General features: G+C 40.3%; 91 protein-coding genes and 1 tRNA gene (2 of these 92 running past the window's edge). 53 read left to right on the forward strand and 39 right to left on the reverse strand.

Annotated features, from left to right (window positions below; all coding sequences use genetic code 11):
* The 3 genes from purD to BUR11_RS11065 all read left to right on the forward strand — a co-directional run.
* Positions 1–265, forward strand: the 3' end of a protein-coding gene (purD, locus tag BUR11_RS11055) for a phosphoribosylamine--glycine ligase (RefSeq protein ID WP_074224868.1). The gene continues 1,025 nt to the left of window position 1, outside the view; only the last 265 of its 1,290 coding nucleotides appear in the window; its start codon lies beyond the left edge, outside the window; the stop codon is at positions 263–265.
* Positions 266–397: 132 nt separating this feature from the next.
* The gene (ricT, locus tag BUR11_RS11060) at positions 398–1,852 is read left to right on the forward strand and encodes a regulatory iron-sulfur-containing complex subunit RicT (protein WP_074224869.1); all 1,455 of its coding nucleotides are present in this window, start codon (positions 398–400) and stop codon (positions 1,850–1,852) included.
* On the forward strand, positions 1,845–2,300 hold the full coding sequence (locus BUR11_RS11065) for a gliding motility lipoprotein GldH (protein ID WP_074224870.1): 456 nt from the start codon (positions 1,845–1,847) through the stop codon (positions 2,298–2,300). Before ricT ends, BUR11_RS11065 begins: the two co-directional genes overlap by 8 nt.
* A gap of 67 nt (positions 2,301–2,367) precedes the next feature.
* On the opposite strand, the gene pgi is transcribed toward BUR11_RS11065, so the two are convergent.
* Positions 2,368–4,011: a glucose-6-phosphate isomerase gene (gene pgi / locus BUR11_RS11070; protein ID WP_074224871.1), complete on the reverse strand. Its 1,644-nt coding sequence runs from the start codon at positions 4,009–4,011 to the stop codon at positions 2,368–2,370.
* Positions 4,012–4,165: 154 nt separating this feature from the next.
* Between pgi and BUR11_RS11075 the strand changes: the two genes are divergently transcribed.
* Together BUR11_RS11075 and BUR11_RS11080 are read left to right on the forward strand one after the other, a co-directional pair.
* Positions 4,166–4,951: an energy transducer TonB gene (locus BUR11_RS11075; RefSeq protein ID WP_084560933.1), complete on the forward strand. Its 786-nt coding sequence runs from the start codon at positions 4,166–4,168 to the stop codon at positions 4,949–4,951.
* A 64-nt stretch (positions 4,952–5,015) separates the two neighbouring features.
* Complete coding sequence (locus BUR11_RS11080; RefSeq protein WP_074224873.1) at positions 5,016–5,765, forward strand: energy transducer TonB; 750 nt, start codon at positions 5,016–5,018, stop codon at positions 5,763–5,765.
* Positions 5,766–5,826: 61 nt separating this feature from the next.
* Here BUR11_RS11080 and acnA read toward each other — a convergent pair whose 3' ends face one another.
* Positions 5,827–8,601 (reverse strand): aconitate hydratase AcnA, encoded by a 2,775-nt coding sequence (gene acnA, locus BUR11_RS11085; RefSeq protein ID WP_074224874.1) that lies wholly within the window; start codon positions 8,599–8,601, stop codon positions 5,827–5,829.
* Positions 8,602–8,753: 152 nt separating this feature from the next.
* Between acnA and BUR11_RS11090 the strand changes: the two genes are divergently transcribed.
* Positions 8,754–9,812 carry an endonuclease/exonuclease/phosphatase family protein gene (locus BUR11_RS11090; RefSeq protein WP_074224875.1) on the forward strand — a complete coding sequence of 353 codons (1,059 nt, stop codon included), beginning with the start codon at positions 8,754–8,756 and terminating at the stop codon, positions 9,810–9,812.
* 32 nt (positions 9,813–9,844) lie between these two features.
* Here BUR11_RS11090 and BUR11_RS11095 read toward each other — a convergent pair whose 3' ends face one another.
* The 4 genes from BUR11_RS11095 to BUR11_RS11110 all read right to left on the reverse strand — a co-directional run bounded on the left by BUR11_RS11095 (position 9,845) and on the right by BUR11_RS11110 (position 13,236).
* Complete coding sequence (locus BUR11_RS11095; RefSeq protein ID WP_074224876.1) at positions 9,845–10,828, reverse strand: MlaD family protein; 984 nt, start codon at positions 10,826–10,828, stop codon at positions 9,845–9,847.
* Complete coding sequence (locus tag BUR11_RS11100) at positions 10,825–11,577, reverse strand: ABC transporter ATP-binding protein (RefSeq protein WP_074224877.1); 753 nt, start codon at positions 11,575–11,577, stop codon at positions 10,825–10,827. Before BUR11_RS11100 ends, BUR11_RS11095 begins: the two co-directional genes overlap by 4 nt.
* A gap of 3 nt (positions 11,578–11,580) precedes the next feature.
* Positions 11,581–12,375 carry an MlaE family ABC transporter permease gene (locus BUR11_RS11105; RefSeq protein WP_074224878.1) on the reverse strand — a complete coding sequence of 265 codons (795 nt, stop codon included), beginning with the start codon at positions 12,373–12,375 and terminating at the stop codon, positions 11,581–11,583.
* 345 nt (positions 12,376–12,720) lie between these two features.
* The gene (locus tag BUR11_RS11110) at positions 12,721–13,236 is read right to left on the reverse strand and encodes a response regulator (protein WP_074224879.1); all 516 of its coding nucleotides are present in this window, start codon (positions 13,234–13,236) and stop codon (positions 12,721–12,723) included.
* A gap of 300 nt (positions 13,237–13,536) precedes the next feature.
* Between BUR11_RS11110 and BUR11_RS11115 the strand changes: the two genes are divergently transcribed.
* From BUR11_RS11115 to BUR11_RS11130, 4 genes are all read left to right on the forward strand, one after another.
* A complete protein-coding gene (locus tag BUR11_RS11115) occupies positions 13,537–14,913 on the forward strand; it encodes a TIGR00341 family protein (protein ID WP_074224880.1) in 1,377 nt (458 codons plus the stop codon).
* Between the two features lie 12 nt (positions 14,914–14,925).
* Positions 14,926–15,378 (forward strand): YciI family protein, encoded by a 453-nt coding sequence (locus BUR11_RS11120; RefSeq protein WP_074224881.1) that lies wholly within the window; start codon positions 14,926–14,928, stop codon positions 15,376–15,378.
* 239 nt (positions 15,379–15,617) lie between these two features.
* Positions 15,618–16,868: an LVIVD repeat-containing protein gene (locus BUR11_RS11125; protein WP_074224882.1), complete on the forward strand. Its 1,251-nt coding sequence runs from the start codon at positions 15,618–15,620 to the stop codon at positions 16,866–16,868.
* A 5-nt stretch (positions 16,869–16,873) separates the two neighbouring features.
* Positions 16,874–17,497 carry a hypothetical protein gene (locus BUR11_RS11130; RefSeq protein WP_074224883.1) on the forward strand — a complete coding sequence of 208 codons (624 nt, stop codon included), beginning with the start codon at positions 16,874–16,876 and terminating at the stop codon, positions 17,495–17,497.
* Positions 17,498–17,517: 20 nt separating this feature from the next.
* Here BUR11_RS11130 and BUR11_RS11135 read toward each other — a convergent pair whose 3' ends face one another.
* A complete protein-coding gene (locus BUR11_RS11135; protein ID WP_074224884.1) occupies positions 17,518–20,382 on the reverse strand; it encodes a PD-(D/E)XK nuclease family protein in 2,865 nt (954 codons plus the stop codon).
* On the reverse strand, positions 20,375–23,593 hold the full coding sequence (locus BUR11_RS11140) for a UvrD-helicase domain-containing protein (RefSeq protein ID WP_074224885.1): 3,219 nt from the start codon (positions 23,591–23,593) through the stop codon (positions 20,375–20,377). Before BUR11_RS11140 ends, BUR11_RS11135 begins: the two co-directional genes overlap by 8 nt.
* A gap of 161 nt (positions 23,594–23,754) precedes the next feature.
* Between BUR11_RS11140 and BUR11_RS11145 the strand changes: the two genes are divergently transcribed.
* Together BUR11_RS11145 and BUR11_RS11150 are read left to right on the forward strand one after the other, a co-directional pair.
* The gene (locus BUR11_RS11145) at positions 23,755–25,917 is read left to right on the forward strand and encodes an alpha-glucuronidase family glycosyl hydrolase (RefSeq protein ID WP_074224886.1); all 2,163 of its coding nucleotides are present in this window, start codon (positions 23,755–23,757) and stop codon (positions 25,915–25,917) included.
* Between the two features lie 89 nt (positions 25,918–26,006).
* Positions 26,007–26,780 carry a hypothetical protein gene (locus tag BUR11_RS11150; protein WP_074224887.1) on the forward strand — a complete coding sequence of 258 codons (774 nt, stop codon included), beginning with the start codon at positions 26,007–26,009 and terminating at the stop codon, positions 26,778–26,780.
* On the opposite strand, the gene BUR11_RS11155 is transcribed toward BUR11_RS11150, so the two are convergent.
* Positions 26,777–27,613, reverse strand: coding sequence for an alpha/beta hydrolase (locus tag BUR11_RS11155; protein WP_074224888.1), 837 nt, complete (start codon positions 27,611–27,613; stop codon positions 26,777–26,779). The two genes, BUR11_RS11150 and BUR11_RS11155, sit on opposite strands and share 4 nt — an antisense overlap.
* A gap of 121 nt (positions 27,614–27,734) precedes the next feature.
* Here BUR11_RS11155 and BUR11_RS11160 point away from each other — a divergent pair, with 121 nt between their 5' ends.
* The gene (locus BUR11_RS11160; protein ID WP_074224889.1) at positions 27,735–28,310 is read left to right on the forward strand and encodes a DJ-1/PfpI family protein; all 576 of its coding nucleotides are present in this window, start codon (positions 27,735–27,737) and stop codon (positions 28,308–28,310) included.
* 126 nt (positions 28,311–28,436) lie between these two features.
* On the forward strand, positions 28,437–29,660 hold the full coding sequence (locus BUR11_RS11165) for a serine hydrolase domain-containing protein (RefSeq protein WP_074224890.1): 1,224 nt from the start codon (positions 28,437–28,439) through the stop codon (positions 29,658–29,660).
* A gap of 81 nt (positions 29,661–29,741) precedes the next feature.
* On the opposite strand, the gene BUR11_RS11170 is transcribed toward BUR11_RS11165, so the two are convergent.
* Complete coding sequence (locus BUR11_RS11170) at positions 29,742–30,575, reverse strand: 1,4-dihydroxy-2-naphthoyl-CoA synthase (protein ID WP_074224891.1); 834 nt, start codon at positions 30,573–30,575, stop codon at positions 29,742–29,744.
* Between the two features lie 105 nt (positions 30,576–30,680).
* On the opposite strand from BUR11_RS11170, the gene BUR11_RS11175 reads away from it, so the two are divergent.
* Positions 30,681–31,751 (forward strand): AMP-binding protein, encoded by a 1,071-nt coding sequence (locus tag BUR11_RS11175; RefSeq protein WP_074224892.1) that lies wholly within the window; start codon positions 30,681–30,683, stop codon positions 31,749–31,751.
* Complete coding sequence (locus BUR11_RS11180) at positions 31,748–32,167, forward strand: DUF2141 domain-containing protein (protein ID WP_074224893.1); 420 nt, start codon at positions 31,748–31,750, stop codon at positions 32,165–32,167. Before BUR11_RS11175 ends, BUR11_RS11180 begins: the two co-directional genes overlap by 4 nt.
* Here BUR11_RS11180 and BUR11_RS11185 read toward each other — a convergent pair.
* Positions 32,164–32,775 (reverse strand): 2OG-Fe(II) oxygenase, encoded by a 612-nt coding sequence (locus tag BUR11_RS11185; RefSeq protein WP_074224894.1) that lies wholly within the window; start codon positions 32,773–32,775, stop codon positions 32,164–32,166. The genes BUR11_RS11180 and BUR11_RS11185 overlap by 4 nt on opposite strands.
* Before the next feature lie 73 nt (positions 32,776–32,848).
* On the opposite strand from BUR11_RS11185, the gene BUR11_RS11190 reads away from it, so the two are divergent.
* Both BUR11_RS11190 and BUR11_RS11195 read left to right on the forward strand, forming a co-directional pair.
* Positions 32,849–33,607, forward strand: coding sequence for a hypothetical protein (locus BUR11_RS11190; RefSeq protein WP_074224895.1), 759 nt, complete (start codon positions 32,849–32,851; stop codon positions 33,605–33,607).
* 70 nt (positions 33,608–33,677) lie between these two features.
* The gene (locus tag BUR11_RS11195; RefSeq protein WP_074224896.1) at positions 33,678–34,760 is read left to right on the forward strand and encodes a toll/interleukin-1 receptor domain-containing protein; all 1,083 of its coding nucleotides are present in this window, start codon (positions 33,678–33,680) and stop codon (positions 34,758–34,760) included.
* On the opposite strand, the gene BUR11_RS11200 is transcribed toward BUR11_RS11195, so the two are convergent.
* Together BUR11_RS11200 and BUR11_RS11205 are read right to left on the reverse strand one after the other, a co-directional pair.
* A complete protein-coding gene (locus tag BUR11_RS11200; protein WP_074224897.1) occupies positions 34,750–35,520 on the reverse strand; it encodes an XRE family transcriptional regulator in 771 nt (256 codons plus the stop codon). The two genes, BUR11_RS11195 and BUR11_RS11200, sit on opposite strands and share 11 nt — an antisense overlap.
* Positions 35,517–35,774, reverse strand: coding sequence for a hypothetical protein (locus tag BUR11_RS11205; RefSeq protein WP_074224898.1), 258 nt, complete (start codon positions 35,772–35,774; stop codon positions 35,517–35,519). Before BUR11_RS11205 ends, BUR11_RS11200 begins: the two co-directional genes overlap by 4 nt.
* A 306-nt stretch (positions 35,775–36,080) precedes the next feature.
* Here BUR11_RS11205 and BUR11_RS11210 point away from each other — a divergent pair, with 306 nt between their 5' ends.
* Both BUR11_RS11210 and BUR11_RS11215 read left to right on the forward strand, forming a co-directional pair.
* Entirely contained in the window at positions 36,081–38,858 is a 2,778-nt protein-coding gene (locus BUR11_RS11210; RefSeq protein WP_074224899.1) for an outer membrane beta-barrel protein, read from the forward strand.
* A gap of 172 nt (positions 38,859–39,030) precedes the next feature.
* Positions 39,031–40,017 carry an LLM class flavin-dependent oxidoreductase gene (locus BUR11_RS11215; RefSeq protein ID WP_074224900.1) on the forward strand — a complete coding sequence of 329 codons (987 nt, stop codon included), beginning with the start codon at positions 39,031–39,033 and terminating at the stop codon, positions 40,015–40,017.
* A 35-nt stretch (positions 40,018–40,052) separates the two neighbouring features.
* Here BUR11_RS11215 and BUR11_RS11220 read toward each other — a convergent pair whose 3' ends face one another.
* Positions 40,053–42,296, reverse strand: a complete 2,244-nt coding sequence (locus tag BUR11_RS11220; RefSeq protein ID WP_074224901.1) for a Tex family protein — start codon at positions 42,294–42,296, stop codon at positions 40,053–40,055.
* A 166-nt stretch (positions 42,297–42,462) separates the two neighbouring features.
* Here BUR11_RS11220 and BUR11_RS11225 point away from each other — a divergent pair, with 166 nt between their 5' ends.
* The 6 genes from BUR11_RS11225 (at position 42,463) to BUR11_RS11250 (ending at position 48,759) form a co-directional block, all read left to right on the forward strand.
* A complete protein-coding gene (locus tag BUR11_RS11225) occupies positions 42,463–43,035 on the forward strand; it encodes a TlpA family protein disulfide reductase (protein ID WP_074224902.1) in 573 nt (190 codons plus the stop codon).
* Positions 43,036–43,122: 87 nt separating this feature from the next.
* Positions 43,123–45,459 carry a glycoside hydrolase family 95 protein gene (locus tag BUR11_RS11230; RefSeq protein ID WP_074224903.1) on the forward strand — a complete coding sequence of 779 codons (2,337 nt, stop codon included), beginning with the start codon at positions 43,123–43,125 and terminating at the stop codon, positions 45,457–45,459.
* 86 nt (positions 45,460–45,545) lie between these two features.
* Positions 45,546–46,679 (forward strand): carbon-nitrogen hydrolase family protein, encoded by a 1,134-nt coding sequence (locus tag BUR11_RS11235; RefSeq protein WP_074224904.1) that lies wholly within the window; start codon positions 45,546–45,548, stop codon positions 46,677–46,679.
* A 64-nt stretch (positions 46,680–46,743) separates the two neighbouring features.
* Positions 46,744–47,121: a hypothetical protein gene (locus BUR11_RS11240; RefSeq protein WP_074224905.1), complete on the forward strand. Its 378-nt coding sequence runs from the start codon at positions 46,744–46,746 to the stop codon at positions 47,119–47,121.
* 5 nt (positions 47,122–47,126) lie between these two features.
* Entirely contained in the window at positions 47,127–48,113 is a 987-nt protein-coding gene (locus BUR11_RS11245; RefSeq protein WP_074224906.1) for a hypothetical protein, read from the forward strand.
* A gap of 58 nt (positions 48,114–48,171) precedes the next feature.
* Positions 48,172–48,759 (forward strand): hypothetical protein, encoded by a 588-nt coding sequence (locus tag BUR11_RS11250; protein ID WP_074224907.1) that lies wholly within the window; start codon positions 48,172–48,174, stop codon positions 48,757–48,759.
* Positions 48,760–48,797: 38 nt separating this feature from the next.
* Here the strand turns inward: BUR11_RS11250 and BUR11_RS11255 are convergent, their stop codons facing one another.
* From BUR11_RS11255 to BUR11_RS11310, 12 genes are all read right to left on the reverse strand, one after another.
* Positions 48,798–50,468 (reverse strand): FAD-dependent oxidoreductase, encoded by a 1,671-nt coding sequence (locus tag BUR11_RS11255; protein WP_407640229.1) that lies wholly within the window; start codon positions 50,466–50,468, stop codon positions 48,798–48,800.
* Between the two features lie 77 nt (positions 50,469–50,545).
* Positions 50,546–52,036: a sulfatase family protein gene (locus tag BUR11_RS11260; protein WP_074224909.1), complete on the reverse strand. Its 1,491-nt coding sequence runs from the start codon at positions 52,034–52,036 to the stop codon at positions 50,546–50,548.
* Between the two features lie 145 nt (positions 52,037–52,181).
* On the reverse strand, positions 52,182–54,089 hold the full coding sequence (locus BUR11_RS11265; RefSeq protein ID WP_074225219.1) for a c-type cytochrome: 1,908 nt from the start codon (positions 54,087–54,089) through the stop codon (positions 52,182–52,184).
* A 22-nt stretch (positions 54,090–54,111) separates the two neighbouring features.
* Complete coding sequence (locus BUR11_RS11270) at positions 54,112–55,914, reverse strand: 3-keto-disaccharide hydrolase (RefSeq protein ID WP_074224910.1); 1,803 nt, start codon at positions 55,912–55,914, stop codon at positions 54,112–54,114.
* A 255-nt stretch (positions 55,915–56,169) separates the two neighbouring features.
* Complete coding sequence (locus BUR11_RS11275; RefSeq protein WP_074224911.1) at positions 56,170–57,756, reverse strand: RagB/SusD family nutrient uptake outer membrane protein; 1,587 nt, start codon at positions 57,754–57,756, stop codon at positions 56,170–56,172.
* Between the two features lie 18 nt (positions 57,757–57,774).
* Positions 57,775–61,152, reverse strand: coding sequence for a SusC/RagA family TonB-linked outer membrane protein (locus BUR11_RS11280; protein WP_074224912.1), 3,378 nt, complete (start codon positions 61,150–61,152; stop codon positions 57,775–57,777).
* A 148-nt stretch (positions 61,153–61,300) separates the two neighbouring features.
* On the reverse strand, positions 61,301–62,398 hold the full coding sequence (locus tag BUR11_RS11285; RefSeq protein WP_159439221.1) for a FecR family protein: 1,098 nt from the start codon (positions 62,396–62,398) through the stop codon (positions 61,301–61,303).
* A gap of 129 nt (positions 62,399–62,527) precedes the next feature.
* Positions 62,528–63,094: an RNA polymerase sigma factor gene (locus BUR11_RS11290; protein ID WP_074224914.1), complete on the reverse strand. Its 567-nt coding sequence runs from the start codon at positions 63,092–63,094 to the stop codon at positions 62,528–62,530.
* Positions 63,095–63,350: 256 nt separating this feature from the next.
* Complete coding sequence (locus tag BUR11_RS11295; protein WP_074224915.1) at positions 63,351–63,596, reverse strand: GIY-YIG nuclease family protein; 246 nt, start codon at positions 63,594–63,596, stop codon at positions 63,351–63,353.
* Between the two features lie 42 nt (positions 63,597–63,638).
* Positions 63,639–63,713, reverse strand: a tRNA-Pro gene (locus BUR11_RS11300).
* 69 nt (positions 63,714–63,782) lie between these two features.
* On the reverse strand, positions 63,783–64,004 hold the full coding sequence (locus tag BUR11_RS11305; protein WP_074224916.1) for a hypothetical protein: 222 nt from the start codon (positions 64,002–64,004) through the stop codon (positions 63,783–63,785).
* A gap of 137 nt (positions 64,005–64,141) precedes the next feature.
* A complete protein-coding gene (locus tag BUR11_RS11310; protein ID WP_074224917.1) occupies positions 64,142–64,432 on the reverse strand; it encodes a hypothetical protein in 291 nt (96 codons plus the stop codon).
* Positions 64,433–64,553: 121 nt separating this feature from the next.
* Here BUR11_RS11310 and BUR11_RS11315 point away from each other — a divergent pair, with 121 nt between their 5' ends.
* The 4 genes from BUR11_RS11315 to BUR11_RS11330 are packed head-to-tail and all read left to right on the forward strand — an operon-like array spanning position 64,554 to position 67,007.
* Complete coding sequence (locus BUR11_RS11315; protein WP_074224918.1) at positions 64,554–65,003, forward strand: DM13 domain-containing protein; 450 nt, start codon at positions 64,554–64,556, stop codon at positions 65,001–65,003.
* A gap of 5 nt (positions 65,004–65,008) precedes the next feature.
* A complete protein-coding gene (locus BUR11_RS11320; RefSeq protein WP_074224919.1) occupies positions 65,009–65,914 on the forward strand; it encodes a hypothetical protein in 906 nt (301 codons plus the stop codon).
* A complete protein-coding gene (locus BUR11_RS11325; protein ID WP_074224920.1) occupies positions 65,911–66,552 on the forward strand; it encodes a Crp/Fnr family transcriptional regulator in 642 nt (213 codons plus the stop codon). The genes BUR11_RS11320 and BUR11_RS11325 overlap by 4 nt, the downstream gene beginning before the upstream one ends.
* Entirely contained in the window at positions 66,549–67,007 is a 459-nt protein-coding gene (locus tag BUR11_RS11330; protein ID WP_074224921.1) for a hypothetical protein, read from the forward strand. Before BUR11_RS11325 ends, BUR11_RS11330 begins: the two co-directional genes overlap by 4 nt.
* Here BUR11_RS11330 and BUR11_RS11335 read toward each other — a convergent pair.
* The 3 genes from BUR11_RS11335 to BUR11_RS11345 all read right to left on the reverse strand — a co-directional run bounded on the left by BUR11_RS11335 (position 67,004) and on the right by BUR11_RS11345 (position 70,458).
* The gene (locus BUR11_RS11335) at positions 67,004–68,458 is read right to left on the reverse strand and encodes a HAMP domain-containing sensor histidine kinase (RefSeq protein ID WP_074224922.1); all 1,455 of its coding nucleotides are present in this window, start codon (positions 68,456–68,458) and stop codon (positions 67,004–67,006) included. The two genes, BUR11_RS11330 and BUR11_RS11335, sit on opposite strands and share 4 nt — an antisense overlap.
* A gap of 9 nt (positions 68,459–68,467) precedes the next feature.
* A complete protein-coding gene (locus BUR11_RS11340) occupies positions 68,468–69,166 on the reverse strand; it encodes a response regulator transcription factor (RefSeq protein ID WP_234982147.1) in 699 nt (232 codons plus the stop codon).
* A gap of 125 nt (positions 69,167–69,291) precedes the next feature.
* The gene (locus BUR11_RS11345) at positions 69,292–70,458 is read right to left on the reverse strand and encodes a Pycsar system effector family protein (protein ID WP_234982148.1); all 1,167 of its coding nucleotides are present in this window, start codon (positions 70,456–70,458) and stop codon (positions 69,292–69,294) included.
* 69 nt (positions 70,459–70,527) lie between these two features.
* Here BUR11_RS11345 and BUR11_RS11350 point away from each other — a divergent pair, with 69 nt between their 5' ends.
* Both BUR11_RS11350 and BUR11_RS11355 read left to right on the forward strand, forming a co-directional pair.
* Positions 70,528–71,382: an SdiA-regulated domain-containing protein gene (locus BUR11_RS11350; RefSeq protein WP_074224924.1), complete on the forward strand. Its 855-nt coding sequence runs from the start codon at positions 70,528–70,530 to the stop codon at positions 71,380–71,382.
* Positions 71,379–75,020 carry a BamA/TamA family outer membrane protein gene (locus BUR11_RS11355; RefSeq protein WP_074224925.1) on the forward strand — a complete coding sequence of 1,214 codons (3,642 nt, stop codon included), beginning with the start codon at positions 71,379–71,381 and terminating at the stop codon, positions 75,018–75,020. Before BUR11_RS11350 ends, BUR11_RS11355 begins: the two co-directional genes overlap by 4 nt.
* On the opposite strand, the gene BUR11_RS11360 is transcribed toward BUR11_RS11355, so the two are convergent.
* Positions 74,988–77,366: a GAF domain-containing protein gene (locus BUR11_RS11360; protein WP_074224926.1), complete on the reverse strand. Its 2,379-nt coding sequence runs from the start codon at positions 77,364–77,366 to the stop codon at positions 74,988–74,990. The two genes, BUR11_RS11355 and BUR11_RS11360, sit on opposite strands and share 33 nt — an antisense overlap.
* A 219-nt stretch (positions 77,367–77,585) precedes the next feature.
* On the opposite strand from BUR11_RS11360, the gene BUR11_RS11365 reads away from it, so the two are divergent.
* From BUR11_RS11365 to gloA2, 6 genes are all read left to right on the forward strand, one after another.
* Entirely contained in the window at positions 77,586–79,793 is a 2,208-nt protein-coding gene (locus tag BUR11_RS11365; protein WP_074224927.1) for a sodium-translocating pyrophosphatase, read from the forward strand.
* A 458-nt stretch (positions 79,794–80,251) separates the two neighbouring features.
* The gene (locus BUR11_RS11370; RefSeq protein WP_074224928.1) at positions 80,252–83,338 is read left to right on the forward strand and encodes a SusC/RagA family TonB-linked outer membrane protein; all 3,087 of its coding nucleotides are present in this window, start codon (positions 80,252–80,254) and stop codon (positions 83,336–83,338) included.
* 19 nt (positions 83,339–83,357) lie between these two features.
* The gene (locus tag BUR11_RS11375) at positions 83,358–84,770 is read left to right on the forward strand and encodes a SusD/RagB family nutrient-binding outer membrane lipoprotein (protein WP_074224929.1); all 1,413 of its coding nucleotides are present in this window, start codon (positions 83,358–83,360) and stop codon (positions 84,768–84,770) included.
* Between the two features lie 81 nt (positions 84,771–84,851).
* On the forward strand, positions 84,852–86,159 hold the full coding sequence (locus BUR11_RS11380) for a D-alanyl-D-alanine carboxypeptidase (RefSeq protein WP_074224930.1): 1,308 nt from the start codon (positions 84,852–84,854) through the stop codon (positions 86,157–86,159).
* 44 nt (positions 86,160–86,203) lie between these two features.
* A complete protein-coding gene (locus BUR11_RS11385) occupies positions 86,204–88,276 on the forward strand; it encodes a S9 family peptidase (protein WP_074225221.1) in 2,073 nt (690 codons plus the stop codon).
* Positions 88,277–88,663: an SMU1112c/YaeR family gloxylase I-like metalloprotein gene (gene gloA2 / locus BUR11_RS11390; RefSeq protein WP_074224931.1), complete on the forward strand. Its 387-nt coding sequence runs from the start codon at positions 88,277–88,279 to the stop codon at positions 88,661–88,663.
* 47 nt (positions 88,664–88,710) lie between these two features.
* On the opposite strand, the gene BUR11_RS11395 is transcribed toward gloA2, so the two are convergent.
* Complete coding sequence (locus tag BUR11_RS11395) at positions 88,711–90,204, reverse strand: RagB/SusD family nutrient uptake outer membrane protein (RefSeq protein WP_074225222.1); 1,494 nt, start codon at positions 90,202–90,204, stop codon at positions 88,711–88,713.
* A 12-nt stretch (positions 90,205–90,216) separates the two neighbouring features.
* Positions 90,217–93,354: a SusC/RagA family TonB-linked outer membrane protein gene (locus tag BUR11_RS11400; RefSeq protein ID WP_074224932.1), complete on the reverse strand. Its 3,138-nt coding sequence runs from the start codon at positions 93,352–93,354 to the stop codon at positions 90,217–90,219.
* Between the two features lie 441 nt (positions 93,355–93,795).
* Between BUR11_RS11400 and BUR11_RS11405 the strand changes: the two genes are divergently transcribed.
* Both BUR11_RS11405 and BUR11_RS11410 read left to right on the forward strand, forming a co-directional pair.
* A complete protein-coding gene (locus BUR11_RS11405) occupies positions 93,796–94,221 on the forward strand; it encodes a DUF1801 domain-containing protein (protein WP_074224933.1) in 426 nt (141 codons plus the stop codon).
* A 1-nt stretch (position 94,222) separates the two neighbouring features.
* On the forward strand, positions 94,223–94,966 hold the full coding sequence (locus BUR11_RS11410) for a DUF1835 domain-containing protein (protein ID WP_074224934.1): 744 nt from the start codon (positions 94,223–94,225) through the stop codon (positions 94,964–94,966).
* Between the two features lie 15 nt (positions 94,967–94,981).
* Here BUR11_RS11410 and BUR11_RS11415 read toward each other — a convergent pair whose 3' ends face one another.
* Together BUR11_RS11415 and BUR11_RS11420 are read right to left on the reverse strand one after the other, a co-directional pair.
* Positions 94,982–95,572, reverse strand: coding sequence for a hypothetical protein (locus tag BUR11_RS11415; RefSeq protein WP_074224935.1), 591 nt, complete (start codon positions 95,570–95,572; stop codon positions 94,982–94,984).
* Complete coding sequence (locus BUR11_RS11420) at positions 95,563–96,069, reverse strand: sigma-70 family RNA polymerase sigma factor (protein WP_074224936.1); 507 nt, start codon at positions 96,067–96,069, stop codon at positions 95,563–95,565. Before BUR11_RS11420 ends, BUR11_RS11415 begins: the two co-directional genes overlap by 10 nt.
* A gap of 151 nt (positions 96,070–96,220) precedes the next feature.
* Between BUR11_RS11420 and BUR11_RS11425 the strand changes: the two genes are divergently transcribed.
* From BUR11_RS11425 to priA, 3 genes are read left to right on the forward strand one after another with little or no spacing between them, the layout of a single operon-like run.
* Positions 96,221–97,201: a GSCFA domain-containing protein gene (locus BUR11_RS11425; protein ID WP_074224937.1), complete on the forward strand. Its 981-nt coding sequence runs from the start codon at positions 96,221–96,223 to the stop codon at positions 97,199–97,201.
* Positions 97,202–97,208: 7 nt separating this feature from the next.
* On the forward strand, positions 97,209–99,245 hold the full coding sequence (locus BUR11_RS11430; RefSeq protein WP_074224938.1) for a thioredoxin domain-containing protein: 2,037 nt from the start codon (positions 97,209–97,211) through the stop codon (positions 99,243–99,245).
* 4 nt (positions 99,246–99,249) lie between these two features.
* Positions 99,250–101,772 (forward strand): replication restart helicase PriA, encoded by a 2,523-nt coding sequence (gene priA, locus BUR11_RS11435; protein WP_074224939.1) that lies wholly within the window; start codon positions 99,250–99,252, stop codon positions 101,770–101,772.
* Here the strand turns inward: priA and BUR11_RS11440 are convergent.
* Complete coding sequence (locus BUR11_RS11440) at positions 101,769–102,656, reverse strand: alpha/beta hydrolase (RefSeq protein ID WP_074224940.1); 888 nt, start codon at positions 102,654–102,656, stop codon at positions 101,769–101,771. The genes priA and BUR11_RS11440 overlap by 4 nt on opposite strands.
* A 154-nt stretch (positions 102,657–102,810) precedes the next feature.
* Here BUR11_RS11440 and BUR11_RS11445 point away from each other — a divergent pair, with 154 nt between their 5' ends.
* From BUR11_RS11445 to BUR11_RS11455, 3 genes are read left to right on the forward strand one after another with little or no spacing between them, the layout of a single operon-like run.
* Positions 102,811–103,923, forward strand: a complete 1,113-nt coding sequence (locus BUR11_RS11445; protein WP_084560938.1) for an efflux RND transporter periplasmic adaptor subunit — start codon at positions 102,811–102,813, stop codon at positions 103,921–103,923.
* The gene (locus tag BUR11_RS11450; RefSeq protein ID WP_074224942.1) at positions 103,920–105,176 is read left to right on the forward strand and encodes an ABC transporter permease; all 1,257 of its coding nucleotides are present in this window, start codon (positions 103,920–103,922) and stop codon (positions 105,174–105,176) included. Before BUR11_RS11445 ends, BUR11_RS11450 begins: the two co-directional genes overlap by 4 nt.
* Positions 105,173–105,865 (forward strand): ABC transporter ATP-binding protein, encoded by a 693-nt coding sequence (locus BUR11_RS11455; protein WP_074224943.1) that lies wholly within the window; start codon positions 105,173–105,175, stop codon positions 105,863–105,865. Before BUR11_RS11450 ends, BUR11_RS11455 begins: the two co-directional genes overlap by 4 nt.
* 186 nt (positions 105,866–106,051) lie before the next feature.
* Here BUR11_RS11455 and BUR11_RS11460 read toward each other — a convergent pair whose 3' ends face one another.
* Positions 106,052–107,125, reverse strand: coding sequence for an agmatine deiminase family protein (locus BUR11_RS11460; RefSeq protein WP_084560939.1), 1,074 nt, complete (start codon positions 107,123–107,125; stop codon positions 106,052–106,054).
* A 6-nt stretch (positions 107,126–107,131) separates the two neighbouring features.
* Complete coding sequence (locus BUR11_RS11465) at positions 107,132–108,007, reverse strand: carbon-nitrogen hydrolase (protein ID WP_074224944.1); 876 nt, start codon at positions 108,005–108,007, stop codon at positions 107,132–107,134.
* A 348-nt stretch (positions 108,008–108,355) separates the two neighbouring features.
* Between BUR11_RS11465 and BUR11_RS11470 the strand changes: the two genes are divergently transcribed.
* The 3 genes from BUR11_RS11470 (at position 108,356) to map (ending at position 110,970) form a co-directional block, all read left to right on the forward strand.
* The gene (locus BUR11_RS11470; RefSeq protein WP_074224945.1) at positions 108,356–109,387 is read left to right on the forward strand and encodes a YncE family protein; all 1,032 of its coding nucleotides are present in this window, start codon (positions 108,356–108,358) and stop codon (positions 109,385–109,387) included.
* A gap of 292 nt (positions 109,388–109,679) precedes the next feature.
* A complete protein-coding gene (locus BUR11_RS11475) occupies positions 109,680–109,952 on the forward strand; it encodes a hypothetical protein (RefSeq protein WP_074224946.1) in 273 nt (90 codons plus the stop codon).
* A 253-nt stretch (positions 109,953–110,205) separates the two neighbouring features.
* Entirely contained in the window at positions 110,206–110,970 is a 765-nt protein-coding gene (gene map, locus BUR11_RS11480; protein WP_074224947.1) for a type I methionyl aminopeptidase, read from the forward strand.
* A 115-nt stretch (positions 110,971–111,085) separates the two neighbouring features.
* On the opposite strand, the gene BUR11_RS11485 is transcribed toward map, so the two are convergent.
* Both BUR11_RS11485 and BUR11_RS11490 read right to left on the reverse strand, forming a co-directional pair.
* Positions 111,086–111,676: a hypothetical protein gene (locus tag BUR11_RS11485; RefSeq protein ID WP_074224948.1), complete on the reverse strand. Its 591-nt coding sequence runs from the start codon at positions 111,674–111,676 to the stop codon at positions 111,086–111,088.
* A 286-nt stretch (positions 111,677–111,962) separates the two neighbouring features.
* A complete protein-coding gene (locus tag BUR11_RS11490) occupies positions 111,963–112,400 on the reverse strand; it encodes a COG2426 family protein (protein ID WP_074224949.1) in 438 nt (145 codons plus the stop codon).
* Positions 112,401–112,846: 446 nt separating this feature from the next.
* Here BUR11_RS11490 and BUR11_RS11495 point away from each other — a divergent pair, with 446 nt between their 5' ends.
* From BUR11_RS11495 to BUR11_RS11510, 4 genes are all read left to right on the forward strand, one after another.
* The gene (locus BUR11_RS11495) at positions 112,847–113,335 is read left to right on the forward strand and encodes a DUF4395 family protein (RefSeq protein ID WP_074224950.1); all 489 of its coding nucleotides are present in this window, start codon (positions 112,847–112,849) and stop codon (positions 113,333–113,335) included.
* A 269-nt stretch (positions 113,336–113,604) separates the two neighbouring features.
* Positions 113,605–114,123 (forward strand): hypothetical protein, encoded by a 519-nt coding sequence (locus tag BUR11_RS11500; RefSeq protein ID WP_074224951.1) that lies wholly within the window; start codon positions 113,605–113,607, stop codon positions 114,121–114,123.
* 196 nt (positions 114,124–114,319) lie between these two features.
* A complete protein-coding gene (locus BUR11_RS11505; RefSeq protein ID WP_074224952.1) occupies positions 114,320–115,165 on the forward strand; it encodes a hypothetical protein in 846 nt (281 codons plus the stop codon).
* Between the two features lie 86 nt (positions 115,166–115,251).
* Positions 115,252–115,343 carry the 5' end (the start) of a penicillin-binding transpeptidase domain-containing protein gene (locus tag BUR11_RS11510; protein WP_074224953.1) on the forward strand. It continues 703 nt past the right edge of the window, so only the first 92 of its 795 coding nucleotides appear in the window; it begins with the start codon at positions 115,252–115,254; the stop codon falls past the right edge of the window.

A 115,343-nucleotide genomic window follows, 5' to 3' on the forward strand; every position in this document is an offset into this window, starting at 1 on the left:
AGGATATCCTGAATCTTATCAAAAAGGATTTCCGATTAGCTTACCACAAGAGGCCGAGCATACGATTGTTTTCCATGCCGGAACCTCTACAAACGATAAGAACCAGTTGGTAAACCAAGGCGGTAGAGTGTTGGCAGTTACTGGAATGGGCAAAACTCTAGAATCGGCTTTAACTAACGCTTTTTCCACAGTTGAAAATATTACTTGGGAAAAATCGTATTACAGAAAAGATATCGGTCAAGATATCTTGAATCTGATGAAGTAAACCCAATCTTACCCAGGATCAAGGTCCTGTAAATATATACTTATGAGTGGATGTACTACTTGCTCGACCTCCTCTGGAGGTACCGGTGGCTGCCAAAATAATGGGAGTTGCGGAACGAGTGATTGCAATAAAATGAACTCATTTGACTGGTTAGGTCATATGGGAATTCCAGAGGTGGACACCTTTGATATCGTGGAAGTGAAGTTTAAAGGGGGGCGAAAAGATTATTACAGAAATGTCGATTACCTTCCTTTGACGACAGGTGACCCTGTAGTCGTGGATGTACCCAATGGACATCATATTGGTTACGTTTCCCTGCAAGGTGAATTGGTTCGCCTACAGATGCAGAAGCGAAAAATCAAAAATGATGATGAAATACTCAGAATCTACAGAAAAGCTACTGAAAAAGATTTGGAAAAGTGGGCTGAGGCCAAAAACCGAGAAATCCCCACCTTGTATCGATGCAAGCAAATCGTGGAAGAACTCGGTTTGAAAATGAAAATGTCTGATATCGAATACCAGGCAGATAATTCAAAAGCTACATTTTACTATTCAGCAGACGAACGGGTTGACTTTAGGGAGTTGATAAAAGTCCTAGCTGGTGAATTCCGCATTCGAGTGGAGATGCGCCAGATCAGTCTTCGTCAAGAAGCTGGTAGAATCGGAGGTTTAGGAGTTTGTGGGAGAGAATTATGCTGCTCAACCTGGTTGGTAGATTTCAAAAATGTCAGCACTTCTGCAGCTCGCTACCAAAATTTATCTCTTAATCCGGGCAAGCTCAGCGGGCAGTGCGGGAGATTAAAATGCTGCCTTAATTATGAATTGGACACCTATATGGATGCCATCAAAGACATCCCTCAAATTGAGCGTCCACTTCAAACAGAATCGGGCCCTGCCAAACTCCAAAAAACCGACATCTTCAGAAAAATGATGTGGTTTAGCTATAATAACGAAAATGATTGGCATAGCATCAGCTGCGAGCGTGTGACTGAGATTTTGGAAATCAATGCAAAAGGGGTCAAAGTTTTTAACCTTCAGGTAAATGAAGCATCGGATATAGAGGATCTTGCTGCTAAATCTACGAGGGAACTTGAACTTCTGGACAAGAAATTCTCTACTGGCAAAAAGAAGAGAAAATCCAGAAATAAATCCAGAAACAACTCCAACACAACTCAACAAACCGCTGATTCCAATAGGAATCAAAAAGCAAATCCAGCACCTTCTAAGGAGGCAGCTCCACAGCAGGCTAATCCAAATCAACCAGGGGAACCTAAAAGAAAAAAGAATCGAAACAATAGAAACCGGAATAGGAATCAACAGGCCACTCCGCCAGCGCAAGGAAATAATCCTCCTAAAAGACCAGGCGGAAATAAACCTAATCCCAACCAACCCGGAGAAAAAAGACAAAACAAGCCTCGAAACCAGGAAGGGAAGAAACAACATCCTAACCCTAAACAAGGTCCTAAGTCTGCCCCTAAAGGAGAAGGCAAACCAACCCCTAAACCAGAAGGTAAATCAGGAGGTAAAAGAAAATTTCCACCTAGGAAAAATCAAGGGCCCAATCCAAATTCATCTGGAAATGAATAGGGTTTTTGTTTTCCTTATTGCGTTAATGGGTTTAGGTATTTCATCCTGTTCCGATGATCGGGTTTTTGAGGAATTCAAAGCATTACCCACTCAAAACTGGGCAATGGAGGATAGTCTTCATTTTGATTTAAGTGCTGTTCAGTTGCAAGACAATCAAAGTCTTATCGCGTTTCGGTTTAATGAGGAATACGCTTTTTCCAATTGCTATGTAAGGGTACTCAGTCAGGACTCCACTGGAACCATTATTGAAAATAAATTAATCAATGTTCCATTGTTTGATTCGAAAACAGGAGAACCTCTGGGTGATGGGTTTGGAAGCACCTATACCTTTTATGACTCTCTTCCTTTTCAATTACCTAACCACACCAAGAAAGTCACCCTCTTACAATATATGAGGCAAAATCAGCTTCCGGGCATTGAAGCTGTTGGATTAAAAATCCTCCAATAACATAACAAGAAAAAGCCTATTCAGTTTCTGAATAGGCTTTTTCATTGGATGCTGATCGTATTCTTATTTATCGCATCTTTTTATAGGCATTGATTAATCCATTGGTGGAGCCATCATGGGAAGTCACTTTTTCATCACCTTTCAACTCAGGAAGGATTCCATTCGCCAATACTTTCCCTAGTTCCACACCCCACTGGTCAAAACTAAAGATATCCCAAATCACCCCTTGAACAAAAATCTTATGTTCGTACATGGCGATCAGTGAACCTAAGGTGTAAGGTGTAATCTTTTTCACCAAAATTGAATTGGTAGGTCGGTTTCCTTCAAAAACCCGATGAGGTGCAATCTTTTCAATTTGCTCATCAGACTTTCCTGCTGCTTTCATTTCTTTTTTCACTTCCTCCAGGGACTTCCCTTTTGCCAGAGCCTCGGTCTGAGCAAAGAAATTGGAAAGCAATTTTTGGTGATGATCCCCAATAGGATTATGGGAAATGGCAGGTGCAATAAAGTCACAAGGAATCAAATGGGTTCCTTGGTGGATCAATTGATAAAATGCGTGTTGACCATTGGTGCCCGGCTCTCCCCAGATAATTGGTCCGGTAGTGTAAGCTACCTTGTTTCCATTTCTGCTGACGTATTTTCCGTTACTTTCCATATTTCCTTGCTGGAAATAGGCAGCGAAACGATGCATATACTGATCATAAGGAAGTATGGCCTCCGAAGTAGCTCCCAAGAAATTGGTATTCCAAATACCGATCAATGCCAACACAATAGGAATATTTCTATCAAACATGGAGTGGCGGAAATGTTCATCCATGACATGGGCGCCTTGAAGCAATTGTTCAAAATTTTCAAATCCTATCGTACAAGCAATCGGCAAACCAATGGCGGACCATAAAGAATACCTGCCTCCTACCCAATCCCAAAATGAGAACATATTGGCAGGGTCAATTCCAAATGCTTCTACTGCTTTGGCATTGGTTGACAAGGCTACGAAATGCTTGGATACAGCCGCTTCATCTTTTGCATATCCTACAAACCAATCCCTGGCAGAATGTGCATTGGTCATGGTTTCCTGTGTCGTAAAAGTCTTGGAAGCTATAAAGAAAAGCGTGGTTTCCGGATCTACTTTTTTCAGGGTTTCTGCAATATGTGTCCCATCTACATTGGAAACAAAATAGCAGTCAATATCAGGATTCTGATAGGGTTTCAAAGCCTCCGTTACCATGACAGGGCCCAGATCTGAACCTCCTATCCCAATATTTACCAAGGATTTGATCGGCTTTCCAGTATAACCTAACCATTGTTTATTTTGAATTTTGTCCGCAAAGACTTTCATCTGATCCAAAACCTTTTGGACCTCGATCATCACATCTTCCCCATCTAAATAAACAGCTCGATCTGACGGGTTCCTCAAAGCTGTATGCAATACTGCTCTTCCTTCAGTTTCATTGATGGCTTTGCCGGTAAACATATCCTCGATGGCTAGATGAAGCTCCGTCTCGCGGGCTAAATCACAAAGTGCCTTCAGAATGACATCGTTCACCTTATTTTTAGAATAATCAACTAGAATATCGTCCAGTCGAAGACTGTATCGTTCGAATCTTTCGTGCTCTTCTAATAGGGAGGTTATTTTTAGGTCTTTATGCTCTTCGGCAAGGTCTAATAATCTTTTCCAAGCAGCTGTTGTGGTAGGATTGATAGATTTCATGGCTAGGTTAATTATAGGTATGGGCAACAAAATTAAGACTTATCTTGTGGGATAAAAGTCTTTTCTTTCTTGAAAACAAGTTTGTATTCTCCTTTCCGAAAAGGAAGGATTTGCCTTTTGTTACTCCAATGAAAAATAAATAGATTGAGATGGAATGAAGCTCAAATCAATAACCTCTTACAAACCCATTCTATTTGCATGCTGTCTATGCTTGGTAGGACTAGGAAAGGCATTTGCTGTACAAAGCCAAGACTTTGAAATCACTCCTCTAAATCAACATTTCTTTAAAACTTCCTCTTTCGATGATCCTACCACTGTGTATTCTCAATTACAAAATATCAATGAAGATGGATCCACGTTCACCCAGATAAGTGATGCCCAAAACAGAGTGATCAAAACCATTGAGACCGACCTCAACTCTAAAACCGGGGCCATTGAAGAAGTAGTAAAAGTATTTGATCTACAGGGCCAGTTAATTCTTAGAAGTGAGGAAAATAAACAGAACCGTGAAAAGTTCTACTTCTATTATCAAGACGGGGTTCAGGTGGCCCATGTGGCCCATTATGGCAACAATGAGTTTGAAATTTGGAGAAAATCTGGAGCTAATAGGTATTCTTCCAACAAGAATGATTTTGAACCATCCCTATTCCCTAATGATAAGGACTGGAAAAAATTTGTTCTGAAAGAAAAAAGGTTCTTACAAGAAGCCCAATCTCAAGGTTTTGAGGGTACAGTTATCCTAGCATTTTTAATTGACAAGAATGGTCAACGACTAAAGACTGAGGTTGCCAATCTCCATGACCTACCCCCCATCTTATCAACTGAAGCACTGCGAATAGGAGAATTGTTTGTAGGAAACTACAATCCTGCCATCGACTATAAAGGGGAAACTGTTGAAGCTTGGCTCTATTTACCGATAGGGTTTTATTATTATAAATAGAAAAATTTCATATTCCTCCATCGTTCGCTATATTCACACAAAGAATTAGTTATTACCCCTGGAAATGCATAAGTATTGTTTCATTTTTTTGATCACTTTTTTATGTTTTCAGCCTCTGATAGCACAAGAAAGAGTGGTCCTCAAGCTGAATAAGTACCTAGTTCCCATTCAAGACAATACTCCTGAAGCACATGCATTTAATCAAGTGATCAGTGAAAAAGATGACATGGCAATAACAAAAACCTATGATCTTCAAAATCGATTGGTTAGTCAAAAGAAAGAAAAATACAATGAGGAATTAGGCTACCATGAAGCAATCACTTCTACCTATGATAGTCTTCAAAATCTAGTTTCTTCAGAGATTAAAAATCTAGATAACAGCAGTTTTGTGAAAGTATTTTTGGAGGGGGAACAGGTGGTCTCAAAACTGACCTATTTAGAAGATAAAATCTATTATTTCTACAGAGGAAATATGGATTCGGCTTGGATCACAGGGGAATTTAATCCTATGCTTCCCAAACCAAAAATTGACAAGAAAGATTTTCAAAAGGCTTTGGCAAAGGAGCTTCATTATCCCCCCGAAGCACGAAACCTGAGGGAAACCGGTACGGCTCTAGTGGGAATTGAAGTAGATGAAAACGGTCAATTGATTCACCTTTATTGGGCCAATCCGGGAGAAGTTCATCCATCCTTAATCAAAGAGGCAATCAGAGTCTTGGAAAAAATAAATCTCGATTTTGAACCTGCCATTGATTATCAAGGTAACCCAACCAAGGCCTTCTTTACCATCCCTATCCGCTTTGCCATGAGTTAAAAGAAAAAAACCCGCCATAAATGACGGGTTTTGAAGTATTATAAAACAACTCTATGGGAATCTAGTCCTTTAAGAAATCTCTTAATACATAATTCAGGATTCCTCCGTGTTGGTAATAAGCAATCTCTACCTCAGAATCCAATCGGGATTTTACATGAAACTCCTTTTTATTTCCATCTTGATCCACTGCTTCCACCCTAAAGCGTTGGCCAGGTTTCAATCCATCCGAAATACCTTCGATACTAAAGGTTTCAAAACCTGTTAAGCCCAAACTTTCGGCATGCTCTCCTGAAATAAACTGTAGAGGTAGGACTCCCATTCCCACCAGATTGCTTCGGTGAATACGCTCATAGCTTTCTGCAATCACAGCTTTAATACCCAATAAATTGGTTCCCTTGGCAGCCCAATCTCTGGAAGATCCTGAACCATATTCTTTTCCGGCCAAGACAATCAAGGGAGTCCCATCGGCCTGGTATTTTTGGGAGGCATCAAAAACTGTCATTTCCTCATCATCAGGAATGTAGTTGGTAAAGCCTCCTTCTTGGGTAGAGAGTTGGTTCTTGATCCGAACATTGGCAAATGTACCTCGAACCATCACTTCATCATTTCCTCTTCTTGAACCATAGGAATTGAAATCAGGCCGCTGCACCCCTCTTCCATTTAAATACTTCCCAGCTGGAGTATCAGCCTTAAATGAACCTGCTGGAGAAATGTGGTCTGTGGTAATAGAGTCTCCTAGCTTTAATAAAACTCTTGCGTTTTCGATATTCTTTGGACTTTGCAAATCCATTGAGATTCCTTTGAAAAAGGGGGCTTCTTTGATATAGGTACTGGAATCATCCCATGGATATATAGACCCTTCCCCTGAATTCAATTTTTTCCAGATGTCATTTCCCTCGAATATCTCCCCATAATTTTTCTCGTAATCATCGGGTGTCAACACTTTTCTGGAAATCTCATCTATTTCCGCGGTGGTAGGCCAAATGTCTTTGAGATAAACCGGTTCTTGGTTGGGGTCATATCCTATTGGCTCATTGTACAAATCCACATCTACTCTCCCCGCCAAGGCGTACACAACCACCAACATGGGAGACATGAGGTAATTCATTTTCACTTGAGGATGGACTCTGGCTTCAAAATTTCGATTTCCCGAAAGTACGGAAGCTACGACCAAATCATTATCCTCCACTGCTTTGGCAATATGGTTAGGTAAGGGCCCTGAATTTCCGATACAGGAAGTACAACCATACCCAACAGTATGGAATTTGAGGGCTTCCAATTCTTCCAATAAGCCTGCTTTGCTCAAGTAATCTGTCACGACTTTCGAACCTGGAGCCAAGGAGGTTTTTACCCAAGGCTTCACATCCAATCCCCTTTCCAATGCCTTTTTGGCTACTAAGCCTGCACCCAGCATCACTGCTGGATTGGAGGTATTGGTACAGGAAGTGATGGCAGCGATGACAATAGATCCATCATAAAGCGTAAATTTTTCATAGTTTAAATCAATGGTAACCGATTTCAACCCGTTTTTTACTTCTGTTTTAAATGCGACATCCTGAGGGGAATTTTTTGCCTCTTTTGAGGATTGTCCACCACCCTCAGCAAGCATTCTTCCTTCCTCTCTTTTATCTATTGGAATGTATTGTCTACCATGCATGGAATGTAATAACTCTTCAAATTTTGGTTTAAAGTTTCGAACCAAAATTTTATCCTGAGGTCTTTTGGGTCCAGATACCGTTGCCTCTACCGTTCCTAAATCCAATTCTACAACAGAGGAATACTGGATCAAATCCTCCTCTTTCCTCCATAATAAATTCGCTTTGCAATAGTCCTCTACCAATTTAATCTGGCTGTTGCTTCTATTGGTCTTGGCCATGTAATCAAGAGTTCTGTCATCTATTGGGAAATAGGAAACTGTACATCCAAATTCCGGAGACATGTTGGAAATGGTCGCCCGATCCGGCACCGTCAAATGATCCAACCCTGGTCCAAATACCTCCACAAACTTACCCACCACTCCATGTTTTCTGAGCAATTCGGTAATGGTCAAAACCATGTCTGTCGCAGTGGTTCCAGCAGGTAGTTTACCGGTCAATTTCAAACCAACTACCTCTGGCATGATAAAGAAAATGGGTTGACCTAATAGGGCTGCTTCGGCCTCAATTCCGCCAACTCCCCATCCTACGACCCCAATTCCATTGACCATTGGGGTATGTGAATCGGTACCTACCAAGGTGTCTGGAAATACCTTCCCATCACGCATAATCACTCCCTGAGCCAAGTATTCGAGGTTTACCTGATGACAAATCCCCATTCCTGGAGGTACTACAGAAAAATTATCAAAGGATTTTTGTGCCCATTTCAAAAACTGATACCGTTCGGCATTCCGCTCATATTCTACTTCCACATTCCGTTGATAACTGTAATTGGTTCCAAAATAATCTACTTGAACCGAATGATCTATCACCAAATCTACAGGGATCAATGGGTTGATTCTTTCTGGATCTTTTCCTTTACGCTGGGCCTCCGATCTCAGGGAAGCGATGTCTACTACGGCTGGAACTCCCGTAAAATCCTGCATTAAAACTCTTGCAGGTTTAAAAGGAATATCCGCTTCTGATGCTTCTGGTTTCCAGTTTAAAATAGTATCTAAATGCTCTTTGGTAATGGAAAAGGCATCATAGTTTCGAAGGGCATTTTCCAATAAAATCCGAATGGAGAATGGTAACTTTTTAATCTCATGCCCAGCTTGATGGAGCTTATCCAAACTCCAATAATCAAAAGTACCGGAATCAGTTGTTAAACTTGATTTAATTTGAAATGGATCTTGGTTCATGATAAAAATTGTTTAGGTCTATGAAGAAGCGTTTTATTAGTAACCAAATTACGAAAGATAGAATTCATTCCCCACTCGCTATTTCCTTCAATCAAAGGCTTGGTCAATTTTACTTCTTACTTGTTTATATTAGTTAATAAATTCCAAAGCCTATGCCGATTTACGTTTTGAGGATAATCAGTGCATTTTTTATCCTTGCTACCTGGATCCCTTTTATCAAATGGGACTATTGGTGGATCAGAGTTTTTGACTACCCTCAACTGCAAAAGCTGGTGATCATTATCCTTTGCGTGTTGCCTTGGACGTACCTTGCCTTTGAGGAAGCTTCCCCTGAAAGTTTCATTTGGATGGTTCTATTATTGATGGCAGGAATTCACCTTTTTAGAAAAGTGAAAATCTTCAGTCCCTTGGGCAAAAAGATGATTGACTCGATTGCCTATGATGAGGAGAATGGGATTCACATTTTGGTAGGAAATGTTTACCAATTCAACACCCACTACCAAAAAGTGATTGATTTGGTCCATCAAACAAACCCCGATCTCATATTCTTGGTAGAAACCGATCAGGCTTGGGAAGTGGGATTAAAATCCCTTGAAAAACAATATCCAAATACGATCTTGATTCCTTTGGACAATACCTATGGAATGTTGCTGTATACCAAATTGGAAATTGTCAGGCATGAAATTAAATACCTCATCGATGATGAAATACCCTCTATAGAGTTAGAAATAAAACTAAACAGCGGAAAAACCATTACGGTGTACGCAATTCACCCCACTCCTCCAGTTCCCAACGAAAACCCAAAAAGTACCGATAGAGATGCTGAAATTCTTATCGTTGGAAAAAAAGTAAAGGCCAATCCCAAACCCTCTCTGGTGATCGGGGATTTGAATGACGTGGCATGGAGCTATACAACTGAGCTATTCCTTAAAATTTCAGAAATGGCTGACCCGAGGAGAGGTAGAGGATTATTTAGTACCTTCCATGCTAAAATACCCCTCTTACGTTGGCCTTTGGACCATATTTTCCTCAGCAAACATTTTGGACTTTCTGAACTTCAAGTGCAGTCAGGAATTGGTTCAGATCATTTCCCAATCAGTATGAAAGCGGTGATCACAGAAAAGAATACCACGGATCAATTGGAAGCCAATGGGGAAGACCATCAGGAGGCTAAAGAGAAGATCGAAAACGGAATTTCGGATCGTTCATAAAAAAAGCCCTAAATCAATTTAGGGCTTCATTTTTAATTATTTTCATCGGCTTTTTCTTCAGCTTTCGCTTTTCGCTTAAAGCCTTTTCTGAACGGCCAGGTGTATTCCAATGCCTCCAACCCTCTATTTAGGTTGTATGTCGCTGAATCGGTATTCACCATCGTTTGTTTTAAACTTTTAGCAAATTCTTCATCATTTAACAATACACCGATGGAATTGTCCGATGAATTGAATTTCTCTGTAATAGCCTTCAACTCCTCAGTCATTTCCTCTGAATTTTGAGCTGTAGCTTTCAGACTTCCCATAGTGGATTTAAATTCGGTAAGCAACGTGGTATCCGTTACCAAATCATTGAAAAGATTACCCTCTTGATTCAATTTTGAAGTAAAGGAATTGAGGTCGGTAAGCATTCTGTTGCTTTGAACAGAGGCATTATTCAAGTTGGCAATGATGGTTTTGAAACTTTCTGCCAAGGTAGAATCAGTCAATACAGCTCCCACGATGCCTTCACCTGCGGCTAATTTACTGGTCAAGACTTTTAGGTCATTGGTGATCTCAACTAGATTTTCATTATTTACCTGCAGCGTCTCCATCATTTGATCGGTATCCAAAGGCATGACAGATTCCAATCGATCCCCATCCTCCACTGGAGGCGCCATAGTAGTTCCTCCATAGATCACGATGATTTTATTACCGATCAAACCATCAGAACTCAAGGTAGCTTTAGAATCCTTTCGAATAAATTCTACCACTTCCTCCTCTACATTCATTTCTATTTCAACTTGGGAGTCCCCATAGAAATTGATTTTTCGAACGGTACCGATTTTCACCCCTGAAAACCAAACATTGTTTCCAGTCTGTAAACCTCCAATATCATCGAACACTGCTTTCAGTTGGATCGCTTTGACAAATTTCTTTTGCTGGCCGCCCAAGGTCAAAATACCGGCTACCAGGATGGCAATTCCTATAAATACAAATATGCCTACTAAAACGTTGCGTTTATTTTCACCTCTCATGAATCAATGAAATTATAATCGTAAAATGATTTGACTCGCCCATCTTGTGCATGAGCAAAAACTTCTTCAAAACTACCCATCGCCTTGAATTGACCATCTAGCAACACTGCTTGACGATCTCCTGTGACTTTGGCACACGTAAGGTCATGGGTAATGACAATAGATGAAGTATTATACTGCTCTCTTACCTGATTGATCAAATTATTAATATCCATACAAGTAATCGGATCTAGACCAGCAGTTGGCTCATCATAAAGCATGATCTCAGGATTTAATATCAAAGTCCTGGCCACGCCTATTCTTTTTTTCTGACCTCCAGAAAGTTCAGATGGCATCTGGTTGATGGATTGGGGTAAGCCCACACTATCCAACAACTCTTCTATTTTTCTTGTAATTTCTCCCCGGGTAAGATTCTTCACATTTCTTACCAATGGAAATTCCATATTCTCCCGAACAGTCATACTATCATACAAGGCTGAATTCTGAAAAGAGAAACCGATTTTTAATCGAAGTTCATTGAGGGCTTTGGTTCCTAATTTGGAAACTTCCTGCCCTAACACCTTCATCGATCCTTCATCCTGCTTCAGCAAACCCACCATGATTTTTATCAATACAGATTTGCCAGAACCAGATTTACCGAGCACAACCAAGTTCTCTCCTTTATATAAATCCAAATCAACTCCTTTGAGAACATCCAAATCCCCAAATGATTTCTTTAAACCAGCTATTTCTACAACTTTCTCTTCCATGGTTTACATCATTCTAATTGCGTTCACAATCTGAAGAACTAGTAATTCTTCAATAAATATCAGGAACATGGCCATTACAACAGCTGAATTGGCTGCACGACCTACCCCCTCGGTTCCTTTGGAAGAGTTATATCCTTTATAGCAACCCACTATTCCGATGGTAAAGCCAAATAGAAGGGATTTCAAAACCGAAGAGTTAATATCCAAGAAACTGATTGATTCAAACACCTCTACAAAAAAGGTGGTCATACTGACATTTTCATTGGCGTTCACGCTTAAGAAAGATCCCATCAATGCGACAAAATCAGTATACATCACCAAGACAGGTATCATGAAAGTTGTTGCCAACACCCGGGTTACCACCAAAAACTTAAATGGATTAGTTGCTGAAACTTCCATCGCATCGATTTGCTCTGTCACTTTCATGGAGCCTATCTCTGCACCGATACTGGATCCCATCTTACCTGCTGCAATCAATGCCGTCACCAAAGGTCCCATCGCTCTTACTACGGCAATGGAAATCAAAGAAGGTAACCAAGAGGTAGCTCCAAATTCTGAAAGTGAGGGTCTAGATTGATTGGTAAATACAATCCCTACGATGAATCCAGTCAATGAAATAAGAGGCAAGGATTCCACCCCAATTCGATAACATTGGTGGAAGACTTCTTTTAGTTCATAAGGGGGTAAAAACACTTCTTTAAAGAACCTCCTTACAAAGCTCCAGGCACTTGCTAAGCCTGTAAAAAATTTATCTATTTTCTTAGAAAGCACAGGCTTTCTGTCTGCTTCTTCAGCCATAGGTCAATTTAATCGCTTGAAATTAAGTAAAAATCTCCAAAGGGTTTTGGCTTAAGGTACCAAAAGGGATATTAATACTCTTAAATGGTAAAATCATTCATTTAATTATTCCACAAACCTAATTCGTTTTTTTAAAAAGGTTCAAAGTATCTAAATAGAATGCGAGCTAAATAGTTCGATTTACTAAAATTAATTTTGCTCTTTTATCCATGTAAGAGTTTCTATTACCTTGTCTAATTTCAAAATTCCTGCCAAAAAACCAGCGGGGTATTTACTGAGCATTTCCACCTCCTTTTACGAGGACATTCCTTCCCTTTCTTTGAAATAAACGGGCTTAATTTTACTCTAATTTTTAGAGTTCAAATATTGAAAAACATCATTCACCTGAACATTGGAAATTGGTTTTTCAAACAGTCGAATTGCCTGAGGATAGGCCTCTATTTTTTCTCTTTCAAAAGGGCCAATATTTCCCGTCAACACGATCACGGGAGCTTGGGAAACCTCCCTGATTTTTTGAAGCAAATCCCATCCGGAAAGTCCTGGAAAATTAAGGTCCATAAATATTAAATCCACGGAATTATTACCGAGCCATTCCAAGGCATGATCAGGATCATCAAAAGGAAAAATCTCCACCGTAGGATCTATCAACTGCATTCTTTTCTTGACCAAAATATGTTGAATTTTATCATCATCTATGGATGCAATTCTTTTGGAAACTGGATTGTTCATATTTTGATTTTTGATACTTAGGGGTGATGCCGAGTCTGCAAATATCACTATTCCTAAGGCAAATCCAATATTTTGGGTTTTCGCATTCAGATCTTCAAATCTACTTGAAGTATCCTCCCATTGTGATTTCAATCAAGAAACAAATTTTAAAAAAATGAGAAATCACCCGTATTTAGTCTTATCTAAATTTTTTAGTATCACCTAATTATGTCAAGACTAATTCATTCATATAGATATATAAATCAATAGATTAATATTCTTTACCTAAAGTTATTTTTAGTATAAAAATGATTCAAAATATCAAATTTACAAAGCATAAAGTGTACCAATAAAATCCCTATCAACCTGGCATAGACCGGCACTATTTTATTATTCATAAACTTGTTGAAGGCTTATTTTAACTAATTTACAGGCCTATTAATTACCCCTAAGATGGAAGAAGAAAAAGCTCCTAGAAGCAATCGAAATCAATTGATCCGAACCCTACTCTATTTGAAAAACAGGTTTGATTTGCATGAAGGCAAAGAGGATGAGCTTGCCACCATTGACTATATCAAAAAGAACGTGGAGTTTAAAGGAGCCAATTTATGGATTCTGATTTTTGCGATTTTTGTAGCCTCGATTGGCCTCAATGTAAACTCCACAGCAGTGATCATTGGAGCCATGTTAATCTCCCCTTTGATGGGGCCCATTATGGGAATTGGACTGGCTGCTGGGATCAATGATTTTGAGCTTTTGAAACGGTCGCTGAGGAACCTTGGCGTTGCAGTTTTCATCGCGATTTTAACCTCTACAATTTATTTTAATTTCACTCCTTTAGATGATGCTCAATCCGAACTTTTGGCACGCACGGAACCTACAATTTGGGATGTATTAATTGCCTTGTTCGGAGGACTTGCAGGAATCATTGCAGGTTCCCGAAAAGAGAAAAGTAATGCCATACCTGGGGTAGCAATTGCCACTGCTTTGATGCCCCCTCTTTGTACCGCTGGATATGGTTTGGCAACCATGAATCTTTATTATTTTATCGGCGCCTTTTATTTATTTTTTATCAATTCAGTTTTTATAAGTCTCTCCACTTATTTAATTGTTCGTTTTATGAAATTTCCTAAAAAGGAATTTTTAGATCATAAAAAAGAAAAGCGAGTACAGACTTACATCACCATATTCACCATCATCACGATCGTACCTAGTGTCTATTTAGCCTATGGAATCGTCATCCGATCTATCTGGGAGGAACAAGCAAAAACATTCGTCAGTCAGGAAATGGTTTTCCCCAGAACGCAAGTCCTCAATTCGAACTTCACCTATTCCAGTTCAAATAAAACAATCCAGGTAAGTTTGATTGGAGATCAAATTGACCAAGAAACCATCGGACTTATCAAAGAAAAAGCGGTCAGCTTTGGCTTAACTGATACGGAGATTACCATCAATCAAAACAATGCGGGAATTACGGATATGAATTTATTGCGTTCGGATATCCTGAAAGATCTGTATGAACGAAATGAACAAATCATTCAAGATAAGGATCAACGCATCGCCTTGCTTGAAAGTGAAGTCGCAAATTATGGAGAAGTACGGTTTCTTGGGAATGATATTGCACAAGAAGCAAAGATCAATCATCCCAAACTTCGTAAATTCACCTTAAACAGGTCATTGGTCACTGACTTGGAAAAAGAAAAAACTGACACGCTTTTAGTGGCCTATGCGGAGTTTTCTACCAAACCTTCGGCTTCGGAAACTAAAAAATTGACAGAATGGCTTAAATTAAGAACCAAAGCAGACACTGTTGGTCTTATCCTCAACTAATCCCACACTGACATGAAAACCCTTCTCTTTGTATTTGCCTTGCTAGCTTGCTCAATTGGTATTTCCAAGGCCCAGTCCAGTTATGACCCTCATTTAGCCGAAGAAGTAGGGGCTGATCAGTACGGAATGAAGAAGTATGTCATCGCTTTTCTCTATAGGGGAGACAAAGTAAGTGAATACACCGAAGAAGAGCGGGGGAAACTTCAAGAAGGTCACATGGCGAACATCAATCGAATGGCGGAAGAAGGGAAATTGGTAATGGCAGGCCCATTTTTTGGAAATGAGGACCTGAGAGGCCTTTATATATTCGATGTGCAGGATTTAGAAGAAGCAAAATCTCTTACTGAGACCGACCCTTCCATTCAAGCAGGAGTCTTGAAAATGGAATTGAAAGAATGGTATGGTTCTGCAGCTTTAATGATGATGAATGAGCTTCATAGGAAAGTTGCCAAAGAGATTATTTGATCCCTGGGTTAATAAGCGCTATTTAGGCTATAATAGCTAGATATTCGAACCCTCGGATGTGATTTCTAGTTATTTTTTTTCTAAAATAATAGTTAATTTAATTTTTTCTAACACTATTAATTAACTCAGGATTAAAGAACGTCTAGCCTTTATAAAATAGTGGTCTTTTTACGTGTTGCAGTTTTTAGTTTGGCTACGTCATTAGATTATACCTTTTTCTTTTCTTAACCAACTGTAGTATGAAATCTCGCTATTCTCCTCAACTCTTGCTTTTCTTTTTAGCAGTTCTTCTATTTTCATCCTGCCATGATGACGTAACTAGCACCTATACCTATCGGACCATGATGCCAGTTTACCTTGAAATGAGCGATGTGAGAGCAAGAACCCTTGTTACCGAACCTGCCAGGGATTTAGACAATCCAGGTAAAATTTATATCTATGAGGATTACCTATTCATTAATGAACCGACCAAGGGAATCCATATTTTAAATAATGAAGATCCATCCAGCCCGATCAATTTAAGTTTCATTCCAATTGCCGGCAATGTGGACATGGCTATCAATGGAAATATCCTATATGCTGATAATTATGTGGATTTACTGGCCTTTGACATCAGTGACATCAATAATATTCAATTAGTCAAACGGGTGGAAGATGTTTTTAATCATCTATATCGTCACGATACCGGAGAAATCATCACCTTTCAAGATACGGTCATCACTTCTGAAAGCCCTACCTGGCAAATGGAGGGAGGCTGGCTGATGAATGATGCCCTGAGCTTTTCTTCGAATTATGCCGCCGCTTCCCAAAGCTATGGAACAGGTGGATCCATGGCTAGGTTTACGTTATTAAACCAGCACTTATATGCGGTAGATGAATCCACGATGCGAGTTTTTGATGTAGAAGAACCAGCAGCACCCACATTTGTAAAACCCATTGACCTGGGATGGGGGATTGAAACTATTTTCCCTTTTAAGGATGTCCTGTTTATTGGTTCAAACAATGGCATGCATATCTATGATGCGAGCACTCCCAGCTCCCCTACCCGTATGGCTGTTTACGAACACGTACAGGCATGTGACCCGGTGGTAGTCAATGATGACTATGCGTTTGTAACGTTGAGAAATGGGACGGCGTGCTGGAATGGGGTAAATGAACTTCAGGTAATTGATATCAAAGATCTTTATCATCCAACATTGATCAAGGCTTACCCGATGCTCAATCCTCATGGATTGGGCTTGGCAGGAGATTACCTATATGTAACTGAAGGGGTACATGGACTGAAAAGCTTCAATGTAAGTGATGTGATGGCGATTGATCAGAACCAGTTGGAGTTTTTGGAAAAAGAAAAATCAGTTGATTTAATTCCAGGTCCAAATTCTTTGATTGTGATTGGCCCAGATGGGGTTTGTCAATTTGATTACAGTAATCCCTCCAAATTGAGAAAACTTAGTTGTATTCAAGTAAGCAACCCTGTCAATGTGTATTGAAGCCAATGAGCCTAAAAACTACAATTCTACTGTCCTTTGCCTTATTTTTTTACTTGAACAGTATCGCTCAGGAAAAAGCCTATTTTAATCAGACCGAACTGGGTTTCTTATATGGCAAAGGATCGGAGCAATGGGACGGAAGGAAAGAACATAGAATTGATGTCAGCTTGATCACATTTCATGGAATCCGCCTTACCAAAAATCAGGTCATCGGGTTTTCAACCGGATTGGATCAATACGAGGAACTCTCCATTATCCCACTGGCATTGGGATGGAGAGGTTTTTTGGGTCAAGAGGGAAAACCCAAGGTATTTGCTGGACTGGATTTTGGAGGAGGATCAGCCCTATTGGAGAAAAAGGAGGAAAACGAATGGAGCAAAAGCTGGTATGAAGGAGGCTATTTAGTTAGCCCATCCTTGGGAGCTAGCTTTCCTGCTAAAAAAGGAAAATCAGCGTTAACAATTAGCTTTGCCTACAAACGTCAACAAATCTCACAGTTTGTCGGGACCTTTTTACCTCCCGGTTCTACCTCGGTCCCCAATGATCTTTTACCTCCGGGATATAGTACGTTGACAGAAACTAATTTCTTATTTCGAAGTTTTGTTTTTAGAGCAGGCCTTATGTTCTGATTAATTCAAGCTATAGCCCATTATCTTCCACAAATCTCTTTATACGGACAATACCCGCATTTTTTGAGATCCTCTGTCTGATCAAAGGCTTGATCTGGGTCATAGATATCTTCCAAAAGGGATTTTAACCCGGCCTTATACTCTTCCTCAAAATCCCGATAATCATTTACCTCTATACCAGATTTTCTTCCTTCCTTGAGCTGCAAATAGGGATTAAAATCATCCTTAAACATTTCCCTCAGATTGAAAATAGCAGGTTTCAAAGGTGCTGTATTCCCTGCCACCGTTTCCTGGTAAATCAGTCCATAAAACATGGTCTGCATGGCTGCTTTATTTCGGGATTTATTCTCACGGTCAAATAAAGAAGGGATATCCGGAAAGTTCTTATTATCTATTCCTGATTTATAATCTATCAGGCGAATGGTTCCATTTTGCTCATCCACCCGATCTATAATCCCCCGAAGCGCGACTTTTTGATCTCCTGATGTTGTATTGATCGTTAATGCTGCCGCATACCTTTTCTCTTTTTCAAGAGAAATCAGGGTAAATGGCGCAGATTCCTCGTCTATTTTCAAAATCTGATGCAAATATTTCTGAAGCACATCACGGGCAATGGCCATTTGACCGTTCAGCTTGGTATTGGCCTCCCCTTCCAAGTGGTAAAATTTCCTGATCGCTTTTTCAATTGCAGGAAAAACCCAATTGGATTTCAATTCCTTAAAATCGGATTTCTCCAACACGGTTCTCTTCTTCCTTTTTGCGAAATCCTGATACAAGAACTCCATACTCAAGTGTGCCAGATTCCCAAATACAGCTGCATCTATTTCCTCGCTGACTTCTTCTTTCTCTTGAATATTTGCCAAATACTGAAAATAGAATTTCAATCTGCAATCCAAAAAAACACTCAAGGCAGAAGGCGAAAATGCGGTTTCGGAAAAGCCATGCTCATCCAAAAGGTATTTATCCAATAGATGTAATACCTCTTCATCTTTCTCTATGCTAATAGACTCAGGGGATTGCTGGTCTATAGGAATAAAAATCACCTCTTCCTCCATCTTCCTCCCAAGCTCCACAGCCATTTGTTGTATGTATCGACTCTTTTCACCTGCCTTCCCTTGATCAGAAGCGGTGGTATAAATCATATGCACTTCTTCTGCACTATGAAGTAAGCGGTAAAAAGTATAGGCATAAATGGAATCATTCTGCTCCTGTACAGGCAAACCAAAAGCTTTACGGATATTGAATGGGATCATGGAATTTAACCCTGCCGCTGGTGGGAAACTATCCTCATTCATATTACAAATGATGACACGTTTGAAATCCAAATTCCTGGATTCCAGGACACCCATTACCTGTAATCCCAAAAGAGGCTCCCCCTCAAAAGGCAACTTCACTTCCCGAAATACCTGACGAAACAGACGGATAAAAAACTCCCGATTAATGCTTAAAATATCCTGACCTGCAAAAATCTCTTTTAAGCGGGTCAATTGTTTAAAACATTGGTACAAGTAAGATCGCTGCAAAGGTTCCTCCTGAAGTTGTTCAGCCAAGGCCTCCATTAACTGGGTCAAATAAGGAAAGAGTTGATCATTTTCCAGCTTTTGGAATATCAGCTGGTACAAACTCCCCCCTTTGGCAAGTCTATCTTCTGGGATATGAATTTGATTCAATAATTGCATATCCTCCAACAGTTTTTCAGCAAAGCCCGAGTTTACACTTTTCAAGTACACCGAGCTCAATAAATTTTTGACTGCTGTATGGTAAAATAATACTCGCCCGTCCTCTACCTTGATAAAGCGCTGCATTTCCAATACCGCCTCCAAAAAGGAATACACAGGAGCATTTTTTACCGGGTACCCCATGGTTACATTCACTTTGTCTACCTGCTCCGGAAGTGTGTGAAGTATTGGAAATAACATTTGCTCATCCGGCAAAATCACCACTGTTTCTTCCCAAGATTCTCCTGCAGGTACTTTCTCCAAAAGTGCTCCTACCAGATTTGCCTGATTGACTTTTAATGGTGTGGCATAGGTATGAATTCTTGCTTCTCTATCCTCAATATGTGTGGGTATAGCTTCAGGAAACGTGGGTCCAAAAACCAGGTCTTTGCGATAGTCACGAAAAAACATACCTGCCTCCTGGACTTTATCCTCCACATAGTAGGCATCTATATCCCAGTAAATCTTTGCATCAAATTCAGTAATATAGTGCTTGATCAAGGCTTCCTCAGTTCCCGTAAACGCATTGAATCCAATAAAATGAAACTTCTTTTTTGGGACAGTAATCTCACTCAGTGATTCCGCCACTTTCCTGTAAATCATTCCTGAATAAGCCAAACCGGAAACTTTCAATGAAGCTTTATAGGCAGAATATAGTGGCCCCAACATTTGCCAGAATTTCAAAAATTTCTCCTGATGATCCCGATCCTGTCTAATAAAAGAGGACCAAAATTGTTTGATCAGTTCTATTTGACTTTCGTTCAAAAAACTCAAATCAGACTCAATTTCTTTGATTTCTGATAAGTGATGGTATAGTTTGCTGGCATCGGCCATAAACTGATCCACATCATTGAAATCTTTTAAGATCATCTCTCCCCAGAAATAAAAGCGATCAAAGGTTTCTGGCTCAGGATTGAGTTCTTGGTAAACTTTATACAATTCGAAGATTAAAGTCAGATCATCTGCCGGCCTTTCACCTCCCAATTCAAAGAATAGCTCCTCTATGGTTTTTACTTCTGGCATCCAAGTAGGTTCCTGAATAAGGCCTCCCAAATGTTGGGTAAAAAATAGGCCAGCTCTTCGATTTGGCAATACCACGGTAATATCTTGCAAATCCAACCCTGATTCGAGGATTTCTTTTGCTGTGTTTTTCAAAAAACTACGCATATACCTCCTCAATTAAACCCGTCTCTAAATAACATAAATATCCTTTGGTAGGTCTTTTGGCCAAACTGGCCACCAATTTCATATACTCTCGTACTTGTTCTGCATAGCGACTTTGCTTCTCACCAGTTTTAAAATCCACAATCAATGCCTCTTGATCATTTAAAATGATCCGATCTGGCCGTTTTTGCTTTCCTCCAGGAAGTAAAATTCCTTGTTCTGCAAGTAATACCCCTTCTGAGCTAAACCAGGAGGCAAAAGTAGGATGGGCGAAAAGATGTCCCAATTGCTCTTCGACAATGCTCCTCTCTTCCGCACTTAATCTGCCTTCGAAATAGAACTTTTGAAGATGCTGCAAGGCGGATTGATGATTGATGGATAGTTCCAGAATTTCATGTACCAACAATCCGAATTTTTGCTTTTTCCGCTGTGCTAATCCCTCTATTGAAAAATCCACGGCATATTTCTTCAGTTTTAATACCTCCGCCCAATTTTTATAGGCCCAACGAAGGTCAGGCGCCTGATGGGGCTCCAATTTCCTCACTTGGCTTTCTGGCCAATCTCCTAACTCAAACACTTTTGACTCTTGGTCAAAATAAGTTTTAAAGCTTAATCCCCCTTCCCCTGAAGCATCAAATTGAATCAATTGCTGCAATTGAACTTCCATGTAGTTTTGGGATTTGATGGTTTCTTTAAATGGTGAAAACCCATAAAAAACTTCCTCAGACCTGGTCAAAGCCACATAAAGCATATTCAAACTATCTAAATAGGCCATGGTAGCCTCCTCTGCATAAGTCTCGCGGAAATCAGAGTTGGCCAATTCATTATTCAGATTTAAAGGAATAACCGCCGACAAACCCTTCTCTCTATCCTCAAAAGGCGACCAAATCACATTTCCTTTACTGGTATCAAATATGGTCCATTTCAAAAACGGCATCAGCACCACTTTAAATTGGAGTCCTTTGGATTTATGAATCGTCATAATCCTCATAGCATTATGGCCTTCTGGAATTTTGACGGTACGCTTCAATTGCTGATCTTCCCACCAATCCAAGAAGCCACTGAGATCAGCCCTATTGTTTGCTGTAAAATCAAACACTGCTTCTTTAAATCCGGAAATATAGGCGCTCTCTTTCCCAAGCTCCATGAGCCCTAAAACTTGTATCAATTCCTCCAACGCTTCCATTAATGGCAACTGAAGCATGGTCTTTTCCTTTTCCTGAAAGGCTTTCACTTGCTCATCCAAATAGGAAGGCATTTTATCCAATGCAAACAATTCATGGGAAATGGGCTCAGTTTTCAATACTGCCAAATGGTACCACATGGTTTTGTATTGCACTTGATCCGCGGGATTATGTAAATAGTGGAAGCCGGAAACCAATGCTTTTACTGATGCTGCTTTATTGAGATACATGGACTCGTCCGAAAGGACGTCAAAACCATAGTTTGGATCTGTGTTTTCAGCAGCAAAATCCATCATTTTGTCTGCAATCGCCTCTCCTTGACTCTTTTTTCTAACCAGAAAAGCAATGTCTTTGAGTTCATATCCATGATCTTGAAGTTCTTTGACTACTTCGGGAAGCTTATCCAACACCAACTCGTCAAAACTACTTTCATCTTCCACATTCTTGGGATCAATAAATTCCAGTTTTACTTTTCCTTTGAAATCTGAATTCATCTTTTTGGAAGAAACATGCTGAAATGAATCTTCATACGCCTGAGATAGGATTTTCGGATTTTCAACTCCATAATCAGCAATTAATACCTGCTCCATAGATTTTGGAAGCACCTTGAATACCGCATTATTAAATTGAATGATATGGGGAAGGCTTCTGAAATTCGTATCTAGGTTTTTCAAGACAATCCGGTCGGTTCCAATCTCTTCTTCTACCTGAGAGAGCAATAATTTCATCTCTCCTCCCCGCCAGCGATAAATGGACTGCTTCACATCCCCCACCAGTAAATTGGTTTGATGTTGTCCTAAAGAGTTTTCCAACAAAGGCTTAAAGCTATCCCACTGGAAGCCGGAGGTATCCTGAAACTCATCAATGAGGTAGTTTTTGTACTGGTTTCCTACTTTCTCATAGATGAAAGGTGTGTCATTCCCCTTTGTAATTTCTTTGAGAAACTCATTTGCATCCGATATGAGAAGTATATTTTCCTCATCTTTTACCAGACTTAACTCATCCAACAAGTTTTTGAAAACTCCATAGACATAACTGTTTTTGGCTATTGCCTGCAGGGTATTCCATCTGGAAGTCAAGGCATCCATTTGAATGAGGATCTGGTTAAGCCCTTGTTCATATGCCGATTTAATCTGATCAATGCATTTACTGGATTTCGAAAACCAGCCATCAGGTTGATCTATCTTAGCAAGTGTTGCATCGGTCAACTTTGGAATAGGTTGATTTTTATCCCCTAATAGGCTAAAAACTTTTGCAAAGGTCCGGGATCCGCCTGCAAAATCAGTCCATTCCAAGCCATTGGAAACCCGTATCGTATTGGCATGAGTCCCAAGCTCCTTCGCTAATTGAACAATTTCGGATTTCCGCTCCCTGACCATCGTCTGGAGCGAGGTGATGTTTTCCTTTTCTTTCAAAAATTCTTTGATCTCCGGTGCGAACTTTTTGAAGTCTTCCTGAAAAATCTGTTGACCTAATCCGTGTATGTTTCTTCGGATATCCCATGAACTCCCATTTTGGATTTGCTCATAGGCATAATCCACCAACCATTTATGGAGAAACTCATCCTCCATTACCAACATCACCACCCGGTCTACCACCCGATCCAATACCGCTGCCTGATCCATTTCCACATCAAACTTGGCATTCAGATCAATCTCTCTGGCAAATGCCCTGACTACTTTCTGAAAAAAACTATCAATGGTACTCACAGAGAATCTGCCATAATCATGGAGGATGGCAGTAAGCGTTTGTTGGGCCAAAACCTTTAACCCTGATTCATCCACATCTAATGCTTTCATTAACTCAGCATCCATTTTCTCTTGAGGATCTACCTTTGATCTCAATCGGTTCAATTCTTCCAATATCCGCTCTTTCATTTCTTGCGTCGCCTTATTGGTAAAAGTGACAGCAAGGATTTGCTTGAAAGCATGTGGACTTTGAAGGGCTAATTTCAAATATTCCAGGGTCAGGGTATAGGTTTTTCCTGAACCCGCAGAAGACTTGTAGATAATGAATGGTTTTTGATCCATGGCTAAAAGTTAGAACCGAATATAAGGAAGGCACTTCTTATTTTGGTGGTTTCTGGCTCAATTTGACAGAGATTGTCTGGTAAGACATTGATTTATATCCGTATCTTTTCATTCCTAAAACAACAATTGCTTTTTGGATAGAAATCCCCAATTTTAAGACTATGCAAAAACCCATCAACCTACTCCTATTGTTCGTTTCCCTTTGGCTAGGCAATTGCTTTTCTTCCTTTGGAAATGATGGCTACAATCTTTGGTTGGACTACCAGCCCCTGCCCAACTCGACCCTTCAAAATGATGTTTCAGAATTACTTTCTGGAGTCTATTTTTTTGGAGAAAACCCTACCTATGAAGTCATCAAAAAAGAGCTGAATAGAGCAGCGGAATCCTGGATTGGAAACACCCCCAGTTTCAGACAGGAAAGGTTGCAATCCGCTACATTTTATTTAGGTACCCGGCAAGAATTTTCGCAGGTTTTATCCTTGGACCAACAGGCCGAAATTAAGGCGCTTGGTGAGGATGGCTTTTGGACAGGGCCAGTGGAAATTGATGGAAAAAGCTATTTTTCAATCATTGGAAACACACCCATAGGAGTACTTTATGGGACATTTCATTGGATCAAAACTGTCCAAAGTAAAACTTTCAATAAAAACTCAATTCATTCTGATAGTCCGAAAGTTAAAGTCCGCATGTTAAACCATTGGGATAATCTGGACAGAACTGTGGAAAGAGGCTATGCCGGCTTTTCAATTTGGGACTGGCATAGACTTCCAGGCTATGTAGATCCCAGATATATAGACTATGCCCGAGCAAATGCCTCCATTGGAATAAATGCTGTTTCCTTAACCAATGTGAACGCGAATGCCTTGATCTTGACCACCGACTTCATGAAGAAAGTGAAAGTGCTTGCAGACATTTTCAGACCCTATGGAATTAAGGTATTTCTGACTGCCAGATTCTCTGCTCCCATTCAGATCGGTGGCTTGGAAACTGCCGATCCGTTAAACGATCAGGTTAGGGATTTCTGGAAAGAAAAAACTGCTGAAATCTATTCGTACATCCCGGACTTTGGAGGCTTTTTAGTGAAGGCAAATTCAGAAGGCCAGCCAGGTCCTCATGAGTACGGAAGAAACCATGCCGAAGGTGCCAATATGCTTGCAGAAGCATTGGCTCCCCATGGAGGTTTGCTGATCTGGAGGGCTTTTGTGTATTCCTTTCAAGAGGATCAAGATCGGCATAAACAAGCCAATTTTGAATTTGAACCCCTGGATGGGAAATTTAGGGACAATGTCATTATCCAGATAAAAAATGGAGCCATTGACTTCCAACCTAGGGAACCCTTCCATCCATTATTTGGAGCCATCAATCAGACCAATGTGGGAATGGAATTTCAGATCACCCAAGAATACCTGGGACAAGCTACCCAATTGGTTTTCCTAGCCCCCATGTGGGAGGAAGTATTACAGACGAACATCTATAGACCTAAGCCAAGCACTACCGTTGCAAGTCTTTTGGAAGGCACTGAAACTAACCAAGACCTTACCTTAATGGCAGGTGTTTCCAATATTGGAACGGATAGAAACTGGACCGGGCACCTATTTGGCCAAGCCAATTGGTATGCCTTTGGAAAATTAGCTTGGAACCCCGATGCCAATTCGGCTGATATTGCTGAGGAATGGATTAAATTGACTTTCGGTCAAAAGCCTATGGTCGTTTCGAAAATTGAGGAAATGATGCTCGATTCACATGAAGCGGCTGTGGATTATATGACTCCTCTAGGACTCCACCATATCATGGGAAGGAGCCATCATTATGGACCAGGCCCTTGGGTGATGGGAGGTCGAGCAGATTGGACCGCTCCCTATTACCATCAAGCCGACAGCTTGGGAATCGGGTTTGACAGAACTAGTACCGGAAGTGATGCATTGAGCCAATATGCCCAGGAAATTCAAGAGGTTTGGTCAAACCCCAATGAAATCCCTGAAAAGTACCTGCTTTGGTTCCACCATTTACCTTGGGATTTTAAATTGAAAGATGGACATACCTTATGGGAAGGAATAGCCTACCATTATGATCGAGGGGTAAAGGAAGTGAGGGCCATGCAGCAAACTTGGGACAGTTTAAAACCTGAACTAGATCCGGAAGAATTTGAGCATGTCCGCCAATTGCTAAACATTCAGGAGGAGGAAGCAGAATGGTGGAGAAATGCCTGTTTACTTTATTTTCAAACATTCTCAAAGAGGCCATTCCCCAGTGATATCGAACAACCTGAAGGAGATTTGGAATATTATAAAAGCTTGATGTTCCCAAATGCCCCAGGAATTTAAGAGGGGAACCAGGTTCCATACAATAGAATAATTACTTCAGGATTTGATGGAGAATTGACTAAATTAAGTAGGAATCAGCTTTCGTTCCCATGAATAGAATTCATCTTTTCGAATTCGAAGATCTGCCATGGTTTCCGGGTTTTCTTCGAAATTATGGTACTGATTTCCTTCAGTTTTTGTCAAACAAAACAAACATGTTTGTTCCCCTGATTCCTTGGATAGAAAAAGGACTGCAATCCGTTGGGACAAACCAGATCATTGATTTGGCATCTGGGGGAGGCGGGGGAATCCTGTCCTTAAATCAGGAATTGATTGCAAAACACCCTGAGACCACTATTCTTCTCACAGATTACTTTCCAAACCTAGCAGCGTTTGAATATACTGCCTCCCAGGTTTCCAATATAGCATATTCAACAGAGGCAATTGATGCAAGAGCGGTTCCCGAAAAGTATTCGGGATTACGAACTCAATTCCTCTCTTTCCATCATTTTCGCCCCAAAGATGCCATCCAAATTCTGGAAAATGCAGTGACTACTCGACAGCCTATCTTTATTGCGGAAGGTCAGGAAAGATCTTTCCCTAGCATGTTAGCGATGTTCTTCTCCCCTATTACCGTAGTACTGACTACTCCTTTCATAAGACCTTTTAATCTTGGGAGGCTGCTTTTTACTTATCTGATTCCTATTGTGCCTTTTTTCGTTTGGTGGGATGGAATAGTATCTTGCCTAAGAACCTATTCGGAGGGGGAAATGAATGACTTAATAGCTCAAGTAAAAAATCGTGATCAATTTCATTGGGAAGTAGGGAGGGTTAAATCTGGTCCCGCTTATCTTTTGTTTTTATTAGGAACTCCGAAAACTTAAATTTTTTCTTTTAGCCAATTCACAATTATATCCAGAACTAACTCACTATCGGTATCATTGATCAATTCATGATACCCTCCGGGTATCAGCCTTAGTGTCTTATCTATAGAATTAGATTTTTTAAAAAGAAGTTTTGACCCTTCAGGATTGGTTAAGGTATCACTGGTACCATGAAGTAATAAGACGGGTTGGTCAAATTCACTCACCTTCTCTTGAATGTATTTCATCATATTGAAAATTTCAGTAGCTGTCCTTGCGGGATAGGCATCTTTATAAACCAGCGGATCATCCAAGTACCGCTGTACTTCCTTCTTCAATTTTGAAATTCCCTTGGGGTCAAGTTTTAAAGCCTTTAGCCTAGGAAAAAATCTGCTAATTAATCCAGAAATAGACTTTAGAATTTTTGGAGTATTGGGATCCTCCATGATGGCAGGACTACTTAGAATCACTCCACTTAATTCAGGGTGATATTTCAGTACATAGGCAGCGGCAAATCCTCCCCCCATACTATGCCCATATAGAAAAACAGGAAGTGATGCTTGGTAGTTTTTCGCTTTTTCAAATAGCACGTGAATATCTTCCAGATAGCTTAAATACGAGTCAAAATATGCGTCCGGTCCATTTGGTACAGACTTACCATGTCCTCTACCATCAAATGTGAAAACAGAAATCCCAATTGAAACCAAGTTTTCTGCCAACACGGAATACCGGCCACTATGCTCGCCTAGCCCATGAACCAATAACAAAGTAGCCTTGGGATGATCTGGCATCCATGCCTGCAAGTAAAGTTTCACTCCATCAGGGGCCTCATATGTGCTCTCAAAATGATTCATAAACTATTTATTAAACCTTACTATGAAAATGCAAAGATTTAGCCGTTATCCAAGAATGTTTTTTAATCCATTTCCGTTGTATAAGCAGAAACCAAATTTTTCAATTTAAACCACACGTAAAATGAAAAAGATCTTATTTCTAACAGGTGATTTTGCAGAAGATTATGAGACCATGGTTCCTTTCCAAATGCTGGAAATGGTAGGATTTGAAGTTCACGCTGTCTGCCCTGGAAAGAAAAAAGGGGAAACCATCAAGACTGCTATCCACGATTTTGAAGGCGACCAAACGTATACAGAAAAGCCTGGTCACAATTTTACTTTGAATTACACCTTTGATGAAGTCAAACTTGAAGATTATGCCGGAATTGCCATCGCAGGGGGAAGGGCTCCTGAATATCTACGGTTACATGCCAAAGTTTTGGACATGGTAAGACATTTCTTTGACAGCAATAAACCTGTTGCCGCAGTTTGCCATGGGATACAAATATTAACTGCAGCAGGCGTTGTTAAAGGGAGAAAGCTTACCGCCTACCCGGCTGTGGGACCTGAAGTGACCATTGCAGGAGGCGAGTTTCATGAGATCCCCGCCACAGATGCCTTGGTGGATGGAAACCTCGTTACCTCACCTGCTTGGCCTGGACATGCTGCCTGGATCAGAGAGTTTTTAAAGGTGCTCGGTGTAAAAATTGAAATCTAAACTCATTTGATTAACTAAATCAAGCCCTTTCATTTCGCATGAAAGGGCTTTTCTGATTTTAAACAGTTCGAATTCATTACCTTATCTTAGCATTCGTAAAATCAATAAATAATAACCCAACCCAAGATGCTTAAATCCAAACGTTTCTCTTCTGCATTACTTCTCTTTTTACTAAGCTATGGAGTATTTGCCCAATCAGTAATCCATGGGCCAAGTCGCATTTCATTAGATCGCTTAGCCCGGTACGAATCCGTTATAGAAGAACAGATTGAGGAAGGTAATATTCCTGGGGCAGTCACTTTAGTGTATCAGGACGGGGAAGTGATTCAACATGAAGCTTATGGAGTAAGTGATGTCGATTCCAATAAACCCATGCTCAAAAATCAACTATTTTTCATCCAATCCATGAGTAAGCCCATCATCACTACTGGTATCATGATGCTTTATGAGGAAGGGTATTTTCAGCTGAACGACCCTGTAGAAAAATATTTGCCTTGGTTCAAAGATTTCAGAATAGCGAACGACCCAAGCCAAGGAATTGCTGGAGGAACTCGGGCTGCAAAAAATAAAATCACCATTGCTCAACTTCTCAGTCATACGGCTGGTTTTTCGCATGGAATTGCAGCAGGAAAGCTAGAAGAGGAAATTAGAGAGGCCATGTATGGCTCTCCTCAAGAAAACATTGAAAGCCGGGTACAAACACTGGTGAGCTTACCCTTGATCGGCGAACCGGGAGAACAATGGTATTATTCAGCTTCTCCTGATGTGCTTTCTTTATTGATAGAAACATTTTCTGGGATGAACACGGCAGATTTCCTTCAACAACGATTGTTTGATCCATTAGAAATGAAAGACACTGGGTATAATCTGAATGAAGAGCAACAAAAAAGGATGGTTCAGGTACATACCATTGATGAAAATGGGAAGTTGATCAAGCAGGAAAACCAAACACCCACTTCCGGAAATACAGTCTTTGGAGGTACTCATGGACTATTTTCCACAGCAGAAGATTATTTAAAATTCTCCCGAATGCTTTTAAATGGAGGGGAGTCTAATGGTATTCAATTCCTAAGTCCAAAAACAATAGAAATAATGACCATGGATCAGGCAGATGGCTTATATGATGGAGCAGGACATGGTTTCGGGTTCGGATTTGCCGTGTTGGAAGATCTAGCGGATGCCAAGAAATTAGGTTCCGTTGGCCAATACTTTTGGAGTGGAGCCTATTGTACTTTCTTCTTTATTGATCCTAAAGAAGACCTGATTTCTATTTTTATGACCCAAATGAATCCGTATAGCAATTATTGGGGAGATAAGATGAGGCAAATGGTCTATCAATCCATTCAATAACTAAAGAAATAGCCTCAAAACAAGGAGGATTCCACTCTTGTTTTGAGGCTATTTTGTATGGTCAAAAACTTTTCTCTTGGCTTAAGGAATCCATTTGTTGGAACCGAAATTAGGCTTTCTCTTTTCCAAAAACGCATTTCTACCTTCTTTCGCTTCTTCTGTACCATATGCCAATCGAGTGGCTTCTCCGGCAAACACCTGTTGGCCAACCATCCCATCATCTGTCAAATTCATGGCGAATTTTAGCATTTTGATGGAAGTAGGAGATTTTTCCAATATTTCTTGGGCCCACTCATAGGCTGTAGCTTCCAACTCTTCATGAGGAATCACGGCATTGACCATTCCCATTTCAAAAGCTTCCTGTGCGGAGTAGTTTCTTCCCAAGAAGAAGATTTCTCTCGCTTTCTTTTGACCTACCATTTTAGCCAAGTAGGCAGATCCGTACCCTCCGTCAAAACTGGTTACATCTGCATCAGTCTGCTTGAAAATAGCATGCTCTTTACTAGCTAAGGTCAAATCGCAAACCACATGCAAACTATGACCACCACCTACAGCCCATCCCGGAACTACTGCAATGACTACTTTTGGCATAAATCGGATCAGTCTCTGGACCTCCAATATATTCAGTCGATGGTATCCATCTTCTCCTACATACCCTTGATTTCCTCTTGCCTTCTGATCACCTCCTGAACAAAAAGCCCAGCCCCCATCTTTGGGAGAAGGTCCTTCCCCACTCAATAATACTACTCCTATGGAGGTGTCTTCTTGCGCATCATAAAATGCGTCGTAAAGCTCGGAGGTTGTTTTTGGACGAAAAGCATTTCTTACCTCAGGTCTGTTAAAAGCAATTCGTGCTACGCCATTGCACTTTTTATAGGTGATATCTTCGTATTTTTTTGCAGTAATCCACTCCATGATGTTCAAATTTTAAGCTGAATTTTCGCTGCAAGATAACAGGCTTCGCGGAAAAATGTTGTTAGTTTGCTGCTCTACTTTCATCAATCAAAGACCTGCATCTCCATGTTTGAATTGATAATTGGAACAAATAGGTATTCTTCCCAAGAAGATTTCATACATACACCTTCTGGTTTACCGGATTTTGCCATCCCTGCCTTCATATTTTGCAAAGCATGGTTGGCGGGCCAAGAATCTTTTGAATTGCAAACTTCAGGATCTACAGGCACTCCCAAACCTATCCAGGTCCTACGTTCTCAAATGACGGCAAGTGCTTTGGCTACGCAATCTTTTTTTGGCATCACTGCCGGGTCAGAAATGCTTTGTTGTATGAATACCCAATACATCGCTGGTAAAATGATGCTGGTCCGTGCCATGGTTTGGAATTGCCCCATCCTGGTCATTGAGCCAAGTTCAAGACCGCTTTCCGACCTTCCTACCCACTTTTCGCCAAAATTTGTGGCCATGGTTCCTTTGCAAGTGGAAGAAAGTTTATCCACAAATCTGGAGGAATTAAAGTCTTTAGAATATCTAATTATAGGAGGTGCCCCTGTTTCAAAAAAGCTCAAGTCCTCCATCTTGAAGGAGGGTTTAAATGCATACCAGACCTATGGGATGACAGAAACTGTTTCTCATATCGCCATCGCAGCATTTGAAGAAGGGGAGCTGATGTATAAGCCCCTTCCAGAAGTGGAACTAGGACAGGATTCTAGAGGAGCACTTTGGATAAAATCCGCGATGAGTAACTACCAAACCATTCAAACCAACGATTTGGTGGAATTCCATGAAGGCAAGCGATTTTCTTGGTTAGGAAGAGCTGATTTCGTGATCAATACCGGAGGGATCAAACTCCATCCAGAAATTTTAGAATCTAAAATTGAAAGTAGTATCCAACCTTTTTTCCCCAATCACTCCTATTTCTTTTATGGGGTCCCGGACGAGAAGTTGGGCCAAAAACTGATTTTAGCCATTGAATCGTTGGAACCTGAGACTGAAAAGGCAGAAAGTTTGCGAGGAGTATTAAAGGAAATCCTTCATAAATATGAAATTCCCAAAGAAATACAGCTAATCCCTGAGTTTAAACGTACAAGGACAGGTAAGATTAATAGACTAAAGACCATTCAAACTATCACATGAACTTGCTAGTTGCGCTATTCATTTCTTTTTCCTCTTTCATTTCACCTTCAAATGGAGAAATCCATTTAATCATAGAAGAAACGGAAGTCAATGAAGGAGTGGTTCAGGTACTTTTATTCAACAATAAAGATGGTTTCCCTTCAGATATAAACAAGGCTATAAAAAAGTTAAGCCTTCCTGTGGTGAACAAAAAGGCCGAAATTGTTTTAAAAGATATTGATCCTGGAGAATACGCATTTTCTGTTTTTCACGACCAGGATATGGATGGAGAGATGAAGAAAAACCAAATTGGATACCCTTTGGATAAATTTGGCTTCTCAAATAATCCATCTCTATTATTTGGCCCTCCAAGTTTTAGTAAAGCATCTTTTAAAGTCAAAGACAAACCAGTGACAGTCAAAATAAAATTACGTTAATCAATATCCCGTAGCCAACCCGTAATACTGATTCGCTCTTTTTTAGTGGGCATTACTTCATGAGGAATCTCTCCGCTCATAAAAACTACCAATCTTCCTCCTTTAGGTAGTACATCTAAGATCTTCTCAGAACCATCCTCTTGGGGTAGGTACATTCTCAACGTCCCTTCATCTTCTTCCTCCCATGAATCATTCAAATAAATGATTACGGTCACCAAACGATAGAGAACTTGTTGAAATTGATCCATATGTCTGACATAAAAAGATCCAATGGGATATCTGGCAAAATGTGCCTCAAACGACTTCAAGCCCAGGTAACAGCGTTGGTTAATCGCCTTTCTGATTTCTTCCACCTTAGACCAGTATTGCCGCTCAAATTTGTTCAAGTTATCCGAGTCAATCCACAAGACCTGGTCATTTCTGATCTCTGTTCTGACTTGCTTTTTTTCGCCCTTTCCAACTGCAGCAATCCTAAATTTCCCTGCTTCCAACAGCTCTGACTGTTCCTTTAATAGAGATACCCTAAGTTCTTCACTGATAAAATCATCAATTATCGCATAAGATTTATCATAAATCTCGGAGGCGATACGCTCTGATATTGATTCCATATGTTGTGTTTAACCTTGCAAATAACTTCTATTTCATCGAAAAAAATTACTTTTGCGCAAAGCAAATTTTATCATGCCCAAACAAGAAGAACTTACAGGATTGGAAATTGAGTTTGATTCCGGAATAATCCCACCCCCATATAGTCATGTTTATAGGATTTCTCTTGACTGGAGCAAAGGTGAATTGAGCTGCAAATTAGATCTACATTATACTGACCGAGATGAAATCAGTGAGGCAGAAATCTTCGATGAAGGTTTCACTTTACAAGATGACTTTTCCTATGAAGGCCCACTGAACAAAACCTGGATCAAGGCAATTCAAAACAAACTTGCGGAAACCAAGTGGTCAGGAAAAAGCCTGGAAGAGGGGGGAATTATTCTAAAACTTACAGAATCCGGTGTTCAAGGAAAAGTAAAAATCCCTGCAGATCAAGATGATTGGATGGTCTTTGGCCAGGATATCATCCAGGCTATCTATGAAACTACCAAGAAAGAGGCTCCTCTGACTATTCATTATCGACAGGTTACTTCAGATAAAATTCAAGATTGTTCGATCACCATCCGATTTTCAGACAGGGAAGTAATATTTGTGGAAGGAGACGAGGAGCGAAACATCAATTGGGAGTATACTGTGCAGTTGATGAAATTGATCTTCACGCCAGATTACAACTATGAAATAGCCAAAGAAAATCCGGGCAATAAACGTGGAGCCTACATTGAATGCGGGGATGGTTTATGGCATGAATTAGGAAAGGGCGTGGTTAACATTGACCCTTCAAATGATGTCGTAAGCAAAATCAAAGAAATATTTAGTGATTTATTGGAAGAATAACAATTCAAACAACTCTTCCTTACATCCTATTTTTTATTAAATTAGTCCCTGACAATCAGGGACTTTTTTTATGGCTGACAATAAAATTTTCGTAAGCTATCGCCGTCAGGATGCTTCTGGAGAAGCAGGAAGATTAGTAGATCATTTGCAAGAAATCTATGGGGAAGAAAGTGTTTTTTTAGATGTAGAAACCCTAGAAGCTGGTTTAGATTTCATTCAAGCCATAGAAAAAGCGCTAAATTCTTGCAAAGTACTGATAGCGATGATTGGACCTCATTGGCTCAACATTCAAGATGCTGAAGGAAACCAACGGATCTTTAATGAGGGAGATTTTATTAGAATAGAGATCTCTGCTGCCTTAAAAAGGGACATTAGAGTGATTCCAGTCCTGGTCAATGGAGCCGTGATGCCCACAGCTGATCAATTACCTGAAGACCTCCAAGGCCTAACCCGGCGACATGCACAGGAAATTAGCAGTTCCCGGTGGAAATATGATTGCGATCAACTGGTGGCTGCTCTGAGCAAAATCATCGAACCCAAACCTCAACCGGTCAAACCTACTCCTATCCCCCCTAATTCAGCAAAACAGAAAAGTTGGTTTGCTAAAAATTACCTTTGGTTACTTGGTGGATTAGTAGGGCTCATCGTTTTGATTCAGTTATTGAGTTTGCCGGAAGAAGATGCTATTTACGATGATTTTGAAGAGAATACTGAATGGACTAATGGACTTAGCCAACCTACAGAGAAAGATTCCCCTCCAGCCCAACTCCCAGAAGAAAATCCCACGACTACTCAAGACAATTCTTTTCAGGAACCCAGCAATACTACTTCTACTGAGGAAGTCTTTGTAGATGAAATTACGGGGTACTGGCTTTTATCCGATCCTCAGGGAAATACAAGCACCCTAGTCTTTAACCAATATGATGATTCTGTTGAGTTTTTGGAATACAACATATACGATGTGGAAGTTGGGGAAGGAAATGGCAGCATTTCAGGTACCCAATTAACGGCAGATTATTATAATTCCTTAGTACAGATCAGTGGTAAGTTAATACTTAACACCTCCAATGCAGGAGGAAGTTGGGTAGGCACCATATCCTTCCCTACACTGGGAACAACCACTAATGTTTCTATGCAACGGATCAACCCTTGATCTTCCTTAAATCTGCTTGGATGTCCTGAATCATCTCACCTAGATCTTCTAAGGTAATAGGCTTCTTTTTATCGCCAGGATTGGGAAAATCTGTACTGATAAAGGCTTTTGACTCCCATGCTTCTAACACATCTTCTGCCCGAATCTCAAAGGGTTTGTAATGATCATTATCTGACACTAAAAAAAGCTTCCCGTTCTCATTTAAATAATTAAACACTCGCTTATAGACCACCCCTTCCGTGGCGGTAACCAAAACATAGGTCTTTCCACTCTTAATGTCTTTGAGCTGATCTACATAAGATCCGATTACAATGGTACCAGGAATCAAAGGAAGCATGCTATCTCCTGCCAGTTCAAATGCACGGTAGGTAGCGTTTTGGGAAAGATTGGGAAGGTTAAACTGGGGTAAGCTTTCCATATATTCCGGATCCGAATACCCATTGAGATAGCCCGCAGAAGCCTTTTGTGGCACCATGGTAATATTCTCTTTTTCATCATTGGTCGCAATGGTCAAGATATTAATCCCCCTCTTTTGAATCGCTTTCCTTCCTTTTGTTTCAATATCATGATCCAACAATTCTTCCAACCCCACATCCAAAATTTCACTGAGTAACTTCAAAGTTTGAAGTTTTGGCTCAGACCTCCCATCTTCATAAGCAGAAATCATGGTCCGCTGTACCGCTAATTTTTCTGCCAGCTCATTCTGCGTAATCCCCTTTTGTTTACGCAATAATTTAAGATTAGAAGAAAGGAAACTCATGCTGAGAATAAATAAAAATTGTGATCATCCTGCGTAGGCTGCAAAGGAAAAAATGGGTTCATATTTAATGCGGCTGATCTTCTTCTCTCCATACGCATTTTTATTTCCTCAATTATTTCTCCCACCGATTTTGGCTCCGTCATCAATAAATAACCATACTGAGGTTTTTCCTTATCCTCAATAAAAAATTTCACTTGACGGTTTCCTGATGCCAAGGTTTTTGAAGTAATGCTGATTTTATCCTGATTTTCCATAACACTGTGATTTAACAGTAGCTAATTTACAAATGTTACTTTTATAAACATTCAAATGATCAAAAAATCAACATTTAAATCTGACAAAAACTGTCAATTCTATACAATTATTTCATTATCAGACGATAATACCGACCACTTCCTCTCAAACCTCCTTTCCAAAATGACTGCTTAATAACTCATTTGACCGCTTAGAGAATAATACCTATCTATTTCTCTATATATGGGCGTTCTTTGAAGTGAATCTAAACCTATTAAACCAACGCTTGTTATTTTATATAAAGCAAGAATTCCAAAACCAACTACATGAAATTTTATTTAACTCTATTTTTTTTTATTGGAGCTAGTTTCTGCGCCTTTGCACAAACCTATTCGGTGAAAGGTAAAATCATCGATGCTGACTCCGAACAAAGTATCCCCAATGCCACAATCCTCCTTTTAACATTTTCGGATTCTACTCAAGTAGATGGAATGATTTCTGACTTGGATGGAAATTTTGACATTGAAGAAATTAAGGAAGGAGAATACCTCCTCAAAGTGCAATATTTAGGTTATCAAGATTTATTTAGAACCATTCAGGTCTCCAAGGATCTTGAATTGGGTAATCTTTTACTACGGGAGACTGCCACCGAACTAGGAGAAGTAACGATCACTGCAAGAAGATCTACGGGCAAGCAAAAAAGTGATACTACCTTGTACAATGCCGATGCATTTAAAACCATGAAAGATGCAAGTGCGCAATCTTTAGTGGAAAAATTACCTGGAGTAGCCATGATTGATGGGGCCTTGCAAGCTCAGGGAGAATCCATTGCACAGATTTTAGTGGATGGCAAACCTTTCTTTGGGGGAGATGTTCAGACTGCTCTCCAAAATTTACCTGCAGAAGTAATCCAAGGAATAGAAATTTTTGACCAAAAAAGTGAAAAGGCCCAACTCAGCGGTTTTGATGATGGGGAACGCTTAAAAACCATCAACATAGTTACAAAACCCAATAGAAGAAAAGGCCAGTTCGGAAAAGTATCGGCTGGGTATGGCACAGACGATCGCTACTTGCTAGGAGCTAGTATCAATGCCTTCAATGAGGACCAACGAATTACTTTTACAGGTCTAAGCAATAACATCAACGTCCAGAATTTCTCCTCTGATCCCAATGCGCAAGGAAATAATAGACCGCAGAACGGAATTATAAAAACCAATATTCTTGGGGTTAATTACTCAGATCTATGGGGTGAAAAAATAAAGGTTAGCGGAAGTTATCTCTATAGAAATAGGGAAAACAATGGAATTTCTTCTCTTTTTAGAGAATATGTCACTGATGCTAATGATGGTCAAACCTATACTGAAAACAGCCGAAATACCAGAACCAATCAGGAACATCGTTTTGACATGCGGTTGGAATACAATATTGACGAAAAAAACAGAATTGTTTATCGTCCAAGATTTTCTGCTGCCAATGATCGGGAAAATTCCTATTTCTTAGGAGAATCAGTCAATATAGACGGTCCGCTTAATCAGACTGAAAACGTCCGAACAGCTGACAATGATGACTTCGATATAGACAATCGATTATATTATGGTCATAAATTCGATAAGGAAGGCAGGTCACTTACCTTAAGGGCAAATGCAGGATACCATTGGAATGAGGACCTGGCTTTTAGAAGGGCAGAAAACCTTTATTTCCAACCTACGGAAAGAACAGAAATCATCAACCAACAAATTTCTAGGGACAGGACCGGTACGAATTGGCAAACGGGAATATCTTATACTGAACCTATTGGAAAGCATGGGATGATGGAAATTGAATATGAAATCGGAAACCGTGCTGATGATTCTGATCAACTTACGTTTGACATCCTAAATGAAGATCTATCTGGCTTGGATCTCGAATTGGATACCGCTTTGAGTAATAGTTTTGAAAGTAAATACGTCAGGCAAGAAACAGAACTTGGATATCAATTCAGAAAAGAAAAAGTTCAAATACAAATAGAGGGAGAATATCAACATGCAAAACTGCAAAACGATCAATTTTTCCCTGCCCCATTTGACTTACAGAGAACATTTGAAAGCTTCTTGCCGACCGTTCGATTTGATTACAAATTCTCGGACAATACCAACATGGAGTTGGACTATGATACCAACACCGATGCCCCTTCCGTTCAACAACTGCAAGGTGTAATCGATAATTCCAACCCACTTCAATTGAGAACGGGAAACCCTAATTTGGATCAATCTTATTCCAATCGAATTCGATTAAGGTTTAGGAGCAGAAATCCGGATACCGATAAATCCTGGTTTGTTTTTGCACAATCAAGATTAGTGGAAAACTCCATTGCCAATAGTTCCTATATCGCAGATGAAACCACAGAACTTCCAGGGGGAATCATCTTGGAAAAAGGATCTCAATTATTTAGACCTGTGAACCTGGATGGTTTTCAGGACTTCAGATCTTGGGTTAGTTATGGGATGCCTGTAGGATTTATCAAGTCTAATTTGAATATCAATGGTGGCTTTAGCTATAACAAGAGACCTGGTCAAGTCAATGATGTATTGAGTTTCAATAACTCTACCAGGCTGAGTACTGGTATCTCTTTGAGCAGTAATATCAGTGATCAAGTGGACTTCAATATTTCTACCAGGATGTCTTTCAACAATGTCGAAAATACCTTGAACTCCAATTTGAACAACAAATACTTCAACCAGCGAACCAGATTGAATTTCAGTTGGATCATTTGGGAGGGTTTTGTCTATCGAATGGATCTGAACCATCAAATCAATTCTGGACTTTCTGAAGGCTTTGACAATAACTTTTTACTCATGAATATGAGTATAGGAAAAAAAGTATTCAATAATCAAAGAGGAGAAATTTCACTGAATGTATATGACATGCTTGGTCAAAATACCAGTGTGAGAAGAAACGTAACGGACGTATACATTGAAGATGTTCAGAATAATGTACTCCAAAGATACTTCATGCTTACTTTCTCATTTAATATCCGAAGATTTAGCAAAGGGATGGACATGAATGATTACAACGATATGATGAATAGTGGTGGGGACCGCCGTAGGGACCAAGACACCATCTAATACCAATGGGCTCAAATAAGTTGAGCCTTTTTTTTATCCTGAATTCCTAAACCCTAATAAAAATCAACCGGAAATCAACATTAATTTATGGGTAAAGAAACTTTTCGGGGATCATTTCAATTAGATAACAGGTCTGATGATCAGTCAGGCCAGTACCAATTGAAATACTCAAATGACAGTACCTTATTCTTTACTTGACCTTTCTATTATTCGAGAAGGATTTGACGCCTCAGATGCCTATTCCAGAAGTTTGGCTTTGGCACAACAAGCCGAAGAGTTAGGTTATACCCGTATGTGGTTAGCCGAGCATCATAACATGGCCTATGTTGGTAGTTCCGCTCCTCAGATTTTAATAGGACATTTGGCTCAAGGCACAAAAAAAATCCGTCTTGGGTCTGGGGGAATCATGCTTCCGAATCACAGTCCTCTGATTATCGCTGAACAATTTGGAACCTTGGCCACTTTGTTCCCCAATAGGATTGATTTAGGGTTAGGCAGAGCACCTGGCACTGATCAAACGACTGCCACAGCACTAAGAAGAGGACGTCACGAATCAGTACAAGAATTCCCCAATGATCTGGATGATCTTCAGCAGTATTTTTCAGAAGATAATCTTGACTCAAAAGTCAGGGCATTTCCGGCAGAAGGCCTGAATGTACCCTTGTATTTATTGGGTTCCAGTATGAGTTCTGCAGTTTTAGCTTCCAAAAAAGGATTGCCCTATGCTTTTGCCAGTCATTTTGCACCTGGCTATTTGATTCAGGCTTCTCGCTACTATCGGGAGAATTTCCAGCCTTCAGAACAACAAAAAACGCCCTATTTCATCTCTTGCGTAAATGTCATTGCTGCGGATTCTGAAGCCGAGGCACATTACTTGGCTACTTCCTTTTTCCAAACTGCCCTCGGTGTCATCAGAGGCACTTCTTACCCTCTTAAGAAACCCGTAAAAAGCATGGAAGGAATCTGGACTGAACCTGAAGCTGCTGCCATTCAAAATATGATGGCATGTACCTTCATTGGAACAAAAGAAAGTCTAAAGCCTCAGTTCGAAAACTTTTTCGATCAAGTCCAAGCTGATGAATTAATGATCAGTTGCAATATTTACGATCCCGAAAAAAGACATAGATCGCTTGAAATCGCCGCTGAAATATTGAATTGAAAAACAAATCCCCGAGCCTATTCCCGGGGATTTGTTTACTTACCAAACTGCTTTTTCAACATGGCCAATTTTTCTGCCATGGTCCCTTCCTCCTCTTTCCTTTTGGGTTTGTGCTGGGTTTTCTCCATTTTTTTTCCTCTTTCTGCGAAAGGATCTGATTTCATGCTCAGCCCAATTCTTTTTCTCGGAATATCCACCTCCATCACGGTCACCATGACCTTCTGATTTACTGTTACGATTTCATTGGGATCTTTCACAAATCGATCTGCCAGATGACTTAGGTGAACCAACCCATCCTGATGAACTCCTACATCCACAAAAGCTCCGAATGCCGTTATATTGGTCACCACACCTGGTAATTTCATCCCAGTCTTCAAATCTCCAATACTATTTACTGATTCCTCAAAGGCAAAGACTTCAAAGGTCTCTCTAGGATCTCTTCCAGGTTTTGCCAATTCATCCAAGATATCTTGAAGAGTAGGTAACCCAACCGTCTCAGACACGTAGTTTTTCAAGATAATTTTGGAACGTAATTCTTCCGAACTCATTAAGTCTGAGACTGAGGCATTGACATCTTGAGCCATTTTTTCTACCAAATCATATCGTTCCGGGTGAACTGCGGATCTATCCAAGGGATGTTTCGCTTCTGAAATTCGAAGGAATCCAGCGGCTTGCTCATACGCTTTATCCCCTAACCTTGGCACTTTTTTCAATTGAGACCGGCTCTTAAACGGACCATTCTCATTTCTGAATTCAATGATATTTTGGGCCAATACAGGTCCTAAACCAGAGACATAGGTCAACAATTGTTTGGAAGCTGTATTCACCTCCACTCCCACTCCATTTACTGCCGACATCACGGTATCATCCAACGCATGTTTGAGGGCATTCTGATCTACATCATGTTGGTATTGTCCAACACCAATGGATTTTGGATCTATTTTCACCAATTCTGCCAATGGATCCATCAACCTCCTACCTATAGAAACTGCTCCTCTTACTGTCAAATCCAAATCCGGAAATTCTTCTCTAGCTACATCTGATGCAGAATAGATAGAAGCTCCAGCTTCATTGACCATGGTAACAATCACTGATTTTGGTAGCCCCAAGCTTTTTACGAAGGTTTCTGTTTCCCTTCCAGCAGTTCCATTTCCGATGGCAATGGCCTGAATGGAATACTTTTCCACCAAACCCTTGATACTCATTCCTGCTTCTGCAGTTCTGCGTTGTGGTTCATGCGGATAAATGGCCTCATAATGCAAAAATTGTCCTTGGGGTCCAAGGCAGACCAATTTACAACCCGTTCTGAATCCAGGATCTATAGCCATGACTGACTTTTGGCCAAGAGGTGCCCCCAATAATAGTTGCTTCAGGTTCTCTGTAAATACTTTGATGGCTTCCTCATCCGCTTTTTTCTTGGTCAAAAGTCGGATTTCAGTTTCCATACTTGGCTTCAACAGTCTTTTATAACAATCTTTTATAGCCAGTTTCACCTGGTCCACGGAAGTATTGGCCTCATCGGCCAAAATCATCTTTTCCATTTGGGCTAGGGCCAATGCCTCTTCAGGAACGGCATCCAACATCAGGAATAACTCCTTTTCTCCTCTTCTCATCGCTAACACACGATGGGAAGGAGCCGAATGTATGGGTTCAGACCAATCGAAGTAATCTTTATACTTGATGGCTTCCTGCTCTTTTCCAGGGATCACTTTTGAAGAAAACACACCTTGTTCCAAGAAAAGCTTTCGCATCTTTTGTCTCAACTCAGCATGTTCATTGATCCATTCAGCCATGATATCTCTGGCTCCTTGCAAGGCCTCTTCTACATTTGAAACTTCCTTTTCTTGGTCCACAAACTTCTCTGCTTCAGATTCGAGTGGGATAGATTCCTGAGAAAAAATCAATTCAGCCAATGGTTCCAGTCCCTTTTCCTTGGCAATCGTTGCTTTGGTCCTTCTTTTGGGTTTGTAAGGAAGGTAAATATCTTCCAGCTTGGCCATGGTTTCGGCCTCCTGAACTTTAGACTTTAATTCCGGCGTCAATTTCCCTTGCTCCTCAATGGATTTCAACACTGCCTCTTTCCTCTTATCCAATTCCCTCAATTGTAATACCCTATCTCGGATTCCAGCTACCTGGACTTCATCAAGGGTTCCAGTTGCCTCTTTTCTGTATCGGGAAATAAAGGGCACCGTACCACCTTCATCCAGCAAGCCAATGGTGGCTTTGACCTGTTCTGGTCTGATATTGAGTTCAGCGGCAATTTTAATCTCGTAATTCATATAAAATAGTATGTCAGTCCTAATTTCAAGCCACAAGTTAAGCCGCCTTTTTGAGACAAAAAGAAAGATTTGTATCCATTGTCACTAAACGACTGGAAATGTGGAAGTAATTTTGAATATTAAAATTAACCAAACTACTCATTTCAAATCTCGTATTCCCTAAGCAATGGATTGGAAAAAAGAAATAAAAAGCTGGGCTGTGATGGGTGCAATCGTTGCCTTTCTCTATTTTACTGGATTGCTCCCTGTAATCATTGGAGGACTTCAATCGGTACTTCTATCTACTGGGTTAATCAAACCGAATATTGAAGTCCCTGACCTTACCGAGGAAACATTTGATTACCGAGGTCAATTCATGGATTTTGAAGGCAAGAGAATCAATCTGGAGGATTATAAAGGAAAAACGCTATTCATCAATCTTTGGGCTTCTTGGTGTGGACCATGTCGTGCTGAAATGCCTCATATTTCCGAGCTCTATAAGTCAGTAAAAAATGAGCCAAATCTTGAGTTTTTGATGATTGGAGTGGACAATGATATTGAGAAAAGTAGGAAACTTATTGAAAGTAAATCTTGGAGCTTTCCATCAGCTCATGCTAGTTTTGGCCTAAACCCTAGTTTACAGAGTGAGGCGATTCCAACTACCTTAGTGGTCAACCCAGAAGGAAAAATTATTTTTTACCAACAAGGGATGAGCAATTTTAACACCCCGGAATTTAAAGAGTTTCTAGTTTCACAGTAAAATTTCCTTCCGGATGATTGATTTTTAATCAAATTCTATTGGCGGGAGAATGGGTTTTTTGTAATCTTAAATCCAAACCCAAAATATATGAAACGCCTAGTTACCCTTATTGCCGCATTTTTTTGTTTTTACACCCTAAGTTTTTCCCAAAAATCAATTCTTTGGTATACCCAACCAGCTGAGGTATGGGAAGAAGCACTACCTGTGGGCAACGGTCGTCTTGGGGCCATGGTATTTGGAAAGCCCTCCATGGAAAGAATCCAACTCAATGAAGATTCCATGTGGCCAGGGTCCCGGGATGACTGGGGATTGGCTGAGGGAAGAAGGAAGGACCTGGATCAAGTAAGAGCCTATTTGTTGGAGGGTGACAATAATAAGGCGGATTCTTTGTGGGTAGCAGCATTTTCCAGAAAAGGAATTACCAGATCTCACCAAACTTTGGGAGACCTTTGGCTTGATTTTAATTTCGAACAGATCAGCGATTACCAAAGAAAACTAGATCTTACCACTGCAACTACCACCACTACTTTTAAAAGTGAAGGATATGATGTCATGGAAGAGGTTATTGCCAGCATGCCTGATGACGCCATTCTTATCCGACTATATACGGATCATCCGGCAGGTTTTACCGGTAAAATCAGACTAAGCAGGCCTGAGGATGAAGGCTTTCCTACTGCTGAATCAACTTCACTGGCTCCCAATATGCTTGAAATGGTTGGAATGGCCACCCAACGAAAAGGACAAATCGATTCCAAACCCTACCCAATTTTGGACGGTGTGAAATTCAGAACCTTATTAATGGCGGAATCGGAAGAGGGCAGGATATTAACAGAAAAGGATTACTTAGACCTAAATGGGACCAAGGAGGTGCTCCTGAAACTGGTCACCTTCACAAGTTTTTATAATAAAAATTTTGAGTCTGCTGCAGAAAGAGCTATTGAGGTCATCAAAGGCAAGTCTTGGGAACAAAGCCTTGCCCAACATGTAGAGGATTACCAAGAATGGTTTGACAATATGGAATTAACCCTGGGCAACAATTCCATCAATGAAATCCCTACGGATGTTCGAATAGAGCGTGTAAAAGCAGGAGCTACTGATCTGTATTTGGAAAAATTACTTTTTGATTATGGGAGGTATTTGCTGATTTCTTCTAGTAGACCAGGCTCTAACCCGGCTAATCTACAAGGAATCTGGAATCAACATATCAATGCACCCTGGAATGCAGATTACCATCTCAACATCAACTTGCAAATGAATTATTGGCCAGCAGATGTCACCAACCTAAGTAAGTTAAACCAGCCACTTTTTGACTTCATCGATGGAGCCATTTACAATGGAAGCAAGGTAGCCCAAACCAATTTTGACATGCGAGGCACCTTCTTACCACATGCCACCGATTTATGGCAAGTTCCTTTCATGCGGGCCGCCACTGCTTATTGGGGAGGATGGGTCGGAGCCGGTGGCTGGATGGCAAGACATTATTGGGACCATTATTTATTTACAAGGGATTTAAGATTTTTAGCTGACCGGGCATTTCCTGCCATTTCTGAAGTGGCGGCATTTTATTCAGATTGGCTGGTCGATTATCCAGGGGAAAATACGCTTGTATCCTCTCCTTCCACTTCTCCGGAAAATCAATTTATTAATTCCAAAGGACAATCTGTTGCCACTACCATGGGGGCTGCGATGGATCAGCAAATTATAGCTGATGTATTTACCTCTTTTCTCCAGGCTGCGACGATTTTGAATTCAGAATCACGACTTAGAAATAAAATTGCTGAGCAATTAACGATGCTTCGACCGGGAGTGCAGATTGGAGAGGATGGAAGAATTCTGGAATGGGACCAACCCTATGAAGAACCAGAAAAAGGGCATAGGCATATGTCACACCTTTATGCATTTCACCCTGGTAATGCCATTACAAAAAGTGATACCCCTGAAGCTTTTGATGCAGTCAGGAAAACCCTGGAGTTTCGCTTGGCTAATGGTGGTGCTGGAACTGGATGGTCCAGAGCATGGTTGATCAATTTTTCTGCACGATTACTGGATGGGGAAATGGCCCATGAACATATTCAGAAATTAATTACCAATTCACTCTACATCAATCTTTTTGATGGACATCCCCCTTTCCAAATTGACGGAAACTTCGGATATACTGCAGGAGTGGCAGAAATGCTTATTCAATCACATGAAAGCGGTATCATCCGCCTCCTTCCTGCGCTGCCTAAAGCTTGGTCAAATGGGAGTGTAAAAGGTATCAAAGCCCGAGGGAATATTACAGTAGATATGACCTGGGAGAATGGGGAAATCGTGATGCTTTCATTAGTTTCAGGAATCAATCAAACCATCACGATCATCTATAATGGTTCTGAAACTACGGTGATGCTCAAAAAAGGTGAAAAATTTGGGTTTGAAATGGATTGATTCCAATTGAAAATTCTTGATTTACCCCCCCAATTCTAGGGAAATTGCTAAGTTTGATGCTTCCCTTATAAACCTCTAATCAGTGAATGATTAAAAGAAGCTTCAGTTTCCTTACACTACTAATATTTATCTGGCTTATTTGGTCTTATGAAGGAAGAAACTTGCCCTTAGACCCTCCAGAACCCTATATCTCTGTAATCCAGGAAATCAATCCCAATGATTCTTTAGAGCGAAATATTATCGGGATTCAGCCTTACATGGTTCCTTCAGATTACTTTAGCCCTGAACGATTTAAACTAAAAATCCGGCAATATATCCAAGCCGCATCAGCAAAAGGGTTCATAAGAAAAAATACCGTCATCCTTTTTCCAGAATACATTGGAACTTGGCTATTTATGATTCGTGAGAAACATGCATTAGCTGAAAAACAGACGCTCAAAGAAGCTATATCTACCCTGATCTTTAGCAATGTATTTGATTACTTCTTGGGTTACATTAAAACTGGAGATGAAAGTGACAAATCGATTTCTGCGATCCTTCGGATGAAATCCAGACAAATGGCGCAGGTGTATTATGATACATTCAGTGAACTATCCAAAGAAACCCAAACACATATAGTTGCAGGTTCTATTATCCTCCCAGGCCCTTATGTTTCAGATGAAGGGCTGTCGGTTGAAAATCAAAAAGAATTATACAATGTATCATTTGTATTTGGCCCAGATGGAAAAATATTGGGTGCCCCAATTTTTGAAACTTACCCCAATACAGAAGAGTTGAAGTTTATTACAGAACCAGAGTTAAAATCAGTTCAAACTTTTCAATTTCCATTTTCAAAAGCCTCTGTTATTATTTCGGAAGACAGTTGGTACTCTGCACCTTTTAAACAAGTGGATTCTGAATCTCCAGACTTAGTTTTGGTACCTTCGTATCAATTAGGAGATGGTAGTATGGAGAAGCTTTGGAAAGGCTATCATAGAAGACCAAGTCCAGAATTTGTAAATGAATCAGATACAAGTCAACTGACAAACCGGGAAGCGTATTACAAATATGGGTTACCTAGGCACCTCCAAAATACCAGCCCATCAGTGGGATTAAGTGTATTCTTAAGAGGTGAGTTTTGGGAATTGGGAACGGATGGTCAACCTTTAGCAATAGTCAATGATTCCAGCCTACAAGTGAGTCCGGCAGAAAAAGCTGGGATTTGGTCCCTAAATTATTAAATTCAGGAACTCTCAGACTTCCACTATTTGGGTTAATTCTGAGCTTGGAATCTAATGATTAGTGATGCCCATGGACACACCGGAGGAAATAAGAGCATTCTTAATAGACAGCTTTAAAAAACATGTTCCCCCCTTAAAAATAAACAAAGATAACCCGTCTGTATTTGAGGTAGGAGGAACCAAACCTGTCATGCAAGGAAAGCAAAAAGTGGACGGACACTATGTAGGGAGCGTGGTGCTAAAACCAAAGGATGCGAGGCTTTACTTTTTCCCAATTTATACACACCCCAATGCCTTTCTTTCCATATCACCAGAATTACGAAAATGTCTACATGGAAAAAGTTGCTTCCATTTCAAAAAAACTTCAATTGAATTAAGGAAAGAAATAGAAAGTATGATTGGACAAGGTGTATCTTTATATATTGATGCAGGTCTTATTTAACTCTTATGAAGAAGGTCTATTACTTACTTTTAGCAAGTTTTTTATTTTTTGGGTTTGCATGTTCAACCTCTACCCCAACTTCCAACTTATCTGAAGAAGATGAAATTGAAAATACGATAGAACATTCATCTGAAAGCTTCATAGGTGATTTTGTTACTGAAGAATATAAAAACAGAGAAGACGGATACGATTGGACGGTAGTACGAATTCTCCAAAATGAATTGGGTGAATTATTAGCGGAAATAAGCTCTAGATCAGATTTAAAACGTCCCAGCTGTCGTTGGGCAACCCAATTGGACCCACTCGATGAACAAACATTAGTGACTAGCTTTATGGATGCAACCATCCTTTTCAAAGTCAAAGGGGATAGCCTTTGGATTGAAGGAGATTCGCCAGAAGCAGATGAGACGCTTCACTTTTTTTGTAATGGAGGGGCTAGTTTAAAGAATATTTACACCAGGATTCATGAACCTTTGGATGAAAGCCAAATCAAAAACTTCACTTTTGACCAAACACTTTCCCTTCAAGGGATTGATTTCGAAATCAAAGCCACAGAACAAAATCCTTATACCATTTTGGAAATCAGCCCTCGCGGGTTGGAAATAGACAACAGCAAGGTAAATCACCAAATTGATGGAGGGTATATCAAGTCTGAAATTGAGGATTTGAACAGTGATGGCTGGCCTGAAGTCCTGGTTTATTTTAATACTTATGGTCTAGAGATGAAGGCTTCTTTAATTGGTTATTCTGTGAATAATGGAAAGTCCATGAGCAGAATAAGTATGCCTGAATTGACCGAAGAACAAAAAGAAGGATTTAGAGGAATGGATGAATTTGCCATTGTTGAAACCTCTCTGATCAGAAGGTTTCCTACTTATCAATTGGATGGTGAAAACTGGACTCCTACTGGTAAAACCAGGCAAATCCAATACAAGCTTCGGAATGGAGAAGCCTCACGTGAGTTTTACGTGGTGAATGTGTACGAATATTAAGAGCAAGAGTAAAATGAATAAATAAATCGTAAATTGAAGAAACCCAATTAACCGATCTATGAAAACGTCTCTATTCACCACCTTCCTGGTATTGATCTTTATCAAGGGATTCTCCCAGGATATTCCTTCCAAAGAAGTCCAAATAAAAACAGCTGTCTTGGCGGCTCCTGAAGAAAAAAGAGCGGAGGCAACTGTCTATGGTTACGATACCAATGGCACTTTTACGGTTTTGAGAAAAGGGAGCAACGAAATGATTTGTATTGCGGATGACCCAAATTCTCCTGGTTTTAGTGTGGCCAGCTACCAAAATGATCTAGAGCCATTTATGGTAAGAGGAAGGGAACTTAAAAAAGAAGGAAAATCCTTTCAGGAAATTTTTGATACCAGAGAAGCGGAAGCCAAAAGTGGCAAACTCAAAATGCCAAAAGATGGAGCTACTCTTTACGTTTTGACGGCAGATGAAGAGAATTATTCACCGGCCACGGGAGAAGTCTCGGACACCTATCTTCGTTATGTGGTTTATTTGCCTTGGGCAACTTCCGAATCTACCGGTTTGCCATTAAAACCCAGTGCTCCTGGTATGCCTTGGATCATGGATCCAGGAACACACCGTGCCCATATTATGATTACTCCACCGAGAAATTAAAATCCCAGGAAGACATTCCCAATAGAACTTGGTGGGGATTACAACTTTCCTTCCAATTCCAGTATCTGCTTCTCATTTAACAGAATCTCTCGGAGCTCTTGATAATCAATATCTTGAACAGGGAGATCTGTGTTTATGGCCAAAGCGGCGGCTGCAGCAGCTGATTGTCCTAATATCATAAATACAGGCTCCATTCGGATGGACCCAAAAGCTGTATGGGAACTAGAAACACAAACAGGCACCAACAAATTGGTGCACTCTGATTTTCGAGGCACCAGGGTACCGTATGAAATGCTATAGGGCTGCTTAGGGTGAACGCCAATATCTCCTTCATTCTGAACATATCCCCCTGGGGTCACAAACCTTTGAACATTATGGGAATCCAGTGAATAAGAACCCATTCCAATTGGATTAGGCACCTCTCTGTTTCCTAAAACTTCATGTTCGGTCATTACATAATCTCCTACCATCCTTCTAGCCTCACGCACATAAATCTGATGCGGCCAATTTCCATTATCCTGAAATTCGTCCTTGGCTAATCCCCATTGTGCCATTTCATTTCGCACCTCATCTGGGACACTGGGATCATTCGCCAGGAAATACATCAATCCTTTTTGGTAATCTATATGATCTTTTAAAATAGCCTTTCGCTCCTCATAACTTGCTTCAGGATAGTTATAATTTTTACCGATGTAATCCGTACTGAAAGGACCATGATTATTGGTATCAGTTTTTAAATTGGGAATAGGATCATACTTCTGAAAGGTCTCATCCCAACCTGATTCATAAACTCTCGCCAATAATTCATATCGAGCGGGGTTGTAATTTTCAGGCATTTCAAATGCTACTCGGTTTTCCGGATGACGGCTTAAACACATTCTATAATTATATGCCTGTAATTTGGAATCACCTTGTCCATTTTCACCCGGTGGAGTATTTGATAGTTCCGGCAACAACCCGCTTGATGGATCACCGGGCACTTGATAAGCACTAATTGAATCTTTGAAGTAATGCCCATGCTGATAGACTCCTGCTTGCACTCCATTCCAGGTTTCATCATAAACTTCATTGGATTCCCTCCCGATATGATACGAAACTCCTGAGGCAGCCATTAAATCGCCTTCGTATGTTGCATCAATAAAAACCTGCCCTTCAAAGATTTTTCCTGTAAGGGTTCTTAGGGACTTAATTTCCCCTGCATCCAAAACCACTCCCTGATTTCGATCAAGCCATTCATTTCTATATACTTGAATTTGAAATTCGTTGACATAGTCTTCAAAAATCTGTTCGGCCACATGGGGTTCAAAAATCCACATCGTTCTCGCATCTCCATCAATCGCTGGGGTTCCCTGCCCTTTATTCCCATACTCCTCTCGCGCTTGCCATTTCCAAGCTGAATCTTGCTGGTAATGTGCATAAACCCTACTATAAAAATCTCGGGCCAATCCACCAATCACGGATTTATTACCGGTATCTGTATAACCAAGCCCTCCTGCAGACAACCCTCCCAAATGCTGATCAGGAGAAACCACCATTACCGATTTACCCATTTTCTTAACCTGTACAGCAGCTGTTATCGCTGCAGAGGTTCCTCCATAAATAATGACATCAGCAGCATATATAGTAGAAGAGACCTTTTCCTTTCGCCCTTCAGTACAGGCGAAAAAAACAACAATCAAAAGGAATAGAATGAAGTTTCGAGACATCATAAACGATTAAAAATTAACATAAGGACTTAGGCAAGTAAAGACTACCTACAGTAGCTAAATCTAGTTTTGTCTATGAATTAATCGTTTCTATTGATTTGTAAATAATTCTCCAAACGTGTGCTATCACTTCTGCCTCCTGGGTGATCATAGAGATAGTTCCACATTTCCATGTATCGGTCAGCAGGCAAAAACGCATCATTTGTTTTGGTTAGTTTTGCCTGTAAGATTTGCTCTAATTCCTCCTGCAGCTGTCTGAATTCCTCCTTCCCTACCAAATTATTCATTTGATAAGGGTCTTTTTCATTATCATAAAGTAACCAAGGCCCCAAAAGGTCTTTGACATAGGTATATCTTCTGGTTCTAATTCCTCGGTATTCCCGGCCACCATTCATGAATTTCCATTCGTGAAACGGTACGGGCAACATGACCAACGCCGCTTCATTTCCTAAATCCTTTTCCATTTTCAGTTGCTTAGAGAAATTGGTTCCTTCCATGGTATTCGGAATTTCAATTTTGCTCATCCCCAACAGGGTAGGCAACAAATCCGGAGTATTGATCGGGTCATAGATATCCTTTCGGGAATTTCCATACCTATCCGGATATCGTATCAGCAATGGAACTTTAATAGACTCATCCCAAGGACGTTGTTTTTTCAGTACCCCTTTGGAAAGCAACATATCTCCATGCTCAGAAGAAAAAACCAAAATGGTATTATCCTTAAGTCCTGCCTCATCCAGAGCGGAAAGCAAATCCCCTATGGCTTTATCTAACGCGGTGCAATGGGCATAATATCCCGCCAAAACATGCCTGGCACTATCCTGCAACTCCTCCGGCACGTTTGGTCTTAGTTTAATCTGATCTTCATGATACAATTTCTTAAACTCTTCGGGAGCAGAGAAATAAGGGTCATGAGGCGGACCATAGGACAACATGAGGAAAAATGGATGATCCGTATTCTTATTTATGAAACTGATGGCACTATCCGTTTGGGGAAACACATCATATCCTTCCCAGAAGTGCTTTTCATTGTTTTCATCAAAATAAAAACTGTTGTTATAATTGTGGGTCACTTCTCTGACTTTCCAATAATCAAATCCTTGTCTTCTTTCTTTTGGAACTGGCAAATCTCTGGAAGCAAATGAATCTGCTCCTCTTGGATGCCCATTCAAATGCCATTTACCTATATAGCCTGTATGATACCCCTCCTCTTTGTATATTTTCCCGGCAGTTAATGCTTCCGTAGGCAAGGGCTTATCATTGTAAAAAATCCCATTGGTCAAAGGATATTGCCCTGTCATGAAACTGGCTCTCCAGGGAGTACACACCGGACTGACGGAAACTGCATTGTGAAATACCAAGCTCTCTTCGGCTAAAGCATCCAAATTAGGAGTGATCACATTTTCACTTCCTGCATATCCTAATTCCTGAGCCCTCCATTGATCTGCCAAAATAAATATCACATTGGGTTTCTTAGACTGTTCTTTTGACAGGGAGTCTAGCGTGATGGTTTTAGCCTGTAAGGCAAAGGATAAAATCAATCCAAAAATAAGAAGAGATAGACGCATCATTTTGGGCTTTTAAGAGTTTACAAGATGCATATTAGCATTTCATTTTTACCACCTATCCTGCTCTTCCCCATTTTATTAACCAAAAAAACCGAGACTCTACTAGAATCTCGGTTTCCGATTTAAAACTCAATTATTTCTACCATTATTATTTTAAGGAATTAATCCATCTCGCAATCTTCAATGCATCTTCTCTCTTCACCTGAGGCATTGGAGCCATTGGAGTTGCATATCCAGGCCAGTTTTCAGGTTTTGGATTATAGATTAATTCAACGATTTGCTCTGGGGTATACCCTCTTTCTGCCACATCTTTAAAAGCAGGACCTACTACTTTTTTATCTGCAGCATGACAAGCGGTACAGGTATTTTTTGCCAATAATGTCTTGATTTCAGCTTCAGTAGGAATCGCTTCTGCTGCAGCCACTACTTTAGCAGGAGCTGGAGTTTCTTTTTTTGGAGCTGCCTTCTCTTCTACCACTGGAACAGGCTTAGGCTTGATGACCATTTTAGTGCCATCCGGAATATTATTTAAGGTATAATAAGCATCTGGGTGAATCAATTCATGCGAATCACTTGCTTCTCTTATGCCTGGCAAACTGATTTTATGAACGTGATATTGCTTCATATCCTTTACCGCAATTCTCACTTTCATTCCATCTTCAGACACTTCAACACCCAAGATCTCATGCTCCATGTTTCTTACTGGAGGACTTCCGTAAACTGGATGGTATTTATAGGTATAGCTGCTTACTTCATAAGAACTTAAATCTTCAGCAGACTCCTTATTTACCGGTTTGGTAAATTCGATTTCAAAGCCATCGACTTTTGCTTTGACTGTTCTCATTTCAAAAGGAAGTTCTCTATTCCATACCAATCGCTGCAACCCTTCATTGGCATCTCCGGCTGAACCCCATCCTCTGTTGGTCTCACCCACGAATAAGGACTGATCATCTGCAAAAGCCATTCTTAAAACTCCAGACTGGAATCCATTTCTAAAATCAATGGAAGCACCTTGGTACTCTCCTTTTACTTTCTCCAGCACTACCCTCATGATCTTACTTTGGCCTTGATCACCTACCAGTAATTGACCTGCAAATGGACCATAGAAGCCCTCAGGTATAAGAATTGGTTCTGAAGTGGAAATTCCATGAACTCCATAAGGGAACCACACCGCTGGAAGCTTGATTGCCGGCAAGGACTTCTTTGCTTCGTATAAGGTCACAAAGTTATCATCCACCACATTTTCAGGCTTGATATATCTTCCATTTTCATCCTTCACTTTTTGAGGATCCACTACTTTATCAAATTCTTCAGAAGTAATAGCTATAGGAGAATTTGGCAACCCAGACCATCTTAAACCTGCTGGGTGTCCTGAGAAATCACCTTTCTCCAAATGCCACAAGCCCCCAGACCCCTGGTAATCACCTTGATTTTCAGTATAGAACACATCCCCATTCAAGACGTTTACACCTGCAGGAGATCTCATTCCTGTAGCATATGGTTCGATAGTTCCATCTCTATGAACTTTCAAAGTCCAGCCACGGTATGGAACTCGGCTTTCACCTCTCCACCATTCCTGATCTCCAAAAGCCACATTCGTAGTGACTATAAAAGAACCATCAGCAGCCACTTTTGGCCCAAAGCTATATTCGTGGTAATGGGCTGATAAAGGCCAGGCTGCTACGGTTTCGTATACATCCGCTTGATCATCCCCGTTGGTATCTACCATTTTGGTCAACTCACCACGCTGAACCGCGTAGAATGCCCCATCCTCATAATGTAAACCCAGGGCTTCATGTAAGCCTGAAGCAAATTTTCTGAAATACGGTCTGGAAGAAGTAGGGTTTTCTACCACAAATACATCTCCTCTTCTGGTAGATACCCCTAAATTACCATTTGGCAACATGGTCAAGCCACCCACTTCCAAAAGCAAACCTTCTGGTGCCGGTACTCTTGTTATCTTAAAATAATCTTCTTCTTTTGGCGATTCCTGAGCAAAAGTGGTGTTAATACACGCCACACTCATTGCGGCCAAGATCCATCTTTTTAAATTCATCTTTTTCATCTTTTGGCCTGATTTAGAATAAAATAACATAGCTCAAATTTGAATTTAGAGGAAGAAAAACACCTTCTCCTTCTTCTGAACTACCTAGTTGAGGTGTTACCCCATCGGTTAATACTTCTAAGTATGCTCCAGTATCTTCAATTAGATATAAGGTCTTGGATACTTTCTTCAAAGAGCTACCGGGAAGCACCTTGATCATATAAGATCCTGCTCCAGACAATTGGATTGTTCTGGTGATTCCTTTACCTGAAGACATCAATTGAATATGGTCTTTCATTTCTCCTCCATTGGAGGTTTTGGCATTGAAGATCATATCTCCAGTACCCAATACCTGATACCCAACACTTTTCAATTCTTCTTCAGGTTTTGTGAAGGAATTGGTTAACAATAGTGGGCTACCCAAGCTCAATTCCACAGTAGTACCTAAGGGTCTAGAAACGCCATTCCCTCTACTATGCCACATGGGAGTAGCATCTAAAAATTCCCCTCTCCATACTCGAATAAGTTGATTGCTTTCTAAGTCGTAGGTAAAGTGGGTACCGTACTCAGAAGACACAGAAACAGCATGGGATAATTTCGTTCTGTTTGGAAGCTCTACGAAGCTTCTCAAGACTGGGGTTTCATCTGTTTTTACCCAAATAGGATCCACAGAATTATTATAAGCAAGCGCTGGTTCACTCAAAACTACTGGCCACATACCTTCCGCATTTGCGGTTAGGTTGAACCCTTGAGCGGTCCAATCTCTTGGCTTGGAAACCCATAGGGTATAAGGTACAGTTCCTGCCGATAACGCTTTCTCTACACGAACTCTTCCTTGCTTTAATTCTACAGATGCGGAATTGTCCCCAATTACCAAAGCTCCTAGACCTCTGGGAACCTCTAAATCCAAGGTATAATTACCTGCCTCTTTGATAGCTAATGTTCCTTCAAATTTCGTCAAACTTGAACCAGTAACACCAGTTTTAAATTCGTCGAATGATTTCACACTTCCAGCATTCGCAGATTTCAAACTGGAGGTTGAAGGAAGTTCATTATAAACACCCGGGAAAACCGAATAATTGATGGTTTTAATCTCTGGGGAAGACATATCCAACCTTTTTACTTCAAGGGATTGGATGGCTACGGCCCCATGATCTCCCTGGATTCTAATTGGACCTTCTGCAACTTCTCCTCCTGCTAATGCACCTCTAGTTGGTCCAAAGAGCTCTAGGTTTTCATGGATGGTCACTCCATTTAATCGAATGTATCTGAATTTTGCATTTTGGATTTTCTCTCCATTTGCAGAAAACTTCGGAGCTTCAAAACCTACTTCTAAGGTTTGCCAAACTCCCGGAGCCTTACTTACATTTTGTCTAGGAGCATATCCTTGATAACCTTTTTGGCCATCTGGTTTTGAATCGTCCCATCGCTCATATACTCCACCGTTACTTCCAGCCTTCGGGCTTTTTTCTAGCCAGCTATCCAATAATTGGATTTCATACTGACCTTGAAGGTAAAGTCCTGAATTAGAACCTTCGGCCATCATATAAACTAATTTTAGTTCTACATCTCCAAATTTCTCCGAAGAAATGATGTCTGCGCCTGGTTTTTTCTTAGTAGGTGCGTTAAACAGAATGGTACCTTCCCCTTCAGAAATCAATTGATGACTGTTTGGAGCAAGGTCAGACCAAACACTTCCAACTTCTGACCAACTTCCCTTATTGTTAGTAAAGGAATCCAAGGTGAGTTTGGATACAGTTTGCGCCTGTGCTGTTACAACTGGAGCTGAAATAGTCAAAGCTATTCCTAACCCAAGTAATCTGGGATTCAAAAGCATAGGTTAATAAAATTGATTGAAATGTTATATTCTCAGGAACTTACTTGCTTAGCATTTTGACAAATGGACTATTAAGTCTAAAAAAGCTTTATCCTTGAATTTTTCAACACGAAAGATACGGGATCAATTTCTCTGAATCGAATGAATTCAAAAGAAATTTACCTTTTTACTTCGTCTTAAATATTGGAAACAAAGCATTTATTTATTCAAAAAAGATTCACCTGGGCAATTTTTAAAACTGCCCAGGTGAATAAATTAATTAGCGTATCCAGGATTTTGAGTTAATGATGGATTTCTTTGTAACTCTTGTTCGGGTAATGGGAATAACATATTCGCTTCTCGGATAGGTCCGTTGAAAAAGTTGGAAGACCCAACTGCATCAATAAAATCGATGTTTCCAGAACCATCATTTGAAGGGCTTGGCATTTTTCTAGTTCTCATCACATCAAACCAAATCGGAAATTCAAATACAAGTTCGCGAACTCTTTCTTTCCAAACTTCCTCAACAAACTGTTCTGTAGACAAGCTTGCCAATTGATTTCTAATCTCTGAAGGATCCGTATTCCAATACGCTCTTTCTCTAATTTGAGCTAAGTAGTCAACTGCTTCTGCTGTTACACCCTCAGACTTCGCAATAGATTCAGCAGCAATCAACAATACATCAGCATAAGAGTAAATTACTTTATCTTTACTAGATAGCGCTGTAGAACTTGCAGCTTCTTCATCGACCCACATATAAGGTGAGGTAGCAAACTCTATCTCCTCTCCATCAATTGTAATTGATGAATGGAAATATTGTTTCTCCTGAACTCTAAGGTCGTTTTCATGATCATAGGAATTCAACAATGGTGGAGTGGGACCATAAGCATTATTGGTAATCGCATAAGCCAATTCTGGAGCTATGGTAACTGGATAACAAATCGCAGGATACCCATTATTTGCAATTGTTTCATCAAACTCATAATAATAGATATACTCCTCTGGAATTGAAACACTGGATTTCAGTTTGTTATATGCAGAACCATTTGGTACAATTTCACCATCTTCTGATAATGAGTGTTGAGCCAATGAATAAATTCCGGAATTAATAATTTCTCTGGCAGTAGCGGCAGATTCTGCATAATTGTCTTCTCCTATAGCAGCACCACTCATTGTTAAGTAAACTTCTGCAAGAACTGTTTGCGCTACAGTGGTTGAAATTCGTCCTGAATTATTTGACATAGATTGGTTTGACAACCCTCCTCCTTGGATCGCCGAATTTAAATCATCTACAATTAAATCATAAATCTGGGCTGCAGGAGTTCTTTCTACAAATAGATTCTCAAGACTTTCATAAGGTTCTGTGATCAAAGGAACATCCCCAAACATCCTTACCAAATAATAATAATTCAAAGCCCTGAAGAACTTTGCTTCAGCCATGTATCTCTCAGCATCTGCTGAAGACAACCCAGGGGTGGTAGGGATATACTTTATCGCATTATTAGCTCTAGATATTCCATTATAAATATCTGACCACATAGAATTGAAATAATCAGACAAATTCAATCCATCGAAAGTCATGGTCTGCCCTCTTTGGACATGGAATTCCTGTCCTTTATAATCGTTATCCACGAATCCAGAAAGATATGGACCAAACATTATTCTTGCTCCAGAATAAACTCCTGTTTCATACATCTGCATAGCACCTCTTCTATATAGGGCATTCACAGCATCTCTTGCATGTTCAGGTCTACTAAAATATTGATTAGAAGCTACTTCGTCCTTTGGCTTTTCTTCCAAGAAACCCTCACAAGAAGCCGTGAAAATCAATAGTCCAATAAATAATATATGTATCTTTTTCATTAGAAGTTTTCTTTAGGATTAAAATTGAAGACTTAAACCAACAGTAAATGTTCTTGGTCTAGGGTATTGGAAAAAGAATATATTCTGTCCCCATTGATTCCCTTCCCATGATGAAGATTCAGGATCATAACCTTTAAAATCCTTAGAGTGAATCAAAAATGCATTTTGAACATTTGCATAAACTCTTAGTTTATTGAATCCCTTATTCTTTGCAATTAAATCGTTAAAGGTATAACCAAGAGAAATCAAATTACCTCTGATGTAAGATCCATCTGTAACCCATTGAGAATCCACTTCACTATTTTGACCTGAATAAGGTCCGTTACGAATTTGCTGAACCATGGTATTTTGATTATCCTCAGTCCAAGCATCATATAAAACATCGCTTAACCCACTGGCAAAACCTGTTCTGTCCTGTGTTGAATGGAAGAACTGTTGTAGAATATCTACACCTGCAACAAACTGCACATCCAATGTCAAATCAAAGTTTTTATAATAAAAATTGTTTATAAAGCTTCCGGTCCATTTCGGAAGACCGTTTCCAATGATCTTTCTTTCAGCACTTCTTTTGGCTTCACCTGGAATAGCACCTACCTCTGCTGCCTCTGCTGCCTCATCAGTACCCCAAGTACCTAATCTTTCAAATCCCCAGAATGAACTTAAAGGCTCGCCAACTCTCAATATGGTCTGAGAACCTGACACCCAATAAGGACCTGGGAAAATATCTTCATCATTTTCTCCAAGTTTTTCAATTCTATTTTTATTGTAGGAGAAATTTAGATTTGACTCCCAGCTGAAATCATTGGTTGTGATTGGAAATGCTTTTACCAAAACCTCTACACCTCTGTTTGACACAGATCCTATATTATCCCTTACGGCTGCAAAACCAGAAGATGATGGAACTGGTCTATCCAACAACAGGTCATTGGTAATCTTATAATAATAATCAAAACTAAATACCAAAGCTCTGTTTAAGACAGCCAAGTCAAAGCCAACATCAAACTGATTTGTTTTTTCCCATTCCAAATCTGGGTTTGGAAGTCGGTTTACATAACTTATTGGAGCTCTTGTTCCATTCAGCAAAGTGGTCCCAGCTGAAATAGTTCCTAAGGATTGGTAAGTTGGAATCTCTGTATTTCCTGTTACACCGAAACTAGATCTTATTTTTAATTCATCAATGGAATTTGCCAAGCCTTGCATAAACGGCTCGTTTGAAAGAACGTAACCTACCCCTACAGAAGGGAAAACACCATATTTATTATTATCGCCAAATCGGGAAGAACCATCTACTCTACCAGTGAAAGTTACTAGGTACTTGTCTTTGAAATTATAGTTACCTCTTAAGAAATAAGAGTTCATGCTCCATTCATCATATCCTGAATTGGGAGTACCGGGTTGACTTGCAGCCTGGATTCTGTTGAAGGTGAAAGTATCATCAGAAAAGCCTCTTGCACTCACATTAAAGAATTCAGAGGTTCTTTTTTGCCAACTCAAACCAGCCATTGCATTGATTGAATGGTCGCCAAACTCCTTTGTATAGGTTAAGTAGTTTTCTTGTTGCCAATATAAACTTCTATTATTTGCTAAGTAAGCATAACCATTTGGAGAAGAAATATTGATTAAATCCGTAGGGCTGTAAATCTGCTCGTTATAGTCATTCTTATCAAAACCAATTTGAGAACGTAGATCTAAACCCGGAAGGATATGGAATGTGGTATAAAAGTTCCCAAATAATTTGGTTCTCTTTCTTAACCTATCTTGAGTTTTTAGTACATGAACTGGGTTTGGAATTGCCTCTAAACCATATGGGTCTGACACCATGCTGGAATTACTATAAGTCCCATCTGGAAATTGTACAGGAAAAATAGCTGGCATCTCGATCATGGATCTCCTTGGCATTTGATGGCCTCCGCTTTCCTCAAATACATTTTCATTGGTGGTATTTGCCAATAAATTAATCCCTATAGACAACCATTCTTTAGGTTGAGCGTCAAACGCAAATTTACCATTGATCCGCTTTAGGTAATTATTCAACATAATCCCTTCCATATCTGCATAATTAAGAAAGGCTCCAAAAGATGATTTCTCAGCTTTTGATTGAAAGGATAATTGATGGTTATGTGAAATAGCAGTTCTAGTTGCTTCTTCTTGCCAATCTGTATCGTATAATGGGTTACCATTCGCATCAAAAAGATTGGGATCGTTTTTGGTAAATGCAGGAATTGGTGAGTTGGGTCTGTATTTGCTATGGTTAGCAAACCCACGCTCCAAAACTTCCATAAATTCTTCTGCATTCAGAACGTCTAATTTTTTCGGAAGTACGCCAATACTAAAAAAACCATCATACCCCACGCTAGTGCCCAAGGTTTTAGCTCCTCTTTTGGTACTAACCATAATCACACCATTAGCTCCTCTTGCACCATAAATTGCCGTTGAAGATGCATCCTTAAGCACCTCCATACTTTCAATATCGTTTGGATTTAGAAACTCAATATTTTCCATCACAACCCCATCAACCACATAAAGCGGCTGAGAAGATGAATTAATGGTACCCAAACCCCGAATTAACACTCTTGGGCTTGATGAAGGAGATCCAGAGTTCAAGAAAACATTAACTCCAGCTACTTTACCTTTAAGGCCTTGTAAAGCATTGTTGATAGGAGCTTTTAGAAGTTCCTCACTTCCAACTACTCCCACTGAACCGGTAAGATCTGATTTTTTAACTGTACCATAACCAACCACAATTACTTCATCAAGAGATGTTTCATCTGGAGTCATCGTAAGATTAAAGGTTCTTCTATCTCCAACAGGCAACTCAATCGTTTGCATGCCTATAAAACTAAAAATCAATACTGACTCTTCGGAATTTACCGTAAGTGTGAATTTTCCATCTAAATCTGTTACGACACCATTGGATGTCCCTTTTTCAATTACAGATACTCCAGGAAGTGGAGAATTGGTGTCATCTAAGATAACTCCAGAAACCGTTTCTTGAACTTTTTCTTGAATGGAAACTGGCTTCTCTAGATTAGAGCTATTTCCTTTCCTAACATGGATGTTATTATTTACTTGTTTGAACTGCAAACCAGTTTGAACAGATAATTCAACAAGAACATCATAAACTGATTTATTAGATTGAATTGAAACTACCGGTATATTTTTCAACTCTTTATTGGTGTAAACAAAGTTGAAACCGGATTCAGATTCAATAGTTGAAAACGCTTGCACAATAGATAAATTGGCAAGGTTTAAATTGATCTGTACTTCGTCTATTTTTTTTATCTGTGCATTGCCATTATTGGCGAAGAGCAGACTCATAGACAAGCATTGAATTAAGAAAATATAGAATATTCTTTTGGACATAGCCAATGCATGTAAGAGTATGACTTTTTTCATAACTTTACTACGTGTTTATACTGTGAAGAATAGTGTAATCATTTGGTGCTGAAAGAGACTAACAATTACTTTCAGACCGTTTCAAGCTGGAGGTGTTGGCGCACCTTCAGCCCTTGTACTTAGAAAAGTGAGTTTTTATCCATAGGCTTTAATATTGGGTTAAATTTAAATTGACAGTTTTCCCCTCAATGGAATAGCTGTACTTGGTCGAATAGCTAATTCCCTCAAGGATATTTTTTAAGGATTCATCTTTAAACTTGCCAGTGATATAAACATCCTCAGGCATTTTTCCAGTGATTTTGAATTCCACCCCATACCATTTTTCAAGAGAATGAATAGTCTCCTTGAAAGGTGTGTTCTTAAAAATCAGGGTCTTATTCATCCAGGCCAAGGTAGTTTCCAGATCAAATCGGTCCTTTTGCCATAACTTGTTGTCAAGACTCGCCAAAATCCCCTCTCCCGGAATTAACTTTTCACTTAAACCTACCACTTCCTCGTTGAACACTAATACGGCGCCTTCTATCAATGAAATGGAAATGGGGGATTCAGGATAGGCTTGAATATTAAATTCTGTCCCTAGTGCTTGGGTGCTTACCGGACCGGTCTTGACTATGAAGGGTCTTAGGGTATCTTTTGCAACATCAAAATATGCTTCTCCTTCCAAGACAATTTCTCTAACCTTCCCATTAAATGGTTTTGCGTAGGTTACTTTACTTTTGGAGTTTAAAGTCACGATCGTTCCGTCGGGTAATGAAATACTGGATTTCACTCCCGCAAGTGCTTCAATTGTCTCGTATTCTACAGGCGGTATTGCTTTTTCTTGTTGAAGCTGATAAAAATTAAACCATAAAATTAGAGAAAGAACTGCTACAGATGCTGCGGAAAAAACAAGTGTCATTTTTAACTTTTCCCTCCTTTTGGACTCCAATTTTTCTTTATGATGCTGAATGGCTGACCAACTATCCAAAGACACTACCTTTGTTTCTTTCTTTATTGCTTCCTGACGGTCAATCTTGGAATTTATTTGATTCCAAAGTGAATCCTGCTGGACTTCATCCAGATGGAATTCCTTTTTAGAAAGATTAATAATGATTTTTCTGGCTTTTTCAATTTCTTCGACCTTGTTTTTATTTAATCTTAAAAATTCCTCCCAGTAGAGTTTGGATTCCAGGTCATTGGCCAACACCCATTTCCGAAACTCAGGGTCTAAAACAAAATCTTCTGTTCTGTATTCTGATTTACTCATAAATTCCGCGTTCATATAGATAAGTGCGGACTTGCTAAAAGTTATCCTTCGAAATTGAACTTTTTTTCAACTATTCTTAAATAAAAAATATTCTATAAATGATAATTCGATTTTAAAAATAATATTCGGTCAAAACGATTTTTTTAAACTCGAAATAGCCTTCCAAGCAAGGGTATAAACCGACTTTAAATTAATATTCATTTGTTTGGAGGTTTGTTCATAACTAAGCTGCTCAAAAAATAGGTAATTAATTACCTCTTTCTGTCTCATGGGAAGTCCAACCAATGCATTAGAAAGTTTAGCCCTTAAATCTTCATCCCTCTTCATCTTAATCAACTGATTCTCTGGGCTATCTAACACATAATCCATCTGCTCTAAATGCCCCTCAAAGATTGCCTTGCGTTTTGCTTCGTCTTTTGCCAATGAATAAATCTTATTCGATAAGCATTTAAAAAGGTAGAGTTTTACGTTATCCGTGCTTTGGAGATTGGCGTGGTATTTCCAAAGATCAATAAAGATCTCTTGAATAAAATCTCTCACCTGATCAGGATCTGGTAATAGGGAACATCCAAAATTAAATAGATCATTGATGTGTTTTCTGTAAATAAATTCCAAAGCGGGCCTTTCCCCTTCTTTCAACTTATTCCAGCAATTCAACTCATCAATTGTATCTTGACTAGATGCAAGACTTTTCATCAATCTGGTTTTCTTGGGTTTAATTTAAAACTTCAATTTTTTAAAAAAATAATTAAACAGCAAAATAATGTTTGATCAGAACCTGCTTTTACAATTTTGTATCAAGAAAAATAATACAAGAAAAAAGCATATTTAATTGGCTAATCAATGCAATAATAAAATTTGCTATCGTATTTCACCAAAAATGAATTCAATTATACTTAATCATTAATAAATTTGAATTTATATGATTGGAAAATATAAGGTTTCAAGCCTACTAAAGTATTAATTCACAAATAGATAGGTCTTCTGAAATTCTACCTCTGAATCGTTTCTCCAAGACCATTGCTTTACCTCTGGAGACACAGGGTTTGGAGTAAATTAACTCCCAAGGAGTACCCGTCCGTGTAAATCGCTCCCTCCCTTGATTATGACGCTCCAAACGCTTCGTTAAGTCCGAGGTTTGACCCTCATAGTATTTACCAAGCTTAGTTGAAAAAAGGATATAGACTTTAAACTCCATTACTCAAAAAAAAAACAGTTCCGAAGAACTGCTCTATGATTGTCGGGGTGGCGGGATTTGAACCCACGACCCCACGCCCCCCAGACGTGTACGCTAACCGGACTGCGCCACACCCCGAAACAGGCCCGAATTTACAAGTTTAGATGATTTTATAAAGCAGGATTTCAAAAAAATATAGCTAAAAACTTACTTATCAGAAAAAATCCCATGAAAAGCGGACGTTCCACATTTTTCACAAACAGTTGCTTTTGGATTTAAATCCAATGCCTTCCGCATAGCTTCTTTGCCATTATTATAAGGACCTAAATATTCTCTTTCATGCAAATCCGGAATAAATTCACATTCACGATCATGTATTTCAAATTCACCTTCTGAATTTGGGCTTGAGGCTAAGTAAAAGAATTTCATATCAGAAAATTTAATTTTCTAAAATTACTACTCTCAATACTTTCAAAAAATACCCAGTATTGGGTATTTTTCAACTAAAAACCTGCTAAATAGCACTAAATACTTAGAAGATTTATAGTCTTCCTAATTTAATCCAATTAATCCTCCCAAAAACGCTCCAGAAGCATGCCCCATTCTTTTTCCAATGAAATAGATGGTCTGGATTCTCCTGCTCTTCTATACCAATAATCTGCATTCCATTGGTCCCCCTCCTTTCTATGTAAATAAGCGTGAACCCTTGCAGCGGACTTTCCTGGCAATTGATCTACTAAATCATGTGCGGCTTGCCAATCTCCCTTCATGTCAAAATATAAGGCTTTCAACTCGGCTGAAAAGTGCTCTTTAGGTGACGTTAAAGCCAAAAATTGCTCAATATCTAGTTGATTCATGATGATGATATAATCGTTCTACCTCAAATCAAGCCCATTTTTGCGACAAAAGCTTTATTCTTCCGTGATTTTTTTGTGATAACCTGAACCCAACTTTGATTATCACAAAACCAATAATACCATGAAAAAAATCATGATCCTTTTTTACTTCACTTTTCTGGGCCTAGTCGCTTGTTCAGACGATCCTGAGCCTACTATCATTGACCCGACTTTACCCCAAGGCTCCTTTAATGTCCTAAGGATGGGGGATTTTATGGATCAAAACGGTGCTGGATCAACTGGATCTGCCTCCCTTGGCGTAGACTCAGAAGGCCATCAATTCCTTCAATTCGGAAGTAGTTTCAATACTGCTTTAGCAACAGGAACTGTTACCGTATTTCTTTCTACCTCGGATACATTTATGGCAGATCCTGGAAATGGAAATCCTGATTTATTGGCGATGGGAGTAGTCAGAAATGCAGGAACTAATTACTTCTTGATCCCCTCTGGAGTCTCCACAGATAAGTACACCCATGTTATTCTATGGTGTGGATCAGTTGGAATTCCTTTTGGTAATGCTCCGCTTAATTAATTATCATGTTGAAACCGTCAAGTAATTGGATTGGTAAGTCAGGTCATCTCGGGGCATTTTTCCTCGGGTTGATTTGCTTACTAATCTCAAATGAAGGATTCACTCAAAGTGGATGGACAAAAGGAAAAAAAGAAGGCTTTTATCAGCTTAGCTATCAATCCTTGGTTTCCCGTGATTATTATACATTGGGTGGGGAGAAACTTGAAACCAATCAATTTTCGCAACAATCCTTGGTTTTATATGGTGAGTATGGGGTAACGGATCAATTTACCATCATTGCGAATTGGCCATTACAAACTTGGAATGGTTTCGAAACTACGGAAACCGTAAGTGGATTGGGAGATATAAAAGTGGAATTGAAACATGCCCTACTCAAAAAATACCTCCCCTTAAGTATTTCCATAACACCTGAGATCCCCATAGGAAGAGCGAATCATATCGCAAAAAGTAAGGTTAATGATTTTGAAGAAATCAACCTTCCCTCAGGAGACGGAGAGTTCAATGTATGGGGTACTTTGGCAAGTTCATTTGCACTACCTAACACACCTTTATACGGAAGTCTATTTGGTACCTATAATTATCGAACCCACTATAATGACATTCAATTTTCTGACCAGGTAGGGTTTGGCGCAGAATTAGGCTACCAAATTGCCGGGATTGTATGGGTGAATGCTAAAATCAATGCGCTAAAGTCTATCAAAGAAGTAACTACTGTCTCTGATTTTGTTCGAGGTGATGGCACCGAATTCACCAGCTATAGTTTTGGTGCAAGCGTTCCAGTCTTCCGTGATATTCACCTTACCCTAAACTACCGAAACTTTAACGACTGGATCTTTTCCAGAAAAAACCTGTACTCCTCGGGAGTCCTGGGTTTCGGACTTTATTACCATGTAAAACCCAAACAACAATGAATCCTATACTGACTATCCAAGATTACAACGAACCAAAATCGAGTACATGTTCAGATTTTAAAATCTTTAGAAAGGGAGATCTCATTTTCCGTCAAGGAGCGCTTTCCGAAGGCTTTTATCTTCTTAAAAAAGGGGCTGTTAAACTTCAGCAACTACTTCCGAACGGATCTCAAACCATTCTGAGAATTGTTTTGCCTGGAGATTTTTTTGGAGATGGGGCCCCCAACCAAGAAACCACCAATCTCACTTCAGCCTGGGTCATGGAAGAAGACACTCTTGTTCAAAAATTACCTGTCCAAAATTTCTCTTTATCAGAATTAAACCAGGAACTCACTTGTCAGCTATTGGAGCTCAATAAACGAATGGGAATCCGCCACGCTAGGTTTCTAGTTTCAGAAGCCGAAGATCGTATCAAATACTCCTTATATGATTTAGCGATAAAAAAAGGAAGGAGATTCGGGGATGAAACCCTACTTAAGATCAATTTAACACATGAAGAGATCGCTTTTCTGGCAGACACCAGTAGACAAATGGTCTCCAAAACACTTTCCCATTTGAAAAGAAGCGGTTTGATCAACTACAGCAGAAATCGATTTTTATTTAGAAATATTCAAGCATTTAAACCCACAACAGTATGAGACTCCTTCAACACGTCCTATTCTATATCCTAATCCTTTCTTTCTATTCTTGCTCCTCCACTTCAGAGGAAATGGACCCCATCCTTCCCGGTCCAGAAAATAAAGTGAAAGTCAAAGGGAAAGTAGAATCAATCAAAGGTGGAAGCCTTATGGCCCAAAGCGGTACAAATACCAAGGGAAGCATCGATCTGGTTTTCGATGAAGCGGGCAATTATTTTCTGCACTTAGGGGAAGATTTTATGTCAGAATTTTATACCGGCACCGTTACGGTTTACTTGTCAACAAGCAAGCAGCTCAGCCTATCAGAATCAGGAACTTTCCAATTGGTCAGTGTGGTCAATGAATCCGGAGAACACTTCTTTCCCCTTCCAAGTTTACCTGAGTCTAAATTTAATTATGGAATTATTTGGTGTGGAGCTGCAGGAATACCTTTTGGATATGGGGATTTAAATTAGGCCTCTGCAGGAAGATCAAAACCAAATTCAGTGTAGGAGACAGAATCAGAGGCAATCTCTATTTCTGCTCCATGCACTTCCAATATTCTTTTTACGATGGCCAATCCCAATCCAGAGCCCTCAACCCCTTTTCTCTCCTTATCAATCATGTAATACCGGTCAAAAATCGAGTCTAGGTCTTTTTGTGGAATTCCTGAACCTGAATTTCTTATTTTGATACTTACTCCTCCCTCAGACTCGCAGGCATCAATTAAAATCTCCCCTTTTTCTGGAGTATATTTTACGGCATTGTCCAACAAATTCTGAATCACCCGATCCATCAAGTACAGGTCTGCCTTGACAAGCGGCAAGTTTTGACATATTTGGGTTTTGATTTTGATATCCTTGGACTGAGCGAGTAGCTCATATTTTAAAGAAGAGTCATATAATAGCTCCTGAATTTTCATCCGCTCCAATTTCAATGTCATCTGGCCTGATTCTAGTTTGGACAAGTCAAATAAATCAGAAACCAACTGAGAAAGTTTATCGGTAGAGGCTCCGATTATTTTCAGGTATTTTTCTCTTTCTTCCGATGAAATGCTTTCTCCTTTAATCTGTAAAGTCTCAATGTACCCATTGATGATTGCCAAAGGATTCCTCAAATCATGAGATACGTTCGCAATCAGTTCTCTCCTTAAACTATCTACTTTTTCCAACTCTTCAATATTTCCCAAGATGGTATCTGCCATATGATTAAAGGTCTCTCCCAATACAGCTAATTCTGAATCAGTTTTAGCTTTTGGCACACGGGCATGTAGATTCCCGTCTTTGAACTGTTCCACCGTATAAACAATTTTCCTCAAGTGTCTGGTCAATAATCCAAATAATACCAATCCAATCAACAGGGCAACTACCATGGTAATCAATATGGACTCGAACGTCAATTGCATCCAATAACTGCCCAATAAGCTTGCTGCAATTGTCTCATATTTTTCACTTGCCAATGTAATGTATACATAACCCAACAGCTTCCCTTCCTCATAAACTGCAGTTGCTGAAAACACGGATTTTTCACCTGGATTCCTTGGATCGTCTCCCATCACAAATTCCTCTCCTTTGGTTGAAATGAATTCCTTCACTGGGTTTATATCCACTTTTTTCAATTTTACCAGCTTATCCAACACGACAAATGATAGAATTTCACCGGTGGGATCCAGTAGATATACTTCAATTCCAGGATTTACTGCCATCATAGAATGCATAATCGTTCCCAAAGCCTCCTTATTCACTTGACCATCTTGAAAAGGATTCACCTCCTCAATCATATAATCCGCAACCGAAGCATTTAACCGCTGTGTGGTTTCTTGAAAATACCGTTGGGCAGTATTCGCGGTAATCAACACATAAGAACAACCTACGATCAGTAGTACGAGGGCAAAACTTAATGAAATCCTCCAGAATAAACTTTTCATAGCAGTTGATTATAAATCATCATTAAAACGGTATCCTACACCCCATGTGGTCAATATGAAATGTGGGTTATTGGGGTCTTGTTCAATTTTAGCACGAAGCCTGTTAATATGAGCATTCACGGTATGTTCGTATCCTGAAAAATCGTATCCCCAAATCAATTCCAACAACTCTCCCCTACTGTAACTTCGTCCAGGGCTTTTGGCCATTAACACCAAGAGATCAAACTCTTTCGGAGTCAGTTCCATTCTTTTTTCATCAAGCATGACTTTCCTCTTTTTCTCATCGATTTCAAGTGAATCAAATTTCAAGGTGGTCGTGTCTTTCATTGCAGCCAAGGCAAATTGATCCTGCCTTCTCATGATGGCCTTAACTCTTGCTATAAACTCCCGGATTTTAAAGGGCTTGGTAATGTAGTCGTCTGCGCCAGACTCCAATCCAATCACCTTATCAATCTCTTCAGATTTAGCCGTAATCATTAAAATAGGAGTAAAATTATCCAGGGCTCGCAAACGCTGACAAATAGAAATACCATCCATTTCTGGCAACATGATATCCAAAATTATTAAGTCGAAAGATTGGGTGTTTGCCAGTTCAAAACCTTGTCGACCATGATTGCAGATTTGAATTTGACACCCCAAATCAAGTAGGTGAATTTGGATCAGTTGGCTGATATTAGGATCGTCCTCGACTACTAATACTTGTTTCATTTTCAAATAATTGAACTTGAAATTAAATTTTAATCATCACGAAACTATCACGAATATAAAATTTCAGTTCCCTTGACATGAAGGGAAGCCAAAGGCAATCAGCATAACTGTACCCTATTCGGCTTCTAATATTGCAAAGGCTCAAAAAAGATAGAGGCGATTAAAAAAGAAAGGATTGAGATGATAAATCCAAACATGAAAATATTATAGCTTTTTCTAAGCAATTTATATTTCACGGCCAGCACTTTCCCTAAAAAATAGATGTCTCTAATCATGGAATCATATAAGAAAGATCCATCCTCAATCATTGCATGCATCCCCGACGTATACTCCTGAAGACTCATTTCATAGAAATTCCCAAAGTACAGCAGGTTGCTTTCTTTTTTTCCGATACTCTCTTCTGAAACGCTCCCATGGGTAACTTTTGGCCTGGTAGCCAAAATGGCAAACACCATTGCTCCCAAACAGGTAGAAATCAACAAAATGGCTGGAATGGTATAGTTAGGAAATTCCTCTAGTTTTCGGATTAAAACCGTGACAACGATGGAAATGATGATCGAATTGACCGAGATCATGATGTTGGCCTTGTTATCGGCAATGGATGAAAGTTCCATGTGATTTTTGGAAGTGACACGAAACATGGTCTCTACTCCACGGTCTGATTTTTTATTCTTTCCTTTTTTCTTCCCCTTTTTTTTTGCGAGCAACTCAGCGTCTTCTATTTTCTCTTCCAATATCAATTTGTTTTTTTCCTTACCTGGTTGAAAATGGTTAATAGCATACTCAGAATGATAATGATGGGACTCCATAAAATCCCGAGTGCCTTTTAGCCATTCTTCCAAAGGGATTTTCTTCCCCAATGCACTTTCTTTTTCCTTTCTCAATAAAAGTGTCTGCTCATAAAATAAATCTGAACTCAAATGGTATAAATCTGAATCACATATGATCGATTCAAATAAATCTTTGGGCTTTTGGGGAACTTTAGTGGCTAAAATGGCTGATTTAATCCGCTGGACTCTTTCATCAGGAAGACCTAACTCAGTCAGGCAATTCTGGGCAAGATCTGCCCCTTGCTGTTCATGCCCCTCAGCCACTCCATCCCAGTAGCCAACATCATGTAACCAGCCAGCATAAAATAGATCTTCTAGGTCCTGATCAGAAAGTTGATAGTACTTCCCAATCTCATTTACTTTTTCTACTATTAATAAGGTGTGGTCTAGGTTATGATAGCAAACCTCAGGCATTTGACGGTTAGCAAACATTTCCCGCATCCAGGATTCGAATTTTTTCAATTGGTTATCCACTGTTATTACCTTATTTTGAGTATTCTAAGATAAAAGAATATTAGTTCTCGATCATACATGAACCAAATATCTAATATATCCATTTTTTGCTTTCTGCTTTTAAGTCAATGTTATGCACAGGATAAGCGGGCAGATTATTACAGTTTCCCCTCCCATTACTCTTTGGAAAATGTGGAAAAATTCAATCTCTCCAATGATCTGGAAGAAATCTCTGGGTTGGAATGGATCAATGAACAAACTCTTTGGGCGATTGAAGACGAGTCTTCTGTCATTTTTGAACTAAACCCGAACACGGGCAAAATCACGGATAAACAAAAGTTTGCCAAAAACAAGGACATTGAAGATCTCATGATCCTAGAAAATGATGCCTGGGTCCTTCAAAGTAATGGAAACCTCTACCAAGTGGAAGAACCATTAACCGAATATAGTAACACGACTCTCCATAAATTCCCCATACAAGAGAAACGAGATTTTGAGGCATTGATCAAATCTCCGGACGGACCTCTCATTTGGATTTTTTGCAAAGTCTGTAGCTGGGATAAAAACTCCAATAAATCCTCAGTTTTTGCTTTCAATTTAGAATTGATGAGTTTTGAAGAGGAGGCCAATTTTATTCTTAAGAATGAGCAATTGGAACCATTATTAAAGGAAGATGATTTTAAGAAAGTCAAAATGCAACCATCTGCTATTGCTTTCCATCCCATCGAAAAAAATTACTATCTCTTATCGTCAAGTGACCACTGGCTTATGGTATTAGATCAAGAATTTAACCCTATTGGCTTTCATCATTTAAACCCGGCTCTTTTCAAGCAACCGGAAGGGATTACTTTTTCCAAAGACGGGACACTCTTCATTTCGAATGAAGCCCGGGATGGCCGACCCAATATTCTTATATTCCCATATCAGCCATGAAAAAGCTGTTTCTCTCCATAATTACTTTTTTCTGGATAGTTAGTTCCTATGCCCAGGAAGCTGACTTAAAGTTCAGGCTTTATTTAATTGGAGATGCAGGGGAATTAGAAAACAAACATCATCCAGTTGTAGAAAAAGTAAAACAAAAGGCGCTATCGGAACCGAATTTATCCACTCATATCCTCTACCTAGGAGATAATATTTATCCATTAGGCATGCCATCAATTAGTGATGAAGACCGACCAGAGGCAGAGGGCATATTGAAAACTCAGCTTGATTTATTTTCTTCTATTTCCGGGAAAATCTGGATGGTTCCAGGAAATCATGATTGGAAAAAGGGAAAGTCTGAAGGTTGGAATAGGGTATTGTATGCTGAAGAATATATTGAAGACAATTATTCTTCTGAAAAAGTCAATTTAGTCCCTTCAGGAGGTTGCCCCGGTCCATACATTACCTTACTTGATTCAGAAACATTATTAATTGCCTTTGATAGTCAATGGTGGCTACATTCCAAAGACAAACCAGGCGTTGAATCCGATTGTGAATTCAAAACCGAAGAGGAAATTTTAGCTTCACTGGCCTATACCTTGGAAGAGAATCAAGATAAAACCATTGTATTTGCCATGCACCATCCCATGCGCGCTTATGGACCGCATAATGGGGCATATAGCTGGAAAGACCATCTTTTCCCTTTAACAGCAGCCTCAGAAAACCTGTATATTCCTTTACCTATAGTCGGTTCCATCTATCCATTGTATAGATCTTGGTTTGGAGATATTCAGGACATACCTCATCCTAAGTATGAAGCCATGATCAAAGCACTGGACCGGCTTTTTGATTCACATCCCAATGTCATTCAAGTTGCTGGCCATGAACATGGGCTTTTTTATACCAAAGAGGGAAATACCCATTATGTGGTGAGTGGGGCGGGAGCAAAAAACACCTATATCAAAAAAAATAACCCAGCGGAATTCACCTATCCACAACAAGGGTATGCCACTTTGGATTTTTATGAAAACCATCAGGTAAAGCTCACTTTTTTTGACCCTTTAAAAGAAGCTCCCCTATATGAATCTGAACTGATCCAGCCATTTGCAGATAACCCTGAAGAGTTACAATTATTTGACAGAAATCTTCCAAAAGAAATAACCGAACCCATTTCATTACAGTACTTGCATGGGAAGGCATACCAGGCATTTTTAGGCACTAACTATCGGGAAACCTGGGCAATTCCAGTTACTTTTCCTTCTTTGGATTTGACTCAGGCAAAAGGAGGCCTCAAGATCACCAAAAGAGGGGGTGGCATGCAAACCCGTTCACTCCGATTGGAAAATCCGAATGGAAAGGAATTTGTATTGAGGTCCATCAACAAATATCCTGAAAATGCTCTTTCCGTTCCTCTGAGGCAGACCATAGCCAAGGAAGTTGTTCAAGATCAAATCTCATCCTCTCATCCCTATGCAGCCATGGCGGTTGCCAGGCTAGCTGATGCAGTTGGAGTGATTCATACCAACCCATCTATTGTGTACTTACCCGATGACCCCTTGTTAGGAGTTTATCGAAAAACCTTTGCGAACCAACTCTATCTCTTCGAAGAGCGGGAAATTGGCCATTCGGATGATCCCCAAGACATTGAGTTTTTCAGCACCGACAAGATGTTGAAAAAAATCAAGAAGGATAATGACAACCAGGTAAATCAAAAGGAAGTGCTCAAAGCAAGGATTTTTGACCTTTGGATTGCGGATTGGGACAGACATGATGATCAATGGAGATGGGTTGGAGAGAAAAATAAAGGTGATTGGGAATTTAAACCCATGCCAAGAGATCGTGATCAGGCATTCTTCCTGAATGAAGGCTTCTTTCCAAAACTGGCCAGTAGACCTTGGTTGAACCCTAAATTCCAAGGTTTCGGTTATGAGCTGAAAAATGTAAATGGGTTCATGTTTAATGGTCGATATTTTGATCGTAGCTTTTTGAATAATCTGGAACAGAAGGATTGGGAAAAGGTACTGGACAACATGCTTCCCAAACTTATAGAAGAAGAAATCGATCATGCATTGGATGCTTGGCCTGATACGGTCAAAAAACATGACGGTGATGAAATAAAAGCAAAACTGCTGCACAGAAAAACCTGGCTCAAAGCAAAATCTCTGGAATACTACCGTTTTTTAGCTTTAGATGTCAATGTGGTCGGCTCTAATAAAAACGAGGAGTTTGAAGTCAAACATTATCCAGATGGAAATGTAAAAGTGGAAGTTCGCAAGATTAGTAAATCAGGCAATCTAAAGCAGAAAATATTTGACCGAACTTTCCTTCCGGATGAAACCAAAGAAATTCGACTCTATGGCCTGGAAGGGGAAGACAAGTTTATATTTGAAGGAGAAGGACCTGGAGATATCAAAATCAGAGTCATCCCAGGGAAAGGTGAAAAGGATTATGAGGATCATGCTGAATTGAAGAAAACCTCCCAGTTAATCTACCAGGCCAAAAAGGACAATACTCCAATCCAAACCGGTAAATCTTCAAAAATAATCAAAGCCTACCACCCCAATCTTTTAGAGTATAATAGGAAGGAATTTAAATATGACAAAGTGATGCCCTTAGCATCCGTGGAATTCAATCAAGATGATGGAATATTCTTTGGAGCTGGAATTTTATGGGAAAAGCAGGGTTTTAAAAAAGAACCTTATGCCATCAGACAAAGCTTAAAAGGGAACTGGGCCTTTAAAACCAATGCTTTTAACCTGGACTATGAGGGGCATGTGGTCGATGTTTTAAATAACTGGGATTTAGTATGGAAAGCAGATATAAAAGCCCCAGACTATGCCTTCAACTTTTTCGGCCAAGGAAATGAATCCACTTATAACCCAGAAAATTTTGAGATCCGCTATTACCGAGCACGTTTTAGCTGGTATGAATTATCTACCGGGCTTCAAACTAACCTAGGAGAAAGTGGGACATTAACCATTGGACCGCATTATCAGGTGTATCGATTTGATCCAGATGACAATGACGGAAAATTTATAACAAGTCCTGAGTCTGGCTTAGACCAGGAGGATATTGATCAGGCCAAATTCTATTCAGGGATTACTGCTCAGGTCAATTTCGACAAAAGGGATAATGAGCATATACCTACCCGTGGTTTCCTTTTTCAAAATCAGCTTAAAAGAAGTTGGGGATTAAATGAGGCTTCCAATAGTTTCACTCGATTTAACACGGAATTAGCCTTGTATTGGTCATTCAATTATCCTTCCAGAATGGTGTGGGCTACTCGTTTTGGAGCAGGTAAAAATTGGGGAAATTACGCCTATTTCCAAGGTCAAATCCTAGGTGGTATGGATAATTTAAGAGGATTTCGCCGATACCGCTTCAATGGAAAAGCCGTTGCCTACAATAATACAGAAGTAAGGATTCAAGTTTTCAACCTTAAAACTTACATTTTGCCAGCGACCATAGGCCTGTTAGGATTTCATGATATCGGCAGAGTTTGGATGGAAAACGAAAAATCCAATAAATGGCACAACACCTTTGGTTTGGGAATATGGCTCGCACCCCTAAACCAAATCGTTGCTACCCTATCTCTAGGTTTTAATGATGAAGAAACCTTACCCTTCTTTTCTTTCGGCTATCAATTTTGAGAAAATCTCTGGATTCTCATGAATCCTTTCTTTGACTGTGACCCGAATCGCTTTCATCCCATATACCCCCTGCATTTCTTCCAACTCCAACTCTTCCACTTCTTTGGTCAAGAGATCCTTATTCTGAAGGTATTTGATAAAATCCAAGTACTCACGAGCCTCTTTCTCCTGAGCATAAACTATTGCAATTTTACCGGGCTGGTTCAAACGTTCTCTAGTACCTTTTACCAAAGCCTTATCAATGCGCTTTTTGATAATTTCATATCGAATGTTGTAGGCTCCCTCCACATCAAATTTACGTTCATCCAACCTAAAACTGATCGAAATCGGAGTGCTATGAGCCAAAATCATTTGGGTCACATCCAATGGATGCTCCAATTCATTCTTTTGACGGGCAACCAAATGAACTGTTTCGATTAAGGTCTGTAATTGCCAAAGCCTTAGATTCTTTAAATACAATGGATCATACTTCTGGTCTTTGACCAAAGATTGTCCGATGTAAATGTTATACTCTATGCCATCCGTTTTGAATTTTTCAAAATAATGAGGAAACATTTGCTGTACCTTGGCTTCTTCTTTTTCAAGATAGTTACCAATGACTTGATTTATTTTGGCAAGGCTTTGCTCGAAAGACTTCCTATTGGTACTTACCACTCCCAATTTAGGATCCAAAGCTTCAAAGTAAGTATTTACATCCCCTTCAAGATCTTCAAAATTATTCTTTAGGTAGTTAAATGCCGGCTCTAGGTCAAAATGAAAAAAGTCTGTGATTTTCACCTCTTCATCGCTGACCAACATGAAGTTAATTCTCTTTTCAAACTCCTCAATTTGATCTATTAATCGATCCAACAACGGAAGAAAATGAACTTCTTTCGCTTTCTGCAAGACCTTTCTTGCTAAGGCCAGCTGCACCTGAAAATCATCATGAATGGCATTGTTCCTCTCCACAGAGGAATTTTTTACATCCACAGCCGCATATAATGGGTAGACATCATTAAAAACAATGGGTTTGATTTCTGGGTTTTGGCCTTCCTCTTCCTCTAATACATATTCCAATGCGATCTCGTCAAACTTCCACTCTACTACAGGATGTATTGCGGTGAAATTTTTCCGTATGATACTTTTGATTTTTTGATCCAACACCTCAGCTTGCCTGTTAAGTGCCAAGGAAAGGGAGGGAGCTAAATAATCCAAAGTCACTAACATCAATGGATCAAAGGTCTGCTCCTGGAAAGCGCATACTTCCAAAACACCCACCAAATCTCCATTATGCCTCAAAGGGTACAAAATAATTTCCTTGACCCCCATCTCATTCAACTTCACACCCAAAGGCAATTTTTCTCTTGCCACATCCAAATCATTCAAAAAAATCGGTTTTTCAACTGTTGACAACAACTCCAATACGGCCTGGTAACTTTTTTCACAACCTTCTCCACACAGGTGTTTGATCAAATAACTATAAGCGAGCCTGCTTTCAGTCATCACCATCCTCCCATTGATGGTTTGCAAAACCGCCAGCCCTACTTTTATCCCTGGCTTTCCTAACAAGCTTTTCACGGAATCTTCTACAATTTCCATAAAAGACTCTGCAGTCACCTGTTCTTGATTCAAAACAGCTTCATTGAGAGTCGCCACACTTTGAGCGACGGTAAGGTCCTGAGCCTCCATTAGAATAAAGCCATGGAATTCAAACATCTCCAATGGCAATAATTCCATCCATTTTTCTACGTCGTAATGATTGGGCTTATTGCTGGAACAAAATTCTGACTTTCGCTTGATTTCAGGAAGGGGAATCTTAGGAACTACCTTTACAAACTGAGAATTGATTTGGATTTGATAATGTCTGGTAAAGCCTTCAGAACTGGGAACCTTAAAGACCAGGGGGTAAATCTCATTGATTTTGATCCCATAAAGTTGGTCGAGGATCAATGCATAGACATGAAGCATTTTATGAAAAAAAATCCGCTCCTCATTGAGGTTATAAGGGATCTTTACCTCTCCTTCAGGAGTCAAAAATTCCTTTTTGAAGGCAGGAGTACAATAAATCGGGTTATAATCGAATGGCTTTGACAAGCCCAACACTCTATTTTCCTCCTGACCTGATAAGGGAAAAAGTGAACTTAAGATCAAACTAAAACCTAGCTTGTTTTTTTCTTTCAATACATCTTCTCTCTCGATGGGAAATTTGCTAAGATCAGGATAATCCTTCATTCGTTTCAAATAATCTTGATACAAACAAGTACTTGGGTTTTCCTGATCACTTAGCTTTTCCCACTGTTCAAAAAGCAGATTAAAGTCTAAAAATGAATTAAACTTTAAATCGGAAAGCATTTTTTCACTTTTCATACTAAGTTCGATGTGTTATAGAAATTAACTTATTTTCAGCAAATAAGTTCCATTAACGAGTCCAATCTTAATCTTCACTTGGTTTTATTGCTAAATCCTCAATAAAATAGGTTTTTCTTCTTATTATACAGTGATTTCTTTGGAGTTGTGGCCTTCAAGAGAAATTCTATATTTGCTCAGTTGATAATCAATAAATCCAATTTAGTATTACGAATTTGTATGGAAAACGCGCTTATTTATTTGGTCCCAGCATTGGGAATTTTAGGCCTCATCGTAATGGCCATAAAATCTTCCTGGGTTACGAAACAAGAAACAGGAGATAAGACCATGGTAGAACTGGCAGGCTATATCGCCGATGGTGCCATGGCATTTCTTAGGGCAGAATGGAAGGTACTTGGTTACTTTGCAGTCATTGCCATGATTCTATTGGCATGGTCAGGAATGATGGTCGAAACATCAAGCCCAGTCATTGCCATTTCATTTTTAATTGGTGCTTTTTTCTCGGCTTTTGCAGGATTTATCGGTATGCGTATCGCTACCAAAGCGAATGTACGAACTACTCAGGCTGCAAGAACAAGCCTGAAGCAAGCCCTCAAAGTGTCATTTACAGGGGGATCTGTCATGGGACTGGGAGTTGCAGGACTTGCCGTATTGGGGTTAGGTTCTCTGTTCATTTTCTTCTACCATTTATATGTACAGAGTGTAGGAGCTGGAGTAAATGACGTCGAGATGGAAAAAGCCTTGGAAGTATTGGCAGGCTTCTCTTTGGGTGCAGAATCCATCGCATTATTTGCAAGAGTAGGTGGCGGTATCTATACTAAAGCTGCTGACGTAGGAGCAGATTTGGTCGGAAAAGTCGAAGCAGGAATCCCTGAAGATGATGTGAGAAATCCGGCCACCATTGCAGACAATGTGGGAGACAATGTAGGAGATGTTGCAGGCATGGGAGCTGACCTTTTTGGATCCTATGTTGCGACGATCCTAGCCACCATGGTATTGGGACGGGAAATTGTCTCTGAGGATGCATTTGGCGGAATTGCCCCTATTCTATTACCCATGATTCTTGCGGGATTGGGAATTGTGTTTTCTATCATCGGAATGGCATTCGTAACCATTAAAGATGAAAAAGGAGATGTTCAAAAAGCATTGAACATGGGAAACTGGTCTTCTATCATCCTTACGGGCATTGCTTCCTTCTTTATTGTGCAATACATGCTGCCCGAAACCCTTTCAATCAGAGATTATCCGTTTTCCAAGATGGACGTATTTTATGCCATCATTCTGGGATTGATCGTCGGAACCTTGATGAGTATTATTACAGAGTATTATACTGCGATGGGTAAAAGACCTGTCCTATCGATTATAAAGCAATCCGCTACAGGACATGCCACCAATATTATTGGCGGCTTATCTGTAGGAATGGAATCCACTGTATTACCTATTTTGGTATTAGCTGGAGGAATCTACGGAGCTTATGAATTTGCAGGACTGTACGGAGTGGCGATTGCAGCTGCAGGTATGATGGCGACTACGGCCATGCAGTTAGCGATTGATGCATTTGGCCCCATTGCAGACAATGCCGGAGGTATCGCGGAAATGAGCCAACTTCCGGAAGAGGTAAGAGGTAGAACAGATATTTTAGATGCAGTGGGGAACACCACAGCAGCGACCGGAAAGGGCTTTGCAATCGCTTCAGCGGCATTAACTTCTCTGGCATTATTTGCAGCATTTGTTGGAATCGCAGGAATTGATGCCATTGACATCTACAAAGCGGATGTATTAGCAGGGCTTTTTGTAGGAGGAATGATCCCATTTATTTTCTCCTCTCTTGCCATTGCGGCAGTAGGTAGAGCTGCCATGGACATGGTGAATGAAGTTCGAAGACAGTTTCGGGAAATCCCAGGAATCATGGAGTATAAAGCAAAGCCTGAATATGACAAATGTGTTGAAATCTCCACCAAAGCTTCCATTCGGGAAATGATTGCTCCTGGAGCAATCGCATTGATCACTCCGATTATCGTAGGTTTTATTTTCGGACCAGAGGTGTTGGGAGGTTTGCTTGCAGGCGTGACCGTTTCTGGAGTTTTGATGGGCATGTTTCAATCCAATGCAGGTGGTGCATGGGATAATGCCAAAAAATCCTTTGAAAAAGGTGTGGAAATAGATGGGGAAATGTATTACAAGAAATCAGAACCGCACAAAGCTTCTGTTACAGGTGATACGGTTGGAGATCCATTTAAAGACACCTCTGGACCTTCCATGAACATCTTGATCAAATTGATGTCCATCGTGGCATTGGTCATTGCTCCTCACATAAGTCATGTTTCTCATGGTTCAGAAATGGCTGAACGAGTTGAGGTAAAAAAAGAAATCAAATATGAGGATGGAAAGAAGATCGTAACGGAAACAAAAAAAGTAATTCATTAAAACCACCAACCTTTCATGTAAAGCCACTTCAATTAGAAGTGGCTTTTTTTGGACTAAAAAGACTGAACCATCTATTTGATGCAGTTATTCAAAATATATTACTGCATAAAATGGCAAAAGCAAATATTATTCGAATAACACCCATTTATTATTTTTTTCATAAAAATTACCTCTCATTTTTTGATTTTTGACACCTATAATCGTTAAATTAAAGAATTATCTTTATTGAGAGGTTCCAAAAATGTGCACTTTCAGTACAAAATAGAATTTTGATCGTATTTCTTGATTTTTACAGAAAAATACAAAACACATTGATTATCAGTATTTTATTTAAAAAGTAGATTTTTAAGCAAGATTTCTTGCAATCAGCACTCATTAAAAACAGTAAAAAACGGCAACACTTTTAAAATCAGCACGATGAATACAAACTTTATTATTAATCCTAAACCAAAAAACAAATGAAGAAAAGCTACTCGATGACTTTGCTTTTCCTTTTTGGCTTTTTGATCAGCATATCCACCTATGCGCAACAAACGGTCCGAGGAAAAGTAACCGCCCAAGAAGATGGGCAAGCACTCCCTGGTGTCAGTATAGTGATCCAAGGGACTACCACTGGTACCGTCACAAATATTGACGGTGAATATTCTATCAATGTACCCAACAGTGAATCTGTATTGGTCTTTTCATTTATTGGGTTTGAAACACAAAACGTAACGGTTGGTGCAAGCACTCAATTAGATGTGAGCTTGGCTACCTCAACTTCTGACTTAGATGAATTCATTGTGACAGCCTTCGGTATTTCCCAAGAGAAAAAAGCCTTGGGTTACTCGGCTCAGAGTATCGATTCTGAAGCGATCACCACTACCAGACAACCAAATGTGGTCAATGCGCTTCAAGGCCAAGTGGCAGGTGTTCAAGTCACCAACTCCGGAGGCGCACCTGGCCAGTCTGCAAGAATCATTATCAGGGGGATCAACTCCTTAGACCCCAGCGCAGACAACCAACCCCTATTCGTAGTTGATGGGGTTCCTGTTGATAATTCTACTGTAGAATCAACAGGTACACCTAGAGGAATGACGAATAGAATTGCGGACATCAATCCAAATGATATTGAGACAATGTCTGTCTTAAAAGGTGCGGCAGCGACCGCGCTATATGGTGTTCGTGCTGCCAATGGTGCCGTGATCATCACCACCAAAAAAGGGAAATCCGGTCAAATGCAAGTAAACATTTCCAGCTCCTTTGGTGTGGATGAATTGGTTAAAAAGCCCAGACTTCAAGATCAATATGGTCAAGGATTTAGTGGAGAAAGAAATGACTCCAGTTTCTGGCCTTCCTGGGGAGCTAATATCGCCGAGGAGAATGACCCTACCTATGTCTATCAAGACAACTGGACGAATGCATTCAATACAGGTAAAACTTTTGACAACAGTATCAATATTTCCGGAGGTAATGACAAAGCCACTTTCTACGGTTCTTTTGGTCGCTTAAATCAAGAAGGTATCATTCCATTTTCCACTTGGGAAAGAACCACTGCCAAACTATCCGGTACGGTGAAAGCCAGTGAAAAATTCAATTTCTCAGGTTCTTTCAATTACTCCAACTCAGGAGGTAACAGAGTTCCTCATGACAGATTCCTGGAACGTATGATGTATTGGTCAGAAACTACAGACGTAACGGACTACATCAACGAAGACGGGACCATGAAAACTTATGGGAATACCAACCCCATTTATGATGCTCGATTTGCCACTTACGAGGACAATGTCAACCGTTTGATCGGGAACCTAAATTTAAATTATAGCCCTACTGATTGGCTCATGTTCTCTTACCGGTTAGGAACCGACTTCTACAGTGATAGCAGAACTGAAATCACTCCCGGTCCGATGGGAATTGACGGAGAACAACCTTTGAGCTCTCAAGGCTCCATGGAAGAAACCAGAATCAACAGCAGAGATTTAAACTCCAACTTCTACATCACTTTGAAGAAGCAATGGAACGAAGATTGGAATACACAATTGAGGCTAGGGAATGATGTATTTGAAAGAAAATACGATCGTGTTTCAGCTTCTGGATCCAACTTCGTAATTCCTGGTTTTTATAACCTGAGCAATACCAGCCAGATTTTTGCAAGTCAAGGCAAAAGCATCCGAAGACTCGTGGGTTTTTATGGAGACTTAATGGTGGATTACAAAAATTTCTTGTTCCTGAATATTACAGGAAGAAATGACATCTCCTCCACCCTTCCTAAAGACAACAATTCCTTCTTTTACCCTTCGGTCAATCTAGGATATGTATTTAGCGAAAGCTTTGATCTTCCATCCTGGTTCACTTTCGGGAAATTAAGAGGTTCTTGGGCGCAGGTAGGTAAGGACACCAACCCACATATTTTGGGCGCTACCTTTGTTTCTCCTTCCATATTCCCATTGAATGGTCAAGTTGGCTTCTCTAAAAACTCCGTATTTGGAGATCCTAATTTGAAGCCAGAAAGAACTACTTCCATTGAATTTGGTACGCAGCTCGCTTTCTTCAATAATCGATTGAATTTTGACATGACGTATTACAAATCCAATGCAGCAGATCAGATTATCCCTGTTCCAATTTCGGATGCTACTGGATTCTCCTCTTACATCACCAATGCGGGTGAAATTGAAAACAGGGGATTCGAATTTGTCATTGGAGGAACTCCTGTAGAAAGAGGAGATTTCCGTTGGGATGTAACCGCCAACCTAACTACCAACAAAAACGAAGTGAAATCCATTCGAGAAGGAATTGATCAAATCGTGGTAGGAAGTCAATTTGGTTATGCAGGTAGTACTGTTACCATGATCCTAAAAGAAGGTCAAGCCTACGGAAATATCTACGGAGCATCTTATGTTCGTCCCGATGCGGATCCGGATTCAGAAGTATTGGACAGAAGTTTGCCAGTATTAATTGGGTCCAATGGATTCCCGGTTAGAACAGGAAGCCAGCTGATTTTAGGTAATGCGGTTCCTAAATTTTTTGGAGGGTTGAGAAACCAGTTCACCTATAAAGGTTTAGAACTTTCCTTTCTAATAGACTTCAGAACAGGTTTAGAACAATATGATCAGTTTGGAAACTTCTTATCGGCTTTCGGAAAGCAGGAAGATTCTGAAAGAAGAAATGACATCGTCGTTTTCCCAGGAGTGTTGGAAGATGGTTCCCAGAACACCAAAGAAGTTTGGCTGGGCCAAGGGGAAGGGCCTGATGGAGTGAACTATGGAGCAGGCTATTGGAGAAACTATTACAGAGGATCTTCTGAGAATTTTGTCAACGACGCTAGTTTTATCAAACTAAGAAACATCACGTTGGCTTACAGTTTACAGCCTCAAGTCTTGGAAAAAACTCCATTCAGATCTCTTAGAGTTTCCTTAGCAGCTAATAACATCATCCTTTCCACTCCTTGGGATGGTTTTGATCCGGAATCCTTCTCCTCAGGAGCAGGAGGCAATGCAATCGGATTCACCGGATTAGGTTTTCCAGGTGTACAGAGCTATTACTTCACTTTGAATTTAGGACTCTAACCACTAAACCAACAGAAAGATGAAATTTAAGAATAAACTAAAAACGATAGTGGGAGCATCCTTGATTCTAACAGCTTCAGCTTGTGAATCCTATCTGGATGTCAATGAAAACCCCAACAATCCGCAAGACGCGCCGATCTCTGGTCTGATGACCAACATCACTTATGAGACAAGTCTTAATGTATACCGGGAAGGTAGCGCAGTCAGCAATTATGTACAGTACTTAGCATCTCCTAACCCAAGCAGCGGTTCAGATACCATGGAACCCCTTAACTTCAGCAGTCTCTGGTTTAGCCTTTACAATGTAATGACTGACCTGAACGAAATGAATTTAAAGGCAGAAGAAAGTGGAGCAGCCCATTACTTGGGAGCTGGTCAAATCCTAATGGCTTTAAATCTAGGAATGACGGTGGACTTCTTTGGAGATGTACCTTTCTCTGAAAGCTTCAACTTCACGACGGTAACGCCTGCCTATGACAACGATGAAATGCTTTATGGAGAGGTTCTCAGTTTACTAGACCAGGGTATCGCCAACTTAAACCTGGAATCTACCTCCTCCATTGGAGCGGATGATTTTATTTATGGCGGGGATATTGACGCTTGGAAAAAGCTAGCATATAGCTTGAAGGCTAGATATTTACTTCATACCAAAGGGACTTCTACTTACAATGCTTCAGAAGTATTGACAGCGGCAGCCAATGGATTTTCAAGTAATGCCGATGATGCTACTGTTACCTTTTTTGAGCAGCGATTCAATCCTTGGGCTTCGGTTGCCATCAATAATGCCAACCTTTTATTGGGAGGGTGGATTTCTGAGCAATTTATTGAAGCACTGGATGGAACTTCCTACCCTACGGTTGACCCAAGATTAAAATTAATGGTAGGAACGACTGATGAAGGTGAATTTATTGGTACTGTGAATGGAGCAGGTCGTGGTGATGCTCCTGAACAAGGCGCAAGATCCACTTTGATTGAAGGTCAGTTTTATACTTCCACTCAAGCACCACTATTGATTGCAACTTATGCTGAATTAAAATTCATTGAAGCGGAAGCAGCATTCGAATCTGATAAAGCAACAGCCTATGAAGCTTATTTGGAAGGAATCAACGCCCACATGGATATGTTGAGTGTAGATCAGGATGAAAAGGCAGCCTATTTGGCGGACCCAAGTGTAAGTATGGGAGCAGATGCATTGACTTTGGATGATATTTTCAAAGAAAAATATGTGGCGTTATTCCTGCATCCTGAAACCTGGAACGATGCCAGAAGATTTGACTATGGATACAAAAACATGACCACTCCAGAAAACTTAAACCCTGATTTAGGAGGTGAGTTTATCAGAAGATTGGCCTATCCTGATAGTGAAGTAAGTAGAAATGGAAACAACGTTCCTTCTGTTTCTTTACTGGACAGAATCTGGTGGGACCAGTAATCCTTTAATTATAAACCTAAGTCTCCTATCCATTCGATAGGAGACTTTTTTTATTTATCTTTTGATAGAAATCCCCAACCTATGAAGAAATTACTTATTGGAATACTGGTGCTTTTCAGTTCCTGTACGGTCCAAAAAATCAATAAATCACTGACTAAATCAGCCGTCCTCAATCAAGGTCACATGGGGTTCATGCTTCTTGACCCTGAAAAGGATAAAGTTTTGGTAGATATCAATTCAGATAAATATTTCATCCCTGCTTCCAACACTAAACTATTCACTTTTTATACCTCCTACTCTGTATTGGGAGATGATTTGGTCCATGGACTGAATTACATAGAAAAAGGAGATTCTCTTCTATTCTGGGGGACTGGAGATCCAGGCCTATTGCATCCAGACTTACAAAATGAGGTAGCTCTTGAATTTTTAAAATCCTCCAACAAAAAATTATACCTGGTAGACAATTTTGATCAGGTAGATGCCTTTGGCCCAGGTTGGTCATGGGATTGGTACAATTACTATTATGCAACCGAACGTTCGGCCATGCCCATTTTTGGAAATGTGGTACGAATCCAACAGGACTCTACCGAACAAACATTTAGGGTAATTCCAGAACGTTTCAAGCCTGATATAACTGGAACGAAAACCGAGGATTGGAATGGATATCGATTTAGAAGAGATCGTTTCGATAATAAGTTCACCTATCAAACAGCTGACCGGGTAGAGGTCAAAGAATTCGAACAGGACATCCCATTTGTAACCAGTTCAGAGTTCACTGCAATGCTGTTAGAAGAAAAAACCGGAAAAGAGATTACCATTATCCAAAACCAGGAAATCGGGGAACTAGACCCTCAAAAGCTTCAAACCACCCCTGCTGATAGTATATATGCGCAAATGATGAAAATTTCGGACAATTTTCTAGCCGAACAATTAATGCTATTGGTTTCCGATCAACTGACCAATCAACTCAGCACCTCCGATGCAATAGCCTATTCCAAAGAAAGTTTGTTAGCTGATTTACCTGATGAACCCTTATGGGTGGATGGTTCCGGTTTATCTGCAAAAAACATGTTTACCCCTCGTTCAATCATTGCCTTACTTGGAAAAATCAGAGCTGAGGTTCCTCTTGAAAAAATCAAGGCCTATTTTCCCGCAGGAGGTGAATCAGGAACTATCAGGAATTGGTACAAAGCAGATGAAGGACAACCTGCCTACATCTATGCCAAAACTGGAACATTGAGCATGAGTAATGCACTTAGTGGATACCTGATTACCAAAAGCGGTAAAATCCTGCATTTTTCCTGTATCCTGAATAATTATGCCTTACCTTCTTCTCAATTAAAAAGAGAGTTAGAAAAAACACTTTACCTGATTCATGACAAGTATTAAGTATGCTAGTCATCAATCTTTGCAATCATTTGACCACCTCCTTTATGAGACCTAACCATTTTCTTACGCTTGTATTTTTCCTTCTTTCCTCCGTTTTATTTGCCCAAAACTTTACCATGGAGCAAGTAGGAAAGTTTTCCTTCCCCTCTGAATTAACTAGTTCGCCCACCGGAGAAAAAATAGCCTGGGCTATGAATGAGCAAGGAAGACGGAACGTTTACCTGGCGGAAGGCCCTGAGTTCACTCCAAAAAAACTTACCCCCTTTGATAAAGATGATGGACAAGAAATTTCTAGTCTTCAGTTTTCTCCAGATGGAAAATGGCTGGTATTCGTGCGAGGTGGAGATCATGGCGGAGGGAATGCATCTTCCACGGTCAATGCACAAAATCTTCCTGTACTTCCCAAAGTAGAAATCTGGAAAATAAATCTATCCACTCAACAACTTGAGGTGGTTGCAGAAGCGGATGCTCCTGTATTTGGCCCTCCACATCAACTTTTATTTTTGAAAGGAGGCCAGGTTTGGTCGGCAAATTTGGATAGTTCTGAGAAACCAAGTCAATTGTTTGAAATCAAGGGTAACATTAATGAGCTCAGCTATTCTCCAGATGGTAAGCAACTCGCATTTGTTGTCAATAGGGGTTCACATTCCATGATAGGAATCTACCAAAATCCAGAAACTCCCATTCAATGGATAACCCCCTCTTTCCATCGAGACTCTAATATTCACTGGTCTCCGGATGGCAAGAAGATTGCTTTTATCAGAAGACCTGGGGAAAATGGGGCGGCATTCCCTGTTTTAGAACCTAGACACAGTCCTTGGGAAATCTGGGTAGCAACTATCGGATCGGAAAAGGGTCAAAAACTTTGGGAAGCTCCCAAAACCTTAGCGGCATCCTATGTCTATCCTTTCTTTGATTTTTCAGGCAACGAGGACTTAGTTTACTTATCCTATGAAGATGGCTGGCAACATTTATATGCTCTGAATATTAATTCCAAGGCCTCCAAATTACTGACACCGGGGAATTACATGGTAGAGCAAATTAAACTCAGCCCAGATGGAAAAAAGCTTGTTTTCTCAGCAAATACTGGCTCAGAACCAGAAGATCTTGATAGAAGGCATATAGGTTCAGTTGAGATTTCCAATGGAAAATTAACCTGGGAAACCGCTGGAACTGGTATCGAAGCATACCCAGTTTGGGTGGGTGAATCTGGTAAATTGGCCTTCTTCAGTGCTACCGCCCAGCGTTCTCATTTGGTAGCAGTAAAAGATGGGAACAGCACTCAATTACTGGGAGAATCCCTCATCCCCACTGACTTTCCCCAACACCAGTTGGTCACTCCAAAACAAGTGAACTTCACCGCCCCTGATGGAACCACTGTTTATGGGCAGTTATTTGAAAAAGAAGGTGGTTCTTCCACTAAACCAGCCGTGGTTTTTGTGCATGGAGGTCCCCAGAGGCAAATGCTATTAGGGTGGAGTTATATGGACTATTATTCCAATACCTATTCCATCAATCAATACTTGGCCAATTTGGGTTTCGTTGTACTTTCTGTCAATTATAGACTGGGAATAGGCTACGGTTACGAATTCCATAAACCTGCTGGTGCTTACTATCAAGGCGCAGTGGAGTACCAGGACGTAAAGGCTGCAGGCAAATATTTGGCAAACTTACCCCAGGTAAATCCGGCCAAAATCGGGATTTACGGAGGTTCTTATGGAGGATATTTAACCGCCTTGGCTTTGGCAAGGGACTCAGATCTATTTAAAGTTGGCGTTGATATTCATGGAGTACATGATCTAGATGGACGGTATGACCTTTCTCCGAATTATGAACAGGCTCCAGACCTGGATTTGGCAAGAAAAACGGCCTGGGAATCATCTCCGATAGCAGATCTGAACACTTGGACCTCCCCTATTTTATTCATCCATGCAGATGATGATCGAAATGTACCTGTAAGACAAACCGTGGATTTAATCCGAAGATTTGAGGAACTGGGCAAGTCCTATGAATCCATAATCATTCCAGGTGACACGCACCATTGGATGAAATGGTCCAACATGATCCGTGTGGACCAAGCAACAGCTGATTTTCTCCAGAAACACCTGATGGATTAAATGCATTTATCAGGAGTCCATCATATTGCCATCATCTGTTCTAACTATGAGCGATCCAAAAAATTCTATACGGAGATCTTAGGGTTGAAAATCATAAGAGAGGTTTATAGGAAAGAAAGAACTTCCTATAAATTGGACTTGGCATTAAATGGGAATTATATCCTTGAACTATTTTCTTTTCCAGACCCTCCAAAGCGAATCTCCAGGCCTGAGGCAGCAGGAATGCGGCATTTGGCATTTGCTACTCCCAATCTGGATTCTTGCATTGCTGAATTAACAAAACACCAAATAAAATCAGAGCCTATTCGGGTGGACGAACACACGGGAAGACGATTTACCTTCATCGCAGATCCGGATGATTTGCCCATCGAATTTTATGAAGTATAAAAAAAGCCCGAGGATAAATCCCCGGGCTTTTGTCTTATTATGAATCCTTAGGAAGGATTTTGAACCAATTGGTCGTTCGCATTCAATTCATCGATTGGAATTTTCCATTGCCAATCGTTGGTACCTGCTTCTTCAGTATACTTGGAGTTGATTACGTTGTCCACGTGGTTAGCTCCTGTTCTGTCCAAAGGCAAGTTCAAACGCTTCAAGTCATAGAATCTAAATCCTTCACCCCATAACTCGATTCTTCTTTGAATCATGATTTCCTCAATCAAAGCATCTCCTGTATTGGTAGAAAGCGTATAAGCCGAGTCTCTTGCAGATACCAAGTCAAATAAAACTTGAGCAGCTTCTGCATCATTGCCAGATCTAGCAAGAGCTTCTGCCTCGATCAAATACATTTCAGCTACTCTCATATAAGGGACATCGCCCACAGAAGAAGCATTCCCTTGTGCAATAAACTTACGGTTCATGTAATCCACTTTCGAGAAACTACCTAGGGTCATCTCATCAATGAATGGATCCCTCAATTCTGGATCAGAGGCATTAGGATCCCAAAGACCTTTTCTAGCATCTGTATCTGGAATCATGTCATAAAGTAAGCTGTTGATCGCTTTAGGATTACCTCTAATATTGGTAGAGCTAAAGTTCAAAGACATGTAAGCGAAGAAGGAAGCAAAGAATGTCTGCTGATCATCCACCTGCTCACTACCCCAAATCCATTCTGGATTATCCACATTATTGAACCCTTCATACAACTGCTCAGTACTCATGAAAGAATACCCTTCTTGAGCTTCTTTCGCCATTTGGGCAGCTAGGGAATAATTTCCTTGAGTCAATGCTACTCTTGCTTTGATACCTTTTGCAACATTGATATTCAAGTGAGATTTTGCATTTCTGCCGGTAGTCAATAAGCCGATTGCAGTATCTAAGTCTGAATTGATCTGAGCATAAACTTCCTCAACGGTATTTCTTGGACCACCTTCAGTAATTGGCTCTGTCACAATTGGAACACCTAGATTGGAATTATCTCCTCCTGCCTCATATCTCTTGGCAAATAATTGGACCAAGTTGAAATGAGCCCAAGCTCTGTAAGCCAATGCCTGGCCTTTGATTTCATCTTTCTCAGATTGAGGGCCATCTGCCGCATCAATATTCGCGATGATCATATTGGCATTACCAATCACTTTATAGTAGAATCTCCATACGAAACGGACATCACTATGGCTGTCATTGTTATGTCTTAACCATCTACTCATAGCGACAAACCAACCATTGGCTGTACCGGTCATGACTACGTCATCTCCTAAAACTTCACGCATGATCATTACCCCTCCTTCAGCAGGTTGACCCTGGCTATCAAAACGGATAAACATCATTCTATGAATACCATTCAAGGCTGTCATGGCATTTTGTGTGGTGGTAAAAACCGCCGCTTCAGATACCGCATCCGTAGGAAGCGTATCCAGATAATCATCAGCACAACTAGTACTTACTAAAAGTGCTCCTGCGATAAATATTTTGCTTAATAATTTTTTCATCGTCATTCTTAATTACAGGTTCACGTTTACACCAAGAGTAAATGTTCTAGCTGGGGTGAATGTATTGGAAGTGGTACCATTGAAGGTTCCAGATACATACATTCCACTTCTAGAAGATAACCAGCCCAGGTTTTCACCTGCTAGATATACCGTTGCACCTTTCATTTTTACTCTCTCAAGCAACGTTCTTGGGAACGTATAGGATAAGTTGATAGACCTTAGATTCAAGTAAGATGCTGAGGTCAACCAGCGATCTGAGGCCACATTGGTTTGTGCTGCGGCTGTGACATCCATTCTTGGAACATCTGTCACATCACCTGGTTGTTGCCATCTGTTCAAGATGTCTGTATGCAAAGCACCTCCATCAGGGTCTGCCGACATCAAACCAGCATAAATACCATCGTAGATATCTCCACCTACAGCAAAGCTCATCAACACATTAAGAGAGAATCCTTTGTAGGTAAACGTATTGGTGATACCTCCAAAGAAATCTGGAATTGCATTACCTGCGAAGTGATATCTAGCATTTCCGGAATCAGTAGTCAATGTATCCTGACCCACAATTCTGATGTCTTCATCTGAAGCATCGTATTCATCTGCTCTGAACAATCCTTCACCAGTTTCTGAGTCTACACCATACCAGTCTCTCAACCAGAAGTCATAGATAGATCTGCCAACTACATACTTTTTGGTACCGTTGATCTGCTCGTCAAAAGGAAGTTCTTTAAACTCATTTTTGAAGGTAGACACGTTCAAACCAACATTCCATTTAAAATCACCTGAACGTACCACATCACCTGCGATATTGAATTCAATACCTTTATTAGCCATGGTACCAATGTTTTGGAATTTAGTGGATAGTCCAGTTGTCAAAGAAAGTGGAACTTCAAACAACAAGTTCTGAGACTCTCTGTTGAAGTATTCGATGGTACCAGAGAATCTATTGGCAAAAGCAAAGTCCAATCCGATATCGAATGTATTGTTGGATTCCCACTGAAGGTCTCTTGCAGCAAGAGAAGCCTGGAGGATTCCTGGTTCTGATGCGTTGTTGAACCCTAAGTCATACAAGGCTTGCCAAGGATAATACCCCCCCACATTGTTATTACCAACTTCACCATAAGAAGCTCTTAACTTCATCAACTGGAAGAAGCCTGAGTTGAAGAAATCCTCTCTATCAATGGTCCAAGCAGCACCTACTGAATAGAAAGTTCCCCATCTTACATCTTCGAAGAATCTAGATGAACCATCAGTTCTCCAAGAAGCAGAGAATGAATATTTATCATCATATACATAATTCACTCTGCTGAAATAGGATTCAATTCGATCTCTATCTACTCTACCAGTAGCAGAGTTAGTTGTTACGAAGTTGTCTGGCTCGATATTTCCGGCAAGGATTTGATCTTGCTTGGAGATGAATTGTCTATCAATCTTCAAGTCATAATTTTCATGACCTACCAAAGCTTCCAAGAAATGCTTGTCATTGAAGGTGTTTGAGTAAGAAAGCAATTGGTTAAACGTCAAAGAGTTGGTTCTTACATTTTCTCTTCTGGTTCTACCAGCTGGAGCTCCATCCCCTACTATTTGGTTGTCATACCCGATATCAAGCAATGAAGTCATATCGGTAGAGATATTCGTTCTGAAATTGAAGTTCTTTAGGAAGGTAGCTTCCACATATGCTCTAGATGAAATCACATCCCTGTCAAATCGATCCACATTCAGATTGGTTTCTTGAACCACGTGACGACCTGGATAAGCACCAGAACCTCTTCTTGGAAGGCCTAGGTCCACAAGGTCACCTGTATCATAAATTTTCTGACCAAATTCATCCAAGATAAATCCACCAGTCATCATATTCTGAGCATACACGGGGTAAATTGGCCCCATGGATCTTGCCGTAAAGAATGGGTTCACAAAACTTGAACTTCCACCCGATCTAGCATTGTTTCCTTCACTCATGGTAGCAGAAAGGTTGATACCGGTTTTCATCCATTTAGTAGGAGCGGTATTCACATTCAATCTACCAGTAAAACGTTCGATGTCTGATTTGATCACGAATCCTTTTTCATTCAAATAGTTGAAAGAAGTATAGAAATCCGTCTTTTCAGATCCACCTGAATACGTCATATTGTATTCTTTACGATCTCCCATTCTCTGAAGCTCATCAAACCAATCCAAGCCTTGGAAATTGTTGACTGCACTAGAATTCAGTAGGCCATTAGTTCCTACAACCTGATCATCTGGAACATTATATACATTATAACCTAATACATCGATCAAGTTTTCGGATGCATAAAGCGCCGCATCTGCCTCAGAAGATCCAGAGCCAATCTGGCTATTCTTCAATGATTCCCATACTACAGGGTAATATTGGCCTGCATTCACTCGATCGTATTCTGGCAAAGCTCTACCAGAGAAACCTTGCTGAACTCTCAAGTTGAACGTAGGTTGGTTTTTCTTACCCGTTTTAGTAGTAATCATGATCACTCCGTTGGCAGCTCTTGAACCATACAATGCGGAAGAGGAAGCATCCTTCAAAATGGTCATATCAGCAATATCCTCTGGATTGAGGTTAGAAAGGTCTCCATCATAAGGGACACCATCCACCACATATAAGGGTGACGAAGAGGAGTTAACAGAACCTACCCCTCTGATCCGTACAGCTGGAGTGGAACCAGGCTGACCAGAAGCAGAAGTAGTAATAACACCTGGAGCTTGTCCTTCAATGGCATTGACTACGTTGTTGATTGGTCTATTCGCAATTTTATCCGACTTTAAAGCAATAGCAGAACCGGTAAAATTGCCCTTGTCTACCGTTCCACCATAGGCGGTGATTACCACCTCTTCCAGGTTTTGAGCATCTGGATCTAGACTTACGTTAATTACACTTCTATTTCCGATCTCTTCTTCTTTGGATAAATACCCAATGTAACTGAAGACTAAAGTAGTAGCTCCATCTGGAACTTGCAGGACATAACTACCGTCCAAATCAGTCACCACCCCAATGGTGGTTCCTTTCACTAAAATGTTGACTCCAATGAGTCCTTCTGGCTCTTCGGGAGAGACAACCCTACCTGACACAGTGCGACTTTGCGCCCATGCCGAAGCAGTAATTACCAATCCAAAGAGTAAGCTTAGTAATGCTTTTCTCATAAATTTTGTTGGTTAGTTTACACTAGTTTAAAATAAAACTACAATGGTTTAGGGATGTTAAAATTACTTAAACAAGAACAAGTAAGCATCATTATTAACCAAATAATAATCCTATTTCTAATAAAAAGTTTACAAATACGGCAAAAATCTTCTTTGAAATAATATTTAGCTCTATTAGAGAACAATTCTCAAAAGTGTCTGTTTTTGAGACACTTATACCATTATCGGTCAAAATTGAAATATTTTAAGAAGGCTATTTAATTTTTTATTGAATTTTTTTAAGACAAAATATTGTACAAAATCTACTTATGTTTTAGGTAAATTAATTATATAATAATTGTCTATACAATTAAATTTTAAATACCTGTTTTATTACTATTTAAAAATATATAATACTATTATTTTATATATTTATAGAATAAAATATAATCGTATTATAAAATGACAGAATTAAAAACAAGACCCAACAAGTCTTCAGTACCAGATTTTTTGAATTCCGTCGAAAACCCAACCAGAAAAAAAGATGGATTCAAGTTGTTGGAAATTTTTCAGGAAGAGACAGGAGAAAGCCCCGAAATGTGGGGACCGAGTATCATCGGGTTCGGAAGGTTTACCTACTCCTATAAATCCGGAAGGGAGGAAGAATGGTTTACTGTAGGATTCTCACCAAGAAAGCAATCACTTTCCATTTACCTAATGAAAAGTTTTTCCGATCTTGAAGAATCATTCAATCAATTGGGGAAACACAAAATCAGCAAAGGCTGTTTATATATTAATAAATTAACTGATATCAATGAGCCTGTCCTTCGAACTATGATTCGTGAGTGTTATTCCCAAATCATAAAAAAGGACCAAAAATCAACCTAGCATGCTACACATTTTAAATGGAGATTCTTTAGCCTCAAAATTCCCTCCCGATATTCATGGCCAACGAGCCATAGTCAGAGAATGCCTTTTAGACGGACCGGTAGAAGCCCACTCTCTGGAAGAATTATGGGTAATCAGGAATGAGTACCTAACCACTAATTTTGGAAGTCAAGAAGTTGGATACTTTGAGCAAGTGGTTCCAGAATTTGAAAAAATATTAACCGCTAGATCGGATGAGAAGGTGTATTGTTGGTTTGAGAAAGACCTTTTTTGCCAGGTAAACTTATGGTTTGTCATGAACTTGCTTAGCAAGCATCAAGGAGAAGTTTATCTAGTCCTTCCCGAAAAAGCAGATATCCGTTTGGGGTTTGCTGAATTGAATGAACGGCAACTGCATGAACATTTTAGAGACGCCCGATTACTAAGTAAAAACGAAAGGTCTATCTTGGGTAATTTATGGACCCTGTATCAATTGCAACATATAGACGAAGCTTTGACACTTGCCAAACAAGATCATTATGAGTTGCCCTTTTTGCTGGAAGCTGTACAAGCATGGAAAGATGCCATTCCTCATGGAGGCTACCCTGGAAAGCCAAAAGCCACATTACTGGAAATCATGGCTGAGCTTAAGACGGATGAGTTCAAAAAAATATTTTTAGAATTCATCAAAAGAGTACCCATTTATGGTTTTGGTGACCTCCAAGTAAAAAGACTGTTGGAAGAAATAAAAAAAGAAGCTGTTTGACAGCTTCTTTTTTTGTTACAATTCCGAAAGCAATTTCTCGGAAGAATCTATTACATTTTTATATTTTCCAAGGGCCCATCTACTGAATAAAAACATGAATAACAGGGCTACAGGCAGATAGATCACCCAAAACAATGGTTTGGATATCATGTCCCCTGATCCTTGGATCTCTGAAATCGGAGGTAATACAGTCACCAGAACCAAGGCACCAAATATCATCCCATATTTTTGCACTTTCCAGAATCTGATTTTTGCTTTCTCAAACTTCTCCAACATTTTGGCAGGCGCTTCATGATCAATTTTGACACTTCTCATTGCTTTGATCGCAGACAAGCTTGAAATAGGCAAAATGGTCATGATCAAAATGGTAATCATGGCAAATACCTGATTGTACCACAATTCAAGTTCAGGAAGTTTTGAAAGCAAATACATGGCGTAGACAAAACATATCATGGAACCTATGGTTTCAGTAAAGCGAATATGGTTGAGTTTCTTTCTGAATTTCTGTTTGGTGATTTCCATGAGTAGTTCTTTTTGAATTTTATCCTGTTTTTCAATTTTTTGGCTCAGATCAGCCCATAATGATTGCATCTCTTCTAATTCCATATCTTCGTTGGTTTAGGCTCGGCTTCAGATTTTAGTTTTTGTTTGATTCGGGACATTCGAGTCCCCACATTGCTTGTGGATATTCCGGTAATCTGGCCTATCTCCTCATAGCTTTTCCCCTCCAAAAAAAGGAACATGATTCCTCGATCCAATAAATTCAGATTCCTGATCTGTGCATACAGCCATTTGATCTTTTCTTCTTTTTCTGAATCAACCGACTCTGAATAATTCATAAAAGAATGATCCAATGACACCAACAAGGGTTTCTTCTTTGATTTATTTAAATGAGTAATTGCCGTATTCATCCCCACTCTATAAAGCCAGGTACTTGGCTTGGAAGCCTTTTTAAATTGATCAAATGACTTCCAGGTTTGGTAAACAATTTCCTGATACAAATCATCTTGTTCTTCCTTTTCATTGGAATACACCAAGGTAATCTTGTAGATCAGCCCTTGATTCTCCTGAATTAGATTGACGAATTCTTCTTCCTTACTCATTTACTTGGTTTTACTCATTAGTCTCATTATCAAGAAAAAAATCACAGATCACCTCATTTTTTTTCAAAAAAATCAATTTGAACCAAAAACCCATTCTTTGATTCATTTCAGAAATCCTGTCTTCTAAAATACCAAATGCTTATTTTCGAATATGCAATGGACCACAAGTTTTGAAATTCCTCCCCATCCAAAACCTATTTCTCACACAGATAAGATTCTTAGCCTAGGCTCTTGCTTTGCGGAAACCATGGGGAAAAGAATGCAGGAATTAAAAATGGATATTTTAATTAATCCATTTGGAACCCTCTTCCACCCTATCCCCATATGTCAGTTGCTCGAAGCTGCTTTGGAAGATCAATACCTTCCCGAAAATATGTTTCTCGAACGAGATGGAATGCATTTTCATTATTGGGCACATTCCCAAGTGATGGGCTATTCTTTTGAGGAACTCAGAGGTAGATTGACAGGTGAACGATTTCTCACTAAGGAATACCTCTTATCCAGTAATTATTTGATTTTGACTCTGGGAACAGCTTGGCTTTATGAGTTGGCTGAAAGTTCGGAACCCGTAGCCAATTGCCATAAGCAGCCCGGAAAACTATTCTCAAAAAGATTGACGGGACTGGATGAAATGTCCAATCAGCTCGCTCGGGTTTTTCAAAAGCTTCAAGTAAAGAATCCCCATTTGCAGATCATCTTAACGCTTAGTCCAGTTAGACATATCAAAGATGGAATCCCTGAAAATCAACTGAGCAAGAGTTTATTAAGGGTATTGTGTGGGGAGTTTGCCAATGAATATGAACAGGTACATTATTTCCCCTCCTATGAAATCATGGTAGATGAATTAAGGGAATATCGCTTTTATAAACCTGATTTGATCCACCCTACTTTACAAGCAGAAGATTATATCTGGAGCAAGTGGCAAAATTCCTTGTTCACAGAAGAATCCCAAGGATTGTTTGAAAAAATTAAAAGTGTCAAACTGGAGCTTGCACATAGACCACTGAACCCAAAAAGCATCGCACATCAAAAATTCCTTCAAAACTTAAAAGAGAAACTGGAACGATTGAACAGTCAAATTGATTTTTCAAAAGAACTGGAGACCGTAACCAATACGCTTTCCGAATTCTGAATCTACCATGAGTAAACCTTCCAACAGGCTGATCAATAGCCAAAGCCCATATCTTCTACAACATGCTCATAATCCGGTCGACTGGTACCCATGGGGACCTGAAGCCTTGAGAAGAGCCGAACTAGAAAACAAGCCCATTATTGTGTCCATCGGATATTCTGCATGTCATTGGTGTCATGTCATGGAGCGGGAAAGCTTTGAAGATCAGGTCACTGCAGACCTGATGAATGAAAATTTTGTATGCATCAAGATTGACCGGGAAGAACGGCCGGACATAGACAACATCTACATGGATGCGGTGCAGGCCATGGGGCTTCAGGGAGGTTGGCCTTTGAACGTATTTTTGATGCCGAACCAAAAGCCCTTTTATGGTGGCACCTATTTTCCGAATTCCCAATGGAAAAACCTGTTGGCCAACATCGCGGATGCCTTCGCCAAACATGAAGATCAACTGGCAGAAAGTGCCGCCGGTTTTGGTATCAGTATTTCCAAAAAAGAAACAGAGAAATATGGAATTGTTCCTGGAGATGTGGAATTAGATCCAGATGATCTAGCTGAAATCGTTACCAAATTGAGCAGCCAATTTGATCCTGATTGGGGTGGAATGAACCGGATTCCTAAATTCCCCATGCCTGCAATCTGGAATTTTATATTGGACTATGCCTTGTTGAGCAACAGCCAAGTTTTAATCGAAAAGGTTCTGTTTACACTTCGCAAAATCGGTATGGGTGGAATATACGATCATCTCCGAGGGGGTTTTGCCCGCTATTCGGTAGATGGTGAATGGTTTGCCCCCCATTTTGAAAAGATGCTTTATGACAACGGCCAATTATTGGAACTCTATGCCAAGGCCTATCAAGTAAGCAAAGAAGATTTTTTCCTGGAGAAAGTAAATGAAACCATCCAGTGGCTTTCGGAAGAAATGCTACAAGAAGAAGGAGCTTTTCAAGCAGCGCAAGACGCCGATAGCGAGGGAGTGGAAGGAAAATTCTACACTTGGTCTTATCAGGAACTTGAACAGGTCATTCCAGAACACCTTGCCTGGTTCGCAGAACTTTACAACTTGAAGTCCACTGGTAATTGGGAAGAAGGTGTGAATATTTTATTCCAGACCTCCACTTACGCTACCGTAGCCGCAAATCATGGAATGACTGAGGAGGAGTTGATTTCAAAGCTGACAAAGGTAAAAAGCCAGTTACTATCGGTAAGGAACCGAAGAATCCACCCCGGAAAAGACGATAAAATTTTGAGTGGCTGGAATGGTTTAATGTCCACAGGCTTAATTCAATCCTATCTTGCAAGCGGAAACCAAGAAGCTTTAAAGCTAGCTATTCAAAACAGGGAATTTATTTCCAAAAAGATGACAGTGGAAGGAAAGTTGTTCCGATCCTATAAAAACGGACAAGCCTATACTCCTGCATTTCTGGAAGATTATGCCGCCCTCATCCGAACAGACCTGATGCTGTTTGAGGCAACCGGTGCTTCCTCCTACCTTGATGCAGCTGTATCCCTGACAAACATTTGCTTGAATGAGTTTTTCGATGAAAGTGATGGGTTCTTCTACTTTAATAACCCAAACTCAGAAAAACTGATAGCCAATAAAAAAGAACTCTTTGACAATGTCATTCCCGCTTCCAATTCTATGATGGCAAGAAATTTACACCGGATTTCTTTGTTTACTTATGATGAAAAATATCAGGAAATGGCCAATAAAATGCTGGGTGGAATGAAGGAGTTAATTCTCAAAGAACCCGGATTTCTTTGCAACTGGGCCAACCTGTATTTGGAAAAACTGGTCCCTACAGCTGAAATCGCCATTGTTGGAAAAGGTGCCAGTCAACTCGCTTCGGAACTGAAACAACAATACCTTGCCAATACGCTTGTGGTCTACTCTGAAGAATTGACAGAAACTGCCCCAATACTTCAGGGTAAAACCCCTGATTCCAAAGGAAATGCTTTAATTTATGTTTGCTTCGACCATGCCTGTCAAAAGCCGGTAAGTACCATCGAAGAAGCAATTTCTCAACTACCCTATTTAGCCTGATTCCTTGGAAAGCTTGATTACCCATCCAGATTTATTCCCAGACGAAGGAAACAACACCTTTGCCGATATCATCTTACCGGTTCCTATTCCAAGGATGTTTACCTATCGGATTCCAACTGCTTTGGTTTCCCAAGTTCAGATTGGAGCTAGAGTCATTGTGCAGTTCGGAAGGAAAAAAGTACTGACAGGAATCATTGGCAAGGTGCACTCAAAACCTCCCAAAGCATACGAAGCAAAACCTATTCTAGACATTTTGGATGAACAACCTACTGTCAACCCGCTCCAAATTCGATTTTGGGTCTGGATGGCAGAATATTATTGTTGCCATATCGGAGAAGTTATGCTGGCGGCATTGCCTTCTGGGCTCAGACTGAGTAGCGAAAGTAAAGTGCAGCTCCATCCTAATTTCGTAGCTGAGGAAAGTCCGTATCCTCTGGATGCACGCGAGGAGCTGATTTTGGAAGCTTTGGAAAACAGGGCGGAGCTCAGCTATGAGGATTGTGAGAAGATTCTGGGTATCAAGACCATCCACCCCATCCTCAAAAGTCTGGTCTATAAGGAAGCCATTCTGATTTTTGAACGGGTTCAGGATAAATACACTCCCAAAGTTGAAACCAGAATTCGTTTAAAGCAGGAAATCGCAGAGGACAAACAATCCCTGGAACAGCTCTTCGAACAACTGTCAGGTAAGGCAAAACAGGAATCTATTTTATTAAAATACCTGCGGGATATCCCCGTTTTTAATAACCCAAGCCTGAATGAAAAAGGCTTGGATAAAGCTTCTTTGTTGGAAGAAGGAGATTCGGAAAGCTCCCTCAAAACACTGATTAAAAATGGTGTCTTTGAGTCCTTTAAGCAGGTAGTCAATCGAATTGATGAAACGGAAGTAACCGCAGGAGAAATCATACTTTCAGAAAGACAGGAACTTGCCATCTCAGAAATCAAGTCCCATTTCGATACTAAATCTACGGTGTTGCTACATGGTATTACTGGAAGTGGAAAAACGGAAATCTATATTCAACTGATCAAAGAAGTATTGGACTCGGGTTCTCAAGTCTTAATGTTGCTCCCAGAAATTGCCTTGACTACTCAAATAGTATCGAGGCTAAAGCAAGTTTTTGGAGGTCAAATGGGCGTTTACCACTCCAAGTATTCGGATAATGAACGCGTAGAAGTCTGGAATGGCGTCATCTCAGGAAGATTCCCTTTTGTGGTGGGTGTACGATCCTCTATCTTTTTGCCATTCGACAGCTTAGGAATGATCATCGTGGATGAGGAACATGAGTCCAGCTACAAGCAGTTTGATCCAGCTCCAAGGTTTCAGGCCCGGGACTCTGCCATCATGTTGGCTTATTTTCATCAGGCAAAAACCTTATTAGGATCAGCCACCCCTTCTTTTGAATCTTATTTTAATGCCACTGAAACTCAAAAATACGGTTTGGTAGAGCTCTCCGAGCGCTATGGAAAATCCAACTTACCTAAATTCCATCTAGCAGACCTTGGAGCCGATAAGCGAAAAAACCTGCTAAAGGTAGACTCCACCAGAATGATGCGTGAAAAAATCCAAGAGGCATTGAGCAAGCAGGAGCAAGTCCTAATTTTCCAGAATAGAAGAGGCTACTCTCCTTACATACAATGTGAAGACTGTGGATGGACAGGACAATGCATTCAGTGCGATGTAAGTCTTACCTATCATCAATTCGCCGAAGAACTGAGATGCCATTATTGCGGCTACAAAGAAAAGGTCCCTACCTCCTGCCCTGCTTGTGGGGGAAGTCATTTAACCACGATGGGAATGGGGACGGAACGGATTGAAGAATCCTTAAGTCTGCTCTTCCCAGAAGCTAGAATCGGAAGAATGGACTTGGATACCACCAGAAGCAAATATGGATATCAAAAATTACTGGATGAATTTGGTTCAGGCCATATAGATATTTTGGTGGGTACCCAAATGATCACCAAAGGACTGGATTTTGGAAATGTCACAGTGGTCGGAGTCTGGGATGGAGATCGGATTTTAAATTTCCCAGATTTCAGGTCGGGAGAACGGGCATACCAACAAATTACCCAAGTAGCAGGTAGAGCCGGAAGAAGGGAAGCCAAAGGAAATGTCATCATCCAAACCAGAAAAGCAGATGAGGCCATCTATCAACAAGTTATTAAAGGTGATTATTTGGAATTTTATCAACATGAAATTCATGAACGAAAAAAATTCTACTATCCTCCCTATGTCAAACTGATCAAAATCACTACCAGGCACAGCGATTTCAAAACTGCAGAAAAAGCTGCCATGGATTTGCATCGACAAATGGCAGGAATCGCGGTGAAGAAGATTGTGTTAGGCCCTGAAAAAGCATTGATTGGAAGAATTAAAAACCAATACCAATTCGAAAGTTTGATCAAGTTGGATCGCTCTGGTGCCTCGCAAACTGAATTCAAAACGCAAATTGCTCAAATTCAGGAACAAATTACGGCTAAACCAGAATTTCGATCGGTGCGGTTTATTGTAGACGTGGACCCTAATTAAGGTTTCAAGCTAGTCGCTTTTCTTGACTCACTTGCTTCTTTTCGAATAAAGCCCAACACATCATCATATCCCTGACTCCCCGTCCAAAAAAACTGAGTAATCATGGGAATATGCTTTTTGTGAGGATAAAACTCGTAGGACACCTCCGCCTCTTCCTCTTCGGCTTTTTCCAAAAACCGGTCGATACTTTCTGAAATGGAAGGATAAGTTCGCTCCCCCTCCAATATCAGTAAAGGGATTTTTTGCCCTTCCAAAAAGTAAATGGGGGAATAGCTTTTCCAAACATCTGGATTCTCCGTAAAGGTTTGGAAATACTTCTTTCCCTCTGATGGATAATCACTCAAAAACCAATGCATATCCAAGCCTGCTGGATCAATCAAAATTCCTCCCTTGATTGGGTTGTCCATACCCAATTCCTCAAAATATTCATTGTTAGTAGATAAAACAGCTGCTAAATGGGCTCCTGCAGAATGTCCCGAAACAAAGATCTGATCTGCGCTTCCTCCATACTTTGCTATATTTTCTTTGGTCCATCGAACAGCCTGGGCAGCAGTTTTGACCATTTCCTCCACCTGGTAATCGGGAGAAAGGGGATAATCTGCAATCACGGTCACAACCTCTCTTCTCGCCATCCTACTTCCCAAAAAATCATAGATCTCCTTTTTGCCACTTTCCCAGCTTCCTCCATACAAAAAGATCATCACAGGAAGACTATCTGCTTTTTTGGGAGAAAATACATTGAGACTTTTTCTTGGAATAGAGGCATCCAAGTCTGAATTGGTGTACTCGAGCCCTTTGTATCGATGCACTCCTTTAAATGCACAGGAATTCAACATCAAGAGCACTAAGACCAAAAAATATCTATAGGTAACTAGGTGGTTCATAGGTGGTGGTAGCCGAAATCAATGACTACTAAAATAACGTAATCTTACGGAATATGGAATTAAAAAATTAAGTGGTTCAATAAAACTGGACTTATCCCATAATTGTCCTTATTTTCAGGTAAGCAAAATCCAACTTTCCACTCAAAGGATCCCTATGAGAAAATTCAGCTTTGAGTACATGAGCTTCCCAACAATTTTATTGTCCGGGCTTCTCTTCTTTATTTTTTCCTGTAGCAATGGTTCCGGAGAACGAATCAGCCCAGAAGTAAAGTCCATTACCGAATCAGTCTATGCCTCCGGCAATATCAAAGCCATTGATCAATACGATGCATTTACCAATGCAAGTGGCCCAATCCAAGAGATTTTTGTGGAAGAAGGAGATTCAGTAGCTATTGGAACTCCCCTATTGGCAGTATTCAGTGAGCGCGAAAAACTCAGCAGGGAAAATGCGGAACTCGCCAAATCCTATGCAGACCTACAAGCCAACCAATCACGGCTTCGAGACCTGCAACTCTCCATTGACCTTAATAAAAGCAAGATGCAAAATGACTCCTTGCTGTATGTTCGACAAAAAAGCCTACATGATCAAAACATTGGCACTGAGATAGAATTCGAGCAAAAAAAGCTGAACTGGGAAAATTCAAAGACAGCCTATGAGTCTGCTTTGATCCGATATAATGACCTCAAACGTGAAATTGAATTCAATTCCAGCAGTGCTTCCAAAAATTTAGCCATCAGCAAGGTCCTAGAAAGTGATTATGTGTTAAAAAGTAAGATCAACGGAAAAGTGTATGCGCTCTTGAAAGAAAGAGGTGAAATGGTGACTCCACAGGTGGCATTGGCGGTTCTGGGGAGTGCGGATGAATTCCTCTTAGAACTTCAAGTGGATGAATACGACATTTCGAAAGTAGAGGTAGGACAACGGGTTTCTGTTTCCATGGACAGCTATAAAGGGCAGGTATTCGAAGCGGTGGTGAGTAAAATCTACCCTTTGATGGATATGCAAAGCAAAAGTTTTAAAGTAGAAGCTAAATTCACCAGATCGCCTCCACAGCTATATCCCAATCTCACCTTGGAAGCAAATATCATTACGGAAGTAAAAGATCAGGCCTTGGTGATCCCTAGAGCCTATTTGATTGCAGATTCCCTGGTAGTCAATGAAAATGAAGACACCCTACTTGTCAAAGTCGGAATCAGAAATTATCAATTCGCAGAGATCCTGGAGGGAATTGATGCATCCACTGTTTTATTGAAACCTGCCTTATGAAATGGGGCTTGATCATAGAGATTTCCCAGGCTTTGATGACAGCCAGGCTAAAGCAAACCCTGGTGGCTGCAATTGGAGTCACCTTTAGCATCACCATGTTTGTAACCTTGCTGGGTTTTATGAATGGACTCAACGAGATGCTTGATGGTTTGGTATTAAACCGGACTCCTCATATCAGATTTTACAATGAAATCAAGCCTAACCCCGATCAACCGGTAGATATCAGCGATGAATTTTCCAATTCATTAAACTTCATCCGCTCCATCCGGCCAAGTACCAGCAGACTTTCTATTTATAACAGTGAGTCCATCATGCAGGCTTTGGAAGAAGATCCAAGGGTGACTGGAATCAGTCCCAAAATTTCCGCCCAAGTGTTTTTCAATGTTGGAACCATAGATATCACAGGTGTGGTAAACGGAATTGATGTAGAGAAGGAAGCAGAGTTGTTTGCTTTCCAAGATTATGTGACTACCGGAGATTATGAGGACCTCAAACAAACCAATAGCATTATCCTAGGTAAAGGAGCTGCCGATCGGATGTTGGCAGATATTGGAGATGTAATCCAAGCCACCACCGCCAATGGAAATAAAATCCAATTGAAAGTAGTGGGCTATTACCAATCTGGACTGGGAGATTATGACAACGCCAATAGTTTCGCCAGTATCTCTACAGTGCAAAAGATGCTGGGAGAACCTTCCTCCTACATCACGGACATTCAAATCAAACTTACGAATTTAGACCTGGCCCCTTCCATGGCGAAAGAATACCGGGAAATTTTCGGGATCGATGCGGATGATATCCAAACGGTCAACGCTCAGTTTGAAACGGGGACCTACATCCGAACTCTGATCAGCTATGCAGTGGGGATTACCTTATTAGTGGTTTCTGGCTTTGGGATATACAATATTCTCAACATGATGATTTATGAGAAATTGGACACCATTGCCATCCTGAAAGCCATTGGATTCAATTCCCAAGACGTAAAGAGGATTTTTATCAGCATTGCCTTGGTGATCGGAGTGGTAGGTGGAAGTATTGGCTTGGTCTTGGGATTCCTGGCCTGTTTGGGCATAGAACGAATCCCGTTCGAAACAGAAGCATTGCCAACCATCAAGACTTTCCCGGTAGATTTTAATGTGAAATACTATTTAATCGGGGGGATTTTCAGTGTAGTTACCACCTACTTCGCCGGGTATTTCCCAGCCAGAAAAGCCAGTGGTGTGGATCCCGTAGATATTATCAGAGGAAAATGAGTCTGGAAAAGAAAAGCGTTTTAGAAGCGAAAGACATCGATAAATACTTCTTTAACCCGGTCAAAACCCAGGTCTTAAAGAAAGTGACCTTTCGAATCAACCGGGGAGAGTTTGTCTCGGTGGTGGGTAAATCGGGTTGTGGAAAATCTACGCTCCTGTATATCCTTTCCACCATGGACACGGCATTTGACGGGAAATTATGGATGGATCAGGAATTGATATCCGGAAAACCTGCCAACTACCTAGCCAAGCTTCGAAATGAAAAAATCGGATTTGTTTTTCAGTTTCACTACCTGCTCAATGAATTCTCTGTATTGGAGAACATTATGATTCCGGGATTGAAACTTGGGAAGTATTCCCGACAGGAACTGGAACATCGGGCTATGGAGAAGCTCAAGATTTTTGAAATGGAGGACCATGCCTTGAAAAAAGCCTACCAACTCTCAGGGGGACAAAAGCAACGGGTTGCCATTGCACGTGCCCTAATTAACGACCCCCTGTTGATCATGGGAGATGAACCAACCGGAAATCTGGACAAAAAGAATTCCGACATTGTATATAACAAGTTCAAGGAATTGGCTCAGGAATTCGGACAGACCATGTTGATCGTCACCCACGATACCGAATTCGCTTCCGGAACCGATCGTATCATCGAAATGGAAGATGGAAGGGTGATTAGAGGACACTGAGGGGTTTCTGTTGACTGTCTCAGTTATCAGGAGGCAGTCTGCCTACCAAAGGTAAGTCGCAGGGAACAGGAACGTTATTTCCATCGTCGTTGCGAGGAGGAACGACGAAGCCACCTCATGGATTAAAAATGGAATTGCCCCCTCGTCGTTCCTCCTCCTCACAATGACGGTATGAAACCAAAAGTACTAAACAGCAGGTTCCTGCTGGCTCAGGCAATGAAAACTACCCAAACCCCATATGATATCCAGTGAATCCACTCCCACTACCTTACGATCTTTGAAGCAATCACTCAATATATCCAATGCTTTTTGGTCATTTTTATCCCGGAAAGTCGGCACAACCACTGCTTCATTGGCGATGTAAAAATTCGCATAGGAAGCAGGCAATCGCTGGTCTTCATAGTATTTCGCTTCTGGCATCGGCAACTCCACAATGTTCAACTGCTTGCCATCTTCCAAACGCATTTGCTTTAACTCCTGTAGGTTCTCCTCCAGCAACAAATGGTTTTCATCCAACTTATTCTCCTCCACCACGGTCACCACGGTATCGGTATTTACAAAGCGGGTGATGTCATCTATATGACCATCCGTATCATCTCCCACAATCCCATCTCCTACCCAAAGGATATGACTGACTCCGTAATAATCACACAAGTATTTCTCGATCTGAGCTTGAATCAGGTGTGGATTTCTGTTTTCATTTAAGAGACAAGCTCGGGAAGTCAACAGCGTTCCTTTGCCATTGAACTCTACCGATCCGCCCTCCATGACAATTCCAGGTGTAAAGCAAGGAATCCCCAAGTATTCCGCAATGCGGTATGGAATCTGATTGTCCAGGTCATGGGGAGGATATTTATTCCCCCAGGCATTGTAATTCCATTTCACCAAGGCTTTCTTTTCCTCCGCATTGGGATTGATCAGAAATGCTGGCCCATGATCTCGGCACCAGGCATCGTTGGTTGGAAAGAAATGAAATTTGATTTTGCTTAGGTCAGCTCCTGCTTGTTCCAGCTGGGCTACCGCAAAAGCCTTCATGGCTTCATCAGCTACGTTGATATTCACGACCTCCCCTTTGGCGACGATCTTGATAAACTCGCTGTAGGCTGGATAAATCGTATGAATTTTGCCCGGCCAGGATTCCTCCTTATGTGGCCAACTCAACCATGTAGCAGTATGGGGTGCGAATTCGGCGGGGAAATAATATCCCAGTTCCGCGGGAGTCATTTCTCCGGTATTCGCTAATTCAAAAATGTTTGACATGTGGTCCTATTCTTCGTCCAGGAATCGTTTGGTAATCGGCTGATATGAATCAATTCTTCGATCTCTCAAGAAAGGCCAGTGCGTCCTGTATCGGTCGGAACTTGCAAAATCCAGTTCCTCTACATGGATTTGCTCCTCTTCGTGGCTGGCTTTGAAGATCACTCTTCCAAAAGGATTTGAAACAAAAGATCCTCCCCAGAATTTCATATCCCCTTCGATCCCGCAACGGTTCACGGATACTACAGGAATACCATTTGCCACTGCATGGGATCGCTGAATCGTTTGCCAAGCACCGTATTGTTCGTCATTGGTGAGGCCATCCTGATCTTTGTGCCAACCAATTGCTGTAGGATACACCAAGAAATCCGCTCCTTTCAAAGCCGTGATTCTTGCTGCTTCCGGATACCACTGATCCCAGCAGATCAAGACTCCGATATTCCCGAACCTGGTATTGAATACTTTATAACCCAAGTCGCCAGGTGTAAAGTAAAACTTCTCAAAATAGCCCGGATCATCCGGAATATGCATTTTGCGATACTTACCAAGGTAAGAACCGTCCGCATCTAATACTGCAGTGGTATTGTGGTACAACCCTTCTGCTCTTTTCTCAAAAAGGGAAGCTACGATGACCACTCCAAGTTCTTTTGCCAAGGCGCCAAAGGTATCTGTTGAGGGACCTGGGATGGCTTCGGCCAACTTGAAGTTTTCATAATCTTCTACATCACAAAAATACAGGGAACGGAACAGCTCCTGAAGGACCACCACTTGTGCGCCTTGGGAAGCCGCTTGGCGAACCCCGGCAATGGTTTTTTCAAGATTTGCTTCCACATCAGCAGAACAGCTCAACTGGACCAAGCCCACTTTTACAGTTTTATTTGCCACTATTGATCGTTTTTATGGTTAAGAGAACAAAGATACTGGATGAGGCAGCAATCCCAAAATATTAATCATCATTGCCTTCCAACTCTCAATACTTGGCTGACGGCAATCCTACCATTTTATCGTGATTGCTCCTTTTCGCCGACGGAGGAAGGAGAAGAACCAACCTGCTATGCTGTCCCGTTACCATCCCATTCCTCTAGGTGTAGTTTAAAACTTCATCTTCCCATCCAAAAGGATTTGAAATTCAACCCAATTTGAAATTGAACCCAAAAATAATGGGATCTTCAAGACAGCACAGGACGACCCAAGGAGTAAGTTTTTATAACTACTGTGATCCAAATTATTATTATGAATAAATCAACCTGTTTATTCCTTGTCCTGATTGCTCTTCTTCCATTTGAAGTCCAGCCCTTATTTGCTCAAGGGAATAACGCAGCCGTGGACCCGGATTCTCCTGTTATAAGCTTCGGCCCTACTCCCAAAGAAGCCCTTTTATTAGGTGAGAAGGATGCTGGCCGGCTGGTAATTATCGATCCGGAAACATTGGAAGTGGTCGCTCGCATTCCAGCAGGAGGAAATCTTCATGAATTGGCAACCGATGGGCGATACGTATACCTTGGCTCAAATCTTCCAGGAATCACGGTGGTGGATGCGATGGAGCAAAAACGGGTAGAAAGCATTGACATCAGTCCTTTCGGAAACCGTCATGCGATTACCTTCGCAGGTAAGCATCTCTACATTGGCCATGAGACCAATCGCCTGATTTCGCGTTATGACCCGGGTACCAAAACCATAGACGAAGTCATCGGTCTCCCCGGTGGATCTCACATGCTCATCGTCACTCCCGATGAACAGCGAATCTTCACTGCTAGCAGCAATGGCAGGCTGATCTCCATTATCGACCGGGTAAGCAATGAAAGGGGAAGGAAAAATTTTGTCTTTACCAATTTTCCGGGTGACACCCGAATGGAAGGCATGGCGCTTTCACCAGACGGTACCGAATTTTGGGTCCTTCATATGCATGCGAAAAAACTATCCATCATCAATGTCTCACAAATGAAATTGATCGATACGATTTCTTTTGAAGGTGGATTGAATAACCGTATCAAATTTACGAAAAACGGAAAATACGTATTGATGAATGAGCTGCAGGGAAAGGAGCTGCGTGTCTGGGATGTAGCCACAAGAAAAGAAGTAAAAGGTATTGACGTAGGTGCCGGTGGTGAAGGCATACTCATCGATCCCGTTCGACCACGGGCATACTATGCAGTAAGCGCTGGGAATAAGTTGGTCGTAATTGACACCAATACCATGACCGTGATCAAAGAAATACCAGGCTTTGAGAATCCTGATGGGATGGATTGGTTTAGTGCTCAGTAGGGTTTGATGGCTTCTAATTTGTACGCTCTTCAGGATGACAAATCCTGAATTGGACCGAAAGTAAGGATTGGGCTAGATTAAGAAGTAAAACCTATGCTTTATCGCCTTTTTTACATTTCTTTCAAACAATTGATTACCAATAATTTAATTTTAGCTTCTTTCTAATAGAATGGGTAACTTATGGAAACTGGAGCGAGATTTTTTTCACTACCAGACCAATCCCTGCCTGATTTTCCAGGGGGCGAAATCCGAAAAGCCAAATGAGTAGGAATCACTTTTAACCCAACACCCCATGCCAACAGTAGTAATGCGCCATAAAGTAGGCGATTTTGACACCTGGATGAAAGGTCATCCAGACCGGGTAGAGATCTTCTCCAAATTCGGCACCAGTTTCCAGACGTTTCAGGATACAGAGGATCCTAATTCCATTGTTTTGGTGGCTGAAGTGATTGATTTAAAAAAAATGCAGGAAGTTTTGGGAGACCCCGAAGTCATGCAAAAAGTGGCTATCGAAAAGCACAGCGTTCTCTTACCGGTGGTGGTCTCCATGCCCGTCCCAGTATAAGATTTCAAGCCTTTCCGAAAGTTACCTGGCTTAATTTTAGTATAAAAAGGATCCAGTCTGGATCCTTTTTATTGTTAGTCCTCTTTTTTGATTCCGATGATAGTATATTTCCCCGTTAAGTTTCCGCACTTCAGGATTTGCAACCCTAAAGTAGATCAAACATAAGTTTAGGACAGGAAAAATAATTTCATTCCATCCAAACTAAAAATCTATTCCTTCGGTTGAAACGTTTTAAGATGTAAACCCATGTGCCATGTCCATTACCAATGAATTTGAATTAGCAGGAATGAAAAAGGCCAGTGAAGCGGTCGCCTGTACCTTGAAAGAAATGACTGCCTATGCCCGTCCAGGTATCTCTACTAAAGAATTGGATGAGTTTGGAGCAAAAGTTTTGGCGGATTTTGGAGCAAAGTCTGCTCCCTTTTTAACTTATGGGTTCCCCGGATTTACCTGTATCAGCGTGAACCAGGAGTTTTGTCATGGGATTCCTTCCCTGAGAAGAATTTTACAGGAAGGGGATTTGGTGAATATTGACGTTTCGGCGGAGTTGGATGGGTTTTGGTCAGACAATGGGAACTCCTTTGTCTTGGGGCCTGATATCCATGGACATCAGGATTTGGTAAATGCTTCCAAAGAGATCTTACAGAAAGCTATCTCACATATCAAGGGAGGAATCAGGATTTCGGATGTAGGCCATTTGATGGAAACAGAAGCCAAAAAAAGAGGCTACAGAGTCATCAAAAACCTCACTGGTCATGGCGTGGGCAGAAGCTTGCACGAGGAGCCTTCAGAAATCGCCAATTATAGAGACAAGTTCAACCGTACCCGCTTTAAGAAAAATTCGGTGGTAGCGATCGAAACTTTTATTGCCACAGAATCTACCTATGCGGACACGCTATCGGATGGCTGGACCATGGTAGGAAATAAAGGTGGTTTTATGGCACAGCATGAACATACCATTATGGTTACTGAAAACGCTCCTCTGATATTAACAGAAATGAATGGGCTTTGGGATTGAACCTTAGTGCAAACATCCTTTTGTTAAAATTTTTCTATTTGGTTAAATGTACTCTTGGCACCAAACAGACTACCTGAATCCCAGCAAATAAACAGTATATGGGTAAATAAATACCTTACCCTTTGTAAATAGATACTCTGAATTTGCCTTTCAAATTATATACTTTGGCCGATGGATCTACATCCTTATAAAATTGAGCGTTAACAACCCCTTCCATAATATTGTTCACCTCATCAAATTTGGTGATTTCAATGGAAGTAGTTAGATCTTCAGGTTCGGGGTTTACGTTTGGGCCATTATACCCCGTCACATAGGTTTGACCATTTACTGCCATGGCGTAATTCGTCACCTTCTTGAACACTCCTACCTTGGCCTCTTCATTTAAATGGAACTCAAAATACAGGCAATCCCTTCCTGGACTTGTTCCACAATTATTGGAAAATGTAACTGCCAACGGGCCTGAAAAGAAATTATAAAACATAAAGTTCATTCCTTGACTTGGGTCAGCCAAATACTCAAAACCACCTTGTGGAACCAAATCAGCAATTTTAATTGCTGATCTATAGGAGATTCCATCCAATGTAAACTCAAAAAATAGCTCCTCATCTTCAACCGGTTTTGACTCCTCAGACTCGGAACAACCCATTAAGAAAATAAAAGCGAAAAGCACTTTCGCGAGGTTTAGAATCATTGATTTTTTGGCCATAAATGGGAACGCTTGAGAAGGGTTAATTTGGCCAAATGTAAATGGAATTAAACACCTACAAAATACCCAAATGTGGGTATTTTGTAGGTGTTTTTTGATATAAAACCTAAGATCTAATCAAAGGATAATTCGAGATTAAACATCCGCTTGGTGAAGATTGATTTTACGCCTTCTTATTCGTTGTTCAGGAATTGGAATCCTGAAGTTGGCCATCAGGTTTTTCCTTAACCTTTTCTTTTGAAACGTAAGAGGCCTAGGGGATTGAACTATTGAATAGGGCAGTACTTTAAACCTTAAACCCCTTCATTGCCGCAAGGGTGGTAATCCATACGATCATACAAGAAATAAATATTCCTGCTGCATTGGCAAAAAAAGCCTTTCTCCGGTCTAGTCCAAAAAGAAAACTGGCAATTGTTCCGGCATATACTCCAGTTCCAGGAAAGGGAATAGAAACAAATACCATTAGGCCCCAAAACCCATATTTTTCCACATTTTTACCAGCACCTGCCTTGGTCCGGCGCCCTACAAAAATGGCTGCCTTTTTATAGTGGTACCATTTAAGCAGGTAACGGTTGACTACCTGGAGAAAAAAATTCATCACCGGAAAGACCAGAATGTTTGCCACAAAACAGCAAACAAACGTCAAGTAAATATTCACTCCATTGAGTAACGCATAAGGAATTCCGAATTTTGCTTCTCCAAAAGGCGATACGCTCCAGAGCATGGAAATAAATAGATCTATAAACACTGATAATTGGAAGAAAGTGGCAAATGAGGCCGCATTGATGGTGATTAATTCAAAATGACGTTTACTGAAGATTCAAAAATTGAAGGAGGGGTTTACTTGATTTTACCTTTGCCCTCTTCCTTTTTGTTGTTCCTCAGAAAACAAGTCGTCAGCCTTAACGGATTTGAAATTCGAATGGATACAAATGTCCGATAAAAAATTGCATGCTTTATCATTCATCTTCCTTATGCTTAAAACCAGAGGAACAATCCTTGCTTTTTTTACATTTTTCAATTATGATTTCCTTTTTAATTGTTCGGAGAAAACAGTACGAGTTTTTCCGTGAATCCAAGACTACTTATTTGAAAAGAAGCTTTTGTATCTTTAATCTACTGGAGATCGAATCTTAGGAATCACAGGGCTTCACTAAACTTTTTCACATCATGGCAACCAAACAACAAGAGTTATCCCGGGCTCGAATTAAGCGGTTGAAAGCTCAAGGTTATTTAAACCATACGGATGGCGAAATCTGTGAACTGGCTTTTGGCCATCGATTTGCCCTGATTTCCTGCACGACCTTGGTAGGTATCGGTGTAGCTGCCGCCAATGTACCGATTTTGGTGGGCATGGCTTTCGTAGCACTAGGTGGAATTATTCTCCCCTATCATCCCTTTGATTATATCTATAATTATTTTCTGAGCAGCCCCCTCAAAAGACGAAAGATCCCTCCCCGTTCCAAACAATTGAAGTTCGCCTGCACTATTGCAGCCATAGGGTTATCCCTTACTGCATGGTTGTTTTACCATGGCCAAAACCTTGCAGGATACCTAGTTGGGGGGTCTCTTTTTTTGGTGGCCTTGACCGTTAGTACCACTGATTTCTGCATTCCCTCCAAGATCTACAATTTTCTTTTTAAGGTAAAAGTTGAGTAAATAAGCTGCTTTACTAGTATTTTTTGACCTAACTCGCTTTTCCGGGTATGTAATCCCGAAGGTTATCATGTAGAATCCACACTTAAAAACTTCTTAATTGATGAGTAAATAAGGTTTTCAAGTCAAGTTTTACCCACTTTTTGTCAATACTAAGAATGCACCTTCCAAATCGGTATAAACTGCAAAAAACCTTTATTTCTTTGGTAATAACTGCGATACGATCTGCCTGATTGTTACTTAACTTATTCCTATCAAAATCCCCAATAGATATGAAAAAGGCAGGATTAATACTAGGAATAATTGTCACTGGCATTCTATCAGGATGTAATATCGCAGATGACTTTGAAGATCTCTTTGAGCCCGTATTGATTTATGGGCAATCTGCCCTTGGCGGAGGAAGTTATAACTGGCCAAATGGCATTAATGGACCTTATCAAGATGCTCCATTTAAATTGGATTCAGCCACTTATTTGGGAAATACCGGATTGACTTTATGGACTTCCTTTGATTACAGTAAATGGGAACAAGCTACATCAGGAGAGATTCATGTCAGTTATTGGGATAATGATGCTCTTGATCCCGTTGGGGATTCGAAGGAACATTCAACTGAATATCTACCCGACACAAGCATCAATGATTTCGGAGAGATCTTTCTAGTTTTTCCAATAGAAATAACTGACTTGAAACCTCAAACCAACTATGAGTTTTGCCTCAATCTTCATTTAGTAAGTGATTTTCAAACTTCCTCTTTTGGAAGCCCTTGTGCAACCTTCATAACTTCTCAATAATTGGTTGAAGATTACCAGAGGAGGAAAAGAACACCCAATGAATTAAACTCACTTTTATTCCGAAACTTCCAGGGGCTCCTTAAAAAATAGGAGTCTCGCAGTGACAGAAAAATGAGACGTTGTTTAGGCAGAATGTTTCCAAAATAGATTAACTCTTTGCTAAATTGAATGCTTCTCTCAAACGGTCCTCAAAAATATGCGTACCCGACTTTTCCTCTTTTTAATTCTTTTTCCACTCTTTTCAATAGCCCAAAATAAGATCACCCCTCTACAGATTCCGGAAAGAAATCCAGATGCAGAGACTGGTTCGGAATTTATGCAGCGAATGATCCCTTTGAAATTAGAAGAACGGGAAGAGGAAATTTTCAAAGCTTTAGCCTCTGGAAATATGCCTGATTTCCTGAGAGAACCGATCCGGCTGACCTCTATGTTTACGGACGCTCTTGGCCAAACCCATGACCTGATATACGAGGTACTACCCGATTACTTGGCTATTGGAAGTAATGAAGATTACTGCCGCATCCCAATGAATCCACATACTGCCCAAGGTTTAGCGGATGCTTTCGGAGCTTCTTTGATCACGGCAAAAATCAGTGATCAAATCTATCAACATGCCGAGGTAAAACTGGATCCTTATTTCTACAAACCTGTAGGTCGAGAAAATGAAAGCGTGGAGAAGTTTATCCTACACAATACCCAAATAGAACAGCAAAAGAAGGAAGCGCAAGGACAAAACGGTCAGCTGATTGCCGGAATAAAAAAGGATGTAATCCTTTCCAACCGACTGGCAAACTCCCCCAGTAAGGTCGTGATTTACGGTTGGCATAAACTTGATGGCCTCCCGATCCAACCTATATACAGTGGCCATGTAGATTGGTATGTGGATTACAGTCATGGCATCCGACTGATGAACCAAGAGCTGATCTTAGATGGAGAACTTACCACCGTTTCCAAGATCCTCGGCGATTCTGTTTTATTTCAACTGCTTAGTGATGAGGATGGCCCCTTGGTTCAAATGAGGTATCAAAAGACTCCCGATTAATTCATTTCCTGCCAGAAAATCCAGGTACAGATTTTGAACCGGATGATTCACCCAAATCATTTCTTTACTTGTTCCACTGAAAAATCATGAGGCTTATTTTTATTCTTGTGCTCCTCCATTTCAGCTCAATCACTTTTGCTCAATCAAATTGGAATCAACCTTTTGAGGAATGCGGATT

Source organism: Algoriphagus halophilus, assembly GCF_900129785.1.
Classification (GTDB): domain Bacteria; phylum Bacteroidota; class Bacteroidia; order Cytophagales; family Cyclobacteriaceae; genus Algoriphagus; species Algoriphagus halophilus.

Bases quoted from the DNA above. Each gene is read 5' to 3' on its own strand.
- ricT (WP_074224869.1), top strand. From the start codon at position 398: ATGAACTCATTTGACTGGTTAGGTCATATGGGAATTCCAGAGGTGGAC.
- BUR11_RS11065 (WP_074224870.1), top strand. From the start codon at position 1,845: ATGAATAGGGTTTTTGTTTTCCTTATTGCGTTAATGGGTTTAGGTATT.
- pgi (WP_074224871.1), bottom strand. From the start codon at position 4,011: ATGAAATCTATCAATCCTACCACAACAGCTGCTTGGAAAAGATTATTA.
- BUR11_RS11075 (WP_084560933.1), top strand. From the start codon at position 4,166: ATGAAGCTCAAATCAATAACCTCTTACAAACCCATTCTATTTGCATGC.
- BUR11_RS11080 (WP_074224873.1), top strand. From the start codon at position 5,016: ATGCATAAGTATTGTTTCATTTTTTTGATCACTTTTTTATGTTTTCAG.
- acnA (WP_074224874.1), bottom strand. From the start codon at position 8,601: ATGAACCAAGATCCATTTCAAATTAAATCAAGTTTAACAACTGATTCC.
- BUR11_RS11090 (WP_074224875.1), top strand. From the start codon at position 8,754: ATGCCGATTTACGTTTTGAGGATAATCAGTGCATTTTTTATCCTTGCT.
- BUR11_RS11095 (WP_074224876.1), bottom strand. From the start codon at position 10,828: ATGAGAGGTGAAAATAAACGCAACGTTTTAGTAGGCATATTTGTATTT.
- BUR11_RS11100 (WP_074224877.1), bottom strand. From the start codon at position 11,577: ATGGAAGAGAAAGTTGTAGAAATAGCTGGTTTAAAGAAATCATTTGGG.
- BUR11_RS11105 (WP_074224878.1), bottom strand. From the start codon at position 12,375: ATGGCTGAAGAAGCAGACAGAAAGCCTGTGCTTTCTAAGAAAATAGAT.
- BUR11_RS11115 (WP_074224880.1), top strand. From the start codon at position 13,537: ATGGAAGAAGAAAAAGCTCCTAGAAGCAATCGAAATCAATTGATCCGA.
- BUR11_RS11120 (WP_074224881.1), top strand. From the start codon at position 14,926: ATGAAAACCCTTCTCTTTGTATTTGCCTTGCTAGCTTGCTCAATTGGT.
- BUR11_RS11125 (WP_074224882.1), top strand. From the start codon at position 15,618: ATGAAATCTCGCTATTCTCCTCAACTCTTGCTTTTCTTTTTAGCAGTT.
- BUR11_RS11130 (WP_074224883.1), top strand. From the start codon at position 16,874: ATGAGCCTAAAAACTACAATTCTACTGTCCTTTGCCTTATTTTTTTAC.
- BUR11_RS11135 (WP_074224884.1), bottom strand. From the start codon at position 20,382: ATGCGTAGTTTTTTGAAAAACACAGCAAAAGAAATCCTCGAATCAGGG.
- BUR11_RS11140 (WP_074224885.1), bottom strand. From the start codon at position 23,593: ATGGATCAAAAACCATTCATTATCTACAAGTCTTCTGCGGGTTCAGGA.
- BUR11_RS11145 (WP_074224886.1), top strand. From the start codon at position 23,755: ATGCAAAAACCCATCAACCTACTCCTATTGTTCGTTTCCCTTTGGCTA.
- BUR11_RS11150 (WP_074224887.1), top strand. From the start codon at position 26,007: ATGAATAGAATTCATCTTTTCGAATTCGAAGATCTGCCATGGTTTCCG.
- BUR11_RS11155 (WP_074224888.1), bottom strand. From the start codon at position 27,613: ATGAATCATTTTGAGAGCACATATGAGGCCCCTGATGGAGTGAAACTT.
- BUR11_RS11160 (WP_074224889.1), top strand. From the start codon at position 27,735: ATGAAAAAGATCTTATTTCTAACAGGTGATTTTGCAGAAGATTATGAG.
- BUR11_RS11165 (WP_074224890.1), top strand. From the start codon at position 28,437: ATGCTTAAATCCAAACGTTTCTCTTCTGCATTACTTCTCTTTTTACTA.
- BUR11_RS11170 (WP_074224891.1), bottom strand. From the start codon at position 30,575: ATGGAGTGGATTACTGCAAAAAAATACGAAGATATCACCTATAAAAAG.
- BUR11_RS11175 (WP_074224892.1), top strand. From the start codon at position 30,681: ATGTTTGAATTGATAATTGGAACAAATAGGTATTCTTCCCAAGAAGAT.
- BUR11_RS11180 (WP_074224893.1), top strand. From the start codon at position 31,748: ATGAACTTGCTAGTTGCGCTATTCATTTCTTTTTCCTCTTTCATTTCA.
- BUR11_RS11185 (WP_074224894.1), bottom strand. From the start codon at position 32,775: ATGGAATCAATATCAGAGCGTATCGCCTCCGAGATTTATGATAAATCT.
- BUR11_RS11190 (WP_074224895.1), top strand. From the start codon at position 32,849: ATGCCCAAACAAGAAGAACTTACAGGATTGGAAATTGAGTTTGATTCC.
- BUR11_RS11195 (WP_074224896.1), top strand. From the start codon at position 33,678: ATGGCTGACAATAAAATTTTCGTAAGCTATCGCCGTCAGGATGCTTCT.
- BUR11_RS11200 (WP_074224897.1), bottom strand. From the start codon at position 35,520: ATGAGTTTCCTTTCTTCTAATCTTAAATTATTGCGTAAACAAAAGGGG.
- BUR11_RS11205 (WP_074224898.1), bottom strand. From the start codon at position 35,774: ATGGAAAATCAGGATAAAATCAGCATTACTTCAAAAACCTTGGCATCA.
- BUR11_RS11210 (WP_074224899.1), top strand. From the start codon at position 36,081: ATGAAATTTTATTTAACTCTATTTTTTTTTATTGGAGCTAGTTTCTGC.
- BUR11_RS11215 (WP_074224900.1), top strand. From the start codon at position 39,031: ATGACAGTACCTTATTCTTTACTTGACCTTTCTATTATTCGAGAAGGA.
- BUR11_RS11220 (WP_074224901.1), bottom strand. From the start codon at position 42,296: ATGAATTACGAGATTAAAATTGCCGCTGAACTCAATATCAGACCAGAA.
- BUR11_RS11225 (WP_074224902.1), top strand. From the start codon at position 42,463: ATGGATTGGAAAAAAGAAATAAAAAGCTGGGCTGTGATGGGTGCAATC.
- BUR11_RS11230 (WP_074224903.1), top strand. From the start codon at position 43,123: ATGAAACGCCTAGTTACCCTTATTGCCGCATTTTTTTGTTTTTACACC.
- BUR11_RS11235 (WP_074224904.1), top strand. From the start codon at position 45,546: ATGATTAAAAGAAGCTTCAGTTTCCTTACACTACTAATATTTATCTGG.
- BUR11_RS11240 (WP_074224905.1), top strand. From the start codon at position 46,744: ATGCCCATGGACACACCGGAGGAAATAAGAGCATTCTTAATAGACAGC.
- BUR11_RS11245 (WP_074224906.1), top strand. From the start codon at position 47,127: ATGAAGAAGGTCTATTACTTACTTTTAGCAAGTTTTTTATTTTTTGGG.
- BUR11_RS11250 (WP_074224907.1), top strand. From the start codon at position 48,172: ATGAAAACGTCTCTATTCACCACCTTCCTGGTATTGATCTTTATCAAG.
- BUR11_RS11255 (WP_407640229.1), bottom strand. From the start codon at position 50,468: ATGATGTCTCGAAACTTCATTCTATTCCTTTTGATTGTTGTTTTTTTC.
- BUR11_RS11260 (WP_074224909.1), bottom strand. From the start codon at position 52,036: ATGATGCGTCTATCTCTTCTTATTTTTGGATTGATTTTATCCTTTGCC.
- BUR11_RS11265 (WP_074225219.1), bottom strand. From the start codon at position 54,089: ATGAATTTAAAAAGATGGATCTTGGCCGCAATGAGTGTGGCGTGTATT.
- BUR11_RS11270 (WP_074224910.1), bottom strand. From the start codon at position 55,914: ATGCTTTTGAATCCCAGATTACTTGGGTTAGGAATAGCTTTGACTATT.
- BUR11_RS11275 (WP_074224911.1), bottom strand. From the start codon at position 57,756: ATGAAAAAGATACATATATTATTTATTGGACTATTGATTTTCACGGCT.
- BUR11_RS11280 (WP_074224912.1), bottom strand. From the start codon at position 61,152: ATGAAAAAAGTCATACTCTTACATGCATTGGCTATGTCCAAAAGAATA.
- BUR11_RS11285 (WP_159439221.1), bottom strand. From the start codon at position 62,398: ATGAGTAAATCAGAATACAGAACAGAAGATTTTGTTTTAGACCCTGAG.
- BUR11_RS11290 (WP_074224914.1), bottom strand. From the start codon at position 63,094: ATGAAAAGTCTTGCATCTAGTCAAGATACAATTGATGAGTTGAATTGC.
- BUR11_RS11295 (WP_074224915.1), bottom strand. From the start codon at position 63,596: ATGGAGTTTAAAGTCTATATCCTTTTTTCAACTAAGCTTGGTAAATAC.
- BUR11_RS11305 (WP_074224916.1), bottom strand. From the start codon at position 64,004: ATGAAATTCTTTTACTTAGCCTCAAGCCCAAATTCAGAAGGTGAATTT.
- BUR11_RS11310 (WP_074224917.1), bottom strand. From the start codon at position 64,432: ATGAATCAACTAGATATTGAGCAATTTTTGGCTTTAACGTCACCTAAA.
- BUR11_RS11315 (WP_074224918.1), top strand. From the start codon at position 64,554: ATGAAAAAAATCATGATCCTTTTTTACTTCACTTTTCTGGGCCTAGTC.
- BUR11_RS11320 (WP_074224919.1), top strand. From the start codon at position 65,009: ATGTTGAAACCGTCAAGTAATTGGATTGGTAAGTCAGGTCATCTCGGG.
- BUR11_RS11325 (WP_074224920.1), top strand. From the start codon at position 65,911: ATGAATCCTATACTGACTATCCAAGATTACAACGAACCAAAATCGAGT.
- BUR11_RS11330 (WP_074224921.1), top strand. From the start codon at position 66,549: ATGAGACTCCTTCAACACGTCCTATTCTATATCCTAATCCTTTCTTTC.
- BUR11_RS11335 (WP_074224922.1), bottom strand. From the start codon at position 68,458: ATGAAAAGTTTATTCTGGAGGATTTCATTAAGTTTTGCCCTCGTACTA.
- BUR11_RS11340 (WP_234982147.1), bottom strand. From the start codon at position 69,166: ATGAAACAAGTATTAGTAGTCGAGGACGATCCTAATATCAGCCAACTG.
- BUR11_RS11350 (WP_074224924.1), top strand. From the start codon at position 70,528: ATGAACCAAATATCTAATATATCCATTTTTTGCTTTCTGCTTTTAAGT.
- BUR11_RS11355 (WP_074224925.1), top strand. From the start codon at position 71,379: ATGAAAAAGCTGTTTCTCTCCATAATTACTTTTTTCTGGATAGTTAGT.
- BUR11_RS11360 (WP_074224926.1), bottom strand. From the start codon at position 77,366: ATGAAAAGTGAAAAAATGCTTTCCGATTTAAAGTTTAATTCATTTTTA.
- BUR11_RS11365 (WP_074224927.1), top strand. From the start codon at position 77,586: ATGGAAAACGCGCTTATTTATTTGGTCCCAGCATTGGGAATTTTAGGC.
- BUR11_RS11370 (WP_074224928.1), top strand. From the start codon at position 80,252: ATGAAGAAAAGCTACTCGATGACTTTGCTTTTCCTTTTTGGCTTTTTG.
- BUR11_RS11375 (WP_074224929.1), top strand. From the start codon at position 83,358: ATGAAATTTAAGAATAAACTAAAAACGATAGTGGGAGCATCCTTGATT.
- BUR11_RS11380 (WP_074224930.1), top strand. From the start codon at position 84,852: ATGAAGAAATTACTTATTGGAATACTGGTGCTTTTCAGTTCCTGTACG.
- BUR11_RS11385 (WP_074225221.1), top strand. From the start codon at position 86,204: ATGAGACCTAACCATTTTCTTACGCTTGTATTTTTCCTTCTTTCCTCC.
- gloA2 (WP_074224931.1), top strand. From the start codon at position 88,277: ATGCATTTATCAGGAGTCCATCATATTGCCATCATCTGTTCTAACTAT.
- BUR11_RS11395 (WP_074225222.1), bottom strand. From the start codon at position 90,204: ATGAAAAAATTATTAAGCAAAATATTTATCGCAGGAGCACTTTTAGTA.
- BUR11_RS11400 (WP_074224932.1), bottom strand. From the start codon at position 93,354: ATGAGAAAAGCATTACTAAGCTTACTCTTTGGATTGGTAATTACTGCT.
- BUR11_RS11405 (WP_074224933.1), top strand. From the start codon at position 93,796: ATGACAGAATTAAAAACAAGACCCAACAAGTCTTCAGTACCAGATTTT.
- BUR11_RS11410 (WP_074224934.1), top strand. From the start codon at position 94,223: ATGCTACACATTTTAAATGGAGATTCTTTAGCCTCAAAATTCCCTCCC.
- BUR11_RS11415 (WP_074224935.1), bottom strand. From the start codon at position 95,572: ATGGAATTAGAAGAGATGCAATCATTATGGGCTGATCTGAGCCAAAAA.
- BUR11_RS11420 (WP_074224936.1), bottom strand. From the start codon at position 96,069: ATGAGTAAGGAAGAAGAATTCGTCAATCTAATTCAGGAGAATCAAGGG.
- BUR11_RS11425 (WP_074224937.1), top strand. From the start codon at position 96,221: ATGCAATGGACCACAAGTTTTGAAATTCCTCCCCATCCAAAACCTATT.
- BUR11_RS11430 (WP_074224938.1), top strand. From the start codon at position 97,209: ATGAGTAAACCTTCCAACAGGCTGATCAATAGCCAAAGCCCATATCTT.
- BUR11_RS11440 (WP_074224940.1), bottom strand. From the start codon at position 102,656: ATGAACCACCTAGTTACCTATAGATATTTTTTGGTCTTAGTGCTCTTG.
- BUR11_RS11445 (WP_084560938.1), top strand. From the start codon at position 102,811: ATGAGAAAATTCAGCTTTGAGTACATGAGCTTCCCAACAATTTTATTG.
- BUR11_RS11450 (WP_074224942.1), top strand. From the start codon at position 103,920: ATGAAATGGGGCTTGATCATAGAGATTTCCCAGGCTTTGATGACAGCC.
- BUR11_RS11455 (WP_074224943.1), top strand. From the start codon at position 105,173: ATGAGTCTGGAAAAGAAAAGCGTTTTAGAAGCGAAAGACATCGATAAA.
- BUR11_RS11460 (WP_084560939.1), bottom strand. From the start codon at position 107,125: ATGTCAAACATTTTTGAATTAGCGAATACCGGAGAAATGACTCCCGCG.
- BUR11_RS11470 (WP_074224945.1), top strand. From the start codon at position 108,356: ATGAATAAATCAACCTGTTTATTCCTTGTCCTGATTGCTCTTCTTCCA.
- BUR11_RS11475 (WP_074224946.1), top strand. From the start codon at position 109,680: ATGCCAACAGTAGTAATGCGCCATAAAGTAGGCGATTTTGACACCTGG.
- map (WP_074224947.1), top strand. From the start codon at position 110,206: ATGTCCATTACCAATGAATTTGAATTAGCAGGAATGAAAAAGGCCAGT.
- BUR11_RS11485 (WP_074224948.1), bottom strand. From the start codon at position 111,676: ATGGCCAAAAAATCAATGATTCTAAACCTCGCGAAAGTGCTTTTCGCT.
- BUR11_RS11490 (WP_074224949.1), bottom strand. From the start codon at position 112,400: ATGCTCTGGAGCGTATCGCCTTTTGGAGAAGCAAAATTCGGAATTCCT.
- BUR11_RS11495 (WP_074224950.1), top strand. From the start codon at position 112,847: ATGGCAACCAAACAACAAGAGTTATCCCGGGCTCGAATTAAGCGGTTG.
- BUR11_RS11500 (WP_074224951.1), top strand. From the start codon at position 113,605: ATGAAAAAGGCAGGATTAATACTAGGAATAATTGTCACTGGCATTCTA.
- BUR11_RS11505 (WP_074224952.1), top strand. From the start codon at position 114,320: ATGCGTACCCGACTTTTCCTCTTTTTAATTCTTTTTCCACTCTTTTCA.